The organism is Erwinia pyri, from assembly GCF_030758455.1.
Classification (GTDB): Bacteria; Pseudomonadota; Gammaproteobacteria; order Enterobacterales; family Enterobacteriaceae; genus Erwinia; species Erwinia pyri.
The window spans coordinates 4,397,094-4,512,436 of the sequence record NZ_CP132353.1; the positions used below are offsets into that span (position 1 = coordinate 4,397,094).

A 115,343-nucleotide genomic window follows, 5' to 3' on the forward strand; every position below is an offset into this window, starting at 1 on the left:
TCGGGCGTGCTCGACGATGCGAAGTTTGAAGCTGAGCAGATGGGTAAAACGCTGGATGTTCCCTATCCACCGGGGCCCTGGCCGCTTTACGGTAACCCGAGCGCGCTGGACAGCGCCCTGGAAAATATCGTGCGCAACGCGCTACGCTACTCTTACTCGAAAATCGCCGTGAGTTTTTCGGTGGATAAACAGGGGATTACCATTCATGTGGATGATGATGGCCCGGGCGTAAGTGCTGAAGATCGCGAACAGATTTTCCGCCCCTTCTACCGCACCGATGAAGCCCGCGATCGCGAATCTGGCGGAACGGGCCTGGGGCTGGCGATTGTGGAAACGGCTATTCAGCAGCACCGTGGCTGGGTCAAGGCGGATGACAGCCCGCTGGGCGGCCTGCGTCTGACAATCTGGCTGCCGCTCTATTCCAGCAAAGCGTGATTATTTGCTATGCTTCGGCCCTCGCTAATGAGGGCCGTTGTCGATGTTGAATATCGTTCTGTTTGAACCTGAAATTCCCCCTAATACCGGAAATATTATCCGTCTTTGCGCCAATACGGGTTTCCAGCTCCATTTGATCCACCCGCTGGGCTTTACCTGGGACGATAAACGCCTGCGCCGGGCCGGGCTGGACTACCACGAATTCGCGGCGCTTAAGCACCATGATAATTACGCTGCCTTTCTGGCTGCGGAAGCGCCGCAGCGCCTGTTTGCGCTGACGACCAAAGGCACGCCTGCGCACAGCGCAGTGAGCTATCAGAAAGGGGATTATCTGGTATTTGGACCAGAGACCCGGGGCCTGCCCGCGGAGATCCTGAATGCATTACCTGCCGATCAAAAGATCCGTATTCCGATGCAGCCGGACAGCCGCAGCATGAACCTCTCTAACGCAGTTTCCGTGGTAGTGTATGAGGCGTGGCGCCAGCTGGGCTATGCTGGCGCAGTAGTGAAGGCGTAAAGGTCAGATACCGTCGCCAAACTCGAAGCCCGGCACCATGCCGTTGAAGTGCTGATCCATCTCCATGGAGGGCTTATCGCTGTTGGGTTTGCCCACGATGCGTGCGGGTACGCCAGCAGCGGTGGTGTGCGGAGGCACAGGCTGCAGCACAACCGAGCCTGCGCCAATTTTCGCTCCGCGACCCACTTCGATATTGCCGAGGATTTTCGCCCCGGCGCCAATCATCACCCCTTCGCGGATTTTCGGATGACGGTCGCCGCTGGTTTTGCCAGTCCCGCCCAGCGTTACCGACTGCAGAATAGAGACATCATCTTCGATCACTGCCGTTTCTCCCACCACAATCCCGGTGGCGTGATCCAACATAATGCCGCGGCCAATTGTGGCGGCAGGATGGATGTCGACGGCGAAAGAGACGGAAACTTCGTTTTGCAGATAAACAGCCAGCGCCCGGCGGCCCTGATTCCACAGCCAGTGGCCGATGCGGTAAGCCTGCAGGGCGTGGAAACCTTTGAGGTAGAGCAACGGAGTGGAGTATTTATCAATGGCCGGATCGCGCTGCCGCACGGCCTGGATGTCGCAGGCCGCAGACTGAATCATTGAGGGATCCTGGTTATAGGCTTCCTGCACAATTTCACGGATGGCGATAGCGGGCATGATCGGATTGGCCAGCTTATTGGCGAGCATATAGCTCAGCGCGCTTCCCAGATCGTCATGCTTCAGCAGCGTCGCGTGGTAAAAACTGGCCAGCATCGGTTCGCAGTCAGCCAGCGCCCGCGCTTCCGCTTTGATATAATCCCAGACCAGTTCAGGTTCTACACACGGCATTGCTCTCTCCCCATCAAAAAAAACGCGCGGGCATCCGCGCGCTATATCACTGCGCTTCCCTTTCTCAGCCGATGCTGTTTTCGTCTTTCCTTGTACGCCCAAGCAAGCTCAATGCTGCCTCTCGCGCATTTTTTTCGCAATACAGAACCTGATATATTTGCTCGGTTATCGGCATCTCTACGCCGCAGCGCGCGGCCAGCGCCTTCACCTCTTTGGTATTTCGGAAACCTTCCACCACCTGACCGATGGTGGTTTGCGCGGCTTCCACGTCAATCCCCTGTCCCAGCATCATGCCGAAACGGCGATTGCGTGACTGATTATCGGTACAGGTCAGCACCAGATCCCCTAACCCGGCCATTCCCATAAAGGTGGTGGGGTCAGCGCCAAGGGCGGAACCCAGGCGGCTCATCTCCGCCAGGCCACGGGTAATCAATGCCGTACGGGCGTTGGCGCCAAAGCCGATCCCATCTGAAATGCCGGCACCAATAGCGATGACGTTTTTCACCGCCCCGCCAAGCTGCACGCCAATAAAGTCCGGGTTGTTATAAACGCGGAAACTCTTGCCGCAGTGCAGCAAGCTTTGCAGATCGTTGGCAAACGTCGTCTCGGTGGCCGCCAGCGCAATGGCCGTAGGCAGACCGGCGGCTAACTCTTTAGCAAACGTAGGGCCCGAGATCACCGCAAGGGGGATCTCTGGTCCCAGAATTTCGCGCGCCACATCCTGCAGCAGCCGCCCCGTTTCTTTCTCAAGACCTTTAGTGGCCCAGACGATGCGGGAGTCAGCGCGAAGATGCGGTTTGATTTGCTGTAAAACATCACCGAATACATGGCTGGGAACCACCACCAGCAGATCGCGACTGGCGGCAATGGCGGTAGCGAGATCGGTTTCAAGGCTCAGCGAATCAGGAAAAGGAACATCGGGCAGGAATGCCGCATTGCAGCGGTCAGCCTGAAGCTGTGCCTGATGGTGTGGGTTATGCCCCCACAGCACCACGTTGTGCCCGTTACGGGCCAGCGTGATGGCTAAGGCGGTGCCGTAAGATCCGGCACCGAGGACGCTCATTGAGGCGTTAACGTGAGGCATTATGCATCCTGCTGAGGAGCGGCGCCTTCGTTTGACTGCTGAAGATAGTTCATGAACAGCGCGTCAAAGTTCACCGGAGCCAGGTTAAGCTGCGGGAAGGTACCGCGAGAAACCAGGCTGGTGATGCACTCGCGAGCATACGGGAACAGGATGTTCGGGCAGTATGCACCCAGGCAATGCGCCATCTGGTTTCCGTCGATACCAGAGATAGAGAAGATACCGGCCTGCTGAACTTCACACAGGAAAGCGGTCTCTTCACCCACGGTTGCCGTCACGGTTACGCGCAGCACCACTTCGTAGATATCATCTGCCAGCTGGCTGGAGGCAGTATCCAGATCCAGTTTCACTTCCGGTTCCCACTCTTTCTGGAAAACCTGAGGCGCGTTAGGGGCTTCAAAAGAGATGTCCTTGGTATAAATACGCTGGATCTGGAAAGCCATCTCGGTGTTGTTTTGCTCTGACATGTACGTAATCCTATGGGTTAATAATCCGTTATTGCGCCACTCGCCCGTCTTATTTTACTAGCGGGTCGAGGCCTTGTCGGCCATCGAGCGCGAACAGGTCGTCGCAGCCACCAATGTGCTGCGAATCAATAAAAATCTGGGGAACGGTGGTACGACCGCTGCGTGTGATCATTTCGTCGCGCTTATCAGCATCGCCATCGATAGCGATTTCCTGATAACCGATGCCTTTCTGGTCCAGCAGCGCTTTTGCCCGATGGCAGAAAGGACAGGTTGCTTTAGTGTAGATCTCAACGTTTGCCATACCAGTCTCCACGTTTATTTACCACGCACCAGCGGCAGGTTTTCACCACTCCAGCCTGATACGCCATCTTTCAATACATAGACGTTCTCAAAACCCGCCGCGTTAAGCTGGCCTGCTGGCTCTGCTGCGGAGGTGCCGTTGGCGCAAACCACAATGATCGGCTGCGCTTTATATTTCTCTAATTCGCCAAAGCTGCCTTTTTTGATATCCGCTGCCAGAACGTTAATGGCATTAGAGATATGGCCTTTACGGTAGTCATCACGCCCACGCACATCAACCACTACGGCTTCTTCTTTATTAATCAGACGGGTTGCTTCCCCCCGGCTGATTGTTTTTACTTTTGAGAACATGCCCTTAACGGTGGTCACGATCACTAAAACCAACAGGACAACCCACGCCAGACTAAGAATGGTATGGCTGCCTGCGAACTGCATAATATCTTGCATGAGGGGTAACAACTCCCGAAAGGGTTAATAAGCGAAAACAAGGCTTCTGAGTATACCTGCCAGTGCTGCCATGTACAGTCGTGAAGCGGCCAGAGTTGCGTTTTCTGAGGCAGATTCCAAAAAAAAATTACCTTAAGTGTAAAAGCCCGTGTCAGCGTGCGACTGCTTTAATCCTGAGCGCTCATTTGTTGTGCAAATGCCCCCTTTTTTTGCCTGCTGATAATGCTCTGCCGTGAGGCGTTACCGGCCAGGCTGTCACCACTGGAAATGGAAAACCCCGGACAGATCGCTGGTAAGCTGCTGTTCATCGTGGAATAATCTGCCTCCTATGAGGGAAAAAGCGACAGTTTCATATTTACGAACCCAGGGTAACGGATCGGCCACAGGCGTTCTGTTGCGATCCCGCGCGTTCACCTTGTCTGCCAGCGTGCTTTGCGCTGGCCTTTTGCTGTCGCCTTTTGCCAGCTCAGCCGCAGACGACAATAAATCACAGCTTTCCAGCCTGCAGCAGGATATTGCCGCAAAAGAGAAACGCGTTCTGCAACAAAAGCAGCAGCGCAGCGCCCTGCTTGCACAGCTTACCAGTCAGGAAAAAATCATTGCTCAGGCCAGCCGTCAGCTGCGTGAAACGCAAATAGTGCTGACCGGGCTGAATAAAGAGATCGCGGGCCTGACCGCTTCTATCGCTAAACTGCAGGCTCAGCAGGAGAGCCAGGAGACACTGCTGGCAGAACAGCTTGATGCCGCGTTCCGTCAGGGACAGCACAGCGGCGTTCAGCTGATCCTGAGCGGCGAAGAGAGCCAGCGCAGCGAGCGCATTCTGGCCTACTTTGGCTACCTTAATGATGCCCGCCAGAAATCCATAGACGATCTGAAAAAGACCCGCAGCGATCTCTCCGCGCAGAAAGCCTCTCTGGTAGATAAACAGGCTCAGCAAAAATCGCTGCTTGAACAGCAACAGGCGCAGCAGCAAAAGCTGGAAGGGGCGCGTGTAGCGCGCAAGAAAACGCTGACCACGCTGGAATCTTCGCTGGAAAAAGATCAGGCGCAGCTGGTTGAAATGCGCGAGAACGAGAGCCGCCTGCGGGACAAAATTGCCAAAGCGGAGCGTGAAGCGCGGGCCAGAGCAGAGAAAGAGGCCCGCGAAGCCGAACGTGTTCGCCAGCGTCAGGCACAAGCTAAAAGTAAGGGCACCACCTATAAACCGACTGAGGGCGAGCGCTCTTTAATGTCGCGTACAGGTGGCCTGGGACGCCCTTCCGGGCAGGCACGATGGCCGGTACGAGGCACTATTGAACATCGCTTTGGCGAACAGCTGCAGGGCGAACTCCGCTGGAAAGGGCTGGTTATTGATGCGCCTGAAGGCACCGAAGTGAAAGCCATTGCCGATGGCCGGGTTCTGATGGCTGACTGGCTACAGGGTTACGGTCTGGTGGTGGTGGTGGAGCACGGTAAAGGGGATATGAGCCTCTACGGCTACAACCAAAGTGCACTGGTGAGCGTGGGAAGCCAGGTCAAGGCAGGAGAGCCAATCGCCCTGGTGGGGACCAGCGGCGGCCGGGGCACGCCTTCACTCTACTTCGAAATCCGACGCCAGGGACAGGCCGTCAATCCACTACCGTGGTTGGGAAAATAACTTTTGTTACAGCTTCGCAAAATCAGCGGCGTGCTGGCGGGCCTGCTGATGGCCTGTTCGGCACACGCAGGCAAACTCTCTATCGTCATTGATGATTTTGGCTATCGCCCCGCGCAGGAAAATCAGGTGCTGCAGATGCCAGCAACGATCTCTGTCGCCGTGCTCCCTAACGCGCCCCACGCGCGTGAAATGGCCACCAAAGCGCATCAGCGCGGGCATGAGGTACTTATCCATCTGCCTATGGCGCCGCTCAGCAAACAGCCGCTGGAGAAAGACACCCTGCGTCCTGATATGTCCAGTGCAGAAATTGAGCGCATCATCCGGGAGGCAGTAGCGGATGTGCCCTATGCTGTTGGGCTGAATAACCATATGGGCAGCGCTATGACTTCCAGCCTCCCCGGAATGCAAAAAGTGATGCAGGTTCTGAATCACTACAATTTCTACTTCCTGGACAGCATGACCATTGGCAACAGCCAGTCGACTCGCGCGGCTGACGGTACCAGCGTCAAAGTGATCAAACGCCGCGTCTTCCTGGACGACACGCAGAACGAAGCGGATATCCGCAAACAGTTTACTCGCGCCGTGCGCCTGGCGCAGCGGGACGGTTCAGCTATCGCCATTGGTCACCCTCATCCGACAACGGTGCGGGTTTTACAGCAGATGCTGCCAACGCTCCCGGCGGATATCACGCTGGTTCGCCCCAGCCAGTTGCTGAACGAGCCGCAAAACAGCAGTCACAGACCGCTGCCTGGCGGGAATCCGCTCCCCGCTGCTAAGCCACGTAATCCCTTCCATGGCGTGAAGAGCTGCCCGGTTACGCTGCAGCCCGTTCCGGCAACCCGTGCGTTAGGCGTGGTGGCGGACAGCATTGGCAACAGCGCCGGTATGCGTTATATCGAAACAAACTTCAGCGGGTTGACGCTCAGTCTCGGCTCCCAACCTTAATCTTTTTGCCTCGCCCCTGACTCCGTTGGGGGCGTAATCACTTGAGTTGGCCGCATGGCAGATCAGCGTAGAAAAATTCTGTTACTGGATACCGGCAATGAGTGGGGTGGCGGCACCAACAGTATGTTGGAGCTGCTTAAGCGTATCGATCGCACCCGGTTCGACATCCGCTGCTGCTTTTACCATAACTACCGGCGCGGCAAAGGCGACTCTATAGGTCAGGTACTGGAATCGCTGGGTATCCCGGTCATTTTTATCAACCAGCGCAAACAGCCACGCTGGGCCAAAATCACTAAAGAACTGCTGCGATCGCTGGTGTTCTTCAGCCGTTCCCTGCGCCAGAAAACCACCCGTTGGGTCGATATGCGCTGGCGGATCCAGCCCAATGCCAGGCAAATTCGTCAGGCTCTTGCCGACAGCGATCTGCTCTATATGAATAATCAACCCGGCTCTAATGCGGAAGGCTACCTGGCCGCAGCCGGTTTGCCTGTGACGGTAGTGCAGCATTGCCGCATTGAGCCGGTTCTGAACCGCGATCTGGTTGCCATTGTGAATCAGCGGGCAGATGCCATTATCGCCGTTTCTGACGGTGTACGTAACGTACTGGTCGCCAATGGGGTGAAGCCTGAAAAATGCTTCACCGTGTTTAATGCCATTGATATCTGGCAACCTCTGCCAGCGCGCGCCGAAATGCGTCAGCAACTGCTACAGGTCAGCGAAGAGTGTTTTGTGTTCGGCAGTATCGGCTCCCTGATCCCCCGTAAATCTAACCACCATATTTTGCAGGCGCTGGAGAAGTTCGCCGCTGAATTTCCGCAGGCCGACTGGCGCATGGTGATCCTGGGCGAAGGTCCGGAAGAGGCGGCGCTCAGGCGTCAGGCTGTCCAGGCAGGCATTGCCGACCGCCTGATGTTTACCGGTTTTCGCGCTAATGCGCTCGACTACCTTGCCGCCTTTGATGTGTTTATTCTGGCCTCTAAAAGTGAAGGCCTGCCGCGTGTGGTGCTGGAAGCGATGCTGTTGAATACCGCGGTGATTGGCTCGAACGTCACCGGCACGGCTGAACTTATCGCGCACGACAAAACGGGGTTACTGTTTAATTATGGCGACACCCAGGCGCTGTTTGAGCAGATGAAAACGCTCTATCTGGATGCCGGTAAACGCACAGCGTTGTTGCAGCAGGCTAACGCTAACGTGAAAGCGCACTATGCTATTGAACATTATGTCGCTGGCGTGGAAACTATTTTGAAAAATGCGTCCCATGGAAACTCATCGCATGTTTGAATTTTTAAAACCTCAATTTCGCTATATTCGCTCACGCCACAACCTCCCTTATCAGCAGAAAGAGGTGCAGGGCAGCGTTCCGGTCACCTCGGTGGTGATCCCCTGCACGGGCGCAGATTTTGTTGAAGAGGCCCGGCTCAGCGCGCTTTTTGCTTCCCGCTTTGCCCCACAGGCTGAAGAGATTGTGATTGTTTCTGACCAGCCTGAAGCGCAGTTCGGTGAGCTTCCTGCCAGGACCCGCGTGGTCACGCTGGACGTGCCGCTGCGCGAAGAGAGCTACCGCTATAAGCAGATTTACCGTAGCCGTTTAATCAAGCTCCAGGCGCCGTTGCAGGCCCGCACGGAGGGAATATTGATGATCGATTCCGATCTCAACCTGCTGCAAATGCCTGAAATTAATATGCATGACGGACATATTTATTCCAGTTTCCGTCAGGGCAAGATGATAGCCAAGCTGGCAAAAGCGCCGGAACAGAATCGGCCTGCTTATTATCGCAACAGCGTCCGGCCCTACATCGTGGATCACGTCAACGGTGCGTTTCTGGCCGCAACGCGAAAAACCTGGAGCCGCATCTGTCCGTTGTGGCTGACGCTTTTTCAGGATACCTGGGAATTGATGGATGATTCACAGCCTCCAACCGATCAGCTGCCGCTGGCGGCGCTGCTGGATATGCTGGATCTGAAAACGGTGAATCTTGGCGACTGGATGAACTGGCCAGTTTCGAAAAAGATCGGCGGCAGCACGGCTGCGATCCCCAAAGAAGTGGTTGGCGCTCATGGTGGCTTTCCTCTTGCCGAATGGCAGAAATACCTTGAATCGCCTGATGCACCTTTGACCTTTAAGGGTCAGGACTACACCCGTAAAGTCCGTTATCTGACGGATGCTGAAAAGCAGCAGTAAATGCAGCAGGGTTGGCCTCCATGCTGCCCCTGTTATCAGCAGTGCAGAGCCGGTTTTCACACCGGCTCTGACGTTCAGCTCCAGTCCAGGATCACCTTGCCCGACTGCCCGGAACGCATCTGATCAAAGCCAGCCTGAAAATCATCAATCCCGTAGCGATGGGTAATAATTGGCGTAATGTCCAGCCCTGACTGGATCAGCGCCGCCATTTTATACCAGGTCTCGAACATTTCCCGTCCATAAATGCCTTTGATAAACAGCCCTTTGAAAATGACCTGATTCCAGTCAATGGACATCTCTGACGGCGGAATACCCAGCAGTGCAATCCGTCCACCATGATTCATGACGCTGAGCAGGCTGCGAAAGGCCGCTGGCGCGCCCGACATCTCCAGCCCGACGTCGAAACCTTCCGTCATCCCCAGCTCCTGCATGACCCCAGCCAGATCCTCACGGCTGACGTTCACCGCCCGCGTTACGCCCGCTTTCCGAGCCAGATCGAGGCGATAATCGTTAATATCAGTAATCACCACATGCCTGGCCCCCACGTGACGGCAGATGGCTGCCGCCATAATGCCAATCGGCCCGGCGCCTGAAATCAGCACATCCTCACCGACTAAGTCGAAGGATAAAGCGGTATGCACCGCGTTGCCAAAGGGATCAAATATCGCTGCCAGCTCATCGGAAATATTGTCCGGGATGCGGAATGCATTAAACGCCGGGATCACCAGATACTCTGCAAAGCATCCCTGGCGATTAACGCCAACGCCCACGGTATTACGGCAAAGATGCGTTCTTCCCGCACGACAGTTTCGGCAATGCCCACAGGTGATATGCCCTTCGCCCGAAACGCGATCCCCCAGCGAAAACCCCTTTACCTCCTCTCCCATACCTACGACCTCGCCGACATATTCATGCCCGGTGATCATCGGGACGGGAATGGTTTTCTGCGACCACTCATCCCAGTTATAAATGTGCACGTCTGTGCCGCAGATAGCCGTTTTACGGATTTTAATCAGCAGATCGTTATGGCCTGGCTCCGGAACTGGCGCATCGTTGATCAGCCAAATCCCCTCTTCCGCCCGCAGTTTTGCTAACGCTTTCATTACCGCTCCTGTCAGGCGATCACGCCAAGTTGTTTGCCGATTCGGGTGAACGCATCGATTGCATGCACCAGCTGCTCGTGGCTGTGCCCCGCAGAAATCTGCGTGCGGATACGCGCCTGATTTTTTGGCACCACCGGATAGAAGAAACCGGTCACAAATATGCCTTCCTGCTGAAGCAGGCGGGAAAACTCCTGTGCGACCCGGGCATCACCCAGCATCACCGGGATAATGGCGTGATCGGCCCCGGCCAGGGTAAAGCCCGCTTTGCTCATCTCAGTACGGAAGAACCTTACGTTCTCCCACAGCCGCTGACGCAGGCCGTCTCCCTCAGTCAGCATATCTAAAACGCGCAGTGACGCCGCGACGATAGCCGGTGCCAGTGAGTTGGAGAAAAGATAGGGGCGTGACCGCTGGCGAAGCCATTCAATCACCTCCTTTTTTCCTGCCGTGTAGCCGCCGGAAGCCCCGCCCAGCGCTTTACCCAGCGTGCCGGTAATAATGTCGACCCGCCCCATCACTTCACAATACTCATGGGTTCCACGGCCGCCCGCGCCGACGAAGCCCACGGCATGAGAATCATCCACCATCACCAGCGCCCCATAGCGGTCCGCCAGATCGCAAATCCCTTTGAGATTGGCAATCACGCCATCCATCGAGAAAACGCCATCGGTAGCGATCATGATATGCCTTGCGCCCGCTGCTCTGGCCTCTTCCAGTCTTGCCTCAAGCTCAGCCATATCGTTGTTGGCATAGCGGTAGCGCTTCGCTTTGCAAAGCCTGACGCCATCAATAATCGAGGCATGATTCAGCGCATCGGAAATCACGGCATCTTCCACGCCCAGCAGCGTTTCGAACAGGCCTCCGTTGGCATCAAAACAGGAGGAGTAGAGAATGGCATCTTCCATATGAAGAAACTCTGCCAGCTTCTGCTCCAGCAGCTTGTGGCTGTCCTGGGTACCGCAGATGAACCGTACCGACGCCATCCCAAAACCGTGGCTCTCCATGCCCTCTTTTGCGGCGGCAATCAGCGCGGGGTGATTAGCCAGGCCAAGGTAGTTATTGGCGCAGAAATTGATCGCATGGCCGCCGCTCTCAAGGGCGATATCGGCCTGCTGAGCAGAAGTGATCAGGCGCTCTGTTTTGAACAATCCTTCCTCTTCAACCTCGCGCAGTTGTTGCGTAAGCTGCTGATAAAATGGCAATGACATTTTCATACTCCGGGACAGGCTGAATAGCGGAATATCTTACTGAAGGGAACGGAAAGGGACGAGGATACAGATCGTGTAGTGTGATTATTGCAGCATAATTAACGCGCTTTTTTGCGAATTACATTCCGTTACGGAGTCATCTGGCTGCCTGCTACCAGATGAGATGTTATGATAAGAGGCATTAGCGTGTGAAACCTCCCGTTTCACCCTCCTCTTTAAAGGTTAATGCTCATGATTATCGTCACCGGCGGCGCAGGATTTATTGGCAGCAACATTATCAAAGCGCTGAATGACAAAGGCCATACTGACATTCTGGTGGTCGACAACCTGAAAGACGGCACCAAATTTGCCAATCTGGTGGATTTAGATATCGCCGATTATATGGATAAAGAAGACTTTCTGATCAGCATCCTGGCGGATGAAGATCTCGGCGATATCGAAGCGATCTTCCACGAAGGCGCCTGTTCATCCACTACCGAGTGGGATGGCAAGTACATGATGGATAACAACTATCAGTACTCCAAAGAGCTGCTGCACTATTGCCTTGAGCACGAAATCCCGTTCCTGTACGCCTCCTCTGCTGCTACCTACGGCGGTCGTAACGACAATTTCATCGAAGAGCGTCAGTATGAAGAGCCGCTGAACGTTTACGGCTACTCCAAAATGCTGTTTGACCACTATGTGCGTCAGATCCTGCCAGAGGCGGGCTCGCAGGTGTGTGGTTTCCGTTACTTCAACGTCTATGGTCCCCGTGAAGGGCATAAAGGCAGCATGGCCAGCGTGGCTTTCCATCTCAACACCCAGTTGAATAATGGCGAGAACCCGAAGCTGTTTGAAGGCAGCGACGGCTTCAAGCGCGACTTTATCTACGTTGAGGATGTCGCTGCCGTTAACCTGTGGTTCTGGGAAAACAACGTTTCCGGCATCTTTAACTGCGGTACAGGTCGCGCGGAATCCTTCCAGGAAGTGGCTGACGCCGCCCTCAAATTCCATCAGAGAGGGGAAATCGAATACATTCCTTTCCCGGAAAAACTCAAAGGCCGTTATCAGGCTTATACCCTGGCCGATCAGACCAAACTCCGTGCCGCCGGCTATGACAAACCGTTCAAAACGGTGGCAGAAGGCGTAGCGGAATATATGGCATGGCTGAACCGTAACGCGTAACGGGACACGGCAATGAAAATTCTGGTAATCGGCCCCTCCTGGGTTGGCGATATGATGATGTCGCAGAGTCTCTATCGCACGCTGAAGGCCGCAGAACCTGACGCCGTGATTGATGTGATGGCGCCCGCGTGGTGCCGTCCTCTGCTGTCGCGTATGCCTGAAGTCAATGAAGCGCTGGCGATGCCGCTTGGGCACGGCGCGCTGCAGCTGGGCGAACGGCGGCGTTTGGGCAAGGCGCTGCGCAGTAAGGGGTACGACAGAGCTTATGTTCTGCCGAACTCCTTTAAGTCCGCGCTGGTGCCCTTTTTTGCCGATATCAAAACGCGCACCGGCTGGCGGGGCGAGATGCGCTACGGCCTGCTGAATGACGTGCGGGTGCTGGACAAAGCCGCCTGGCCGCTGATGGTCGAACGCTATGTGGCGCTGGCTTATGACAAGCAGCGTTTTGCCCGCGCAGCAGATCTCCCTCAGCCGCTACTGTGGCCAAAGTTACAGGTTGCAGAAGAAGAGAAGCTGGTCGTTGCGAAAGCGTTTGGTTTGTCTGAACAATGGCCGGTTATCGGTTTCTGCCCTGGCGCAGAATTCGGTCCCGCTAAACGCTGGCCGCATTATCATTATGCCGCCCTGGCGCAGCAGCTGATCGACAACGGCTATCAGATTGCCCTGTTCGGTTCGGCAAAGGACAAAGAGACGGGCGAACAGATCCTGCAAAGCCTGCATCCAGAGTCACGCGCGCAGTGCCGCAATCTGGCGGGGGAAACACAGCTGGAACAGGCTGTCATCCTGCTGGCGCACTGCCGTGCCGTGGTGAGTAACGATTCTGGCCTGATGCATATCGCTGCGGCGCTGGACCGTCCGCTGGTTGCGCTTTATGGCCCCAGCAGCCCTGACTTTACGCCACCGCTGTCGGAGAAAGCGCGCGTTATCCGCCTGATCACCGGTTATCACAAGGTGCGTAAAGGCGAGGCAGCAGAGGGCTACCATCAGAGCCTGATAGATATTAAACCTGAGCGCGTGATTGCCGAGCTGAACACCCTGTTGGGTGAAAGCCAGGAGAAACCATGCACGTCCTGATTGTTAAAACCTCATCAATGGGCGATGTGTTACACACGCTGCCTGCGCTGACCGATGCGATGAGAGCTATTCCCGGCATCCGTTTCGACTGGGTGGTTGAAGAGGGATTTGCACAGATCCCCGCCTGGCATCCCGCTGTGGCAAGAGTCATTCCCGTAGCTATCCGCCGCTGGCGTAAGCACTGGTTTGGCAGTGAAGTTCGGGAGGAGCGTTTTCTGTTTAAACGCGATGTGCAGTCCACCCCGTATGATCTGGTGATCGATGCACAGGGCCTGATCAAAAGCGCCGCGCTGGTTACCCGTATCGCCAAAGGCGAGAAGCACGGGCAGGACAGCCGCAGCGCCAGAGAGCCTTTTGCCAGCTGGTGGTACGATAAACGCCATGAGATCAGCAAAAAGCAGCATGCTGTAGAGCGGACGCGCGAACTGTTTGCAAAAAGCCTGGGTTATCCTCTGCCCGAAAGCGAAGGTGACTACGCTATTGCTCAACATTTTCAGCGCGAATCGCCAGCGGACGCAGGCAGGTATCTGGTCTTCCTGCATGCCACCACGCGGGATGCCAAGCACTGGCCGGAGAGCCACTGGCGTGAGCTGATTGGTCTGCTGGCAAAGAGTGGCGTGAAGATAAAGCTGCCCTGGGGTGCTGAACATGAACATCAGCGCGCCATCAGGCTGGCAGAAGGCTTCGAGTTTGTTGAAGTCCTGCCCAAACTGACCCTGGAGCAGGTTGCCCGGACACTGGCAGGCGCACTGGCCGTGGTGTCGGTGGATACCGGCCTGAGCCATCTCACCGCCGCGCTGGATCGCCCTAATATTACCCTTTATGGCCCAACCGATCCGGGGCTGATAGGCGGATATGGCAAAAATCAGTGCGTGCTGCGTCCTGAGCAGGGAAATAATATGGCGGATATCACTCCTCAACATGTGATGGCGCAGCTCCAGCCGTTACTGACTCCCCCGGCGGTTATCAGCGAATGAACGCATCCTGCCAGCTAAGCATTTTGATTGCTGCTCACAACAGCGAGCGTTTTCTTGCTGCCACGCTGGAGAGCATTATCGCCTCACTGGGGAAGTCGCTGGAGAAGGCGGAGATTATCATCATCAATGATGCCTCAACCGACAGTACCCAGGCGATCATCGATAACTATGCCCGGCGGCTCCCCCGGCTCAGCCACGTTTACGCCACGCACCGCAATGTAGGAAAAGCGCGTAATCACGCGGTGCAGCTGGCCTCAGGGGACTATATCCTGATGGTGGACAGTGACGATCGGCTTCTGCCCGGCGCGCTGCATGAAAGGCTCGATACCCTGAGCGTTCACAAGCCGGGCATCCTTCTCAGCAAAATTATTGAAGTCCGTGAGCATACGCCGGAGCCACGGTGGCAGAGCGCCGAGCCTGAGGAACTGACCCAGCATCAGGCCATTGAACGCTTTCTGATCCACCGGGATTATCAGGCACATTTCATCGGCCAGTTTTTCTCGCGCGCTCTGCTGCAGGCGCACGCGTTTCCCGATTTTATCTGTTATGAGGATACCTGGCTGTTTCCACTGTTGCTGACGCAAAGCCAGAAAACGCTGTTTTCCGATCGCGGTTTTTATCTCTATCGCAAGCATGCCACCAGCCTTTCATCCGCGATTGACGAGCCGAAAATTGCCTGTCTGATCGCCGCCACGCAGCAGATGGACAGGGTCCTGCCTGCGCATTTTTCACCGCTTATCACCTGCCACTGGATCGATATCGCCAATCGCTATCATGACGCTTTGCGCGGAACAGAGCAGGGTGCGATTGTCAGGGAACGCATCGGCCAGACGAACCTGATTCAGTTTCTTCTGCACCGAAAGGTCAGGTTAAGCTACAAACGAAAAATGCTGAAGGTACGTAAACGGGGCCTTTGAAGACCCCGGAGGGTGTCAGTCTGGCTGGCTTCTGACCGGGGCTATTTTCAGCGTGTTCAACATCTCGCACACCAGCAGCATCAGCGCCACACACACGGTCAGTTCACGGCTAATGAATACCACATCGGTTAACCCACTCACGACGATGCCCAGCATCACCGCCAGCAGCATGGCATTACGCGTACGGCAGGCATACACAATCAGCGCGATATAAAAGAGCAGGATCACTAACGCTCCCTGGATGCCCTGTAACGTGGCGCTCTCCAGCAGCTCATTATGCAAATGCACTTTTTCATACATCAGAGAGATTTTTTCCTGATGACGGGTTTTAACATAGTGCTGGAAGCAGGCGGTACGATCCTCAGACTTCATGCCCAATGGCTCTTCGCTGAGACAATATGCGCCGACTTTCCACATCGACAGCCGCGAGGTTAGTGAACCAAACTTATTGCCGTCCGAGCTGACATAGGTGTTGTACTCCTTTATCGTGGCATTCAGTTTAGGCTCAATCATCGGTTTATAACTTAAACCGACCACAACGGCTAACGCTGCCAGCACCGCAAGGAGTGATTTCCAGCCAAAGTGGCGGAACTGCAGCAGACCAACAACGAGGATAATAAGCGGCCAGGCGGCCATCATATTTCGGGTGCCGGTCTGCACAAGGATGAAATAGGAGAGACAAAAAACCAGCAGGCAGAGCAGAATATTTGCAACGGTATGCTTTTCGGAGGCGAGTAAAAACAGCACCATCGTGGAGAGCATAGCGTAGCCATAGGCTGAGATTGTTGCGCGATCCAGCGCAAATACCACCCGATGCATATCGCTGAAATACTGGTAGAAACCAAAAAGAGTGGCGGCAACAAAGGCCAGTATTAAACCATTACGCAGTAGCCAGAAGCTCTTTAGCGAATGTTTTTTCATTTGTGAAAACAGCCAGTAACCGACAACGCAGGCCAGTAAAAGGCGTTTTCCTGAGTTCAGATAATCGTTGAAAGGGTTGTAATGGCTGTCACCGAGGTACTCCCAGTAAAACCAGATCACTTTGCTTAACCCTACCGCCGCTAACAGACCAATAAACCAAAGTCTTGATTTATCGCAGGTTTTCCAGTCTGACAAAATCCCGGCCAGCGAGAAATAAAAGGTCCAGTAAAAAAGCACCTTGGCCCCTTTTACATCAATAAAGGTCACCATAATCGTTAACAGCGTAGCGGCCAACGCCAGGAAATAGAACGCTGACCGAAAATCCATCTTCTTGATACCGATCGTCATTTTTACTCTCATCCAATACTTGGGGAATTTTGGCGCACTTTGGTTGCCGCATATTCTGCCAGCGTCATGCCGACCGTACGGCTCTGCAACCAGCTAAACAGCTGCTCAAGATCGCTGTAGAGACGATCGATATCCGCTTCATTTTTAAACGTCGGGCTGCCGTCAGGCATGAATTCGGAGGAGTGAAGCATAAACTCAACATAGTCCGCTCCGCCTGCCAGCGTTTTTTCCGCCACCCCAATCATTTGTTGCACGTTGCCTCCGGTGGGACGAAGCCAGTGAACTGAAGGCGAGCGTTGCTTACCACGGAGTTTGTCATATCCCTGCTTCAGGCTGTTCATCAAACCTGAGTGCTTGTACTGGATGGTCATCGGCACTTCGAGCAGCGGCGAATCTCCTTCACGGGAAATATCCTCCACGTTAAGGAAATAGGCGTGCTCAGGGAAATGGGTATAATTTGTCCCGCCTTTACCCTGAGGCGCGCCCGGTGAAAACTGCCAGTTCACGCGCGGCGTGACGGAGCAGTCCACCTTGTAGCCGAATTCAATCAGCAACTTAGCGTAGCGCTCATCAAAGGCCCAGCGACCGGCGCGGTGACTCACCATTTTGGTCTGGAAGGTCTCTTCCAGCAGCTGCGTCATATACGCAATCTTCCTGCGCATCTCCTCAACCGGGTATTCGATCAGATAGGGCTGAAACTGCCAGTCATCGCTGGTCAGTTGATAGTCCGGCGGGCTGTACCAGGCGTGGAGGTGCATTCCCACCTCTCCCTGACGACGGGCAATCACGTCACGGGCAAACGCCTGATAGACCGGATCGACAGCCATCTCATAATTGGTCAGCCAGGTAGGCTTAAAAGCATATTTTTCGCAAAGTTGCTGGAATCGTGCGAGATAACCCGCATTTTTAGTCGTAACCTGTCCGGTACGATTACGCCAAAGGTTGTCACCTTCCGTATCAATGGTGATTAAGAATGCTGGTTTGTTCATGCCGGGTAGAGGCTCCTGATAGGCTCAGGGCTATGTTACGCAGCAGCCCTGTGAGACGCAAAGAGATTTACCGCAGGCCAGCAGGGTCCGATTCAGCTGTGGCACTCTTGCAGTTAATTTTCTAAGATAACGGCAGCTAATAGAAACAGCACAATAAGTTAGCGCATATCAGCGCCCTGATTTTCGCAGGTGGGTTGATTATACGCGACCCGAGGCGGCATAGCGCCCGACGCACGTTTTCTGTTTAAGGGTAAAAAATTGTCCAAGCGCATTTTGATGATCATTGATGGCTTGCCCGGTGGTGGAGCAGAGAAAGTGGTATTGACGCTTTCCAAAGGGCTGATTGAGCGCGGACATCGGGTTTCGTTATTCTCATTGCGGGCGGTGTGCGAATATCCGCTTCCGGCCGGTCTCGATTATCATGTGATACAGGATAAATGCAAAAAACCGTGGCGGAAACTCACCGAACTGCACCGTCGCGCCGTCCAGCTGGATAAGCAAATTACCCTTGCCGAGCAGAGCGGTGGCCCTTATGACCTGATCGTCTCGCACTTGCACAAGACCGACAGAATTGTCCGCCGCTGCCCTCACCTTAACCCGCACCGAACCTGGTATTGCCTGCACGGCGTTTTCTCAGCCTCCTATCTGGCCCGCCGCACGGGATTTTCGCTGTGGTTGAAAACAGTCAAAACGCGCAATATCTATCAGCAGCGTAATATCATCGGCGTTTCACGCTATGTGGTAGACGATCTCAAGCGCGCTTTTAATGTGAAGCCAAAGCGCGAAAAGGTCATTTATAATCCCTTCGATTTTGCCGCCATCGAATCACTATCTCTGGAGCCTTGCAGCCTGGAAGGCCAGGAGTACGTTATCCATGTGGGACGTTTCCATCCAACTAAACGCCACGACAGGCTGCTTCGCGCTTACGCTAAAAGCGGACTGGAAGCGCCTCTGGTGCTGATTGGCCAGGGAAGACCAGAGGTAACAGCAGCGATAAAGAGGCTGGCAGCGGAATTAAATATCAGCGACAAGGTGATTTTTAAGGGCTTCGTTGACAATCCTTACCCCTATATCCGGCACGCCAGACTTTTGGTTGTCAGCTCGGACAGTGAAGGGTTTGGCAATGTGTTAGTGGAAGCGTTGATTTGCCATACGCCAGTGGTCAGTACGAAGTGCCCGGGCGGCCCGGTCAGTATTCTTACCGGCGAGCTCTCCCGGGGGCTGGCAGAACTGAATGATGATTCACTGGCGGCCGCTATCAAAGAGGTGTATCTGCATCCGCCTGAAATGTCCACGCCTGATGTGAACGCTTACAGTATTGAAGCAATATGCAAACAGTACCTTGATTTAATTAAAGTTAATTAACAAAGGTCCTCAGCATGACCTGCTGTTTCAGGGGTAGAATAAGCCGTCTGTCAGTGACACTGACAGCCCGAACCCATTTTTTTACTTAATGCCTAAGGTTTTTAGCCCATGATAACGCTCACCTACAGGAACGGCTATCTGAGCTCTTTGCTAAACGACTCATCAAGCCCGATCCCGCCTTTTATGATGGGAAGCCGCACGGCGAGCCAGCTCAGGGAGAAGAGAGCGTGAATTATGTGTTGCTATTTTTGCTGATCTTGCCCCTGAAGCTTCTGATGAAGCTCAGGCATCAGAAAGGCACGCGTAATCTGGTTATTCAGACGGCTAAAATTGGCGATTTCGTCAATATTACGCCGCTTCTTCATCATCTTAAGCAGAGTGATGCTTTGCTGAGCCGCGCCGTTGCGCCGCTGGCTCGCAATGACGCCTTTATTGAGGAGATCTTCTACGTTGAGGATCACAAAACCAGCACGCTGAACAAACTTAAATTAGCGTTCAGGTTGATGAACCGATATGACAACGTTTATCTGCTGCACCCGAACAACGCTAATCTTTTTTATGCCGCCTGCTGTAACGCGACCAATAAACAGTTTTTGTCTATGTATCGCCGCAAGTGGTATCAGGCACTTTTTTATCTGACCGCCACCGGCACCGTCGAACATGAGAAAACGACCTTAACGCTGGAGAATTATCTGAAGCTGGCGGACCGGTCGCTGACTAAAGAGAGTTACCCTAAGCACGCCACGCAGCCTCTGCTGAAGCCTGCGGATGCGCCGGAAGAGCTCTTTATCACCGACAAAATCAAAATCGGCATCAGTATCTCCGCAGGCAATCAGGCCAAGACCATCCCGCCCGTTATCTGGAAAAGATTGTTTGACCGCCTGAGTGAACTGCCCTGCCAGTTCTATGTTTTTGGCGCACCGAATGAACTTAACCATTTAAATGAGCTCAATAAGGTGACAGGTGAGCGCGATAATCTGGTCAACCTGATAGGCAGGGTCTCCCTGGAGGGATTACCTTATGCTATCAGCCAGATGGACTTTTATGTGGCGTCAGATTCCGGCAATGTTTATATAGCCGACTCGCAAAATGTGCCGATTATTTTGATTTATGGGCCTTGTAGCGTAGAAGAACAGCGCCCACTGGGCGATGTTTTACTGATCGGCCCTAACCATATCGCACCCAGCTCGTTTATTTTCTATGCGCCCTACAAATTTAGTCATCCCGCTGAACAGCTTTTTGAGCTTGATGAACGCAAGCTGGATGATATTTATAACTTTATCTGTGCGCGTAAGCCTCATTTGATTCAAGAGACTTTACCCTGAGTATGATGCTGCATCCTGAAGCCTCAGCCCCTGAGCTGAGCGTGATTATTCCCATGTACAACGCCGGGACAAGCTTCGAGCCTTTTATGGCCTCATTGCTGTCGCAGACGCTGCAATCTATTGAAATCATTATTGTTAATGATGGCTCAACGGATGAGTCTGCCGCGATGGCGCACCGTTATGCCGCTGAGCATGCGCATATTCAGGTCATCGACCAGCAGAATGGCGGCGTATCCCGGGCGCGTAATGCCGGGCTGGCGGTCGCTAAAGGTCAGTATGTCACCTTCCCCGATGCCGACGACAAACTCGCCCCGGAGATGTACAGCAAGCTGATGGCCATGGCCCGTCAGGACGATCTGGATGTGGCACAGTGCAATGCCGAGCGCGTCTTTTGGGGCGGTGATAATGCCAAACCTTTGATCCCCACTGACCGTCTGCAATCCACCCCGGTGCTGAGCGGTGCCGAATGGCTGGGCAAAGCGCTAGCCACTAATCGTTATCTGCATGTGGTCTGGCTGGGCATCTACCGCCGGGCGCTGATTGAAGAACTCAACTTACTGTTCGAGCCCGGTCTGCATCATCAGGATATCCCCTGGACAACCGAGCTGATGCTGAACGCCCGTCGGGTACGTTATACCGACGAGGTGATGTATCGCTATTATGTTCACGACCAGTCGATCAGCAATCAGAAACGCACCGGCATGCGTAACGTCGAGTATCAGCGCCATTACCTTAAAATTGCCCGCATGCTGGATGAGATTAACCTTCGCTACAAAAACAGGGTGAAGATTGCTCCCTCTATCTACCGGCAGGTGACGAAAGAAGCGCTGACGGTGTGCCATTCTATCCGTCGTGAGCCTGAGGCTGATGCGCGACAGGCGATGATCTCCGACCTGATTACCAGCAAAACGCCGCGCAGAATGATGCGCAACGCGCGTGGCGCTCGTCAGTGGTATCAGCTGTTGCTCTGGCTGAGCCGCATTTATCGCTGGCGGAAAGCTTAATGGTTAAGCTCACTCACTTTCCCCTTAGCAGGGTTTCCCTTACAATCGGTCCACTTGACTTCGAGACCTTCTGAGTATGGCTACTCTTCAATCGCCCTCTGCGTTTACGCCACAGAACATCCTGCTGATAAAGCTGCGCCACCACGGCGACATGCTGCTCACGACGCCGGTGATACATGCTCTTCGCCGGCAGTATCCTCAGGCCAGCATTGATGTTCTTTTGTATAAAGAAACCCGACCGATGCTGCAGGCTCATCCGGACATCCGCCAGATTCATTTTATCGACCGGGGTTGGAAAAAAGAGGGCGTGTGGCAACACATCAGGCATGAAGTAGCGCTGGCAAATTCTGTGCGCCAGTGCCATTACGATCTGGTCATTAACCTTGCCGATCAATGGCGAAGCGCCCTCCTTACCCTGCTTTCCGGGGCCAAAATGCGAATCGGGTTTGATTTTAACAAGCGCAAAAACGTGTTCTGGCGGCTGGCGCATACCCATCGCGTCTCTACGGCACAGCATGGAAGCCTGCATACGGCGGAGCAGAACCTCACGGCGCTTAAGCCGCTGAATATCCCCATTGAGGGCATTCCGGCCGCCATGCATTACAGCGAGAATGACTGGCATATCACCCGGACAAAGCTTGCAGAGCACCAGACTTCCCCCAGGCCCTATATTGTCCTGCAGCCAACCTCACGCTGGCTTTTCAAGTGCTGGGAAGATGACAAAATGGCCGCGCTGACAGACCATCTCGCCTCTGATGAGTATGATATTGTGCTGACCGCCGCGCCCGATAAAAAAGAGCGGGCGATGATCGATCATATCCTCTCATTATGTCAGAACCGTCGGGTTATCTCTCTGGCAGGTCAGCTGACCCTGACGCAGTTGGCCGCGCTGATAGACCATGCCCGCCTGTTTATCGGCGTCGATTCGGCGCCGATGCATATGGCTGCTGCACTGGATACGCCTTGTATTGCGTTATTCGGCCCCACCAAGCTGAAACAGTGGCGTCCATGGGGCGAAAATAACAAGGTGATCTGGGCCGGGGACTATGCACCTTTGCCTTCACCGGACAGCATTGATACCAAAACAACCACGCGTTATCTCTCCGCTATTCCACTGGAAGAGGTGGTAAAAGCCGCCAGGAGCTATCTGGATGAGTAAGGTCAGACTGGCTATTGTGCGCCAGAAATATCGCCCCGACGGCGGCGCCGAACGGTTTATCTCACGCGCGCTTGAAGCGCTGGACGATGAGCGGCTGGAACTGAACATCATTACCCGTAGCTGGCAGGGTGAGCCAAAACCAGACTGGCATCTGCACATCTGTAACCCCAAAAAATGGGGGCGGATTTCTCGTGAACGCGGCTTCGCAGAGGCGGCTCGTGCCTGCTGGCAGCGTGAGAATTTTGATATCGTTCAGAGTCATGAACGCATTGCGGGTTGTGATATTTTTCGGGCAGGCGATGGGGTTCATCGCGTCTGGCTGGAACAGCGCGCACGTATTGTTCCCCCTTTTCAGCGCCTGCTTACTCACTTCAGCGGTTATCATCGCTATGTGATGGCGGTGGAAGAGGAGATGTTCCGCTCTGACTCGCTTAAGAAAATTATCTGTAATTCGCTGATGGTGAAGAACGACATCATGCGCTGCTTTCAGGTACCGGAGGAGAAGTTCGCGGTTATCTATAACGCCATTGATGCACAACGCTTTCAGCCTGCAACAGCAGCAGAACGTCAGCAATCCCGTGAAAAACTGAACCTTCCCGCCAACATCCGGGTCCTGATTTACGTCGGATCTGGTTTTGAACGTAAAGGGTTAAAAGCCAGTATTACTGCCGTTGCCGCTACCGATGCGCACCTGCTGGTGGTGGGTCAGGATAAGCAACAGTCACACTATGCTGACCTTGCGCGGAGCCTGGGATGCGAAAGCCGCGTACACTTTGTTGGCGTACAGAACAACGTCATCCCCTTCTATCATGCGGCGGATGGGCTGCTGTTGCCGACGCTGTACGATCCTTTCCCGAACGTGATTCTGGAAGCGATGGCGTGCGGCCTGCCGGTGATCACCAGTTTCACCTGCGGCGGCGCAGAATTTATTGTGCAGGGGCAGCAGGGATTTGTCTGTGATGCGCTGGATATTCCCGCGCTGACTGCGGCAGCCGATGCCATTCCGCTGCGCACGATGGACAGCAGAATGGGCGATCTGGCCCGTCAACGCATTCTGCCCTGTACACCACAGCAGCTTGCCAGCCAACTTCATGCGCTGTATCAACAAGTGTTACAGCGGCCCCGATAAGAAGTGTGAGCGTGAACGACTTATCTGCTAACATGCCCTATTGTTTCGGCATTTTTGGCGCAAGTCTCCGCACTTAATAAACATTGTGATGACAACACTTTATACCGTTCTGCTCTATCTCATTCAGCCGCTGATTTGGCTCCGACTCTGGCTCCGCGGCCGGAAGGCTCCCGCCTACCGCAAACGCTGGGCAGAGCGCTATGGCTACTGTGCAGGCAAAGTAAAACCAGACGGTATTTTGCTGCACTCTGTTTCCGTTGGCGAGACGCTGGCCGCAGTGCCACTGGTGAGGGCGTTACGCCATCGTTATCCCGCTATGCCTATCACCGTCACTACCATGACGCCGACGGGATCGGAGCGTGCCGCTTCCGCCTTCGGCAAAGATGTGCACCATGTTTATCTGCCCTACGATCTGCCGGGCTCCATGAACCGTTTTCTGGATAATGTGAACCCTCGTCTAGTGATCATCATGGAAACCGAGCTCTGGCCAAACATGATTGCGCTGCTGCACCAGCGTAAGATCCCGCTGGTGATTGCCAATGCCCGTTTGTCGGCGCGTTCGGCCAAAGGCTATAAAAAGCTTGGAAAATTTATGCAGCAGCTGCTGCAACGCATTACGCTTATTGCGGCACAAAATGAGGAAGATGGTGAGCGCTTTATCAGCCTTGGCCTGAAGCGTTCCCAGCTCACCGTCACCGGTAGCCTGAAGTTCGACATCTCTGTTACGCCGGAGCTGGCCGCCCGCGCCATCACGCTGCGGCGTCAGTGGGCGCCCCGCCGTCCGGTATGGATCGCCACCAGCACGCACGAGGGTGAAGAGAGCATTATTCTGGAAGCGCACCGCAAGCTGCTGGCCCGTTTCCCAAGTCTGCTGCTTATTCTGGTGCCTCGTCATCCTGAACGGTTCTCTACTGCCCGCGAAATGACGCAGAAAGCGGGTTTCAGTTACACCCTGCGCAGCAGCGGCGAGATCCCTTCCGGCAGCACGCAGGTGGTGATTGGCGATACAATGGGCGAGCTGATGTTACTCTACGGGATTGCCGATGTGGCCTTTGTTGGCGGCAGCCTGGTTGAACGGGGAGGCCATAATCCTCTGGAAGCCGCCGCGCATGCCATTCCTGTTCTGATGGGGCCACATACGTTCAACTTCAAAGATATCTGTGCCAAGCTGTCGCAGGCGGACGGATTAATTACCGTGACGGATGCCGACTCGCTGGATAAAGAGATTGGCACCCTGCTGACTGATGAAGATTACCGCCTCTATTACGGCCGTCATGCTGTAGAAGTGCTTCATCAGAATCAGGGGGCGCTGCAGCGTCTGCTACAGTTACTCGAACCTCATCTGCCACAGCGGAATCACTAATGTCTTCTCAGCCCTTATCGGTGGTGCTGATCGCCAAAAACGCGGCCGACCTTTTGCCAGAATGTCTGGAGTCCGTCAGCTGGGCCGATGAAATTATCCTGCTGGACTCAGGCAGCAGTGACGGCACGCCACAGATAGCAGAACGGCATGGGGCTAAGGTCTTCCACTCTACCGAATGGCATGGCTACGGCAGACAGCGTCAGCTGGCGCAAAGTTACGCCAGCCACGCCATGATTTTGATGATCGATACCGATGAGCGGGTGACGCCGCAGCTGCGTGCCTCTGTTGAGGCGGTGCTGGCGCGTCCTGCTTCCGCAGCCGTGTACAGTCTGGGCCGGCGCAACCTGTTCCTTGGCCGCTTTATGCGCCACAGCGGCTGGTATCCTGACCGCGTCACCCGCCTCTATCCCGCCAGCTATCACTACAACGACCATCAGGTGCATGAATCGCTGGAAACCCGGGGCGCGAAGGTTACGCCGCTGAAAGGGGACCTCCTCCATCTGACCTGTCGGGACTTTTCCGCCTTTCAGTGGAAGCAGTTTGCCTATGCAGAGGCCTGGGCTAAACAGCGCCATCATCAGGGTAAACGTTGCGGGATATTCTCTATTTTCGCACACACTTTCGGCGCGTTTTTCAAAACGCTGGTGCTGAGGGCAGGCTTTCTTGATGGTAAGCAGGGCTGGCTTCTGGCGGTGGTCAATGCACAGTACACCTTTAATAAGTATGCAGCGCTCTGGGCGCTGAACCACTCTCACGCTTCCGGCAAAGGCGGTCTATGAACACCAAAGCGATCTATCCCGGCACCTTCGACCCGATGACGAATGGCCATCTTGATATCGTGACGCGCGCAGCATTGATGTTTGATCGGATCGTTCTGGCTGTGGCCGCCAGCCCCAGCAAAAAACCGATGTTCTCACTTGAAGAGCGCGTAGCGCTGGCAAAAGAGGTGGTTGCTCACCTTCCGAATGTTGAGGTCGTGGGGTTCAGCGATCTGATGGCGAATTTCGCCCGCGACAGGCAAGCCAACGTGCTGATCCGGGGGCTCAGAGCCGTTTCCGACTTTGAATATGAGATGCAGCTGGCGCAGATGAACCGCCATCTGTTGCCGGAGCTTGAAAGCGTCTTCCTGATGCCTTCCGGACAATATTCGTTTATCTCCTCTTCGCTGGTGAAGGAAGTGGCGCGCCATCAGGGTGATGTCAGCGCCTTCCTGCCGCCGGTTGTGCATACGGCTTTACTGGCGAAGCTTTAACCCCGACACGCAGTTATTTCTGGCAGAGCGGACAGTAAAAGGTGCTGCGCTGGGCATGTCTGGCGCTTTGAATTGGCGTTGAACAGACCCGACAGGGCTCACCTGCCCGTCCATATACCTGCAGCTCCTGCGCAAAATAGCCGGGTTTCCCGTCTGTTTGCAGGAAGTCACGTAGCGTTGTCCCGCCCTGCTCAATAGAGCGTAACAGCACCGCCTTGATGGTATCTACCAGCAGCCCGGCTTCTGCCTGCGTTAAGGCCATGGCCGGACGATCGGGCAGGATCCCGGCGGCAAACAGGGATTCGCTGGCATAGATGTTGCCGACACCCACCACCAGTTTATTATCCATCAGCCAGGGTTTTACCGGCGTCCGCTTGTTCCGCGATTTCTCAAAAAGATATTCTGCCGAGAAGGCCTCGCTGAGCGGTTCGGGGCCGAGATGCGCCAGTACATTACTGGCCGCGAGATCCGTGCTCCATAGCCAGGCACCGAAACGTCTGGGGTCGGTATAGCGTAATATCTTGCCGTTACTCATTACCAGATCAACGTGGTCATGTTTCGCTGGCGGCAGCTCTTCCGGCAGCACCCGCAGGCTTCCTGACATACCAAGATGGATAATTATCCAGCCATGGGGCAGTTCAATCAGCAGATACTTTGCCCGGCGCTGTACGCTAAGCACTGGTTGATCGCTGAGGCTGTGAATTTCGTGGGAGACCGGCCAACGCAGGCGGTCATTTCGGACGATAGCATGAAGAATAGTCGCGCCCACCAGATGGGGCTCAATGCCACGGCGACTGGTTTCAACTTCTGGTAATTCCGGCATTTTCTCGCCTCCCGTGAAGGACCCTTTTCCTGTAAAAACAAAAAACCCGGCCGGAGCCGGGTTTTTCATCCACTGAAATCAATTACTTGATTTTAGCTTCTTTATAGATCACGTGCTGGCGGACAACTGGATCGAATTTCTTCAGTTCCAGTTTTTCCGGCTTAGTACGTTTGTTCTTCGTGGTGGTATAGAAGTGACCTGTACCAGCAGAAGAAACCAGCTTGATCTTCTCACGAATACCTTTAGCCATGTTTCAGTTCCTTACCTTAGTACTTCTCACCGCGGGTACGCAGATCGGCCAGGACCGTCTCAATACCCTTTTTATCAATTACGCGCATGCCTTTGGCAGTGACGCGCAGTGTAACGAAGCGCTTTTCGCTCTCAACCCAAAAACGGTGAGAGTGCAGGTTCGGCAGGAAACGGCGTTTCGTCGCGTTCATTGCGTGGGAACGGTTGTTACCCGTTACCGGACGCTTGCCAGTTACTTGGCAGACTCGTGACATGTCTATTCTCCAAAAATCAAATCAGCTCGAGCTTTAAAAATAAGGTTTTGGCCGCCTCGTCAGGCTCTTAGCCCATCCAGGCGAGTTCTATGTGAACCCGCTGAGCAGGCCCATACGCCAAACCCGAGATTCTCAAAGGTGGCGTAGTATACGCCCTGAGCCGCCGGTGCTCAAGTCCCGAACAGATAAAGATCCCTTTGGATCGTGCAAAATTGCTTCATTTGAACAATTTATTATGTCCCCGATGGGGTAAAAAAGCCGCAAACCGCCAATCCTGATGGGCTATATCCACCCTCTTTCGGCAAAAGAAACCGATTCCCCGCGCCCGATGACGATATGGTCCAGCACCTGAATATTCAGCAACTGGCAGGCGGCGATGATTTGCTGCGTCACCGCGTGGTCAGCTTTGCTGGGTTTGGCATTGCCGGAAGGATGGTTGTGTGCCAGAACCAGCGCGGCGGCGTTATGCTTCAGTGCTGCCTTCACAATTTCCCTGGGATGCACCTCCACGCAGTTCACCGTTCCGGCAAACATCTCGCAGGAGTGAATAATGCGATGCTGATTATTTAAAAACAGCACCATAAAAATTTCGCGCTCACGGTGCGCCAGCTGGCTGTGAAAATAGTAAAGCATCTCGGTTGTGCTCGCAGCTACCGGGTTTTCCTGCGCCTGCGTGCAGGTAAAAAAACGCCGGGCTAACTCTACGATGGCACTCAGCTGGGCATATTTGGCATGACCAATGCCTTTGATATCGTTAAACGCTGCCCTTTCTGCCGTCATTAACTGATAGAGCGATCCGAAATGGTCAAGCAGCTGCTGGGCCAGTGCCATCACATGTAATCCGCCCGACCCCGTGCGTAAAAAAAGGGCCAGCAGTTCAGCATCGCTCAAGTCAGCGGCGCCCTTTGCCAGTAATTTTTCTCTGGGTGGTGCATCTTTCCATTGCGTTTCCATCTGCATCTCTCCTTTCTCCGCCCCCAAAAGCATGGCATTATATACAGTACTTATCTACCCCTCCAGCCTGACTCCGCGAGTGGCTTCGCAAAGACAACGTTGTGCTAACAGGCACCCGTGGATGAGTATGATAAAATAGCGCCATAGTGGCGGCGAATAGCCAGTCTGACTTTATAAGGCGAGCATCATGATGGGATTAACCGGCAAACATATTGTTCTGGGCGTCAGCGGAGGCATTGCGGCCTACAAAGCACCGGAGCTGGTCAGGCGGCTGCGTGACCGCGGGGCTGAGGTCCGTGTGGTCATGACCGAGGCGGCAAAAGCTTTTATTACGCCTCTCAGCCTGCAAGCCGTGTCCGGTTATCCCGTCTCGGATGACCTTCTCGACCCGGCAGCCGAAGCCGCAATGGGCCATATCGAGTTAGGAAAATGGGCCGACCTGGTAATCCTGGCACCCGCTACCGCCGATCTCATTGCACGGGTTACGGCGGGGATGGCAAACGATCTGGTCACCACGATTTGCCTGGCAACGCCTGCGCCCATCGCCGTGGTGCCCGCGATGAATCAGCAGATGTACCGGGCTGCGCCTACTCAGCATAATTTAAGGCTGCTTTCGGAACGGGGCGTGATGCTGTGGGGACCGGACAGCGGTAGCCAGGCGTGTGGTGATATCGGCCCGGGCAGAATGTTAGATCCGCTGGCAATTGTAGATGCCGCAGTAGCCTGGGCTTCACCCGTCAACGATCTGAAACATCTTAATATTATGATCACGGCCGGCCCAACCCGCGAGGCGCTCGACCCCGTGCGGTTCATTACCAACCATAGCTCAGGTAAGATGGGTTACGCCATTGCCGCAGCGGCGGCAAAACGAGGCGCGAACGTAACGCTGGTCAGTGGGCCTGTAACGTTAGCGACGCCTGCGTGGGTGAAACGCATTGATGTGAATACTGGCCTGGAGATGCAGCAGGCAGTAATGAACACCATCGCTCAGCAGCATATTTTTATCGCAGCCGCAGCCGTTGCGGATTATCGTTCCGCTGAGATAGCCGCTGAAAAAATAAAAAAACAGGGTGATGAAGTCACCCTCAAAATGGTAAAAAACCCCGATATTGTCGCCGGGGTGGGTCACCTTGTTGAGAATCGACCCTATGTGGTGGGATTTGCGGCAGAAACCCAGAATGTGGAAGAATACGCACAACAAAAACGGGTACGTAAAAACCTGGATTTAATCTGCGCTAACGATGTTTCGAAAGCCGGGCAGGGTTTCAACAGCGATACCAATGCCCTGCACCTTTTTTGGCAGGAAGGAGAGAAAGCCTTACCGCTCAGCGATAAGTCACTCCTTGGCCAACAGTTACTAGACGAGATAGTCAGCCGTTATGATGAAAAAAATCGACGTTAAGATTCTGGATGCGCGTGTAGGTAAAGAGTTCCCCTTACCAACTTATGCGACCTCAGGATCGGCGGGCCTTGACCTGCGTGCATGCCTGGATGAAGCCCTGCTTCTGGCGCCTGGTGCAACCACGCTGGTTCCTACTGGCCTGGCCATCCATATTGGCGATCCGCAGCTGGCCGCGGTGCTCCTTCCCCGCTCGGGTCTTGGCCATAAACATGGCGTGGTGCTGGGCAATCTGGTGGGTTTAATCGATTCTGACTATCAGGGTCAATTAATGGTTTCTGTCTGGAACCGTAGCCAGCAAGCCTTCAACATTGAACCGGGCGAGCGTATTGCGCAGATGGTCTTTGTGCCGGTCGTTCAGGCTGAATTCAATCTTGTCGAAGAGTTTGATACCAGCGACCGCGGAGAGGGCGGCTTTGGTCATTCGGGCCGCCAGTAACGGCTACCCTACCGATAAATAGCGTTTTACCTATCCTTATTTTCCTCCGCGAACGCAATGTTCGCGGACGTTGCGTGGGCATCTGCCCGTTCAAGGTGATATTTCAGGGGTCTTTCAGGACATGGCAGAGAAAAAGAGTGCGAAAAGGAATCGTCGCGAAGAAATATTGCAGGCTCTGGCGCAGATGCTGGAATCAAGCGATGGCAGTCAGCGTATTACCACAGCTAAGCTGGCCGCAAGCGTAGGGGTATCAGAGGCCGCGCTTTACCGGCATTTTCCCAGTAAAACCAGGATGTTTGACAGCCTGATTGAGTTTATTGAAGACAGCCTGATTACGCGCATCAATCTGATTTTAAAAGACGAAAAAGAGACGCTGCCGCGTCTGCGTCTGATCATCCAGTTAATTCTGGGCTTTGGTGAGCGTAATCCGGGTTTAACGCGCATCCTGACCGGTCACGCCCTGATGTTTGAGCAGGATCGCCTGCAGGGCAGAATCAATCAGCTGTTTGAGCGCATTGAGGTGCAGCTTCGCCAGGTATTGCGCGAACAGAAAATGCGGGAAGGAGAAGGGTTCACCACTGATGAGGCGCTTTTAGCGAGCCAGCTACTCGCCTTCTGTGAAGGACTTCTCTCACGCTTTGTGCGCTCAGGATTCCGCTACCGTCCCACTGTTGAATTTGAGACCCGCTGGCCGTTGCTGGCCTCACAACTGGTATAGCAAAAAGCGGGTCAGAGAGTGACCCGCAGCAAGCTTAAATGCCATACTCTTTGCGGTACGCCTGCACGGTGATCAGCCGGTCGGCCAGTTCAGGCTTCTCTTCCAGCCAGGTAACCAGATCGTTCAGGGTGATAATCGAGATCACCTTACAGCCATAATCCCGCTCAACTTCCTGAATGGCAGACTCCTGACCGCGCCCACGCTCCTGGCGGTCGAGGGAGATCAGCACGCCAGCCAGCGTGGCATTATTCGCAGAGATAATCTCCATTGATTCGCGGATAGCCGTGCCAGCAGTGATCACATCATCCACCAGCATAATGCGCCCCTGCAGCGGACTGCCGACCAGCGTGCCGCCCTCACCGTGATCTTTCGCTTCCTTGCGGTTGAAACAGTAAGGCACATCGCGGTCATGATGATCGGCCAGCGCCACGGCGGTGGTGGTCGCAATGGGAATGCCTTTATAGGCCGGACCGAAGAGTAAATCGAAATCGATACCTGAATCTACCAGCGCCTGGGCATAGAACCGTCCCAGTAACGCCAAATCGCGGCCGGTGTTAAACAGACCAGCATTAAAGAAATAAGGGCTGGTACGCCCTGATTTCAGCGTGAACTCACCAAACTTCAGCACCTGCTTGTTGATGGCGAATTCGATAAATTGGCGCTGCCAGGCTTTCATCTTTTGATCCTCTGCTTGTCATAAAAAAGGCGACTCTGCGGTCGCCTGGAAATATTTACTCTTTCAGCGCTGCTTTCTGCGCCAGGATCAGGGAGTCAATCCCTCCCCGCGCCAGCGCCAGCAGCTGAAGCAGCTCATCGTGGCTGAACGGCTCGCCTTCAGCCGTTCCCTGCACTTCAATCATGCGGCCATCTTCGGTCATAACCACATTCATGTCGGTCTCTGCAGCAGAGTCTTCAACATACTCCAGATCGCAGAGCGCTTCACCATTGACGATACCAACGGAAATCGCTGCGACCATTCCCTTCATCGGGTTCGCTTTCAGTTTGCCAATCGCCACCAGATGGTTCAGCGCATCGGCCAGCGCCACGCAGGCACCGGTGATAGAAGCGGTACGGGTTCCGCCATCTGCCTGCAGCACGTCGCAGTCCAGGGTGATGGTAAATTCACCCAGCGCTTTTAAATCCAGCGCGGCACGCAGCGAGCGGGCAATCAGGCGCTGAATTTCCAGCGTGCGGCCACCCTGCTTGCCTTTTGCGGCTTCGCGGGCGTTACGGCTGTGGGTTGCGCGCGGCAACATACCATATTCAGCGGTTACCCAGCCCTGGCCCTGGCCTTTGAGAAAACGCGGCACGCCCTCTTCAATAGTGGCGGTACAAAGAACTTTGGTATCACCGAATTCAACCAGAACTGAACCTTCAGCATGTTTGGTGTAGTGACGGGTCAGTGTGACGGGACGCACTTGTTGAGCGCTACGGCCTGCTGGACGCATGGTTTCTCTCCGGCTTGCAAAACTTGATTGGCTGCGCATTATACGGATTTCACCGCCGAATGCCTATGCCCGGCTGCTGCCGGCGGCGTTTCTTATGCCGCTGTCGGCAATGTAATGAGGAAATCAGCAAGATAGCGCAAGGCAGGATGAAATGAACCCTGAGTTGTGGCTAAATGCAGCCCTCTTTCTTTGCTCTGCCGGACATCGCTGATATGGAAGTACTTCATTTTATTCTGGCCCTCGCGGTCATCTTTTGCCTGGCGTTGCTGTTCAGCCACGATCGTAAAAAAATTCGCCCTCGGGTCATTCTTCAGCTGATAGTGATTGAAGCTGCTCTGGCCTATTTCTTCCTGCATGCAACCAGCGGCCTCTCGGTGGTGACGGCAGTTTCCGGCTTCTTCGAAACGCTGTTGAAATTTGCCGGACAGGGATCGGAATTTGTATTCGGCGGCATGGCCAGCCAGGGACTGGCGTTCATCTTCCTGGGCGTGCTTTGCCCGATCATCTTTATTTCGGCGCTGATCGGTATTTTGCAGCATTTGCGCATTTTGCCACTGCTAATCCGCCTGGTGGGCACCCTTCTCTCTAAGGTAAATGGCATGGGAAAACTTGAGTCCTTTAACGCCGTCAGTACGCTCATTCTGGGCCAGTCAGAAAACTTTATCGCTTATAAAGGTATTCTTGCTGATATCTCTGAGCGCCGTCTCTATTCCATGGCGGCGGCGGCGATGTCTACGGTATCGCTGTCGATTGTGGGGGCGTATATGTCAATGATTGAGCCGCGCTATGTGGTCGCCGCGCTGCTGCTGAATATGTTCAGCACCTTCATTATCCTGTCGATTATTAATCCCACCATGCCGGGCGACGAACCGGAAATCAGACTGGAAAAGCTGCATGAAGATCAGAGCTTCTTTGAAATGCTGGGGGAGTACATTCTGGCAGGCTTTAAAGTCGCGATGATTATTATGGCGATGCTGATTGGCTTTATCGCCCTGATTGCCGCCGTTAACGCTCTCTTCTCCAGCCTGTTCGGCATCAGTTTCCAGCAGATTCTGGGCTATCTCTTCTGGCCGTTTGCCTGGCTGATTGGTATTCCCGCCCCGGATGCGCTGCGCGCTGCCAGCATCATGGCCACCAAGCTGGTGGCTAATGAGTTTGTCGCCATGATCGAGCTGAAGAAAATTGCGGCCGACCTTTCCCCGCGGGGATTAGGCATCCTCTCGGTGTTCCTGGTTTCCTTCGCCAACTTCGCCTCAATCGGCATTGTGGCGGGTGCGATAAAGGGTCTGAACGAACAGCAGGGCAATGTGGTTTCACGGTATGGCCTGAAGCTGGTCTACGGATCCACGCTGGTTAGCCTGCTTTCAGCCGCGTTTGCCGGACTGGTGTTATAACCCCACAGCCCGGCTAAGCGCCGGGCTTGTTCAGAACGCTACGCAGACGGGTGAGTCTACCCGCATCACAGACTCCTGCTGAAACTGCTGTTTATACCGCGTACGTAACGCTTCTATATTCCGCTCAGCTGGCTCGCCTGGTGAATGGATCACCATTAAAACTTTACTGTTCTCCCGGGCAATCTTGCCACTTCCTTCCAGCCATTGCCCTCTGGCATCAAATACCGTCAGCCCCTCTTTGAAGCGTGGTGTAATCTCTTTATCCACGAACGACTGCCATTCCGGAGCGGTAATACCGGCACCCAGTGGCCTGCTCAGACCAAAATAGAGCGAGGTTTGCGTCATTGCGTCGCCGGAGGTGCAGGCAGGAAAGCTGAAGGCGGAATGAGGGGCCGGTGCTGAACACCCGCTTATCAGAGCAGCCAGCGCCAGCGCGGCCAGTGAAATCGTCTTCATAGAACTCCTTTCAGGTTTCAGGGTGGATCTGCATCTTAAGCTGACAGCAGTAAAACGCCAGAGGCTGCCGCTGATTTAGCGGAGTTTGACTGAATGCCTGTTAAGCCTCTCTCTGCGCCGCTATAATCCGTTCATCTTTCTCTGAAAATGGGTACAGAACATGATCCGCAGTATGACCGCCTACGCCCGGCGCGAAACCAAAGGCGACTGGGGCAGCGCAGCCTGGGAGCTTCGTTCCGTCAACCAGCGCTATTTAGAAACCTACATCCGCCTGCCGGAGCAGTTTCGTGGCCTTGAGCCCGTTATCCGTGAGCGTATTCGTAATCGTCTGACGCGCGGCAAAATTGAATGTAACCTGCGCTTTGATGCCGACCCGAGTGCGCAAAGCTCTCTGGTGCTGAATGAAAAGCTCGCTATCCAGCTGGTGCAGGCCGCGAACTGGGTCAAAATGCAGAGCGATGAAGGGGAGATCAACCCGGTCGATATCCTGCGCTGGCCTGGCGTGATGTCTGCAGAAGAACAGGATCTGGATGCTATCTCTGCTGAGCTGCTGAAATCGCTGGATCTGGCGCTGGACGACTTCATCACCTCCCGTGAAACGGAAGGTACCGCCCTGAAGTCGCTGATTGAGCAGCGTCTGGAAGGAGTGACCAATGAAGTGGTGAAAGTCCGGGCGCAAATGCCAGACGTGCTGAAATGGCAGCGTGAGCGCCTGGTGAGCAAGCTGGAAGATGCGCAGGTTCAGCTGGACAGTAACCGCGTAGAGCAGGAGCTGATCATGCTGGCGCAGCGCGTGGACGTTGCCGAAGAGCTGGACCGTCTGGAAGCGCACGTGAAAGAGACCTATAACATCCTGAAGAAGAAGGAAGCCGTTGGCCGCCGTCTCGACTTTATGATGCAGGAGTTCAATCGCGAGTCGAACACCCTGGCCTCAAAATCGATCAATGCCGAAGTGACCACCTCTGCCATCGAGCTGAAAGTGCTGATTGAGCAGATGCGCGAGCAGATCCAGAACATCGAGTAACTTCACAGGCAACGACAGTCTCGTTCCTGCATTTATAACCCGCCGCGTGGCGGGTTTTTTATTGTAGGCATCCCTGAAACGCCAGGCTAGAATGCCCCCTGATTTTTTATGGTTTTAACGAGGCTTACTATGCAAACCCTTCCTCCGTGCCCGAAGTGCCACTCTGAATATACCTGGCAGGATGGTGCGCTCTTTAATTGCCCTGAATGCGGCCACGTCTGGGCTGAAGGCGCTGATGCCGCGGCAGATGATACGCTGGTGGTGAAAGATGCCAACGGCAATCTGCTGGCAGATGGCGACAGCGTCACGGTGATCAAAGATCTGAAAGTAAAAGGCAGTTCAACGCCGCTGAAAATGGGCACCAGGGTGAAAAGCATTCGTCTGGTCGAAGGCGATCACAATATTGACTGCAAAATTGACGGCTTTGGTCCGATGAAGCTGAAGTCTGAGTTTGTGAAAAAGAACTGATTGCCATGTGCAGTTACCTGCCCCGCCGCTGATACGGCGGGGCGGGCAGCCTCAATCGCAAGCTGGCAATCTCAATCGTAGGCCGCTGCCTCTTCGGCGGTAATCAACGCCATTTTTTCCAGCATCAGCGCAATAGAGCGGGATGAGCGCTCAAACTGCTTACTCAAAGCGGCAATGTCATCACCACGTTGGAAAACTTCGCCTAAACGGATTTTTTCCTCTTCGCTCCAGGGCAGATAAGCATTGGCCGGCTTACCCTCCGCGCGGTTTTTCTCACGGCGTTGTTCCGGCGTCAGCTTTACCTTTTCCTTTCGCTTTATCCCTGCAAAGCATTCGTGAGAGAACTCCTCTGCCAGCTCATAGAGCAGCCTGATTGCCGCCGGGGAGTGAACTGCCGACTCTGGCGGCAACAGCTCACCGGTTTCTGGATGAAATCCCCTGGCAAGTTGTTTAAAAACCTCTCCTGCCATCATTTTCCCTTCTCCTTTTTCATCGCCGGACGATTCGATCTGACGTAAAGTAGTCACTGCACCGGCATGATGATTTTTACACTGAAAGAAATCATCTGACTAATCCATACTCAGCATCGACGATTTTTAATAACTTAATATTCATGATGTTAAACAGTAGCTCTGGATTCACCTTTTTAATTCGGATTAATTAAACTAATTCCGCAGGCGCACCTTAAAAAAATTCAGTCGTCAACTTGCCGTTAATCCTTCAGGCTTGCCGCCGATTATTCTGGAGCTGGCTATGTTACTCACTGTTCTCTATATCATCGGTATCACTGCGGAAGCGATGACCGGCGCACTGGCGGCGGGACGCCGTAAAATGGATATGTTTGGCGTTATCATTATCGCCTCAGTGACCGCTATTGGCGGCGGTTCGGTGCGCGATATGCTGCTGGGCCACTATCCGCTTGGCTGGGTTCAGCATCCTGAATACATCATGATTGTGGCCGCCGCCGCCGTGCTGACCACTCAACTGGCCCACCTGATGCCGCACCTGCGTAAAGTTTTTCTGGTGCTGGATGCGTTGGGTCTGGTGGTGTTCTCCATTATTGGCACCAAAGTGGCGCTGGATATGGGCCATGCCCCGATCATCGCGGCTATCTGCGCGGTGATCACCGGCGTTTTTGGCGGCGTACTGCGGGATATGTTCTGCAACCGCATTCCGCTGGTTTTCCAGAAAGAGCTCTATGCGGGTATCGCTTTCGCCTCTGGCTGGATCTATATCCTGCTGTTAAAAACGCCGCTCTCTCATGAGGTCGTTATCACGGCCACCCTGCTGTTTGGTTTTATCGCCCGTCTGCTGGCGCTGCGCTTCAAGCTGGGACTGCCCATATTCAATTACCCTCATGCAGAGCATTAAGGGAAGATTTCTCTCTCTGCTGCAGGAAGGCAATTAAGGACTCTATTTCAGGGTGATGCAGAAATTTCACCAGCTGTTCTGCACGCCGCCTGCCCATATCCGGCAACTGCTGCCACTCTGCCAGAGTGCGTGAAAGCAGCTTTTGCCAGTTATCATCCTGAAGGGTTTTAAGCGCCTTTTCAGGAAGAGGCACACCCAACGCCCTGACCCAGCGTTTAAAAGGCTGCTGGCGGCTGAGGGAAAACTGATGATAAAGCTGAGCAGCCCGCTGTGGGGTTATTCCCGCTACCTGAGCAAGCTGTTCCTGGGTCAGCGTCAGCCATGAGAAAAGGTGTGAAAGCTGGCCTGACAATATAAGCCGCAGCCAGCTGCTTCTGTTTACGCCGCTCATATTCAGGCCGGATTTACCGCTTAGCCAGACAAGCCGTGCGAGGAACTGTTCACGGCACGCGGGCGTCCAGGCCAGACAGCTCAGCGGATGAAAAGCTGAAATATCAGGTATGGCAGGCGTTGTCCGGTCTTCTACCCGCCAGATTACTTCATCCAGCCGGGGGATCCCCTGGCCCGCAAGGCTGATTGCTACCTGATCTCCGGCGACAATATCCGCCTTCTGCCAGCGGCTCAACGACCCGATGTTAACGCGGCTGACCTGTTTGTCATCCAGCTTCACGGGAATAAGATTAAGCACAGCGCTTATTTTACCCGTGCGTCCAACAGGGAACGCTACAGAACGGACTTCGGTGGTCACGGTAGCTGGCGGATATTTCCAGGCGACGGACCAGGCATTATCACCCGGTTGCCAGTGCTCTCCTTTAATGGGATTACTGTGTATAACCACGCCATCCGTGACAAAAGGCAGCGGCCGGGTAAACCAACGCTCTCGCCAGCCCTCTACCTCATCCGCATCGTTAACCTGTTTACTCCACTGGGCCATAACGGGAAAGCCAGCCCTGCTAAGCCAGGCCAGGCGCTGTGAGAAAGCGTGGGGGCCATCGGGCCATGCCCAGATAAAGATGCCGAAATTTTTTAACGTTGCGGAAGCCTCAAGCTTGCGCATCGCTCCGGCCACTATCGCGCGGGCATTCACGCCCCCCTGTACAGCCTGCTGATGATCGTTCATCTTCAGATAGAGCTCCCCCTGAAGAGTGAGTGAACCGGACTCATCGGGAACCGACTGTGGAATGGCAGGGATCGCGCGCGCTTTTTCCGTCCAGTCTTCACCCTGCAGACCATTGCCGCGGCTGATAACGCGGTGTAGCTTTCCCTGCTGGTAATGCAGCGTCACGGCGACGCCGTCCACCTTAGGCTGCACCCAGAGATCGGTTTTTCCCGCCATCCAGCTTGCCAGGGCCTGCTTACTTGCCATTTTTGCCACGCCAACGTGGGCAATGGGGTGAAGTACTTTGCCGCTTTGTGCCAGTTCAGGCTGACGAAGAGCGCTTTCAGGTCTGAAACAGCGCTGCCAGGCCCGGTACTTTTTTAGCAGGGCGTCATAGCGTTCATCCGTAACAGGGCTTTCTCCCTGACCGTAATAAGCCCGATCCCATTCGCTTAGCTGATTACCCAGCACACGCAGTTCCTGCGCCGCTCTGGCTGGTGTCCAGACCGGGCAGGCAGCCTGCACGGCGAAACCATAAAAGAGCAGTATGGCTCCATAAATCCTCATTTCTGCGCTCCTTATTATGCTGTCAGGCAGAGTAAAAAGAAGCGCCAGAATTAGCGAGAGGCAACGATCAGAGCTGGAACAGAGAGTGAAAAATGAATTTGCCTACCATGAAACGGTGCATAAGTACCGCGACCTGCTTTCCAGAATTTGAGAAATTACCTCTGTTCCTGCCTGAAACGCTGCAGAGAGGGTGCCAGCCGTGTATACTGTGCAGGAAGTAGACTCCGCTTTATTGGCATATCAAGATAATCATGGCTCAAGGCACACTTTTTATTGTTTCTGCTCCCAGCGGGGCGGGAAAATCCAGCTTGATTCACGCGTTGCTGAAAACGCAGCCGCTGTACGATACCCAGGTTTCCATTTCCCACACCACCAGGGGAGTGCGGCCGGGCGAAAACCATGGCGAACATTACTATTTCGTCTCTCATGACGAATTCCGCAGCATGATTGAGGAAGAGGCTTTCCTTGAGCACGCGGAGGTGTTTGGCAATTATTATGGAACCTCGCGTAAAGCAATCGAGCAGGTGCTGTCGACTGGCGTAGATGTCTTCCTGGATATTGACTGGCAGGGCGCACAACAGATTCGGCAGAAAATGCCGCACGCGCGCAGCATTTTTGTGCTGCCGCCGTCAAAAGATGAACTGGATCGCCGCCTGCGTGGCCGCGGCCAGGACAGCGAAGAGGTGATCACCCGACGTATGGCGCAGGCCGTCGCCGAGATGAGCCACTTCGCAGAGTATGATTACCTGATTGTGAATGATGATTTTGACCTGGCGCTGTCAGATTTGAAAACCATCATTCGCGCTGAGCGTCTGCGTATGGGTCGTCAAAAAGCCCGTCATGATGCATTAATCAGCAAACTATTGGCAGACTGAGGACAACTCAGTATGATGCCCAGTCATTTCGTCACCCGTGGAGTATCACACTTATGGCACGCGTAACCGTACAGGACGCAGTAGAAAAAATTGGTAACCGTTTTGACCTGGTGCTGGTCGCGGCTCGTCGCGCTCGTCAGATGCAGGTAGGCGGCAAAGATCCGCTGGTTCCGGAAGAGAACGACAAATCTACCGTGATCGCCCTGCGCGAAATTGAAGAAGGTTTGATCACCAACCAGATTCTGGACGTGCGTGATCGCCAGGAACAGCATGAGCAGGAAGCCGCTGAATTGCAGGCCGTTACCGCTATCGCTGAAGGTCGTCGTTAATCACCAGCCTGCAGGTTGCCCTTGTATCTGTTCGAAAGTCTCAATCAGCTGATTGAAAAATACTTGCCTGAGGAGCAAATCAAACGCCTCAAGCAAGCTTACCTTGTCGCACGTGATGCTCACGAGGGACAGACGCGCTCCAGCGGTGAGCCTTATATTACTCACCCGGTCGCCGTTGCCTGCATCCTGGCTGAAATGAAGCTCGACCATGAAACCCTCATGGCCGCGCTTTTGCACGACGTTATCGAAGATACCCCCGCCACCTACCAGGACATGGAACAGCTCTTTGGCCGGACCGTGGCTGAACTGGTTGAAGGGGTCTCCAAGCTCGATAAGCTGAAGTTCCGCGACAAAAAAGAAGCGCAGGCGGAAAACTTCCGCAAAATGATCATGGCGATGGTGCAGGATATCCGCGTCATTCTGATCAAACTGGCTGACCGCACGCACAACATGCGGACGCTGGGCGCCCTTCGTCCGGACAAAAAACGTCGTATTGCCTTAGAAACGCTGGAAATTTACAGCCCTCTCGCCCACCGGCTCGGTATTCATCACCTGAAAACCGAACTGGAAGAGTTAGGGTTTGAAGCGCTCTATCCAAACCGCTACCGCGTGATCAAAGAAGTGGTCAAGGCGGCCCGCGGCAACCGTAAAGAGATGATCCAGAAAATCCTCTCTGAAATTGACGGTCGTCTGCAGGAAGCGGGCATCCCCTGCCGCGTCAGCGGTCGGGAAAAGCACCTCTATTCTATTTACTGCAAAATGCACCTGAAAGAGCAGCGTTTCCATTCCATCATGGATATCTACGCTTTCCGGGTGATCGTCAGTGATGTCGATACCTGTTATCGGGTGCTGGGGCAGATGCACAGCCTCTATAAACCCCGCCCGGGTCGGGTAAAAGATTATATCGCCATTCCCAAGGCTAACGGCTATCAATCCCTGCATACTTCCATGATCGGCCCGCACGGCGTGCCGGTTGAAGTGCAGATCCGTACCGAAGATATGGATCAGATGGCAGAGATGGGTGTGGCCGCACACTGGGCCTATAAAGAGCAGGGCGAAAGCGGCACTACCGCACAAATTCGCGCCCAGCGCTGGCTCCAGAGCCTGCTTGAGCTGCAGCAGAGTGCCGGCAGCTCCTTTGAATTTATTGAAAGCGTCAAATCCGATCTCTTCCCGGATGAGATTTACGTTTTTACCCCGGAAGGCCGCATTGTCGAACTTCCTGCAGGCGCGACGCCCGTCGACTTTGCCTACGCCGTGCACACCGATATCGGTCATGCCTGCGTGGGCGCACGTGTCGATCGCCAGCCTTATCCCCTTTCTCAGCCGCTGACCAGCGGGCAAACCGTGGAGATCATCACTGCACCTGGCGCGCGTCCAAACGCCGCCTGGCTCAACTTTGTGGTGAGTTCCAAAGCCCGCGCCAAGATCCGCCAGCTGCTGAAAAACCTCAAGCGCGACGACTCCGTCAGCCTTGGGCGCCGTCTGCTGAACCATGCGCTGGGGGGAAGCCGTAAGCTGGCCGAAATTCCGCCGGAGAACGTTCAGCACGAGCTGGAAAGAATGAAGCTGGCGACGCTGGATGACCTGCTGGCTGAAATTGGCCTGGGCAATGCCATGAGCGTGGTCGTAGCGAAAAACCTGCAGCACAACGAACATTCTGCTGCAGCTTCGCAGAGCACCAGCACGCCTTCACGCAGCAAGCTGCCAATCAAAGGCGCCGACGGCGTCCTGATTACCTTTGCCAAATGCTGCCGTCCGATCCCGGGTGACCCGATTGTCGCCCACGTCAGCCCGGGCAAAGGTCTGGTGGTGCACCATGAATCCTGCCGTAATATTCGTGGCTATCAGAAAGAGCCAGAGAAATATATGGCCGTGGAGTGGGACAAGGTTACCGAGCAGGAGTTTGTAGCGGAGATCAAGGTGGATATGTTTAACCATCAGGGTGCGCTGGCAAACCTGACGGCGGCGATTAACACCGCCGGCTCCAATATTCAGAGCCTGAATACGGAAGAAAAAGATGGCCGCGTCTACAGCGCCTTTATCCGTCTGACGGCACGCGATCGCGTCCACCTGGCGAATATTATGCGTAAAATCCGCGTAATGCCGGACGTGATTAAAGTTCATCGTAACCGAAATTAACGCATGAATGCTCAACGCTATGCCCGCATCCTGGAGATGCTGGCCGCCCGTCAGCACGACCTGACCGTCTGTATGGAGCAGGTCCATAAGCCCCATAACGTTTCTGCCGTGATCCGCACGGCGGACGCGGTTGGCGTGCATGAAGTGCATGCCGTCTGGCCCGGCAGTCGCATGCGTACCATGGTCTCCTCCGCTGCGGGCAGTAACAGCTGGGTGCAGGTGAAAACTCACCGCACCATCGCTGAAGCCGTTGGTCACCTCAAAGGCCAGGGCATGCAGATCCTTGCCACACACCTTTCAGATAAAGCTGTCGATTTTCGCGAAGTTGATTACACCCGTCCCACCTGCATTCTGATGGGTCAGGAGAAGACAGGCATCACTCAGGAAGCGCTGGACCTTGCCGATCGGGATATTATTATTCCGATGATCGGTATGGTGCAGTCACTCAACGTTTCGGTTGCCTCTGCTCTGATCCTTTATGAAGCACAGCGGCAACGGCAGAATGCCGGGATGTATCAACGCCAGCAGAGCACACTGGACTACCACGAACAGCAGCGTCTGCTGTTTGAGGGGGGTTACCCGGTACTGGCAAGAGTGGCAAAGCACAAAGGCCTGCCCTATCCGGAAATTAATGATGTGGGTGAAGTGGTTGCTGATGCCGACTGGTGGGCAACCATGCAAGCTTCGGTACGCAAAAAATGACCGGTCGCCTGCTGGATGCCGTCCCGTTAAACTCGCTCACCGGCGTTGGCGCCAGCCAGGCAGGTAAGCTGGCGAAGCTGGGGCTGGTCACCGTGCAGGATTTACTTCTTCATCTGCCGCTGCGCTATGAAGACCGTACCCAACTCTACGCCATTAACGATCTGCTTCCCGCAATTTACGCCACTGTAGAAGGTGAAGTGCTGCAAAGCGACATCAGCTTTGGCCGTCGTCGTATGCTCACCTGCCAGATCAGCGATGGTACCGGCATCCTTACCCTGCGCTTCTTTAACTTCAATGCCGGCATGAAAAACAGCCTGGCGCCAGGCCGCCGCGTGACCGCCTATGGCGAGATCAAACGCGGCCAGCGCGGAGCCGAAATTATTCATCCGGAATACCGCGTACAGGGCGAAAGCGGCGGCGTAGAGCTGCAGGAGACGCTGACGCCGGTTTACTCCACCACCGAAGGCATTCGCCAGGCGACGCTGCGTAACCTCACCGATCAGGCGCTGACGCTGCTGGACACCTGCGCCATTGCCGAGCTGCTGCCCCCTGAACTGAGTCAGGGCATGATTACGCTGAAAGAGGCGCTGCGTACGCTGCATCGCCCGCCGCCGGATATGGCGCTGGCCGATCTGGAGAGCGGCAAACATCCGGCACAGCGGCGTCTGATTATGGAAGAGCTGCTGGCACATAACCTCAGCATGCTGGCCGTGCGCGCCGGTGCTCAGCGTTACCATGCCCTGCCCATGCCTGCCAGACATGCGCTGAGCGACAAGCTGTTGGCGGCTCTGCCTTTCAAACCTACGGCTGCGCAGGCGCGAGTGGTACAGGAAATCGAACAGGATCTGGCTCATGACTACCCGATGATGCGTCTGGTGCAGGGTGACGTCGGGTCAGGAAAAACGCTGGTGGCCGCGCTCACCGCGCTGAACGTTATTGCCTATGGCAAACAGGTCGCCCTGATGGCGCCGACAGAGCTGCTGGCTGAACAGCATGCCAACAACTTCCGCCACTGGTTTGCGCCGCTCGATATTGAAGTGGGCTGGCTGGCCGGTAAGCAGAAGGGGAAGGCGCGGCTGGCTCAGCAGGAGGCGATTGCCAGCGGTCAGGTCTCAATGATCGTGGGAACCCACGCTATTTTTCAGGAGCAGGTGCAGTTCAATGGCCTGGCGCTGGTGATTATCGACGAACAGCACCGGTTTGGCGTCCATCAGCGTCTGGCACTGTGGGAAAAGGGGGAAGAGCAGGGCTTCCATCCGCATCAGCTGATTATGACGGCAACCCCGATCCCACGAACGCTGGCGATGACTGCCTATGCCGATCTTGATACCTCGACGATTGACGAGCTGCCGCCAGGCCGTACCCCGGTTACCACCGTGGCGATTCCCGATACCCGCCGGCCAGATATTATTGCCCGGGTGAAAAGCGCCTGCAGCGATGAAGGACGCCAGGCTTACTGGGTATGTACCCTGATTGAGGAGTCTGAGCAGCTGGAAGCGCAGGCGGCAGAGGCGACGTGGGAAGAGCTGAAGCTGGCACTACCGGAACTTCAGGTGGGTCTGGTGCATGGCCGGATGAAGCCTTCAGAGAAGCAGGCGGTCATGCAGGCGTTTAAGCAGGGCGATATCCATCTGCTGATTGCCACCACGGTGATTGAAGTTGGCGTGGATGTCCCCAACGCCAGCCTGATGATTATCGAGAACCCGGAACGGCTGGGTCTGGCGCAGCTGCACCAGCTTCGGGGGCGCGTGGGCCGTGGTTCGGTGGCTTCTCACTGTGTGCTGCTGTATAAAGCGCCGCTGAGCAAAACGGCACAAAAGCGGTTGCAGGTTTTGCGCGACAGCAACGACGGTTTTGTCATTGCGCAATGTGATTTGGAGATACGCGGGCCGGGTGAACTGTTGGGCACCCGACAGACCGGCAATGCGGAGTTCAAAGTGGCGGACCTGCTGCGTGATGGCGCTATGATCCCGGAAGTGCAGCGGGTGGCGCGGCATATCCACCAGCATTACCCCGAACAGGCTCAGGCACTGATCGAACGCTGGCTGCCAGAAACACAGCGCTACACTAACGCCTGACGGGGCCCTGCACGCCGGGCCAGCCTCCGCGCCTGCTCACTGGCTGCTCTTGCCACCCTTTCTCAATGATCGTTACAGCCCCAGCGCGGCTTTATTTACTGAGCTTTGTATAGCGCGACAGCGTCATCCACCGGCTGCTCGCCCGCTGTGAGTTCAAGAATGACCCGTTTTACCTCAGGCTGCTCCACCAGGCTGTGTAAGACGGCAGCCACATCCTCTCTTGGCACCGTTCCATAAGGAATAGCCAGCCCGATACGCACTTTACCGGTGCCTGACTCGTTCACCAGCGTGCCCGGCCGCAGAATAACCCACTCCAGCGAGGTGGCCGCCAGCATCACGTCGGCCTGCTTTTTCACCTGCATGTAGTGCTCAAAGGTGGGCGAAATCTTCTTAGCCCGACCCGCCTCCGGAAATGCAGAGACCAGCAGGAAGCGTTTGATGCCCGCCAGCCTGGCCGCTTCGGCGGCAAATTTGCAGCCCCGCCCGTCGATGCCGTCGGTTAATTCAATGCCTGCTCCGGCAGCGCCTGCGGAGAAGACGACGGTGTCGCAGCCCTTCATCGCCTCTGCCAGCTTTTCACTGCTGGTGGTCATCAGGTCAAGATTAACGGGCGTTACGCCATCTGCCCTCAGCTCATCAGCCTGCGCGTCACGGCGACAGCTCCCCTTTACCTGATGACCAGCCTGAACCAGACGCTTTCTTAAATGGCTCCCCACGCCGCCCGTTGCACCAATAATAAATACCTGCATCTTGTTCTCTCCCACTGAATGTTCATCTGAGGGTATAGCTTAGTGAAAAGCTCACCGTTTCGCTGGCTTACGCCGTTTATCCTTTTATTTTTCTGCCCGGCAAACGTTTGCTTTTGACCCGCTTACCATTAAAATCGCCACTTTGTTCGTCAGAGAAACCAGAAGATGTCTGCCAATATCCCTGAAGCCAGCCGTAGCACGCCCCCCGCCGTAAGCAGTGAGCTGATTTACCGTCTGGAAGATCGTCCACCGCTGCCCCAGACGCTGTTTGCCGCCTGTCAGCATCTGCTGGCGATGTTTGTCGCGGTGATCACCCCTGCCTTACTCATCTCGCAAGCATTGGGCCTGCCCGCTCAGGATACTCAGCACATCATCAGTATGTCGCTGTTTGCCTCCGGCGTAGCTTCACTGCTGCAGATCAAAACCTGGGGGCCGGTCGGTTCCGGTCTGCTGTCGATTCAGGGAACCAGTTTTAACTTTGTGTCGCCGTTAATTATGGGCGGCATGGCGCTAAAAAATGGCGGAGCCGATGTGCCGGTGATGATGGCGACGCTGTTTGGCACGCTGATGCTCGCCTCCTGCACCGAGATGATTCTCTCCCGCTTCCTGCATCTGGCCCGCCGGGTTATCACCCCGCTGGTCTCCGGCATTGTGGTAATGATCATCGGGCTGTCGCTGATCCAGGTGGGACTGACCTCTATTGGCGGTGGATTCGCGGCGATAAGCGATCACACTTTTGGGGCGCCTGAGAATCTGCTGCTGGCAGGCGCGGTGCTGCTGGTGATTGTGCTGTTAAACCGTCAGCGGAATCCCTATCTGCGGGTTGCCTCACTGGTGATTGCGATGGCGGTGGGTTATCTGCTGGCCTGGGCGCTTGGCATGCTGCCGGAGAATACCGCGCCGGTTAATCAGGCCATGATTATGCTGCCAACGCCCTTCTATTATGGGCTGGGTATCGACTGGAATCTGCTGATCCCGCTGATGCTGGTCTTTATGGTGACCTCGCTGGAAACCATTGGTGATATCACAGCGACCTCAGACGTGTCGGAGCAGCCGGTCAGCGGGCCGTTGTACATGAAGCGTCTGAAAGGTGGCGTGCTGGCCAATGGGCTGAACTCCTTTGTCTCTGCCCTTTTTAACACCTTCCCTAACTCCTGTTTTGGCCAGAACAATGGCGTGATCCAGCTAACCGGCGTAGCCAGTCGCTATGTGGGATTTGTTGTGGCCCTGATGCTGATAGTGCTGGGCTTGTTCCCGGCCGTAAGCGGCTTTGTGCAGCATATCCCGGAGCCTGTGCTGGGCGGCGCCACGCTGGTGATGTTTGGCACTATCGCCGCATCGGGCGTGCGGATTGTTTCACGTGAACCGCTGAATCGCCGTGCCATTATGATTATGGCGCTGTCGCTTGCGGTAGGCCTGGGCGTTTCGCAGCAGCCTCTGATCCTGCAATTCACCCCTGACTGGCTGAAAACCTTACTCTCTTCCGGCATTGCCGCTGGCGGGATCACTGCCATCATTCTGAATCTGCTCTTTCCTCAGGAAAAGTAATCCCTTCTTGTGTCATCCTGTGGTGATGCGCAGAGGGTCTTCGGGCCCTCTGCTGTTGTCGTGAAAGTTGAGCTTCGATGATAAATCAGGCATAACAACCTTTTACCCGATGTTCACAGGGACAGAAGCCATGAAAGTAATCGGAAAAATTTTGCTGACCATTTTGCTCATCCTGCTGCTGGCCATAGTGGCGCTGTATGTGGTGTTGCAAACCCAATGGGGAGCAGGCTGGATAAGCCGCACCGTCAGTAAGTACACCGATTACCAGCTGGCATTAAGCAAGCTTGAGCATAATTTTTCCCATCCCGACCTCCTGATTCTGGACAATGTCTCTTTTGGCCGGAAAACGCAGCCTGCCCTGCTGACAGCGCAGCGAGTGGGTCTGAACCTGAGCAGCGGCCAGTTTACTCAACCTCTGCATTTCGCCAGCATTACGCTGGAGAAAGGCATGCTGGATCTCGCTAACCAGGGTGCGTCGCTGCCGGTTCAGGCAGATCGCTTGCAGCTTAACCAAATGGCGGTAGAGAGCCCCACCAGCGGCATACCGGTTTCTGCCAGTCGGGTGGATGGCGGAATTGTGCCGTGGAAACCGCAGGCTGGCGATCTTATCGGTAGCGATGCCAGCTTCCAGATGAGCGCAGGTTCGCTGGAAATTAACGGCATCCCCGCTGCCAACGTCCTGATCCAGGGCCGCATCAACCAGCATCAACTGGTGATGAGTAATATTGGCGCCGATGCTGCACTCGGTTCCATCACCGCCAGCGCCCAGCGCGATGCACAGGGCAACTGGCAGGTCCCGAGCTTGCGGCTGAACAGCATCCGTCTGCAGACGGACAAAACGCTGAGCGACTTCCTCGATCCGCTGTTCGCCCTGCCCTCGGTGCATTTTGATCGTATCGACATCACGGATGCCCGCCTGGAGGGCGCGGACTGGGCAGTGACCGATCTCGATATGGCGTTGAAGAATATTACCCTGCGCGACGGGGACTGGCAGAGTGATGACGGCTCGTTGTCTGTGAATGCCACCACTTTCGTTAACGGTAGCCTGGAGTTGAACGATCCTATCGTTAATATGACCTTCTCACCTGAGGGTGTTGCGCTCTCGCAGTTCAGTTCCCGTTGGGTCAACGGCCTGATCCGTACCGCCGGTCACTGGACGCGCAGCGATAAAAAGCTGACGCTTGATGAACTGGCGGTGGCTGGTCTGGAATATACCCTGCCGCAAAACTGGCGCGAACACTGGATGGCGAAGCTGCCAGGCTGGCTGGAAAGCGTGGAGGTCACCAAATTTGCCGCTAACCGTAACCTGATTATTGATATCAATCCCGCCTTCCCTTTCCAGATGACCTCTCTGGACGGCAACGGCAGCCATCTGCTGATGGCGCGGGCACATCAGTGGGGCATCTGGTCGGGCAGCCTGAACCTCAATGCCGCGGAGGCAACTTTCAACCGTGTTGATCTCCGCCATCCGTCGATTGCGCTGAGCGCTGACGACAGCAGGATCAACGTCACTGAAATGAGCGCCTTCACTAAAAACGGCATGGTGGAGAGCCTGGCAACGCTGTCGCAACAGCCACAGCGTGCGCTCTCGCTGACGATGAACGGGCGACAGGTTCCGGTCAACCTTCTGCATGAGTGGGGATGGCCAACGCTGCCGCTGGAGGGTGAAGGCGATCTCCAACTGAAGATAGAGGGAAACCTGGCTGCCGGTGCACCATTGAAACCCACGGTAAACGGCACGCTCTCCGCCACAGCGGGCGATAAAAACGTTCAGCAGACGATGAAGGCGGGTCAGGTCGCGCAGTAATCTTTTTTGCTTATCAACGTGGCCCTCTGACTGGAGCACGCCCTGGCCTTTCTTCCGCGTCAGGCCAGCCTTCCGCTTAACCCGGCGCTTATGCGAGAGAGCCCCAGAAAATGGGGCTATGTGAGCCCAGGCTGTTCGCAACCTTCTCCAGGTAAGGTATAGTCCGTTTTTTTACGGAGGAACCATGCTGAATAACTCATCCATTCGTCTTAACAAATACATTGGCGAGAGCGGTATCTGCTCCCGTCGTGATGCCGATCGCTATATCGAACAGGGAAACGTTTTTATCAACGGCAAGCGGGCTGCGGTTGGCGATCAGGTATTTGCCGGGGATGTGGTAAAAGTTAACGGTCAGCTTATAGAACCCCGTAATGAAGAAGATTTAGTGCTGATCGCCCTGAACAAGCCGGTGGGCATTATCAGTACCACCGAAGAGGGCGAGCGCGATAACATCGTCAACTATGTGAACCACAGTAAACGCATCTTCCCGATTGGCCGCCTGGATAAAGAGTCGCAGGGCCTGATCTTCCTGACCAACCACGGCGATCTGGTCAACAAAATTCTGCGCGCCGGTAACGATCACGAGAAAGAGTATCTGGTGACGGTGAATAAACTGATCACCGACGAGTTTATTGCGGGCATGGGCGCAGGTGTGCCGATGCTGGGCACCGTCACCAAAAAGTGCAAAGTAAAGAAAGAGGCGCCGTTTGTTTTCCGCATTACGCTGGTGCAGGGTCTTAACCGCCAGATCCGCCGCATGTGTAAACACTTTGGCTATGAGGTCACTAAGCTTGAGCGCACGCGTATCATGAACGTCAGCCTGAAAGGGTTGCCGATCGGCGAATGGCGGGATTTCACTGACGACGAGCTGATTGAGCTCTTCAGGCTGATTGAGAACTCCTCCTCTGAAGATGCCGCAGAGAAGAAAGCGAAAGCTAAGCCGAAGCCCGCTGCCGCGAAAAAACCAGCCAGCAGTGCGGCAAAAAGCACGGAAAAACCGGCCGCCAATGCGGCTGCACGTAAGCGCTTCGTTCAGCCGGGCCGTAAAAAGAAAGGGCGCTGAGTCAGCGCCTTAAGCCCGGCGCCCCGTTCAGAAACCGGACCCGCCCTGCTCCAGGGCACCATCCGGGTCGGCGGGAAGCACGATATAAACGCCTTCGAACACCGCGCCGCACTCTTCATTGCCGTAGAGTTCGACTTCCAGCTGTACCCGGGCCTTGCGCCCGCGCGCCAGCCTGTCCAGATCGCCGCTGAGTGAACCGATGTCGGCGATAGCGCCAGGTTTGCCGGTGATCGGATGGCTGTAACGGATATGCGCATCAGCCAGAATGATCGTCCCGCCCAGATGACGCTCACGCAGCAGCAGCCAGATCAGCCCCCATCCCGTCAGAGTAGCCAGAGAGAACAGGCTGCCTGCAAACAGCGTGTGGTGCGGATTCTGATTGCCCGTCTCCGGCATAGTGGTGATAAATTTCTGCCCGGTGAACTGTAAAATGCGCACGCCCATTTTTTCGCTCAGCGGGATATGATCGTACCAGGCCTGCTGCAGCTGCCCACACCAGTCCGCGCGATGCAAAATATCATCCAGCGACATTACCGCCTTGATCATCAGGAAATGGCGTACCGGCGTGGTTTGCGGAACGGTAATTTCGCCCTGATTGAGGTACCCCAGCTTCGCAAAGAATTCGACAGCATCTTCACGGGCGCTACAGACCACGCGTTTTGCCCCTTCCTGACGCGCCACAGACTCCAGCGTCATCGCTACCAGTGTACCCAGCCCTTTCCCCTGCACAGAGGGATGCACCGCCAGGAAGCGGATAGCGGCTTCATTTTCAGCATTGATATAGAGGCGACCTGCCGCTACAGGCTCGCCGCGCTCGTCCACCACCATCTGATGATGCGCCAGCGCATCCCAGGCATCCCGTTCAGAGCCCATGGGCTGATGAAGGGGTTTACGCAACATTTCCCAGCGGAACTGATAGTAGGTATCCAGCTCTTCTGCTGTTTCAGGAACCCGAAGGTGATACATAAAATGGTTCTCTCTTTCTTGTGCCCGCTATGCCTGCCGTTCCGGCCTCGTCAAACCTGTAGCCAGAAGGTAACCGGCCCGTCATTGACCAGGGAAACCTGCATGTTTGCAGCAAAGCGGCCTGTTTCCGTTACAATACCCTTTTCCTGGCAGCAACCCACAAAAGCCTGATAAAGCTCTTCCGCTTCAGCAGGCCCGGCTCCGCCAGAGAAACTCGGGCGCATCCCCTTTTGGGTATCGGCAGCGAGGGTAAACTGGGAGACGACCAGCAGGCTGCCGCCAGCCTGCCGGACATTAAGATTCATTTTGTCGTTTTCGTCGCCGAAAATACGGTAGCCCAGCACTTTGTCGCATAAACGTTGCGCTTTTTGCCGGTCATCGCCCTTCTCCACGCCTAACAGAACCAGCAGCCCCGGCCCGATTTCACCGGTCGTTTCTTCGGCCACTTTTACGCTGGCGCTCAATACGCGTTGAATTAAGGCAATCATACTTCCTCATCTTCTTTTTTTTGTTCTTCCTGTTTTATCAGCCGATAGTCGCCTAATGTGGCGCTGATTTCCGCTCCTAGCAGGACAATACACCAGGTCCAGTAAACCCACAAAAACAGGATGGGGATCACCGCCAGCACGCCATAAATCAGCTGGTAGGAAGGGAACATCGTAACATAGAGCGCAAACCCCTTTTTCCCCAGCTCAAAAAGCAACCCGGCAACCAGCGCGCCGATAAGCGCATCTTTAGCAGCCACCTGCCGCGTGGGCACAACGCTGTAAAGCAGCCAGAAAGAGAGCCAGGAGAGCAGCAGCGGGAAAATACGCAGTCCGTAGTCAATCAGCCCGCTCACGCCCGTTACAGACGCCCAGTGCAGCGACAGAAGATAGGAACTGATCGCCAGACTCGCCCCTGCCAGCAGCGGACCCAGCGTCAGGATCATCCAGTACACCGCAAAAGAGTAAACGATGGGCCGCTTACGCTTGCTGCGCCAGATAGTATTCAGGGAGGTATCGATGGCATACATCAACAATAATGCCGTCACCACCAGCCCGCACGCCCCTACCGCGGTCATTTTATTGACGTTATCAACAAACTGTTCCAGATAGCTCTGGATAACCGTGCCGGAAGCTGGCACAAAGTTATTAAATATAAACGTCTTGAGCTGAGTACTGACGTTGGCAAACGACGGAAAGGCGGCAAAAAGCGCAAATACCACGGCCACCAGCGGTACCAGGGAGAGCAGCGAAACATAGGCCAGATTGCCCGCCAGCGTGGTCATGGCATCTTCATCAATGCGTCGCCACAGCAGTTTGATCCACCCCCAGAAAGCACGCAGGCGGTGCCGGTAATGATTGATCCGACTCATTTACATGCGGTCGCTGAAAAACATCGGTATTACATTGGCGTCAGTCACATGCACGCTGTGAATGCCTAATGCTTTTGCGGCCTCGATATTCGCCAGATTATCATCAAAGAAAATTGCCTCTTCGGCAGAAGCCTCTTCCGCATTCAACAGCTGCTGATAAATTTCCGCTTCAGGCTTGCGCACGCCCATATCCTGGGAGAGATAGAGTTTGTCGGCTGCTTTCTCAACTTCAGGGTACTGCGTGGGCCAGAACGCACAGTGCAGCTTGTTGGTGTTCGAGAGGATGACCACACGGTCGCCCTGCTCACGCAGCTTGTGCATGATGGCGATCACTTCAGGCCGGACTCCGACAAACACCGCCTGCCAGCCCGCGGTAAACTGCTCAAAACTCAGGGCGAGATCAAGCTCCTCACAGAGTCTGGCGGCAAAAACCTCATCGCTGATTTCACCGCGTTCGTGCTGCTCAAATTCTTCACCCATCCGGAAACGGCTTTGCAACGTGGCTAACGGCACCCGGCCGAGATCGCTCCAGACGCCAAGAACCCGGTTGAAATCAATATCAACAATGACGTTACCTAAATCAAAGATATACAGCATGGTCATCTCCTTTTGTGCCGGCAAGCTTTCACTCTAGCGGTAAAACGGGAGACTGAACAGGAGGGGGATTTGAATTCTGAAAAAGAGAGTCAGGGCCGGAAGGGATCCGGCCCTGAAGTGCAGCGTACTAAATTAAGGCAAATTACGCCTCTTTAGGACCACGGCTTGCGCGTTTACGATCGTTTTCCGTCAGGTGACGTTTACGAATACGCACGGAGAGCGGAGTCACTTCTACCAGTTCGTCATCATCGATGAACTCGATCGCCTGCTCAAGAGTCATCTTGATGGCAGGAACCAGCGTAGTGGCTTCGTCAGTACCGGAAGCACGCATGTTAGTCAGTTTCTTACCGGTCAGGCAGTTAACAGTCAGGTCGTTAGAACGACTGTGAATACCGATGATCTGGCCTTCGTAAACTTCTGCACCATGGCCCAGGAACAGCTTACCGCGGTCCTGCAGGCTGAACAGAGCAAACGCAACCGCTTTACCCTGGCCGTTAGAGATCAGCACGCCATTCTGACGCTGGCCCACTTCGCCCTGACGAATATCGTCATAGTGGCTGAAGGTGGAGTAGAGCAGACCGGTACCAGAAGTCATGGTCATGAATTCGTTACGGAAGCCAATCAGACCACGGCTTGGAATAACATAGTCGAGACGTACGCGACCTTTGCCATCCGGATCCATGTTTTTCATGTCCGCTTTACGTTCACCCATCGCCTGCATGACTGAACCCTGGTGCTGTTCTTCGATATCCAGCGTAACGTTTTCAAACGGCTCTTGTTTGCGGCCTTCGAAATCGCGGAAGATAACTTTCGGACGGGATACCGCCAGTTCGAAACCTTCACGCCGCATGTTTTCAATCAGAACTGACAGGTGAAGCTCACCACGACCCGAGACGCGGAACGCATCAGCATCGGCAGTTTCTTCAACGCGCAACGCAACGTTGTGCACCAGCTCTTTGTTCAGACGGTCCAGGATCTGACGTGAAGTCACATACTTACCTTCTTTACCGCAGAACGGAGAGGTGTTGACGTTAAAGAACATGGTTACGGTTGGTTCATCAACGCTCAGCGCTGGCAGCGCCTCTACATTCTGTGGGTCACAGATTGTATCGGAGATGTTCAGCTCACCCAGACCGGTGATAGCAATGATGTCGCCAGCTTCAGCTTCTGTTGCGTCGATACGCTCCAGGCCCAGGTGAGTCAGCACTTTACCGACTTTACCGTTACGGGTTTTGCCTTCGCTATCAACGATGGTCACCTGCTGGTTTGGCTTCACTTTACCGCGTTTGATGCGGCCGATGCCAATAACACCAACGTAGTTGTTGTAGTCCAGCTGAGAAATCTGCATCTGGAACGGCGCTTCCATCTCAACCTGCGGAGGAGAAACGTGTTTCACGATAGCTTCATACAGTGGGGTCATGTCATCAGCCATGTCGGCGTGGTCAAGACCCGCGATACCGTTCAGGGCAGAAGCATAGATAACCGGGAAGTCGAGCTGCTCGTCAGTCGCATCCAGGTTAACGAACAGGTCAAATACCTGATCCACAACCCAGTCAGGACGTGCGCCCGGACGGTCAACTTTGTTGATGACCACGATCGGCTTCAGACCATTAGCAAACGCTTTTTTGGTCACGAAGCGGGTTTGCGGCATAGGGCCATCCATTGCATCCACAACCAGCAGCACCGAGTCAACCATTGACATCACACGCTCTACCTCACCGCCGAAGTCGGCGTGTCCTGGGGTATCCACGATGTTGATGCGGTAGTCGTTCCATTTAATGGCAGTGTTTTTTGCGAGGATGGTAATCCCACGCTCTTTCTCCAAATCGTTGGAGTCCATTACGCGTTCGGTTGCTTCGGTACGGGCATCAAAGGTCCCGGACTGCTGCAGCAACTTATCAACCAGGGTAGTTTTACCATGGTCAACGTGGGCAATAATGGCGATGTTACGCAAATTTTCGATCACAGCTTTGCCTCAGGCATTAGAAATAGCGCGCTATTGTACACGGATTAATCGAAGGACTGAACAGGATCACAAATTTCAATTAAAGATAACTGTCAGGATTGCTTTTCTAACCTTAATTAGTGCAAGAATTGCACTCCATCGAAAAAATGCACCAGAATGGTGCTTAACAAGCACCCGTTAGCACCAAAATGGTGCGCGACTTCCATCATGGTGCAGTTCCCGTCTCACGAGAGAGCGCATCATAGCGCTTTTTCAGGGTATTAATAAAGTTGGCATAGATTTCGCTTTATACATTCAAGCGAAGAATGCCAGTTTCCACAACGGTTGATAGCTTGTCAGAGATCTTTATTATCGGATGACCCGGCGAGATTAGCAAAGGTCCCAGCTGAAGATCTCTAAACACGACGACAATGACAAAATCCAGGAGAGTTAAGTATGTCCGCTGAACACGTTCTGTCGATGATGAACGAGCACGAAGTAAAATTCGTTGATCTGCGTTTTACCGACACCAAGGGTAAAGAACAGCACGTCACCATTCCTGCTCATCAGGTTAACGCTGACTTCTTCGAAGAAGGCAAAATGTTTGACGGCTCATCAATCGGTGGCTGGAAAGGAATTAACGAATCAGACATGGTTCTGATGCCAGACGCGACCACTGCTGTCCTGGATCCGTTCTTCGAAGACTCTACGCTGATCATCCGTTGCGACATCCTCGAGCCAGGCACCATGCAGGGCTACGACCGTGACCCGCGCTCCATCGCAAAGCGTGCTGAAGATTTCCTGCGTTCTTCCGGCATTGCAGATACCGTTCTGTTTGGCCCGGAGCCAGAGTTCTTCCTGTTTGATGACGTCCGTTTCGGCGCGACCACTTCCGGTTCACACGTTGCTATCGACGATATCGAAGCGGCATGGAACACCGGTAAAGAGTATGAAGGCGGCAACAAAGGCCACCGTCCAGGTCTGAAAGGCGGCTACTTCCCGGTTCCTCCGGTCGACTCATCACAGGATATCCGTTCTGCTATGTGTCTGACTATGGAGCAGATGGGCCTGGTTGTTGAAGCGCATCACCATGAAGTTGCTACAGCTGGTCAGAACGAAGTGGCTACCCGCTTCAACACCATGACTAAAAAAGCTGACGAAATTCAGATCTACAAATATGTTGTGCATAACGTGGCTCACGCTTACGGCAAAACCGCTACCTTTATGCCAAAACCTATCTTTGGTGATAACGGTTCAGGCATGCACTGCCATATGTCCCTCTCTAAAGATGGTAACAACCTGTTCGCTGGCGACAAATACGGCGGCCTGTCCGAAGCTGCCCTGTTCTATATCGGCGGCGTTATCAAGCATGCTAAAGCGATCAATGCCCTCTCTAACCCAACTACCAACTCTTACAAGCGTCTGGTCCCGGGTTACGAAGCGCCTGTTATGCTGGCCTACTCTGCCCGTAACCGTTCTGCCTCTATCCGTATCCCGGTAGTTGCCAGCCCGAAAGCCCGCCGTATTGAGGCTCGCTTCCCGGATCCAGCGGCTAACCCATACCTCTGCTTCTCCGCTCTGCTGATGGCTGGCCTGGACGGCATCATCAACAAAATCCATCCTGGCGACGCGATGGACAAAAACCTCTATGACCTGCCTCCGGAAGAAGAAGCTGAAATTCCAAAAGTGGCCGGTTCACTGGAAGAAGCTCTGCAGTGCCTGAACGAAGACCGTGAGTTCCTGACTCGTGGCGGCGTCTTTACTGACGAAACCATTGATGCCTACATCGAACTGCGTAAGGCCGAAATGGACCGCGTTCGTATGACTCCCCATCCGGTTGAGTTCGAGCTGTACTACAGCGTTTAACTGGTTTGACGTTTTTTGTTGCCGTGGAAACTTTAGCCCATCTCCTGATGGGCTTTTTTCACCACGTTTCATCGTTCAGGAAGACCTTTTATGGCTACCGGAACTATAATGCACTGAAATAGTGCAGGAGAGAATGCATGGCAACAGGCACGCTGCCCGATGCTGGGCAGATTCTCAACTCCCTTATTAACAGTATCTTGCTGGTCGACAGCGAACTGGTGGTTCATTACGCCAATCCCGCGGCCCAACAACTGTTAGCGCAAAGCTCCCGCAAGCTGTTTGGAACACCGCTGCCGGAACTGATGGGATATTTTTCACTGAATATCGACGTCATGCTTGAGAGTCTGGATGCAGGTCAGGGTTTTACCGACAGTGAAGTGACTTTAGTGGTCGACAGCCGTGCGCATATTATGTCGTTAACCGCACAGCGACTGCCCGAAGGCTTAATTCTGCTTGAAATGGCTCCGATGGATAATCAGCGCCGGCTCAGTCAGGAACAGATTCAACATGCTCAGCAGGTCGCCGCCCGGGACTTAGTCCGGGGTCTGGCCCATGAAATTAAAAACCCGCTGGGAGGATTGCGTGGCGCAGCACAGCTGCTGGCGAAAGCCCTGCCCGATCCATCGTTAACCGAATACACCAAAGTGATCATTGAACAGGCTGACCGCCTGCGCAATCTGGTTGATCGCCTGCTGGGTCCGCAGCAGCCGGGTATGCACGTAACGCAAAGCATCCATCAGGTAGCCGAACGCGTGGTAAACCTGGTTTCCATGGAGCTGCCCGACAACGTGACGCTGGTCAGGGATTACGATCCCAGCCTGCCGGAGCTGGCGCACGATCCGGATCAAATAGAACAAGTTCTGCTGAATGTAGTCCGCAACGCGCTTCAGGCGTTGGGTGAAGAAGGCGGCACGATTACGCTTCGTACCCGTACGGCGTTTCAACTCACGCTGCATGGCGTACGTTATCGCCTGGTGGCACGCATCGATATTGAAGATGACGGCCCGGGTATTCCGGCACAACTGCAGGATACGCTGTTTTATCCGATGGTGAGCGGGCGGGAAGGCGGCACCGGTTTAGGCCTCTCCATTGCCCGCAGCCTGATCGATCAGCATTCGGGAAAAATAGAATTTAACAGTTGGCCTGGTCACACTGAATTTTCGGTTTATCTGCCTATTCGCCAGTGAGGTTTCTATGCAACGAGGGATAGTTTGGATCGTCGATGACGATAGCTCCATCCGCTGGGTGCTTGAACGCGCGCTCACTGGAGCCGGTTTAAGCTGCGCCACCTTTGACAGCGCCAGCGAGGTGCTGGACGCCCTGGCCAGCAAAACCCCAGACGTTTTGCTTTCAGATATTCGTATGCCCGGTATGGATGGACTGGCGCTGCTTAAACAGATTAAACAGCGCCATCCGATGCTTCCGGTCATCATAATGACCGCCCATTCCGATCTGGACGCCGCCGTCAGCGCCTATCAGCAAGGGGCATTTGATTACCTGCCAAAGCCGTTTGATATTGATGAAGCCGTTGCGCTGGTAGAGAGGGCGATCAGCCACTATCAGGAGCAGCAGCAGCCGCGTAATCAGCCGGTCAGCGGCCCGACGACCGATATCATTGGCGAAGCGCCAGCGATGCAGGATGTCTTCCGTATTATTGGCCGCCTCTCTCGCTCCTCTATCAGCGTGCTGATTAATGGCGAGTCAGGAACCGGTAAAGAGCTGGTGGCGCATGCCCTGCATCGCCACAGCCCGCGGGCCAAAGCGCCCTTTATCGCGCTGAATATGGCGGCGATCCCAAAAGACCTGATTGAATCAGAGCTGTTTGGTCATGAAAAAGGGGCGTTCACCGGCGCCAATCAAATCCGTCAGGGCCGTTTCGAGCAGGCCGATGGCGGGACGCTGTTCCTGGATGAAATTGGTGATATGCCGCTGGATGTGCAGACACGCTTACTGCGTGTGCTGGCTGATGGGCAATTCTATCGCGTGGGTGGCTATGCGCCGGTAAAAGTGGATGTGCGTATTATCGCCGCAACGCACCAGAATCTGGAGCTGCGGGTTCAGGAAGGAAAGTTCCGCGAGGATCTCTTCCACCGCCTGAACGTCATCCGTGTGCATCTGCCGCCGCTGCGTGAACGTCGTGAGGATATTCCCCGCCTCGCACGTTATTTCCTGCAGGTTGCGGCAAGAGAACTGGGCGTGGAAGCCAAAATCCTTCACCCGGAAACCGAAACCGCCCTGACCCGTCTGCACTGGTCGGGTAACGTCCGCCAGCTGGAGAACACCTGCCGCTGGCTGACTGTGATGGCCGCCGGACAGGAGGTGCTGATTCAGGATCTGCCTTCTGAGCTGTTTGAAACCTCTACGCCGGAGAATCCGGTGCAGTCGCTGCCGGACAGCTGGGCGACCTTACTGGCGCAATGGGCTGACCGCGCCCTGCGTTCCGGTCATCAAAACCTGCTTTCTGAAGCGCAGCCAGAAATGGAGCGGACGCTGCTGACCACCGCTCTGCGTCATACGCAAGGCCATAAGCAGGAAGCTGCCCGTTTACTGGGATGGGGCCGAAATACGCTGACCCGTAAGCTGAAAGAGCTGGGGATGGAGTAACGGTTTTTTCACTACGCTGTAATAACAGGGGACGGGTAATCGTCCCCTGTTTTATATAACCCGCGAAAATTGCTGCATACGCGCCTTCTGGCGAAGATAAGCGTCAAAGCACATACAGATATTCCTTACCAGCAAACGCCCTTTAGCGGTCACCTGAAGGCCCTTCTCGTGGCGTTCCACCAGCCCATCCTCAATGAACGGCGCCAGCAGCGCCAGATCTTCAGCAAAATAGTCGCTGAAGGCCTCAACGCCCGTATCAAAATCGGCAAAATTGAGTGCAAAATTGCACATCAGCGTTTTGATCACGTCACGGCGCAGGCAGTCATCTTTCGTCAGTTTTACCCCCCGGCACAGGGCAGAGTGATTTTTCTCTATGGCCGCATACCAGGCCTTCAGATCTTTTTCGTTCTGCGCATAGCTGTCACCGATCATGCTGATAGCCGAAACGCCCATTCCCAGAAGATCGCTGTTGCCCTGAGTGGTATATCCCTGGAAGTTACGGTGGAGTTTTCCTTCTCGCTGGGCAATCGCCAGTTCGTCACCAGGGCGGGCAAAATGGTCCATCCCGATAAACTGATATCCCTCCGCGGTCAGCATGGTGACGGTTTGCTGCAGAATATCCAGCTTCTGCTGAGCTGAAGGCAGGTCGGCCTCTTTGATTTTGCGCTGTGCAGCAAACAGGGCGGGCATATGGGCGTAATTGAACACGCTAAGCCGGTCAGGATTAAGCTCAATCACCTTGTTCAGCGTAAACGCAAAGCTTTCCGGCGTTTGCACAGGCAGCCCATAAATAAGGTCAAGGCTGGTTGAGGCAAAGCCTGTCTGCCGGGCGCGTTCAATCAGCGCGACTATTGTCTGCTCATCCTGAACGCGGTTAACCTTCTCCTGCACTTCCTTATTAAAATCCTGAACGCCCATACTCAGCCGGTTGAAACCGTGGTCATGCAGGTGATCCAGCACATCCAGCTCAATTTCGCGCGGATCCACCTCAATCGATAACTCCGCCTCTTCACTGAAGGTAAACGACTCCCGCAGAACCTGAATAAGGCGGCTGATTTGAGGTTTACTCAGATAGGTTGGCGTTCCCCCGCCCCAGTGCATCTGGGTAACGGTACGATGCCGGAATAAGGCGGCCCGGCTTTGGATCTCAATCGTTAAGGCATCCAGATAGGCTTCGGCTTTGTGCTGCTGGCGAGTGACGACCTTATTACATCCGCAGAAATAGCAAAGACGATGGCAAAACGGAATGTGGATATAGAGCGACAAAGGTCGGTCGGGATAGCGTCGGGCTGCCTGAAGGAAGGCGGCTTCGTCGTAAGCGGGAGAAAATTCAAGGGCGGTGGGATAGGAGGTATAGCGAGGACCCGAGACGTTGTACTTCTGAATCAGCTGCTGATCCCATTCAATCATCTGCGTCACGATAGTCACTCCTGCGTTGGCGTCTGAATGCCGACCGTCGGATGTGAGGAGAGTGCCTTAAGCGCTGGCGGACGGTGGCTTTATGCAGTCGGGTTTTTAACCGCGAAAGACGCCGTAGTTTAACGAATAACCATCCCAGACTGCAGAGCAGAATCAGCAAGAAAATTGATCCAGGCCAATTCATCAGTAGAGAAACCTTTATAAAAAGGCAGCGCAATGCTGCGCCACCTCAATTCAGGGTAAAAACGTCAGAGACTAGTTGCCGCCTTTCAGCAGGCGATACATATCTTCTTCAGCTTCATCATCTTCCACATCGTCATCCAGCGCGATGCCAAGCTCTTCCATCAGCACGTCGATACGGTCAAGGGTCTGATCAAGCCAGGCCTGCTCTTCCGCTGGCAAGGTTTCACCCTTTTCCAGACGATCCAGCAGTGCGTCAAGACGCTCGTTATTTTCAAGCGAGGCAAGTTCTTCTTCCGGAGAGAGACGAACTTTTTTCTGTTCCGCAGGTTTTGCGGCCTTCGCCGGTTTTTTCACACTCTGCGTTTCCGCAGTAACCGGTCCCAACGCAATCGGCTTTTTGCTGCCAATACGGGGATCTTTGGCGGTGGCGCTGCCGCTACCCTTCTGATTAGCAGTGACCGGGTTGGCCCGGCTACCAGAAGCGTTGCCGCGATGTTTTTTGTCACGCTTACGGTCACGTGCTTCGGTGTTTATTTCATCACGCGTTTTACGCTTCGTTTTTGCTGCCGGTTTCTGGCCTTGGGGCGCGCGTGTAGGTTGCTTCATGGTTTCTGCTCTCAGACGTTTTATATTCAGTATAGAATTGCGGCGAAATCTAGCAGAAAGCAGACAAAGAAAAAAGGCGGCAGGTCACCCTGTCGCCTTTTTTCGCACCTTCCGCAGAAGGACTGACTTAGTCAGCATCCTTTTTAGCACACAACATCCCGGTTTTCCTTTGCCTGAGCGTCCCTTCCTGGACTCGATCCTTTCCCTGTGGTGCTTGTTCCCAGCACATTCCATCCCTGCTCCACACCATCCTGATATCCCTGAGCGCTTCTTCCTGAAGTGAACCCTCCTGGTTCTGCCAAATACTTTAGACTATATGGTCAAACTCACAAGGCAGTGGTGACAACAATTTTGCGTCCGTTCTGCGTAAACCATGTTTAATTGATTGATATATAAAAATTACCATCTTTTTAAGGCCGCTAAAAAGAAGAGAGCTCTGGCAAATTTAATGGCAGATCTCCTACAAAACGCCGGCAGCCTGCAGGTCGGCGGGGCGCTTTCATTCTATACAGGGTATACTCTGCGCAATTGTTCTTATATCTGGAGTTTCTATTTTGTCTGGCTGGAATTATCACGTTACCCATTTTGTCACCAGTGCACCTGACATCCGTCACCTTCCAGCCGATACCGGACTTGAAGTGGCGTTTGCCGGTCGCTCAAACGCGGGCAAATCCAGCGCGCTGAATACGCTGACAAATCAAAAAAGTCTGGCCCGTACCAGTAAAACGCCGGGACGTACGCAGCTGATCAACCTGTTTCAGGTTGCAGAGGGTTACCGGCTGGTGGATTTACCGGGCTATGGCTATGCCGAAGTGCCGGAAGAGATGAAACTGAAGTGGCAAAAAGCGCTGGCGGAGTACCTGCAGAAGCGTGAGTGCCTGAAAGGCCTGGTGGTGTTGATGGATATTCGTCATCCGCTTAAGGATCTTGATACGCAGATGATCCAGTGGGCAGTGCAGAGCGGCATTCAGGTGCTGGTGCTGTTAACCAAAGCTGACAAGCTGGCTTCTGGTGCACGTAAAGCCCAGCTGAACGTCGTGCGTGAAGCGGCAAAAGGCTTCGTGGGAGATGTTCGCGTAGAAATGTTCTCTTCTCTGAAGAGGATCGGCGTCGATAAGTTAAGTCAGCAGCTGGATACCTGGTTCAGCGAACTCCCTCCTGCTGTTGAAGAAGAAATCCCTGCCGAATAGTGCCCGCTGGCTCTGAGCCGCGCCCAATAAAAAACGCCCCAGTCATAACTGACTGGGGCGGCTAAATATTCAGCCAAATCCGATTACGTGAAGTAAAAGGTCTGAAAGATAGAACATCTTACCTCTGTACCCTACGTCTTAAACTCTACATGATTTTTTCAGCCCTCAAAAGGGTTTTTTGTAGTTAATTTTCATAAAACAGCGGGTGTTATCCAACTCAGGTCACAGAAAAAGGCGCTGCCTGTAGCTTAATTACAAAAAAAGTGCTTTGGGGATAACCGGTTAGCAAGAGCTATCCGCCTTATAAGCGTTGGTGAGCAGGCTGAACCGATTAACCAAAGCATTTTCTTATGGGTAAACAGCGAGACTGAATCTTCAGAAAAATCAGCCTCATCCGTTACGGCAGCCCAGTTTTAGTGGGCCTGTTCCCAGTTGTCGCCAACGCCCACATCAACCCTGAGTGGCACATCCAGTTTCATGCTGTTTTCCATCAGTTCACGAATTTTTGCCGTCGCCGCTTCCACTGCGGAAGCTTTAACCTCAAATACCAGTTCATCGTGTACCTGCATGATCATTTTTACCTCTGGCGTGGTCTGCGGCGTCAGCCAGCCGTCAACGGCTATCATCGCTTTTTTAATGATATCGGCTGCCGTTCCCTGCATTGGCGCATTGATCGCTGCACGTTCAGCAGCCTTACGGCGCATCGCATTGCTGGCATTGATATCCGGCAGATAAAGACGGCGCCCGTCCAGCGTGGAGACGTAACCTTTTTCGGCAGCCTGCTTCCGGGTATTTTCCATATAGCGTAAAACGCCCGGATAGCGTTCGAAGTAGAGATCCATATACTTCCTCGCTTCGCCAGCGCCAATATTCAGCTGCCGTGACAGGCCGAACGCGCTCATACCGTAGATCAGGCCAAAGTTGATCGCCTTGGCGCTGCGACGCTGCTCACCTGTCACCTTATCCAGCGCCATGCCGAAGACCTCTGCGGCCGTAGCACGGTGGATATCCTGACCTTCGGCAAACGCCTCCAGTAACCCCTTATCCTGTGACAGGTGCGCCATGATGCGCAGCTCAATCTGTGAATAGTCGGCCGCCACAATTTTATGACCTTTGGAGGCGATAAAGGCCTGGCGAATACGCCGCCCCTCATCATTTCTCACCGGGATATTTTGCAGATTCGGATCGGTAGAGGAGAGACGCCCTGTTGCCGTCACCGCCTGGTGATAGGAGGTATGAACACGCCCGGTCACAGGGTTTATCATCAGCGGCAGTTTATCGGTATAGGTCGACTTCAGCTTAGCCAGGCTGCGGTTCTCAAGGATCACTTTCGGCAGCGGGTAATCAAGCGCCAGCTCCGCCAGGACCTCTTCGCTGGTGGAAGGCGCGCCGCCAGGGGTTTTCTTGGTAGGCTTAATCCCCTGCTTTTCGAACAGAATAGTTTGTAACTGCTTGGGCGAAGAGAGGTTGAACGGTTCGCCAGCCAGCTCATGTGCTTTCTGCTCCAGCTCTGCCAGGCGTAAAGTCAGCTCTTTGGAGTGGGCAGCAAGAATGCCCTGGTCGATCAGCACGCCATTACGCTCAATGCGCGAAATCACGGTGACCAGCGGCATCTCTATATTTTCAAAGACCGCTTTAGGTCCCTGCTCTTTTTCCAGCTCTGGCCACATCTTCAGATGCAGCTGAAGGGTGACATCTGCATCTTCTGCGGCGTAATGCGCAGCCTGCTCCAGAGCTATCTGGTTAAAGGTTAACTGTTTTTTGCCTTTACCGGCGATATCTTCAAACGATACGGTTTTATGCTTCAGCCACCGGGAAGCCAGAGAATCCATGTCATGCCGCCCGGTAACGCTGTTGAGGGCGTAAGATTCAAGCATGGTGTCAAACCTGATACCCGCCAGCTCAATATCATAATTTTTCAGCACGCCACGATCGTATTTCAGGTTCTGCCCAACTTTCAGCAGGCTGGCATCCTCCAGCAGCGGCTTGAGGCGAGCAAGAACGCTGTTACGATCCAGCTGCGCGGGCGCATCCAGATAGTCGTGAGCCACTGGCAGGTAAGCCGCTTCGCCCGGCGAGACGGCAAACGACAGCCCCACGATATTTGCGCTAAGCGTATCCAGCGAATCGGTCTCAAGATCGAAAGCGAAAAGTTCGCTTTGCTGAATTTTCTTCACCCAGATCTCAAAGGTGGCTTCATCAAGGATAGTGACATAGCCATCAGCAGATAAGATACTGGTGGCTTCCACCTGCTCCTCCACCTTTTCAACCAGGGCTTTTTGAGCAGCAGGATTCGTTTTTTTCCCCTGTAGCCATTTCCCTTCTTCCAGGTCGGTGATCCAGCGTTTGAATTCGAAATGACGGAACATACCCAGCAGATCTTCTACCGCTGGCTCGTTGACGGTGAGCTGCTCGTAGGTTAATTCCAGTTCCACATCCGTTTTGATCGTGGCCAGCTGGTAAGAGAGGAAAGCGAGCTCTTTATTTTGCTCAAGCTTGGCAGCCATGGTTTTGGCGCCTCTGAACGTCAGGCCGGATACCTTATCCAGATCGTCATAAATCGCTTTAATACCCCCCAGTCCCTGTAACAGGGCCTGCGCGGTTTTTTCACCGACACCCGGTACGCCAGGAATGTTATCGGATGAGTCGCCCATCAACGCCAGGAAATCGATAATGAGATTGGGTGGCACACCAAATTTCTCTACCACTTCATCGGGGCCGAGGATAGCGTTATTCATGGTGTTAATCAGCGTGATATCTGGTGTCACCAGCTGAGCCATATCTTTGTCGCCGGTGCTGATTAATACCGGTTTCCCTAATTTCTCCGCTTCCAGCGCCAGGGTGCCAATAACATCATCCGCCTCCACACCGTTTACGGCCAGCAGCGGCAGACCCATCGCCCTGACCATATTATGCAGAGGCTCTATCTGCGCGCGCAGATCATCAGGCATCGGAGGGCGATGCGATTTGTAATGTTCGAACAGCTTGTCACGGAACGTTTTGCCTTTGGCATCAAACACCACGGCCACATGGCTGGGTTTATATTGCAGCAGCAGGCTGCGCAACATATTCAGCACGCCATACATAGCCCCTGTCGGCTCCCCACCACTGTTAGTAAGTGGCGGAAACGCATGATAAGCGCGATAGAGATAAGAAGATCCATCTACCAGGATGAGCGGGTTTTCTGCAATCTGTGCCATAAGTCGTCACGTTCTTCTTTAGTGTCTTCAATAGGGATAAGGATGCCACAGCTGGGCAGTAAAGATGAAATATCCTGGCAGATAAACTTCGTGTAAGAGAAAATTTTGCGGCAGGCCACGCAAGAACAAGTTGTGGATAAGTTTGTGTGTAATTTTAAGAAGAGAAGCAACTAAACAGGATATTATTTTTTTAGGGAAACAAAAGAATAATAAATTCAATTGATTAAATATTATTTCCAGGATTTATTGCAGATTCGGCGGAATGCGTTATATGTGGATAGTAATTATTATTGTCAACGTTACCGCGCCCTTTTTCAGGAAACCGGCGCCCTTTACGGATATTTATTTCTGAACCCTTCTGCCAGGGTTTGAAACAGTAACGCCGGCATTAGCCGGCGTCAGGAAAAGGACGAAGCCTTACTTCTGGGTAATCAGGAATTTTACCACGTTGGCATATTGCTGTACGTAGTTATCCATCGAGCTGGTATCCAGACCGCCGTTATTGACCATATATTTGCCGTTAACAAACATGGCAGGCACGCCACGCAGATCGACATCAGCGGCCGCTTTTTCCTGCTGAGCAACCAGCGATTTCACGACAAAGCTGTTCCAGGCCGCATCGTACTCTTCTGGCTTAATACCCGCTGCCTTGACAAAAGTATCCTTCAGGCTGGCTGGATCGGTAATGGTCTGAGTTTTTTGAATGCCGTCAAAGATTGGCGCAGTGACTTTATCTTCCACGCCCAGCGCCATTGCCACAGCCCAGGCCTGGGTAACCGTTTTACCCATATCGCCGCCCAGGAACTCTACATGGTATTTAGTCACTTTGGTGTTGGCAGGCAGCCCTTTTTTTACCGCATCACTAACGTGCCAGACACGTTCAAATTCATAGCAGTGGGGGCAGTAGAAAGAGAAGAATTCAAGAACCTGTGGTTCACCCGTGGCAGGCTTCTGCATCGTCACGTATTGCTGGCCATCAGTAAACTGCGCGGCCGAAGCACTAAAGGCCAGAACCATACCAACCAGTGCAAACCAAATCTTTTTCATTGTAAAACTCTCTCCTGACAACAATAGGGGCGGATCGGAAAAGGCGACCAGCCTTAGAATGCGGGCATAAGCTGAAGCGGTGGCTCCTGCAACAGCCTGGCCTGCTCGTTAAAGATAGCAATCTGTCTGCGCCAGAAATCTTCATCCGTCATCCACGGAAAACTGGCAGGAAATGCAGGGTCTTGCCAGCGGCGAACGACCCACGCCAGATAATAAACCATCCTCATGGCGCGTAAAGGCTCAATCAGTGACAATTCGTGTGTGTCGAACTCGCAAAATTCGCTGTACGCTTCCAGCAGAATATCCCACTGCAGCCTTTGCTCCTGAATGTCGCCGTTAATCAACATCCATAAATCCTGCACTGCCGGACCATTACGGGCATCATCCAGGTCGACAAACAGCGGGCCGTCTCGCCAGAGAATATTGCCGGGATGGCAGTCTCCATGCAGTCGCAAAGCGTGCCACTGAGTATGCCAGCAATTTTGTAAAGTTGTGCCTATCAGGCGCACACTGGTCAATAAAGCTTCTTTCAACTTGCCGGGAATTAAACTACTGGCTTCAAGTACCTGCAGAGGTTGCGCGATGTACTCATCCAGCCCAATAGTGGGACGCTCAGTAAACGTGCTTTTACGCCCCGTCTGATGAATTCGCCCCAGGTAGCGCCCAACCCATTCGAGCTGATCGTAATTATCAGTTTCGTACTGGCGTCCTCCCAGGCTGGGAAAGACGGTATAGAGATAGCCCTGATGCTGGTGAAGGGTTTTTCCCTGCAATAGCAGCGGTGCGGCAACGGGAACTTCATCAGCCAGCAGCTCAGCGGTAAACTGGTGCTCTTCCTCAATCTGCTGTGGCGACCAGCGCTGAGGTCGGTAAAACTTCACCACATAGCGCTTTCTCTCTTCATCAGAAAATTGGTAAACCCTGTTTTCATAGCTGTTGAGCGCGGTTAGCCCTGACTCAACGCGGATCCCGGTCTCCCAGAGCGCATCAAGGATGGTGTCAGGATGTAGTTGTTGAAAGTTAAAGGCTGGCTCTTTCATCCGGCATGCTCATCACGTGAAGTAGCCGGTAATACTATCATTAAATTCTGCTTATGCCGGACGGCGGCAGGGATTTAATCTTTGATAACGCCACGCGCACGAAGCAGAGCCGTTTTGAAATCCTCTTCATAATCTTTCTTCAGCCCGGGGATCGGCTCGTTTTTATCGCTGCCGCGCATTTTGAGATGGTAAATCAGGATATCGTCGGTGAGTTCGGTTATCGGGCCAGTAAAACCTGACTCTGTAGCGAGTTTCTGTAAAAATTGCATCAGCGTAAGGTCCGGCTCCTTCTGCCATTCAGGTTGCAGCAGGGAGATCAGTTCGTTGAGACGATGGCATTTCATGGCAAGCTTCCTGTCAGACTTAATAAGTAGCCAGGTTATCAGCATTAATTTCACTTTAACAGAGAGGTGACCGGCGGAATGGTTCACAAATCAGACAATACGAACGAAAAGGTGACCGGGGTCATTCTTGCTGGTGGAAAAGGGTCACGGATGAAGGGTGAAGATAAGGGACTGGTTAACTTCAGGGGCAAACCGCTCTATCAGCATGTGCTGGCACGGCTGCACCCGCAGGTAGCAGAGGTTATGATCAGCGCCAACAGAAATGGCGAACGCTATCAGGAATGCGGCTGTCGCGTTTTAACCGATTCTTTCCCGGGTTTTGCCGGCCCGCTGGCAGGTATGCTGGCCGCTTTACAGCATATTACTACTGAGTGGGCTGTGTTTGCTTCCTGCGATACACCCTTTGTGCCTCTGAATCTGGTTGAACAGCTGTGGAAAGGTAAAGCAGACGCTAAAGCCGCCTGGGCTTGCAGCAACGGACGGGATCACCCTACTCACGCGCTTATTCATCGTGACCAAACTGAATTACTTAAAGAATATCTCCAGCGTGGCGATCGTAAACTCATGTTTTTCCTTAAGGAAGCAGGCGGCGTATCAGTAGATTTTGAGGATCTTGATGCCTTCATTAACATGAATACCCTGGAAGATCTTATGATGAACTGCGCTAAAATTCCTGATTAGCATTTTTACAGGCAGGCATAAAAAAGGGCCCCGTGCGTCAGCGCGGGGCCCTTTTCTGTCCGTCCGGTAAAACGCAGACGCAAAAAACCCCGGCCTTGCGGTCGGGGTTATTGCTTTATTTAATGCCTGGCAGTTCCCTACTCTCGCATGGGGAGACCCCACACTACCATCGGCGCTACGGCGTTTCACTTCTGAGTTCGGCATGGGGTCAGGTGGGACCACCGCGCTAAAGCCGCCAGGCAGATTCTGTCATTCACGCCGCCCTCCCAGGCCGCGCAAATCAATCCGTCACAAGCTGAAAATCTCTGTTGCGTCTCTCAGACGCCACCAGAACGCTTCTGGTGTTGTAAGGTTAAGCCTCACGGGTCATTAGTACCGGTTAGCTCAACGCATCGCTGCGCTTACACACCCGGCCTATCAACGTCGTAGTCTTCAACGTCCCTTCAGGGGCCTTAAAGGCCCAGGGAAGATTCATCTCGAGGCAAGTTTCGCGCTTAGATGCTTTCAGCGCTTATCTTTTCCGCACTTAGCTACCGGGCAGTGCCATTGGCATGACAACCCGAACACCAGTGGTGCGTTCACTCCGGTCCTCTCGTACTAGGAGCAACCCCTCTCAATCTTCCAGCGCCCACGGCAGATAGGGACCGAACTGTCTCACGACGTTCTAAACCCAGCTCGCGTACCACTTTAAACGGCGAACAGCCGTACCCTTGGGACCTACTTCAGCCCCAGGATGTGATGAGCCGACATCGAGGTGCCAAACACCGCCGTCGATATGAACTCTTGGGCGGTATCAGCCTGTTATCCCCGGAGTACCTTTTATCCGTTGAGCGATGGCCCTTCCATACAGAACCACCGGATCACTAAGACCTGCTTTCGCACCTGCTCGAGCCGTCACTCTCGCAGTCAAGCTAGCTTATGCCTTTGCACTAACCTCACGATGTCCGACCGTGATTAGCTAACCTTCGTGCTCCTCCGTTACTCTTTGGGAGGAGACCGCCCCAGTCAAACTACCCACCAGACACTGTCCCCACGCCGGATCACGGCGCCAGGTTAGAACATCAAACGTTAAAGGGTGGTATTTCAAGGTTGGCTCCACGCAGACTGGCGTCCACGCTTCAAAGCCTCCCACCTATCCTACACATCAAGGCTCAATGTTCAGTGTCAAGCTGTAGTAAAGGTTCACGGGGTCTTTCCGTCTTGCCGCGGGTACACTGCATCTTCACAGCGAGTTCAATTTCACTGAGTCTCGGGTGGAGACAGCCTGGCCATCATTACGCCATTCGTGCAGGTCGGAACTTACCCGACAAGGAATTTCGCTACCTTAGGACCGTTATAGTTACGGCCGCCGTTTACCGGGGCTTCGATCAAGAGCTTCTCCTTGCGGATAACCCCATCAATTAACCTTCCGGCACCGGGCAGGCGTCACACCGTATACGTCCACTTTCGTGTTTGCACAGTGCTGTGTTTTTAATAAACAGTTGCAGCCAGCTGGTATCTTCGACTGGCTTCAGCTCGGGGAGCAAGTCCCTCCACCTACGCGCCAGCGTGCCTTCTCCCGAAGTTACGGCACCATTTTGCCTAGTTCCTTCACCCGAGTTCTCTCAAGCGCCTTGGTATTCTCTACCTGACCACCTGTGTCGGTTTGGGGTACGATTCTGTGTTACCTGATGCTTAGAGGCTTTTCCTGGAAGCAGGGCATTTGTTGCTTCATCACCGTGGTGACTCGTCATCACGCCTCAGCCTTAAAGCGTTCCGGATTTGCCTGGAACGCAAGCCTACACGCTTAAACCGGGACAACCGTCGCCCGGCCAACATAGCCTTCTCCGTCCCCCCTTCGCAGTAACACCGAGTACAGGAATATTAACCTGTTTCCCATCGACTACGCCTTTCGGCCTCGCCTTAGGGGTCGACTCACCCTGCCCCGATTAACGTTGGACAGGAACCCTTGGTCTTCCGGCGAGCGGGCTTTTCACCCGCTTTATCGTTACTTATGTCAGCATTCGCACTTCTGATACCTCCAGCAGACCTCACAGTCCACCTTCAACGGCTTACAGAACGCTCCCCTACCCAACAACACATAAGTGTCGCTGCCGCAGCTTCGGTGCATGGTTTAGCCCCGTTACATCTTCCGCGCAGGCCGACTCGACCAGTGAGCTATTACGCTTTCTTTAAATGATGGCTGCTTCTAAGCCAACATCCTGGCTGTCTGTGCCTTCCCACATCGTTTCCCACTTAACCATGACTTTGGGACCTTAGCTGGCGGTCTGGGTTGTTTCCCTCTTCACGACGGACGTTAGCACCCGCCGTGTGTCTCCCGTGATAACATTCTCCGGTATTCGCAGTTTGCATCGGGTTGGTAAGCCGGGATGGCCCCCTAGCCGAAACAGTGCTCTACCCCGGAGATGAATTCACGAGGCGCTACCTAAATAGCTTTCGGGGAGAACCAGCTATCTCCCGGTTTGATTGGCCTTTCACCCCCAGCCACAGGTCATCCGCTAATTTTTCAACATTAGTCGGTTCGGTCCTCCAGTTAGTGTTACCCAACCTTCAACCTGCCCATGGCTAGATCACCGGGTTTCGGGTCTATACCCTGCAACTTAACGCCCAGTTAAGACTCGGTTTCCCTGCGGCTCCCCTATACGGTTAACCTTGCTACAGAATATAAGTCGCTGACCCATTATACAAAAGGTACGCAGTCACACCACAAGGGTGCTCCCACTGCTTGTACGTACACGGTTTCAGGTTCTGTTTCACTCCCCTCGCCGGGGTTCTTTTCGCCTTTCCCTCACGGTACTGGTTCACTATCGGTCAGTCAGGAGTATTTAGCCTTGGAGGATGGTCCCCCCATATTCAGACAGGATGTCACGTGTCCCGCCCTACTCATCGAACTCACAGTAAGTGCAGCTTCGTGTACGGGAGTATCACCCTGTACCCTGCGACTTTCCAGACGCTTCCACTGCTGCACAAACTGATTCAGGTTCTGGGCTGTTCCCCGTTCGCTCGCCGCTACTGGGGGAATCTCGGTTGATTTCTTTTCCTCTGGGTACTTAGATGTTTCAGTTCCCCAGGTTCGCCTTGCAGCACTATGTATTCATGCTGCAATGATGCACGAGTGCACCGGGTTTCCCCATTCGGGTATCGTCGGGTATAACGGTTCATATCACCTTACCGACGCTTATCGCAGATTAGCACGCCCTTCATCGCCTCTGACTGCCTAGGCATCCACCGTGTACGCTTAGTCACTTAACCTCACAACCCACAAGCGTCCCGCAGGACACTGCTGTTGCAGGCATTTGAGAGACTCGAACGCATCGTTCTGTTCACCCTTATTACGGAGAATGAACACGACGCGTCGTTTCAATTTTCAGCTTGTTCCGGATTGTTAAAGAGCAAATATCTCAAACGTGACTCATCCTTGCGGAGAGAATCAGTTTTGAGATACTGGTTGATAATGTCTTTCACTCATTATCAGGATGGCGTCCCCAAGGGGATTCGAACCCCTGTTACAGCCGTGAAAGGGCAGTGTCCTGGGCCTCTAGACGATGGGGACTCTGTTACTGTTGCTCATTACTTCTATCAGACAATCTGTGTGGACACTACGCGGGAAAGTATCTTCAGGTAAGGAGGTGATCCAACCGCAGGTTCCCCTACGGTTACCTTGTTACGACTTCACCCCAGTCATGAATCACAAAGTGGTAAGCGCCCTCCCGAAGGTTAAGCTACCTACTTCTTTTGCAACCCACTCCCATGGTGTGACGGGCGGTGTGTACAAGGCCCGGGAACGTATTCACCGTAGCGTTCTGATCTACGATTACTAGCGATTCCGACTTCACGGAGTCGAGTTGCAGACTCCGATCCGGACTACGACGCACTTTATGAGGTCCGCTTGCTCTCGCGAGGTCGCTTCTCTTTGTATGCGCCATTGTAGCACGTGTGTAGCCCTGGCCGTAAGGGCCATGATGACTTGACGTCATCCCCACCTTCCTCCGGTTTGTCACCGGCAGTCTCCTTTGAGTTCCCGCCATCACGCGCTGGCAACAAAGGATAAGGGTTGCGCTCGTTGCGGGACTTAACCCAACATTTCACAACACGAGCTGACGACAGCCATGCAGCACCTGTCTCACGGTTCCCGAAGGCACTAAGGCATCTCTGCCGAATTCCGTGGATGTCAAGGCCAGGTAAGGTTCTTCGCGTTGCATCGAATTAAACCACATGCTCCACCGCTTGTGCGGGCCCCCGTCAATTCATTTGAGTTTTAACCTTGCGGCCGTACTCCCCAGGCGGTCGACTTAACGCGTTAGCTCCGGAAGCCACGCCTCAAGGGCACAACCTCCAAGTCGACATCGTTTACGGCGTGGACTACCAGGGTATCTAATCCTGTTTGCTCCCCACGCTTTCGCACCTGAGCGTCAGTCTTTGTCCAGGGGGCCGCCTTCGCCACCGGTATTCCTCCAGATCTCTACGCATTTCACCGCTACACCTGGAATTCCACCCCCCTCTACAAGACTCTAGCCTGCCAGTTTCAAATGCAGTTCCCAGGTTAAGCCCGGGGATTTCACATCTGACTTGACAGACCGCCTGCGTGCGCTTTACGCCCAGTAATTCCGATTAACGCTTGCACCCTCCGTATTACCGCGGCTGCTGGCACGGAGTTAGCCGGTGCTTCTTCTGCGGGTAACGTCAATCGGTAAGGTTATTAACCTCACCGCCTTCCTCCCCGCTGAAAGTACTTTACAACCCGAAGGCCTTCTTCATACACGCGGCATGGCTGCATCAGGCTTGCGCCCATTGTGCAATATTCCCCACTGCTGCCTCCCGTAGGAGTCTGGACCGTGTCTCAGTTCCAGTGTGGCTGGTCATCCTCTCAGACCAGCTAGGGATCGTCGCCTAGGTGAGCCGTTACCCCACCTACTAGCTAATCCCATCTGGGCACATCCGATGGCGTGAGGCCCGAAGGTCCCCCACTTTGCTCTTGCGAGGTTATGCGGTATTAGCTACCGTTTCCAGTAGTTATCCCCCTCCATCAGGCAGTTTCCCAGACATTACTCACCCGTCCGCCACTCGTCACCCGAAGAGCAAGCTCTTCTGTGCTACCGTCCGACTTGCATGTGTTAGGCCTGCCGCCAGCGTTCAATCTGAGCCATGATCAAACTCTTCAATTAAAAGTTCGATTTGCTGCAACAAGTGCAGCGATGCTCAAGTGTAAAACACTCATAATGAATTTCATTATGTGTTCACTCTTAAGACTTGATATTTTCTGCGCCTTGCGGCGCTGATATCAATCCTGCGAGTGCCCACACAGATTGTCTGATAAATTGTTAAAGAGCGTTGCGGTAAGCGCCCTGAGGCGTTACTGCGAGGTGGCGTATATTACGCTTTCCTCCTTCGGAGTCAACAACATTTTCAGAAGTTTTTCGCCGGCGGTTCAGCTTCCTGACCCTCTCAACCCGGCGGCCGGTAAGCCGTTGTTCCGTGTCGATGGAGGCGCATTATAGGGAGTTCCTGACGGGTGACAAGTGTTTCTGTAAAGAAAATTTCTGACCGTTTCTTTTTTCGCCAAAAGGCGAAAAACCAGGCTTTTTACGCTTATTTGTGCAGCATATTGCGAAGCTGAAGCCCTTTTAACCCTGATGAAACGCGGCCGACAGATGCTATTCTTTAAGCATTGCCGGTTACGCCCGCCACAACAGAACAGAGATAAGGACGCTAAATGATAAAATCCGCGCGAAGTATGGCCGGACTGCCGTGGATTGCCGCCATGGCCTTTTTCATGCAGGCGCTGGATGCCACCATACTCAATACCGCCCTCCCCGCTATAGCTCAAAGCCTTAATCGTTCTCCCCTGGCAATGCAGTCCGCCGTCATTAGCTATACCCTAACCGTAGCGCTGCTTATTCCGGTTAGCGGCTGGCTGGCCGATCGATTTGGTACCCGCAAAGTTTTTATCGCCGCCGTTTCCCTTTTTACCCTGGGATCGCTTGCCTGCGCCCTCTCCGGTTCTTTGACCTCGTTGGTGCTGTTCAGGGTGCTACAAGGCGTAGGCGGCGCGATGATGATGCCGGTTGCACGTCTGGCCCTGCTGAGGGCCTATCCGCGGAGTGAACTGCTTCCTGTGCTGAACTTTGTCACTATGCCGGGACTGATTGGCCCGGTATTGGGTCCTCTGCTGGGTGGCGTGATGGTGACCTATGCCACCTGGCACTGGATCTTCCTGATTAATATTCCTGTGGGCATCGCCGGGATTTTCTACGCACGCAAATATATGCCGGACTTCACCACGCCACGCCGCCGGTTTGATTTGCTGGGCTTCCTGCTCTTTGGCATAGGGTTAGTTTTATTGTCGAGTGGGATAGAACTGTTTGGCGAGAAGATTGTGGCATCCAGCATTGCGCTGGCAGTGACATCCGGCGGCATCGTTTTACTTCTTCTTTATATAGTACATGCGCGGCGACATCCCACCCCGCTCATCCCCTTACCGATGTTCAAGACCCGAACGTTCTCCGTGGGGATTTTGGGCAACATCGCTTCCAGGCTGGGTACGGGATGTATTCCTTTCCTGATGCCGCTGATGTTGCAGGTTGGATTTGGCTACTCTGCTATCCTGGCCGGATGCATGATGGCGCCCACTGCGCTGGGCTCAATAATGGCTAAGTCCACCGTAACCCAGGTGCTGCGCTGGTTTGGCTACCGAAAAACGCTGGTTTGGATAAGCGTAATTATCGGCGTGCTGATCGCCAGCTTCTCGTTACAGACGCCGGCAATGGGTCTTACCCTGCTGTTGCTGCCCCTCTTTATACTGGGCATGGCGATGTCGACCCAGTTCACCGCGATGAACACCATTACGCTTGCCGATCTGAATGATGCCAATGCCAGCAGCGGTAACAGCATGCTGGCGGTGACGCAACAGCTGGCCATCAGCTTCGGTGTTGCGGTAAGTGCTGCCGTGCTCCGCTTCTATGAAAATTTTGAGGGCACTACCGTTCAGCACTTCCACGCTACGTTCCTGACCATGGGCGTGGTGACGGTGATCTCAGGCGTGGTCTTTATGCTGCTGAAGCCAGGCGACGGCAGACATCTGATCAGTAACCGTGAGAAACGCAGGAAAAAAGCTTAACGTTCCGCGACAGAGCCGCGTTCAATCAACTCCGGGGTCAGCACCAGCAGCTGCTGACTGCCGCCGGGCTCGGCCAGACGATGGAGCAGCGTATCGATAGCCAGCTCGCCCAGCTCATCTTTAGGCTGATGGATAGTCGTCAGCGGCGGCGTCATGTAGCGGGCCAGCTCAATATCGTCATAGCCGATAACCGCAATGTCCTGCGGCACGGAAAGAGCTGCCTGGAACAGCGCATGGTAAACTCCGACCGCCATCGCATCGTTACTGGTAAAAACGGCCTCGGGCAGGGGTTTGAGCGCCAGCAGCTGATTCATAGCGTTATAGCCGCCCTGAAACTCAAAATCTCCGTTCACAATATAGCCCGGCAATACCGGTAGTTCTGCCTGGGCCATCGCCTGCTGAAAGCCTTCAAGTCGAAGGCGCGCGGGCGTTTTATCCTGCGGCCCGGCAATACAGGCAATGCGGGTATAACCACGAGCAATCAGATAGCGGGTAGCCATCTCCCCGCCCAGCAGAGAGTTATCCTGAATGATATCGCTGCCGCCCTCAAAAGGGGACCAGTCCATCATCACGGAGGGAATAGAGGGATAGCGGTTAAGGATCTCAGCAGAGGGGATATGACTTTCGGTACACATGATCAGCAGGCCATCCACACGCTTTTGCAGCAGCGTTTCCAGACTGCGGTTCATCCGGTTTTCATCGCCGTCGGTATTGCAGAGCACCAGACTGTAGCCGCGCTCATAACAGCTTCTTTCCACGCCGCGCACTACTTCCGCATAGAACGGGTTGCTGCTGGCGGTCAGTAACATACCGATAGTGCGGGTCTGGTTAATCTTCAGGCTGCGCGCCAGAGCGGAAGGCGCATAATTAAGTTGCGAGATAGCTGAAGTGATTTTTTCCCGCACCGCCTCACTGACGAAGCGGTTGTTATTGATGACGTGAGACACGGTTGAGGTGGAAACGCCCGCCAGCCTTGCGACATCCTTCATCGTGGCCACGGGCTACCCCTGCTGCTGTAAGAAACGATCGGTTTCATCGCGCCACGGCACAGAAGGCTGCGCGCCAGGCCGGGTGACTGCGATGGCGGCAGCGGCATGCGCAAAACGCACCGCCTCTGTCATTGGCCGTTGTTCCAGCAGGGCTGTTATCAACGCTCCGTTAAACGTATCGCCAGCAGCAATGGTATCTACCGCCGCTACTTTGAAACCGGGAATACGCTCTCCCTGGCCCTGTTCGCTCAGCCAGACGCCACGGCTGCCCAGCGTTATTAATACGCTGCCAATGCCTTTTTCATGCAAAACCGCCGCCGCACGCGCCGCTGAATCATCGGAATCAACATGCACGCCGGTCAAAATTTCGGCTTCGGTTTCATTAGGGGTAATCATATCCACCAGCGCCAGCAGTTCATCAGAAAGCGGGGTCGCCGGAGCAGGATTGAGGATCACTTTCGTCTGATGGCGATGGGCAATTTTTGCCGCCGCCAGCACGCTCTCCAGCGGAGACTCAAGCTGCATTAATAATGCTGCCGCGTCAGCAATAGTTTGCTGATGTTTTTCCACCAGCGCAGGCGTTAATGCTGCATTAGCGCCTGCCTGAATGGCGATGCTGTTTTCACCTTCACCGTTCACAAAAATCAGCGCCACGCCGGTTGGTTCACCCGCGATGACTTCCACTGACGTTACGTCGATCTTGTCTGCAGCCAGCTGCTGACGGATGCGCTGGCCGATATCGTCTTCACCCACGCAGGCAATAAACGCGATATCCGCGCCGCTGCGTCCGGCAGCGACAGCCTGGTTAGCGCCCTTGCCACCAAAGGCTACCTGATAGTGCTTACCGATCACCGTTTCGCCAGGACGGGGGAACGTATCCAGATTAAGGATGTGATCGGCATTAATGCTGCCAAGGACGGCCAGCTTGTCGGTACTTTTCATAGGGTGTCGTCCAGAAAAAGGCGCCACCTCAGGGAGGTGGCGCGTGCCCTGCTTTTCTTTGATTTATTTAGTGACCAGCTTCAGGTCAACCGGATTAATCGCCTGAACTTTCTGGCCCTTCAGCACTTTATCAGCCGTATCCACGCCGATAACGCCGATCTGCTCCGGCTGCTGCGCCACGGTTGCGGCCAGCTTGCCCCCTTCAACGGCTTTCATACCATCTGCAGTGCCGTCAAAGCCGACTACCACAACATCAGATTTGCCTGCGGTTTGCAATGCACGCATTGCGCCTAATGCCATTTCATCGTTCTGGGCAAATACCGCCTGCACGTCAGGATGCGCCGTCAGCAGGTTCTGCATCACGTTGAGCCCTTTGGTACGGTCAAAGTCAGCCGGCTGGCTGGCAAGGATCTGGAATTTGTGGGCATCTGCCGCCATTTTGAAGCCTTCACCACGTTCACGCGCGGCGGAGGTACCGGCAATGCCGGAAAGCTCAATAATTTTGGCATTTTCGCCGACTTTTTTCGCGATGTAATCACCGGCCATTTTGCCGCCGAAACGGTTGTCAGAGGCGACGTGGCTGACCACTTTGCCCTGTGCTGCCATACGGTCGAGGGTAATTACCGGGATATTTGCCTGGTTAGCCATTTTTACGGCATTGCCCACGGCGTCGGAATCGGTTGGGTTGATCAGCAGCAGCTTAGTGCCGCGAACGGTCAGATCCTGCACGTTAGCCAGCTCTTTCGCCGGATTGTTCTGCGAATCCAGCACCACCAGGTTATAGCCCAGTTTGTCAGCTTCTTTCTGCGCGCCATCTTTCAGCGAGACGAAGAAGGGGTTATTCAGCGTGGAAACCACCAGCGCGATAGTCTCTTTTGCCAGCGCGTTAGCGCTTACGGTTACGCCAAGCAGAACGGCCAGTGCAGTCAGTTTCATTTTCATTATAAAGTCCTGTAGGGAGAGTTATTTACTGCTTTTGTTATCTACCAGCACCGCGAGCAGTATCACCACCGCTTTAACGATCATTTGGTAGTAAGAAGAGACGCCCAGCAGGTTCAGGCCGTTATTCAGGAAACCGAGGATCAGCGCACCAATCAGCGTTCCCATAATACGTCCTTTACCCCCAGCCAGGCTGGTACCGCCCAGCACCACCGCCGCGATGGCATCCAGCTCATAGCCCGTGCCCGCCGTAGGCTGAGCCGAGGAGAGTCGTGCCACCTCAATGGTGCCAGCCAGCGCAGCCAGCATGCCGCTCAGCGCATAAACGATAATTTTGACGCGGCTGACGCTGATGCCCGATAAGCGGGTTGCGGCTTCGTTGCCGCCCAGCGCATAGATGTAGCGGCCCAGGCGGGTGTGGTGCAGCATGTACCAGGCGGCCAGGAACACCAGCGCCATGATCCAGACCGGCGCGGGGATACCCAGCGGGCGGCCAATACCGAACCAGCCGAACAGATCGGCATTGTCATTAAAGCCTGTAGTGACCGGACTGCCGTTGGTGTAGACCATCGTCACGCCGCGCAGCAGCAGCATCATCACCAGCGTGGCGATAAACGCCTGCACTTTGCCCCTGGCGACAATGGTGCCGGTAATCGCGCCAATCGCGGTGCCAAGCGCCAGCGAGGCCACCACGGCTACCAGCGCATTCACCTCCAGGCCCACCAGCGAAGCGCCTACCGCGCCGGTCAGTGCCAGCAGCGAGCCCACGGAAAGGTCAATGCCAGAGGTCAGGATCACCAGCGTCATACCTACCGCCATGATCGCGTTGACCGAAGTCTGCTGCAGAATGTTGAACAGGTTGTTCAGCGTAAAAAAATTGGGGCTGAGGCTGGAGACAATAGCGATCAGCACAATCAGGGCGATCAGGGATTTTTGCTCCAGCAGCCAGCTCTTGCTGAACGGCCGGTTGGCACGAAGGGTTTGGGTACTCATGGTTGCTCCACGCTAAGTTGCTTACCGACTGCCGCCGCCATTAATACTTCCTGCGTGGCTTGTTCGATGGGGAAATCTCCGCTCAGGCGGCCTTCGTGCATCACCAGCACGCGATCGCTCATGCCCAGTACCTCTGGCATTTCCGAGGAAACGAGAATGATGCTCAGCCCTTCCTCTTTGAACTGATTAATTAACTGGTAAATCTCTTTCTTTGCCCCGACGTCCACGCCGCGGGTAGGTTCATCCAGAATCAGCACTTTTGGCCGGGTCATCAGCCCACGGGCGATAGCGACTTTTTGCTGATTACCGCCGGAGAGCAGGCCAATGGGTTGCTCCATTGAAGGCGTTTTGACGTTAAAGAGTTTGATAAAGTCACTCACCGCCAGCTGCTCTTCGGCATGCTTCAGGCGACCGCCGCGATGGCTGAAGTAGTCCAGCGCCGTCAGCGACATGTTCTCTTTCACTGACATGCCCAGCACCAGCCCGTCGCGCTTGCGGTCTTCAGAGATATAAACGATGCCGTGTTGCAGCCCCTCTTCAGGCGAGCGGGTGACCACCTCTTTACCATCCAGCTGGACGCGGCCTTTAGTGCGCGACAGCGCGCCGTAAAGCACCTTCATTAATTCGGTACGCCCTGCGCCCATCAGTCCGGCGATGCCGAGAATTTCACCTTTGCGTAAAGTGAAGCTCACATCATTCACACCCGGCCCGGTAAGGTGCTCAACCTTCAGGCGCACCTCGCCCGGCGCTTTATCCAGACGCGGATACTGCTCTTCCAGCTTGCGCCCTACCATCATTTCAATCAGCGAATCCTCATCAAGCGAATTGACTTCACGCTCCGCGATAAACTGGCCGTCGCGGAAAATGGTGACGTCATCGCAGATCTCGAAGATCTCCTTCATGCGGTGCGAAATATAAACAATGCCGCAGCCCTGCGCCTTCAGCTCGCGGATCACGCGGAACAGCGAGGCCGTTTCGGTATCGGTCAGCGCATCGGTAGGTTCATCCATCACTATCACCCGGGATTGATAGCTCAGGACTTTAGCGATTTCGACCATTTGCTGATCGCCAATCGAGAGGTCGCCCACCAGCGTATGGCTGCTGAAGCGCAGATTCAGCCGCTTTAACAGCACCTCCGCTTCGGCGTGCATCTTCTTCCACTGGATGCGCCCGATGGCGTTCACAAACTCGCGGCCCAGGAAGATATTTTCCGCAATGCTGAGCTGCGGGATAAGGTTCAACTCCTGATGAATAATGCCAATTCCCGCTTCCTGCGACGCTTTTGGTCCGTTAAATGAGACCTCGTTACCCAGCCAGTGAATGCTGCCGGCATCACGCGCATAGATGCCGGTCATCACTTTCATCATGGTGGATTTCCCGGCGCCGTTTTCGCCCACCAGCGCCATCACCCTGCCCGGAAAAACCGAGAGCGCGGCACCGGAGAGCGCTTTCACGCCCGGGAAGGATTTATCAATGCCTTGCAGTTGCAGTAAAGGTTGCATCATGGCCTCAGAAGGTCACGCCGGCACAAAGGATAATGTTCGCATAGGGAGAACACTCCCCGCTGCGGATCACCGCCTGGCTGCGCTGGGTTTGCTGTTTGAACTGTTGATGAGTGACGTACTGAATAGAAAGGGTGTTTCCCTGATGTTGTTGCAGCAAGTCGAGCAGGGCTAACAGCTCACTGTGGAGTTGAGGATTGTGGGTTTTGATCTCTTCCGCGATGATGGCGCTTTCTACCTGCATCTCTTGCGTCACAGTCTGCACTACCTGCATAAAGCTCGGGATACCGTGCGTCAGCGCCAGATCGATGCGCTGCGGTCCGGCCGGGATCGGCAGACCAGCATCGCCAATCACCACGCTGTCGGTATGCCCCAGGCGGGAAACCAGCGACGAAATTTCAGAATTCAGTAAGGTGCCTTTTTTCATCTTTCACTCCAGAGCGAAACGTTTCGCTGATCGGGAGTGTATGAGAGGCGGGAGGGAAAACAACGGGCAAAGCGTGAAATTGTGATCGCCATCGAAACGTTTCGCTGTCCTGTGGCGGAGTTTGAGTTAGGCGCAGATAAACGAGGGTTGGTAAGAACTGGCCAGCAGCAACCGGCCAGGGTCAGCGGGATTAACTGAAGACCATACCGCCATCAATCAGCAGAGACTGGCCGGTCATATAGTCAGAGTCCGGGCCTGCCAGGAAGGAGACGCAGGCGGCGACATCCTCCGGCTCAGAGAGGCGGCCCAGAGTGATGCGTTTGGCAAATTCGGCTGTGCCATACCCGGCTGGCTGGCCCGCCGCGCTGGAGATCTGGCGGTCAATCTCCTCCCACATCGGGGTTTTAACAATTCCCGGACAGTAGCCGTTTACGGTGATGCCAGCCGGAGCCAGATCGCGCGCAGCGGTTTGCGTTAACCCGCGTACGGCGAATTTGCTGGAGCTGTAAATCGCCAGCTCCGGGTTACCCACATGTCCCGCCTGAGAACAGGCATTGATGATCTTACCGCCATGCCCTTCAGCCTTAAAGGCTTTCACCGCGGCCTGAATGCCCCAGATCACCCCTTTTACGTTGATAGCGTAAACTTTATCGACAATTTCTGGCGTGATCTCTTCAATAAGCGTGGTTGGCGCTATCCCGGCATTGTTTACGATGACGTCAAAGCCTCCCAACTCTTTACGGGCCTGCTCAACGGCGGCAAATACCCGATCGCGGTCAGAAACATCCACCGTAACGGCTAACGCTTTGCCGCCCAGAGCCACAATCTCGTCGGCAACCTCACCTGCCGTCTGGCTGTTGAAGTCTGCCACGGCGACGGCGAAACCATCTTTTGCCAGCCGCAGGGCAATCGCCCTGCCAATTCCCTGACCGCTGCCGGTCACTAATGCTACTTTCGTTTTCATCTCTACTCCCTGAACGGTATTTAAAGAATCTGACTCAGATGCAGCTGGCCCATCAGCATCGGGTTGTCGGCATAGTCGACCGGCACCGCTACCACCGCAGGCCCCTGCACATCCATCGCTTTACGCAGCGTAGGCTCCAGCGCTGCGGCGCTCTCTACTGCGAATCCTGCCGCGCCAAACGCCTCGGCATAGGCTTTAAAATCAACCGGCCCAAACTTCACGCCGGAGACACGCTGGTACTTTTTCTGCTCCTGCATCGCCACCATGTTGTACTCCTCATCCACCCAGATGATGTGCAGGATATTGGCCTTCAGCCTGACCGCTGTTTCCAGCTCCATGCTGGATTGCAGGAAACCGCCGTCACCGGAGACGGAGACCACTTTACGGCCCGGATCGACCAGCCAGGCCCCTATCGCCCACGGCAAGGCCACGCCCATGGTCTGCTGCCCGTTGGAGATCATGATTTGTCGTGCACGGAAGCTGTAAAGATAACGGGCGATCCAGATATGGAAGCTGCCCATATCCACCGTCAGGGTCACGTCGCTGTTGATGATGTCCTGCATTGCCCGCACGATGCGCAGCGGATGGAGGGCAAACTGGTTCAGGTTCTGGCCCTGCAGGGAGAGCAGTTCACGCTGCTGCTGCCGATCCGCCAGAATGGCGGCGGCTTCGCTGCTGAGCTGCAGGGGAGAGGCGATCCTCGCCGCCAGTTTATCCAGCGTGGCGGCGATATCCCCTACCAGCTCTGCATCGGGCAGATAGCAGTTATCCGCATCGGCGGGCAGCACATCGATATGCACCAGCGTCGCCGTACCGCTGTTCCACATCGCAGGCTCATACTCCACCGGGCTGTAGCCGATGGTGATGATCAGGTCAGCCTGGCGTAATAACCGATCGCCCGCCTGATTGTTAAACAGCCCCACCCGACCGGCAAAGCGAGCGAAGTGATCCTGCCTGACCGCGCCAGCCGCCTGATAGGTACTGGTGACAGGGATATGGCTGCGATCCAGCAGGCGGTGCAGCGCCTCGCTGTTGCCGGGCTGGCTGGCCATCAGTCCCAGCAGCAGAACAGGATTTTTCGCCCTGGCGATTTGGCTCGCTACCGCTTCAATTGCCCGCTCCGGCGCGGCGCCCAGCAACACCTGCCCTTTACAGTTCAGCAAGTTGCCGCGGGCAGGCTGGTCAACGATATCCTGCGGCAGGCTGACAAAGGCGCCGCCGCCGCGCCCCTGCTCGGCCTGACGGAACGCATTGGAGACCACTTCAGACAAAGCATTCGCATCCGTTACCTCCACCGCATATTTGGTGACCGGGCGGAACATGGCGACGGTATCCATGCTCTGATGGACCTGTTTGGCGCTGTCCGCACGCTTTACTGCGCCACCCAGCGCAACCACCGGGTCGCCCTCGCTGGTCGCGGTAGCCATGCCGGTGATGAGGTTGGAACAGCCGGGGCCGGAGGTAACCAGTGCTACCCCGGCATTGCCGGTCAGCCGCCCCACGGCCGCCGCCATAAACGCCGCGTTGGCCTCATGCCGCACGGGAATGGTCTGGATGGAGGAGTCCACCAGCGAATCAAAGACCTTATCGATTTTGGCGCCGGGAATACCAAAGACCTGCTTCACGCCCTGCGCCTCAAGCTGTGCGACGACCAGGTCGGCGCCATGTTGCCAGAGCGTTGTGTCGGATGGGGTTTTCATCATGACTCCTGATAATTAGCTTTCGACGGAACGGATGGCTGAATCCAGATTGTCGGGATTCAGATCGGCCTGTAAGAAATCGCTGTCCTGCGGCAGGTCGATCACCAGCTTGCTGATTTCACCAAAGGTCAGCACGCCCTGCTCCAGCTGGTAATCAAGCAGATGTCCTCCGCCCTGGCGGTCATCGGTAATGAAGTGCTCGTGATAGCCTGCAACGTTGATCCCCTGCATATATTGCGGCGTACGGAAGCCAATCAGCACGCCATCGCGCTGGCTGAAATGAAAAGTAGGCTGCTTGCCTAACACTTCCGGCATAGAGCGATAAGGGCGATGCTGGCAGGGAACGGTGCGGGTCTGCGCGGCAGAAAAGCGCCCGTCAATACGCAGCGCGCAGAACTGATTGTCTGACGTCACCTGACGATCGATAAGCTCATGGATAGCTTCGCGGCTGGCTGGCTCATCAATCTGGATACGATGCTGGGGTCTGAAAAAGGTCATCACTGCAAAAGGCGTTTTCTGCTGCGGTGTGGCTTCACGCGCGCTGCCATCTGATTTGAGCTGGTAGACATTGCTGTCGAAAGCGATCATTTCACCATCCAGCTGGTTAAACGTCCCCAGGCCAAAATCCCCTTTTTTCAACAGGTCAGCAACAGAGATGCTGCCTTCATACACGCCGCTGAGCAACGCGCTCATCAGCGAGGTCTGATAGATTACGCTTTCTGGTTTATCTTGCTGCAGCAGGCTGACGGTTGTCGCCAGCTGTTGCTCACATAAACAGTCAGTTACAGAATGTTTCATGGCTCCCCTCGTGGCTAAAAGGTTAAGAATCATTAACAGGATGTTGACTCGGTTCAGCCGTAAATACCAATATAGGGAAGCCACTACTTTGAGACGATTTTGATATGGAACTTCGCCATCTGCGTTATTTCGTTGCCGTTGCCCGCACGCACAGCTTCACCCGGGCAGCGGAAATGCTGGGCATTTCACAACCTCCGCTGAGCCAGCAGATTTTGCGTCTTGAGCGTGAAATTGGCCTGCCGTTACTGAAAAGGCTTACCCGCAGCGTTGAGCTGACGGAGGCTGGCGAAGCGTTTTATCACGACGCCTGCCAGATTCTGGAGCTGAGTGGTCTGGCGCTGGAAAAAGCCAAAGGCATTGCCCGCGGCATCAGCGGACAGCTCTCCCTGGGCTTTGCCAGTTCAGTCGCTTTTCACGCCTCGGTTTTCTGCCTGTTGAGGGAATTTCAGGATAGTTATCCCGATATGGTCATGAACACTCGCGAACAGAATATGGCGTCGCTGATGCATGACCTGCAGGAAGGGGTACTGGATGCCGCATTTGTGCGTTTGCCCTGCGAGAGCAGCAAGACCTTTAATCTGAAGGTCATTGCCAGCGAAAAGATGCTGGCGGTGCTGCCGCCCGGGCACAGGCTGGCCGAACAAGGAACGCTCTCTCTGAAGCAGCTGGCGAAAGATCCGCTGGTACTGTTTCCCCGGGAAGTCTCGCCCAGCCTGTATGAAATGATTATCAGCGCCTGCCTGCGCGCCGGCTTTCAACCCCGCAACGGGCAGCAGGCTCCGCAAATCGCCTCAGCTATCGGCATGGTGGCCAGCGGATTTGGGTTTACTCTGGTGCCGGAGTCACTGGTGTGCATCCGTCATCCTGAGGTGACGTTTCATTCGATTGACGATGCGGTGCTGAACAGCGATATTGCGCTGGCCTGGCGCAGGCTGGATCGTTCGCCAGCGGTACTGCATCTGGTGGCGATGTTGTCTGGCAGGAGTCAGGAAGCCCCTTCTCCTGCCAGCCAGGTTAGCCCTTAACTTTGCGGATCTGCTTCACGTCCAGTTCAAGCGAGTTAAAGTCTTTATCGAGCTTGCCCTGCAGCTCAACTTTATCGGCTGGCGTGACGGTCTGCCCATCCCAGCGCTTGTGGTCGATTTCTACCCTCATTGAGCCGGTGGCGTCACGGAAGGTGTAATCCTCATCACCCACGCGTTTCTCAATGTTGCCACGCATCGTGACCCACTCGTCATCACTCATCTCCTGGGCCTGTTTCACCGTGGCTACTGTGCCGTTGGGGCCTGAAAAGCCCCCTTTCTGCGCCACGGCAGCGGGCGTCTCTGGATCCACAAATCCACCGCTCTGTGCGGCCAGAACCGGCATGGAAATCAGGGCAGTAATAGCTAATAAAGCAGCGCTCTTTTTCATCGTTTTCACCTTATTCCTTTCAGGAGTAACAGTTGTTATTGCGTGGGTTGAGGGCCAGTAAACCAAAAGGTTCTTAACAGGATCTTAAGAACGCCCGCTCATGGCTTTTATTTGTTTAAATTGACGAAAAGGCCCGAACTTCCCCGATCGACGCTGTACAAAGCCCCTTCTGGTTTCGTATAAAACCGTTAACCCCATAAGGAATTTCGCATGCGTATTTTAGTCATAGAGGACGATCGGTTAATCGGTGACGGGATCAAAGCCGGGCTGATAAAACTGGGCTTCAGCGTCGACTGGTTTACCGATGGCAAAGAGGGCCTGACGGCGCTCGGCAGCGCGCCTTTTGACGCAGTGGTGCTGGATTTAAGCCTGCCGGGGATCGATGGACTGGAGATCCTGCGACAGTGGCGTCAGCAGGGACAGGATGAACCGGTGCTGATCCTGACAGCAAGAGATGCCGTGGAACAGCGCGTAGCGGGTCTGCAACAAGGGGCAGACGATTATCTTTGCAAGCCGTTTGCTCTGAGCGAAGTAGCCGCCCGTTTGCAGGCGCTGATCCGCCGTCGCCACGGCCAGCTGCAACCTGTTTTAAGCCATGGCGCCGTGGTTATGGAGAGCGCTTCCCATACCGTTACGCTGGATGGTGACCCCCTGCAGCTGAAATCCCGCGAGCTGGCGCTGCTGGAGCTGTTCCTGATCAACAAAGGCCGGGTGCTGACGCGCGCCCAGCTCGAAGAGAAGATCTATGGCTGGGATGATGACGTCTCCAGCAACGCCGTGGAGGTGCATATTCATCATCTGCGTAAAAAACTGGGCAGCCAGTTTATCCGCACTATCCACGGTGTGGGTTACACGCTGGGAGAACCGGTTTGAGCCAGTTAAGTTTACGCCTGCGTCTGATGTTGGGTTTCCTGCTGCTGATCCTGATCGGCTGGGGCAGCGCCGGTGTAGGCTCGTGGTGGCAGACCCGGCATAAAATCAACGAGTTATTCGATACCCAGCAGATGCTGTTTGCCAAAAGAGTGGCCGCCATTAACCCGGCACAGCTCAGCCATGAGCCGCTGACCCTGCCCAAAACCAAAAAGCTGATGAAACACCATCATGGAGCACAGGAGGACGATGCGCTGGCCTTTGCCATCTTTACCCGTGACGGCCGCATGGTGATGAACGATGGCGATAACGGCAGGGACTTTCTTTTCAGTTATCAACGGGACGGCTTTACCGACGGCAAGCTGAAAGGTGACGATGATTTGTGGCGAATGGTCTGGCTGACCGCGCCAGATGGCTCGCTGGTGGTGGTCGGACAGGAGTGGGAGTACCGCGATGAGATGACCAGAGATATCGTGCAGACTAACCTCTGGCCCTGGCTTATAGCGCTGCCGGTGATGCTTATTCTGCTACTGTGGCTGGTTACCCGCGAATTAGCCCCCTTAAAGCGCATCGCCAGCCAGTTGCGCCGCCGCTCACCTGACGACCGGACGCCGTTAGCAGAAAATCGCCTGCCTCAGGAGGTGCGTCCGCTGGTCGATGAACTGAACTCGCTTTTTGCGCGCATCGCCAGAATGCTGGCGCGGGAGCGCCGCTTTACCTCCGACGCCGCACATGAGCTTCGCAGCCCTCTGGCCGCGCTTAAGGTGCAAACTGAAGTCGCCCAGCTGACCCATGACGATCCAGGGATGCGGCAGCACGCATTATCTAATCTGGATGCCGGTATCGATCGCGCCACCCGGCTGGTGGATCAGCTGCTGACGCTTTCCCGGCTGGAGAGTGAACAGGACCTTGAGAAGCAGCCGGTTAACCTGCAGCAGCTGTTACAACAGGCGGTGGTGGATCACTACGCCAAAGCGCAGGCTGCCGGTATTGAGCTTAGCCTAGAGGCGCCTGAGGTCCCGGTCATCAAAATGGGGCAGCCCCTGCTGCTGGCGCTGATGGTACGCAACCTGCTGGATAACGCCATCCGCTACAGTCAGGCCGGTGGTGGCGTACAACTGGTGCTCACGCCACATGCCCTTGCAGTACTGGACAGAGGGCCGGGCGTCTCGCGGGACGATCTTGAGCGAATAGGAGAGAGATTTTACCGGCCGCCGGGTCAGGAGAAGTCCGGGAGTGGGCTTGGACTCTCTATTGTCAGCAATATCGCTCACCTCCACGGCATGCAAATCAGCTTTGCCAACCGCAGCGCAGGGGGTTTTGCGGTGAAGATCGGCTGGCCATAAAAAAAGGGCCCGAAGGCCCTTTCTCAGCAAGCAACAACGCTGGCTAAATCTCTACCTGAGTGCCCAGTTCGATCACTCTGTTTGGCGGGATTTCAAACTGATCCGGCGCACGCAGCGCATTCTTCTGCAGCATCAGGAACAGCTTGCCGCGCAGGCGAAGATACCACGGGCGTTTGCCGATAATCAGCGACTCGTGGGACATAAAGAAGGAGGTTTCCATCATCCGACAGCTCAGCCCTTCCAGCCCGCAGCGGTGGAAAATCTCCTCAACATTGGGCGTTTCGCGCCAGCCGTAGCTGGCCACTACCCGCCAGAAGGTGGGAGAAAGCTGCTCAATAGTGACACGCCGGATGTTGTGCACATAAGGCGCATCTTCCGTTCGCAGCGTCAGCAGGACCACCCGCTCATGCAGCACCTTGTTGTGCTTCAAATTGTGCAGCATGGCAAACGGGATGACGTTCAGTGCACGTGACATATAGACTGCTGTCCCCGGCACCCGTACCGGCGGCGATTTCTCCAGCGAGGCGATCATCGCCTCCAGAGAGTTACCGTGCTCATGCATACGGCGCAGCAGGCGGAAGCGCTCGCTTTTCCAGGTGGTCATGATGATGAACATTATCAGTGCCAGGCAGAGCGGCAGCCAGCCGCCGGAGAAAATTTTCACCAGGTTGGCCGAGAAGAGCGAAACGTCAATGCAGAGCATAATCACCAACACCAGCAGCACCACATAGCGGTTCCAGTGCCAGTTTTTGATCGCCACCGTGGTACAGAGTATGGCGGTCAGTACCATGGTACCGGTGACGGCAATGCCATAGGCGGCAGCCAGGTTACTGGAGTGTTGAAAGCCTACAATCACAATCACTACCGCGAAGTAGAGCAGCCAGTTGATGACCGGGATGTAGATCTGCCCGGACTCCTCTTCGGAGGTATGGACAATGCGCATCGGCGGCAGATAACCCAGGCGCACCGCCTGACGGGTCAGCGAGAAGACGCCGGAAATCACCGCCTGAGAAGCAATCACCGTCGCCAGCGTCGCCAAGATCAGCATCGGGATCAGCGCCCAGTCAGGCGCCAGCAGGAAGAAGGGATTTTTGATCGCCTCCGGGTGGGCTAATAACAGCGCGCCCTGACCAAAATAGTTCAGCACCAGCGACGGCAGCACCACCAGAAACCAGGCCAGGCGGATCGGGAATTTGCCGAAGTGGCCCATATCGGCATACAGCGCTTCCACCCCGGTAATGGCCAGTACCACTGCGCCCAGCGCAAAGAAGGAGACCTCTTTATATTCCATAAAGAAGTGCATCGCCCAGTAAGGATTGAGCGCATGGAGCACGTCGGGATTGTTGATGATACTGCGTGCGCCCAGCACCGCCAGTACGATAAACCACAGCAGCATCACCGGGGCGAACAGTTTCCCCACCAGCCCGGTTCCGTGCTTCTGAATGATAAAGAGCAGCGTCAGAACGATTATGGCTATCGGGACAATATAAGTATCGAGATTGGGCGCCGCGATCTCCAGTCCCTCTATAGCAGAGAGCACGGAAACGGCGGGGGTGATAACCACCTCGCCATAGAAAAAGCTGCCGCCGATCAGGCCCATAATCACCAGCACCGCAGTGGCTCTTGCCCCGGTATTGCGCCCCGCCAGCGACATCAGCGTCAGGATCCCACCCTCTCCCGCGTTATCGGCACGCATCACGTAACTGATGTACTTCAGCGACACCACCAGCACCAGCAGCCAGAAAATCAGTGACAGAAAGCCAAATACGGCGTCACGCTCGACGCCAAAGCCAAACTGGCCGGAGAGACATTCGCGAAGGGTATAGAGTGGACTTGTACCGATGTCGCCATAGACGACGCCAATAGCCGCTAAGGTCACGGCGCCCAGGGACTGCTTTTTCTCAGAACTCATAGACTAGTCTTTTGTTGGAGCCGGGTGACGCGGTATTGCGCACAGCTCATCAAGCCATCAAAACGCGCACAGTATGCATGAATCATAATGAATGCCTATCCTTAATTACGTTAAGAAAGATGACTTCACTGCCCTGGGTCACTCTTTGACAAGAAAAAAGCTGACTCGAATCAACTCTTTCAAGCATCATAGCCAGTAGTGTTTGCGCTCGCCAGTTAACAGCTGGCCTGACCGTAGAAAAGGATGAATGTTTGATTATGCCTCAGCCCCATTTACTTGCGGAAAGAATCGCCCGCCTCAGCAACGCATTAGAAAAGGGACTTTACGAGCGGCATCATGCGATTCGCCTCTGCCTGTTGGCTGCGCTGAGCGGGGAGAGCGTCTTTTTGCTGGGTCCCCCGGGCATTGCCAAGAGTCTGATCGCCCGCAGGCTGAAATACGCTTTCCAGCACTCCCGCGCCTTTGAATACCTGATGACGCGCTTCTCCACGCCGGAAGAGGTATTTGGCCCCCTCTCTATTCAGGCGCTGAAAGATGAAGGGCGCTACCAGCGTCTGACCAAAGGGTACCTTCCCGATGCAGAAATTGTCTTCCTGGATGAGATCTGGAAAGCGGGCCCGGCCATTCTCAATACTCTGCTGACAGCCATCAACGAACGCCGTTTCCGCAACGGAGACTGCGAAGAGAAGATCCCGATGCGCCTGCTGGTCACCGCCTCCAACGAGCTGCCGGAAGCGGACAGCGGGCTGGAGGCGTTGTATGACCGTATGCTGATCCGTCTCTGGCTGGATAACGTGCACGAGAAGCAGAACTTCCGCAGCATGCTGACCCACCAGCAGGATGAGAACAGTAACCCGGTGGCGGAGTCGCTCTGTATCAGTGATGAAGAGTATAGCGAGTGGCAGAAAGGTATTTCTCAGGTTTCCCTGCCTGATGCGGTCTTTGAGCTGATTTTTATGCTGCGCCAGCAGTTAGAGAATCAGCCTGAAGCGCCCTATATCTCTGACCGACGCTGGAAAAAAGCGATTCATCTGCTGCAGGCCTGCGCGTTTTACAGCGGGCGCAACAGCATCGCGCCGGTGGATCTGATCCTGCTGAAAGATTGCCTGTGGCACGACGTCGGTTCCATGAAGCTGCTGGATCAGGAGATTGATAATCTGATTACCCAGCAGGCCTGGCAGCAGCAGCCGATGCTGATCAAACTGCAACAGATTGAGTCGCGCCGTCTCGCCTTGCAGCAGGAAAAAAGCGTGGAGCTGGCGATTCGCCTGGAGAAACATGGCGGCATGTTCAGCCGCAAGCCGCACTATGAGCTGCCGCCCGCGCTGGCAGACGACACGCTGACGCTGATGTTGCAAAAACCGCTGATGCTGCATGAGATGCAGGTGACGCATGTGGTCATTGCCCGCGAAGCGCTGCATCACTGGCTGCAGAAAGGGGGCGATATCCGTGGCAAGCTGAACGGGATCGGCTTTGCGCAGACGCTGGATCTGCATGTGGATGGCAATGACTGTCTGACCCTGCGCGATGTCAGCCTGCAGGTTTCCAGGCTGATGCTGCCGGGCAAACAGCAGGCCAGCGGTCTGCCGGAAGAGATCACGCAGGCGCTGGACGAGCTGGAAACGCAGCTCCGTGCGCAGCGGACCCTGTTCAGCCAGCACCAGCGCTGCCTGTTTATCAGTGACGACTGGCTGGCACGCATCGAAGAGAGTCTGCAGCAGGTTGCTGAGCAGCTGAAGCAGGCGCGGCGGTGATAACCCTGGATACGCTGAGCGCCCTGCTGGCGGTCAGCGAGGGCGATTTGCTGGAAGAGTTAGTGATTGCCCTGCTCGCCAGCCCCCAGCTGGCGCTGTTTTTTGAAAAATTCCCCGGCATGAAAAAAGCGCTGTTACGCGATCTGCCCCGTTGGAAAAACGACGTACTGGAACAGATGAAAACCACGGCGGTGCCGGCAGACCTGTCGGCAGAATTTGCCTTATTTCAGCAGTTTCAGCGGTTTTCGCACGCCCCCTTTTGCCAGAAGCTGCCCGAACTGCTGGCGTATCTCACTCAGCATCACTCACCCTTTGCGGAAAAAGCCACGCAGCTGATCGCCAATACTGACCCCACGAATCTCAGCGCGGCGCAGCAAACTCTGTTTCTGCAACGCTGGCGGCTTAGCCTGACGCTGCAGACCCTGACCCTGAATCAACAACTGCTGGAGCAGGAGCGCGAAAAGCTGCTGGCAGAACTTCAACAGCGGCTGGCGATGAGTGGCCAGCTGGCTGAGGTGCTCTCTGATAACAACGAGGCAGCGGGGGGACGTCTGTGGGATCTGACTAAAAGCCCGTTGCAGCGCAGTGACTACCAGCTGATCGTGGAGTATGGCGACTTTCTGGCGCAGCAGCCGGCATTAAAGAAACTGGCTGAGCAGCTTGGCCGCAGCAAAGAAGCCAAAGCGCTCCCCAGCGATGAGGCGCCGCTGGAAGCTTTCCATCAGATGGTCAGGGAGCCGGAAAGCGTACCGGAAGAGGTCAGCGGCCTGCATCAAAGTGACGATATCCTGCGCCTGCTGCCGCCCGAGCTGGTAACGCTGGGCATCAGCGAGCTGGAAGTAGAGTTTTATCGCCGGCTGGTGGAAAAAAGGCTGCTCACCTATCGCCTGCAGGGAGAGGGCTGGCACGATAAGGTCACGATGCGGCCGGTCAGCCACCAGCATCATGACGAACAGCCTCGCGGCCCCTTTATTGTCTGCGTGGATACCTCTGGTTCGATGGGCGGCTTTAACGAACGCTGCGCCAAAGCCTTTTGCCTGGCGTTATTAAAAGTTGCGCTGGCCGACAACCGTCGCTGCCACATCATGCTGTTTGCCCATGAGGTAGTGAGCTATGAGCTGACGGCGGGTGACGGCATCGCTCAGGCTATTCGTTTCCTCAGCCAGCGTTTTCGTGGCGGCACCGATCTTGCCGCCTGCCTGGATGCCGTGTTGCTGAAGCTGGCCACGCCGTTCTGGAATGATGCCGATGCGGTGATGATTTCCGACTTTATTGCCCAGCGCCTGCCCGAAGATCTGGTCAAAAGGGTCAAACAGCACCAGTTGAAACAACAGCAGCGTTTTCATGCTGTTGCGCTGTCCGATCATGGAAAACCCGGCATTATGCGCATTTTTAATCATATCTGGCGTTTCGATACCGGTCTGAAAAGCCGACTTCTTCGTCGCTGGCAGCATTAAAAGCCCGCAGAAACAATCTGGCAATGCTTATTTGCTATAGTCTGGTCAGCGCTTTATACGCTTCAGCCACCAGACAGATTGGGAGCATTACGTGTCAGTACAAAACCAGGATATTGCAGCAGGCTTACCCGCACCGACCCGTACACCATTATTAAGCGGCGGCAGCGCAGAACAGAAACGTCAGGAACTCCTCGAATACTTTAATCAGACCTGGTCTCTCTACGAGAGCCTGTTTGACTGCCTGGCCGATGAACAGGCTTATTACAGTAAGGCGATCTCCCTGCGCCATCCGCTGATTTTCTATTTCGGCCACACCGCCACCTTCTATATCAATAAAATGATGGCCGCCGGGCTGCTGGAACAGCGCGTGGACGATCAGATTGAAGCGATGATGGCCATTGGCGTGGATGAGATGAGCTGGGACGATCTGGATACCAGCCAGTATCCGTGGCCCAGCGTTGCCCGACTGCGCGACTATCGCGGCAAAGTGCGGTCACTGGTGAATGCTTTTATCACAGAGATGCCGCTGACGCTGCCCATCAACTGGAACAGCCCGGCCTGGGTGGTGCTGATGGGGATTGAGCATGAGCGCATTCATCTGGAGACCTCCAGCGTACTGATCCGCCAGCTCCCGCTGAAATGGGTGAAACCGCAGCCTCACTGGCCAGCCTGCCCTTCAGCGCGCCACGATCGCCAGGTTGTGCCACAAAATTCGCTCATTAGCGTAACCGGCGCCCGGGTGACGCAAGGTAAAACCGATGATACCTATGGGTGGGATAACGAGTACGGCACCCTGACCACAGAAGTAAAATCGTTTGAAGCCAGCAAAATGCTGACCAGCAACGCCGAGTTCTTTGAGTTTATCCTCGCCGGAGGTTACCAGGATAACCGCTGGTGGGATGATGAAGGCAGAGGCTGGCGTGATTTTGCGCAGGCCACGCAACCCACCTTCTGGATCGGCTCTCCTGAAGCGCCTGAAAGTCTGAAGCTGCGCCTGCTGACTGAAGAGGTCGCCATGCCCTGGGACTGGCCGGCAGAGGTCAATCAGCTGGAAGCCGCTGCGTTTTGCCGCTGGAAAGCGGCGGAAACCGGCAGGTCTGTTCAGCTCCCCTGCGAGGCCGAATGGCTGCTGCTGCGCGAGCAGGTTGCCGAGGATCGGCCTGTTAAAGCGTCGGGTAACCTGAATCTGGCATGGTGGGCCTCTTCCTGTCCGGTGGATCGCTTTGCGCAGGGAGAGTTCTTTGATCTGACCGGCAACGTCTGGCAATGGACCACCACACCCATCAGCGGGCTGGAAGGCTTTAAGGTTCACCCTCTGTATGATGATTTCTCTACGCCAACGTTTGACGGCAAGCATGCACTGCTCAAAGGCGGAAGCTGGATCTCCACCGGCAACGAAGCGCTGAAATCTGCCCGCTACGCCTTCCGCCGCCACTTCTTCCAGCATGCCGGCTTCCGCTACGTGGTTTCCACGCATCAGGAGAAAATAGCGCTCAATCCTTACGAAACGGACAGCATGGTCTCGCAGTATCTGAACTTTCAGTATGGCCCGGACTATTTCGGCACTCCCAACTATGGCAAAGCGCTGGTAGATATCGCCTGTGGGATGACGGAAAAACGGGGCCGGGCGCTGGATATCGGCTGTGCAACAGGTCGCGCCAGCTTCGAACTTGCCCGCCATTTTGATGAAGTCGTTGGCATGGACTATTCGGCCCGCTTTATTGATGTGGCGCTGCAGCTTACCACCGGCGAACCGTTCCGCTACGTCACGCAGGAAGAGGGCGATCTGGTGGAGTATCGTCAGGTTCACCTGAAAGATTTCGGACTTGGGCCGGAGCAGGCCAGCCGTATTCAGTTTATGCAGGGGGATGCCTGCAACCTTAAGCCGCAGCCCGATCGTTACGACCTGGTGCTGGCCTCTAATCTGATTGACCGGCTGCGTCAGCCCGCGCGCTTCCTGCGGGACGTGACGGCGATGATCCGCTCTGGTGGCGTCCTGATGCTCTCCTCGCCTTACACCTGGCTTGAAGAGTACACGCCGAAGGAGAACTGGCTGGGGGGTATTCGTGAAAACGGCGAAGCGCTGACGACTTATCAGGCGCTGCAACGCCTGCTGGCCGCCGACTTTGAAGAGATAGCTCCACCCCAGGATGTGCCTTTTGTGATCCGCGAAACCGCACGTAAGTATCAGCACACCGTTGCGCAGCTCACCGTCTGGCGTAAACGTTAATCTGTTTAGCGGGCGTTAACAGCGCCCGCTGTGTATTCCACAATATTATTGCCTGTTCCCCCCCCTTTCCTGCACATTAATCCCTTTCTCACTGCATATTCTTTAACTCAGGAACCTTCATGGCGGATAATCTGCAAATAGATAATCTCGATCGCGGCATTCTTAATGCCCTGATGGCGAACGCCCGTACCGCCTATGCTGAACTGGCAAAAATGTTTAACGTCAGCCCTGGCACCATTCACGTTCGCGTAGAGAAAATGAAACAGGCCGGAATTATCAAAGGAACCCGGGTTGAGATTGACCCTAAACATCTGGGCTATGATGTCTGCTGCTTTATCGGCATCATCCTGAAGAGCGCCAAAGATTACCCATCCGCGCTGGCCCGGCTGGAGAGCCTGGATGAAGTGGTGGAGGCCTATTACACCACCGGCCACTACAGCATCTTTATCAAGGTCATGTGCCGCTCGATCGATGCCCTGCAACAGGTGTTGATCAACAAGATCCAGACCATTGATGAAATCCAGTCCACCGAAACGCTGATCTCGCTGCAAAACCCGATCATGCGCACCATTAAGCCCTGATCTGTGCACAGAATTATCCACAGTATTTTTTTGTCTTTTTCCCTTCAGATGATCGTACCGTCGGCGTCGCAGATAGTTTCGACTCGGCCAGCACGCAGCGCCCGCAGCGTACTTTAGTACGTGAGGACCGCGAGCACTGCCCGATTCGAAAATAGCAAGTAAGCCAGGTACCCCACATAAACCCTCACTTTTCCACAGGTAGATCCCTGCTTAATCACAGCGTACAATACCCGACTTTGTAATCCAGGGATCCTCATCATGGCGGACGTAACCTTAATCAGTGGCAGCACCTTAGGCAGCGCAGAATATGTGGCTGAACATCTGGCGGAGAAGCTGGAAGAGGCGGGCTTTTCAACGGAAATGCTTCACGGGCCGGAACTGGATGAGCTGAACACGCAAGGGATCTGGCTGGTGGTCTCCTCCACCCACGGCGCTGGCGATCTTCCTGATAACCTGCAGCCGCTGTTTGATGCAATAGAAGAAAAGAAACCTGATTTAAGTCAGATTCGCTACGGTGCGGTAGGCATTGGTAACCGTGAATACGATCTTTTCTGCGGCGCCATTGAGAAAATAGATGCTCTGCTGGCTTCCTGCGGCGCTCAGCGGATCGGCGATCGTCTCGATATAGATGTACTGGAGCATGAGATCCCTGAAGATCCGGCTGAGGTTTGGATCGCCAGCTGGAAAAACCTGCTGAACTGAGGATCGCAGACGGCAGGATCCTGCTGATTTTTGCTGCTTCTGTCGAAAAAAGCTGCCAGGTTTTGTAAATATTGCCCTTTTTTGTACAATAAATTAGCAATCAATTGTGGATAACTAGGCTCAATACCCGGTAATAACCGGTGTTTATCCCAATAACAACTTGGTACCCTGGCTAAGCCTGTGCATAACATGCCATTTAGATCCCAGCTTATACGCCACAGGATCACCGATCTTTCACAGCATACGATCCTTAATAACCTGATGATCGTTATCAGGAAAAAAGGCTTATCCACAGAGATCGTCGATCCTAATAGAAGATCTAACAAAGAGATCTCTAGATAAAAAAGATCTTCTTTTTAATACACGCTGGGCTGTGCGCTTTCCCCATCGTCTAAAGTTGAGTAGAATCCACGGCCCGGCAGCAATCTCTCATTCGCACAATCGCGAGGTGCAGTACCATGTTTTATCCAGATCCTTTTGACGTCATCGTAATCGGTGGTGGTCATGCGGGTACCGAAGCCGCAATGGCGGCTGCCCGAATGGGTCAGCAAACCCTGCTATTAACCCATAACATTGATACGCTTGGACAAATGTCCTGTAATCCGGCGATCGGTGGTATTGGAAAAGGACATCTGGTTAAAGAAGTGGACGCACTTGGCGGGTTGATGGCCCATGCAATCGACCAGGCTGGTATTCAGTTTAGGATACTAAACGCGAGCAAAGGCCCGGCAGTCCGGGCTACCCGTGCTCAGGCAGATCGCGTGCTCTACCGGCAGGCGGTCCGTACAGCGTTAGAGAATCAGCCAAACCTGATGATCTTCCAGCAGGCGGTAGACGATCTTATCGTTGAGAACGATCGTGTTGTAGGCGCAGTGACCCAGATGGGCCTGAAGTTTCGTGCCAAAGCCGTTGTGCTGACCGTAGGTACTTTCCTTGATGGAAAAATTCATATCGGTCTGGATAACTACAGCGGCGGCCGTGCTGGCGATCCACCTTCGATCCCACTGGCCCGCCGTCTGCGTGAGCTGCCGCTGCGCGTCAGCCGTCTGAAAACCGGTACACCGCCGCGCATTGATGCCAGAACTATCGATTTCAGCGTACTGACGCCGCAACATGGCGATACGCCAATGCCGGTCTTCTCGTTTATGGGCAATGTGAATCAGCACCCTGAACAGGTGCCTTGCTACATCACCTACACTAATGAGAAAACGCATGATGTGATCCGTAATAATCTGGATCGCAGCCCGATGTATTCAGGCGTTATCGAAGGTATCGGCCCACGCTACTGTCCTTCCATTGAAGACAAAGTGATGCGTTTTGCCGATCGTAACGCTCATCAGATCTTCCTGGAGCCAGAAGGGCTGACCAGTAATGAAATTTACCCGAACGGCATCTCAACCAGCCTGCCGTTCGATGTCCAGATCCAGATCGTGCGATCCATGCAGGGTCTGGAAAACGCGAAGATCGTCCGTCCGGGTTATGCTATCGAGTATGATTTCTTCGATCCTCGCGACCTGAAGCCTTCGCTGGAAAGTAAATATATCCAGGGTCTGTTCTTTGCAGGACAGATCAACGGCACTACCGGCTATGAAGAAGCGGCGGCGCAAGGCCTGCTTGCCGGACTGAATGCTGGTCGTCTTTCCGCTGACAAAGAGACCTGGGCGCCACGTCGCGATCAGGCTTATCTCGGCGTGCTGGTTGATGACCTCTGCACCCTGGGCACCAAAGAGCCGTACCGCATGTTTACCTCCCGTGCGGAATATCGCCTGATGCTGCGTGAAGACAATGCCGATCTGCGCCTGACCGAAGCGGGTCGTGAACTGGGTCTGGTGGATGATGCCCGCTGGGCACGCTTTAATCAGAAACTGGAAAGCATTGAGCAGGAACGCCAGCGTCTGCGCGACATCTGGGTACACCCGAAGTCGGAGTGTGTTGAGGAAGTCAACGGCGTACTGAGCGCGGCCCTGACCAAAGAGGCGAGCGGTGAAGATCTGCTGCGCCGCCCTGAAATGACTTATCAGCAGCTGATGACCCTGAGCAGCTTTGCTCCTGCGCTGAGCGACCCTCAGGCCGCAGAGCAGGTGGAAATTCAGGTGAAGTACGAAGGTTATATCGCTCGCCAGCAGGAAGAGATTGACCGCCAGCTACGCAATGAAAATACGCTGCTGCCGGTTGAACTGGATTACCGTCAGGTAAGCGGCCTCTCTAATGAGGTGATCGCCAAGCTTAACGATCACAAACCGGGATCGATTGGCCAGGCTTCCCGTATTTCAGGGATCACCCCCGCAGCGATTTCCATTCTGCTGATCTATCTGAAAAAACAGGGATTGCTGCGTAAAAGCGCCTGACTTGTTTAACAATTATAACGTAAGAGGGCGGAAGATAATCCGCCCTCTTGTTTTTGTAAGACGGGACGAATACATTCGCCCTCAGACCCTTTCACAGGAACTCAGTGTGATTACCAAACTCACTTCTCTGCTTAACGCCGCCCATATTTCTCTCTCCGATCGGCAAAAGGATCTGCTGGTGGGCTATGTCAATATGCTGCACAAGTGGAACAAAGCCTATAATCTGACCTCGGTCCGCGACCCTGAGCAGATGCTGATTCGCCATATTATGGACAGCATCGTGGTTGAGCCACAGCTGCAGGGGAGGCGCTTTATTGATGTGGGCACCGGCCCGGGCCTGCCAGGCGTGCCGCTGGCTATTGTCCGCCCTGAGTCGCACTTTACCCTGCTGGACAGCCTGGGCAAGCGCATCCGTTTCCTTAAGCAGGTCCAGCACGAGCTGAAGCTGAGTAACATCACCCCGGTTCAGAGCAGGGTAGAGGACTTTCCGGCCGAACCGCCGTTCGACGGGGTTATCAGCCGTGCCTTCGCTTCGCTGAATGACATGCTAAACTGGTGCCACCATTTGCCAGGTAAAACGGGCCAGTTTTATGCTCTTAAAGGAGTAGTTCCGCAGGAGGAATTAGCCAGTTTGCCGGCAGGATTTACCGTCGATCGCGTGGTTAAACTGCTGGTGCCTGAGCTGGAAGGCGAGCGTCATCTGATCGTGGTAAATGTGAATAAGTCAGACCAGATTGCTGGTTAAATCGCCAAAATGCGCGGCTGTTTTTCTGGTTTTTTAATCTTAGTGTCGCGTAAAAACCGAATAGCCTTATTAACCGTAAGTGCTTTAAGTAACAGGATTTTAGTTAAGTTACGTGACTATCGTCAACGGTAACGGCATCCGTTGAGTTACCGCCCGGCAGGCGTTGTCTGAAAATGCATCACTCAAACGATCTTCTTCACACTTTTTATCGCTGCCAGGTTGTTTCCACAAGGTTAAAACGGCAGGCTGAAATTATCCGACACCTTCTGTTACATTTAACGATAATTTCACATTTTATTATCATGTTTATCACCTTTAGCGGTTATTATTCACTGTCAGGTCGTGACGCAGGAAAATATTTTCTCTCTGTTAATCGCCGTGAGTAAGGTGCTTTGGTGAAATAATTCGTTGCTTGAAATGTCAATATAAGGTTTTAAACGCGAAGAGGGTCTCTTTATAAAATAAATCCTCATAACCTGTTGAATTTAATAATTTATAGAAGGGGTATTTTTATTAAGTTAAGAATATTCCTGACCATAACTTAAGCATTAAGTTACTGAATTGTGATCTTCAGCACGCTTTATGAGCAAGGTTTGTCGACTCTTGCAGGAAATTTCCTCCGGTTTGCCGTTCTTCTGAGTTTTGAAAAACAGGCCTCACGAAAGAAATTTAAATAATTGTTCACCTTTTCGCTACTTATCCATTGAAATCGCAGGGGCGCACCGTATAATTTGCTCGTTTTTTGCTGCTTGACTCAAAAGAGCAAAGGCAGTTTTATACGACACGCGACATACCCCCGAGGGGGCAGGAGAGTTTCAGCGTCATGTCAGTGTCCCTTTACAGAGTGAAATTTGCCCGAACCGTGCTGCTGCTTCAGCTGGTGACCTTTGTCGTAATCGGCGCGCTGTTTGCCTTTAAAGATCTGGCATGGAGCTTATCCGCCCTGGCGGGTGGAGTGGCAGCCTGGCTGCCAAACGTTGTATTTATGATTTTTGCCTGGCGTCATCAGGCAGGAGACCCGATAAAAGGGCGCATAGCCTGGAGTTTTTTATTGGGTGAGGTGCTGAAGGTTGTAGCCACCATACTCTTGCTTGTCGTGGCGCTGGCGGTATTTGGGGCGGTGTTTACACCGCTCGGACTGGCCTGGTTATCGGTGCTGATTGTGCAAATCGTCGCACCGGCTGTAATTAACAACAAAGGGTAAGAGGCATCATGGCTGCAGGAGAAATCTCTACGCCGCAGGAATACATAGGCCATCATCTGAATAACCTTCAGTTGGACCTGCGTACCTTCGAGCTGGTGAATCCACACGACGCACCGGCGACGTTCTGGGTATTGAATATCGACTCCATGTTTTTCTCTGTGGTGCTGGGACTGGTGTTCCTGGTGCTGTTTCGTAAAGTTGCGAAGACAGCCACCAGCGGCGTGCCGGGAAAAATGCAGGCCGCGATTGAACTGGTTGTCGGCTTTGTCGATGACAACGTTCGCGACATGTACCATGGTAAAAGCAAAGTAATCGCACCGCTGGCTCTGACGATTTTTGTCTGGGTCTTCCTGATGAACTTCATGGACCTGCTGCCTATCGACTTGCTGCCCTATATCGGCGAGCACTTCTTAGGTTTGCCAGCGTTGCGTGTTGTGCCTTCTGCAGACGTGAACATCACGCTCTCAATGGCACTTGGCGTATTTATTTTGATTCTGTTCTACAGCATCAAGATGAAAGGCATTGGCGGCTTTACGAAAGAGCTGACACTGCAACCCTTCAATCACCCGATTTTTATTCCGATCAACCTGATCCTTGAAGGTGTGAGCCTGTTGTCCAAACCGGTTTCCCTGGGTCTGCGACTGTTCGGAAACATGTATGCGGGTGAATTGATTTTTATCCTGATTGCCGGTCTGTTGCCGTGGTGGTCACAGTGGATTCTGAATGTGCCCTGGGCCATTTTCCACATCCTGATCATTTCGTTGCAGGCTTTCATTTTCATGGTCTTAACGATTGTCTATCTGTCGATGGCATCTGAAGAACATTGATTTTTTTCTCAACACTACTGCGTTTTAACTGAAACAAACTGGAGACTGTCATGGAAAACCTGAATATGGATCTGCTGTACATGGCTGCCGCTGTGATGATGGGCTTAGCGGCAATCGGTGCTGCGATCGGTATCGGCATCCTCGGAGGCAAATTCCTGGAAGGCGCCGCGCGTCAACCGGATCTGATCCCTCTGCTGCGTACGCAGTTCTTTGTTGTAATGGGTCTGGTGGATGCAATCCCAATGATCGCTGTTGGTCTGGGTCTGTACGTGATGTTTGCTGTCGCGTAATAACCGATAGTTCATCGCTGGTCACCTGGCGATGAACCGATTCTTCCGGTTGGCTTGCCGGCCGGAGAAAAAGTTAACTTAACAAGAGGCATTGTGCTGTGAACATTAACGCAACAATCCTCGGCCAGGCTATCGCGTTCATCCTGTTTGTCCTGTTCTGCATGAAGTACGTATGGCCGCCGCTGATGGCCGCCATCGAAAAGCGCCAGAAAGAAGTTGCCGAAGGCCTTGCTTCCGCTGAACGTGCCAAAAAAGATTTGGATCTTGCACAGGCTAATGCGACCGATCAGCTGAAGAAAGCGAAAGAAGAAGCTCAGGTAATCATCGAACAGGCTAACAAGCGTCGTTCGCAGATCCTGGACGAAGCGAAAGCTGAGGCTGAGCAGGAACGTAACAAGATCGTCACCCAGGCGCAGGCTGAAATCGACGCCGAACGCAAACGTGCACGTGAAGAGTTGCGTAAGCAAGTCGCGATGCTGGCTGTGGCTGGCGCCGAAAAAATCATTGAACGTTCCGTGGATGAAGCTGCTAACAGCGACATCGTTGATAAACTGGTCGCTGAACTGTAAGGAGGGAGGGGCTGATGTCTGAATTTACTACTGTAGCTCGCCCCTACGCCAAAGCAGCTTTTGACTTTGCTGTTGAGCATCAAAGTGTCGATCGCTGGCAGCAGATGCTGGCGTTCGCTACCGAGGTAGCCAGCAATGAACAGGTAGCAGAACTTCTTTCCGGCGCGCTTGCGCCGGAAGCGTTGTCTGCACAGTTCATCGCTATCTGTGGTGATCAACTGGACGAAGCCGGTCAAAACCTGATTAAGGTCATGGCCGAAAACAAACGTTTGCCAGCGCTTCCCAGTGTTCTGGCTCAGTTTATCCAGCTACGCGCCGCACATGATGCGACCGCGGACGTTGAGGTAATCTCTTCCACCACACTGAGTGACGAACAGCTGACCAAAATCAGCGCCGCTATGGAAAAACGTCTGTCACGCAAAGTTAAGCTGAATTGCAAAATCGATAAGTCTGTAATGGCAGGCGTAATCATCCGTGCGGGTGATATGGTCATTGACGGCAGCGTACGCGGCCGTCTTGAGCGTCTTGCAGACGTCTTGCAGTCTTAAGGGGACTGGAGCATATGCAACTGAATTCCACCGAAATCAGCGAACTGATCAAGCAGCGCATTGCTCAGTTCAATGTAGTGAGCGAAGCTCACAATGAAGGTACTATTGTTTCCGTCAGTGACGGTATCATCCGCGTAAACGGCCTGGCCGATGTTATGCAGGGTGAGATGATCGCACTGCCGGGCAACCGTTACGCAATCGCACTGAACCTGGAGCGCGACTCTGTTGGTGCAGTCGTGATGGGCCCTTACGCTGACCTTGCCGAAGGCATGAAAGTTAAGTGTACTGGCCGTATTCTTGAAGTACCGGTTGGCCGTGGCCTGTTAGGCCGCGTGGTGAACACCCTGGGTGCACCAATCGACGGTAAAGGCGCAATCGACAACGATGGCTTCTCGCCAATCGAAGTGATTGCACCTGGCGTTATCGATCGTCAGTCCGTTGATCAGCCTGTACAGACTGGCTACAAGTCAGTCGATGCGATGATTCCAATCGGCCGTGGCCAGCGTGAGCTGATCATCGGTGACCGTCAGACCGGTAAAACCGCGATGGCGATCGATGCGATCATCAACCAGCGTGATTCCGGCATCAAGTGTGTGTACGTCGCTATCGGTCAGAAAGCGTCGACTATCGCTAACGTGGTTCGCAAACTGGAAGAGCACAATGCGCTGGCTAACACCATCGTGGTTGTGGCTACCGCTTCTGAATCTGCTGCGCTGCAGTACCTGGCACCATATGCCGGTTGCGCAATGGGCGAATACTTCCGTGACCGCGGCGAAGATGCGCTGATCGTATATGACGACCTCTCTAAACAGGCTGTTGCTTACCGTCAGGTTTCCCTGCTGCTGCGTCGTCCACCGGGTCGTGAAGCTTTCCCTGGTGACGTGTTCTACCTCCACTCCCGTCTGCTGGAGCGTGCTTCCCGCGTGAGCGCTGACTATGTTGAGCGTTTCACCAACGGTGAAGTGAAAGGTAAAACCGGTTCACTGACCGCGCTGCCAATCATCGAAACTCAGGCTGGCGACGTTTCTGCGTTCGTTCCGACTAACGTAATCTCGATTACCGATGGTCAGATCTTCCTGGAAACGAACCTGTTTAACTCCGGTATTCGTCCGGCAGTTAACCCAGGTATCTCGGTATCCCGTGTGGGTGGTGCAGCTCAGACCAAGATCATCAAGAAACTGTCCGGTGGTATTCGTACCGCGCTGGCACAGTATCGTGAACTGGCAGCGTTCTCTCAGTTCGCTTCCGATCTGGACGAAGCAACCCGTAAACAGCTGAGCCACGGTCAGAAAGTGACCGAGCTGCTGAAACAGAAACAGTATGCGCCGATGTCCGTAGCGCAGCAGGGTCTGGTGCTGTTTGCGGCCGAGCGTGGCTTCCTGAATGACGTCGAACTGGCGAAAATCGGTAGCTTCGAAGCGGCGCTGCTGGCTTTTGCGGATCGCGATCACGCTGAGCTGATGGCTGAAATCAACCAGGCGGGTAACTATAACGGCGAAATCGAAGAGAAGCTGAAAGGCCTCCTCGAAACGTTTAAGAAAACCCAGTCCTGGTAATGTCTGGCGGCTTGCTCCTCAGGGAGCAGGCCGCAAGGCTTTGAGGAGAAGCTTATGGCCGGCGCAAAAGAGATACGTAGTAAGATCGGAAGCGTCCAGAACACGCAAAAGATCACCAAAGCGATGGAAATGGTCGCCGCCTCCAAAATGCGTAAATCGCAAGAACGCATGGCGGCCAGCCGTCCTTATGCAGAGACCATGCGCAAAGTGATTGGTCACATTGCGTTAGGGAATCTGGAGTACAAGCACCCTTACCTGGAAGAGCGTGACGTCAAGCGCGTCGGCTACCTGGTCGTGTCTACCGACCGCGGGCTTTGTGGTGGTTTGAACATTAACCTGTTCAAAAAATTGCTGGCAGATATGAAAGGCTGGTCTGATAAAGGGGTCGAGAGCGATCTCGCCATTATCGGATCCAAAGGCCTGTCATTCTTCAGCTCTGTTGGTGGCAACGTGGTTGCCCAGGTGACCGGCATGGGAGATAAACCTTCTCTCTCCGATCTGATTGGCCCAGTGAAAGTGATGCTGCAAGCCTATGACGAAGGTCGTCTCGACAAGCTGTTTATCGTCAGCAACAAATTTATCAACACCATGTCCCAGTCTCCACAAATCGTTCAGCTGCTGCCGTTACCGCCAGCAGATGAAGACGAAGGCGTTGTGAAGAAGAGTACCTGGGATTATCTGTATGAGCCGGATCCGAAAGCGCTGCTGGACACATTACTGCGTCGCTACGTCGAGTCTCAGGTTTACCAGGGTGTTGTAGAAAACCTGGCCAGCGAGCAGGCCGCGCGTATGGTGGCGATGAAAGCTGCGACCGACAACGGCGGAAACCTGATCAAAGAGCTGCAGTTGGTATACAACAAAGCTCGTCAGGCCAGCATCACCCAGGAACTTACCGAGATTGTCGGTGGGGCCTCCGCGGTTTAACCAGGTATACCCTGCTGAGCTCAGAGCTGGCGGGGTATAAACGAATTAGGTAGAGGATTCAAGATGGCTACTGGAAAGATTGTCCAGGTAATCGGCGCCGTTGTGGACGTCGAGTTCCCTCAGGACGCAGTACCACAAGTGTACAGCGCCCTTGAGGTTAAAAATGGTGATGCTCGTCTGGTGCTGGAAGTCCAGCAGCAGCTGGGTGGCGGCGTGGTGCGTACCATCGCCATGGGTTCTTCCGACGGCCTGAAGCGCGGTCTGGAAACGGTTGACCTTGAGCACCCAATCGAAGTGCCAGTAGGCACTGCCACACTTGGCCGTATCATGAACGTGCTGGGTGAGCCTATCGATATGAAGGGCGACATCGGCGAAGAAGAGCGCTGGGCAATTCACCGTGCGGCACCTTCTTACGAAGATCAGTCCAACTCGCAAGAGCTGCTGGAAACCGGTATCAAAGTTATCGACCTGATGTGTCCGTTCGCTAAGGGCGGTAAAGTCGGTCTGTTCGGTGGTGCGGGTGTGGGTAAAACCGTAAACATGATGGAGCTGATCCGTAACATTGCGGCTGAGCACTCAGGTTTCTCCGTATTTGCCGGTGTGGGCGAGCGTACCCGTGAAGGGAACGACTTCTACCACGAGATGACCGACTCTAACGTTATCGATAAAGTTTCACTGGTTTATGGCCAGATGAACGAGCCACCAGGAAACCGTCTGCGCGTAGCGCTGACCGGCCTGACCATGGCTGAGAAGTTCCGTGACGAAGGTCGTGACGTTCTGCTGTTCATCGATAACATCTACCGTTACACCCTGGCCGGTACTGAAGTATCAGCACTGCTGGGTCGTATGCCTTCTGCGGTAGGCTATCAGCCAACGCTGGCGGAAGAGATGGGTGTCCTGCAGGAGCGTATTACCTCCACCAAGACCGGTTCAATCACCTCCGTTCAGGCCGTTTACGTCCCTGCGGATGACTTGACTGACCCATCGCCAGCCACCACCTTTGCGCACCTTGACGCAACCGTGGTACTGAGCCGTCAGATCGCTTCTCTGGGTATCTACCCAGCGGTTGACCCACTGGACTCTACCAGCCGTCAGCTGGATCCACTGGTTGTTGGCCAGGAGCACTACGATACCGCTCGTGGCGTTCAGTCCCTGCTGCAGCGTTATCAGGAACTGAAAGATATCATCGCCATCCTGGGTATGGACGAACTCTCTGAAGAAGACAAACTGGTGGTAGCACGCTCTCGTAAGATGCAGCGCTTCCTCTCCCAGCCGTTCTTCGTGGCGGAAGTCTTTACCGGTTCTCCAGGTAAATATGTGTCGCTGAAAGATACCATCCGTGGCTTTAAAGGCATCATGGAAGGTGAATTCGACCATATGCCAGAGCAGGCTTTCTACATGGTGGGTTCCATCGAAGAAGCCGTGGAAAAAGCGAAGAAGCTGTAACAGTTTCTCTGGAGGTTAATCATGGCTATGACTTATCACCTGGACGTTGTCAGCGCAGAACAGCAGATGTTCTCCGGTACAGTACAGAAGATCCAGGTGTCAGGTAGCGAAGGCGAGTTAGGGATTTTTCCTGGCCACGCCCCGCTGCTGACCGCCATTAAACCTGGTATGGTTCGCATCGTGAAACAGCAGGGCGACGAAGAGTATATTTATCTCTCCGGCGGCCTGCTGGAAGTGCAGCCTGGCGCGGTTACCGTGCTGGCTGATACCGCGATCCGCGGAACCGACCTCGACGAGGCCCGCGCGATGGAAGCGAAACGCAAAGCCGAAGAGCACATGAACAGCTCTCACGGTGATGTGGACTTTGCTACCGCGTCGGCTGAACTGGCTAAAGCGATCGCCAAACTGCGCGTGATCGAGTTGACCAAAAAAGCGATGTAACTCAGGTTTAAGCAGCCCGAATGCCAGTCAGGAAACTGACTGGCATTTTTTTTGCTGAGAAAAATGTAGTATTTTCACAGCTAAACCGTTTTACTTCCGTTTAATTACTGAATTTCAGGATGTCTATGTCTAACAGCGCAATGAGCGTGGTGATCCTTGCTGCCGGCAAGGGTACCCGTATGTACTCCGATCTGCCGAAAGTACTGCATCGCCTGGCCGGAAAGCCGATGGTGCAACATGTTATCGATGCGGCGAACAAGCTTGGCGCCGCCCATGTCCATCTGGTTTATGGTCACGGTGGCGAGCTGCTGCAGTCCGCCCTGCCTGAGCCTTCGCTTAACTGGGTACTGCAGGCGGAACAGCTGGGTACAGGCCATGCCATGCAGCAGGCCGCGCCGCACTTTGCTGACGACGAAGACATTCTGATGCTCTATGGCGACGTGCCGCTGATCTCGGTAGAGACGCTGCAACGTTTGCAGCAGGCCAAACCTGAAGGCGGCATCGCCCTGCTGACGGTGATGCTGGATAATCCAACCGGTTACGGCCGCATCCTGCGTGAGAATGGCTCGGTGGTGGGCATTATCGAACAGAAAGACGCCTCCCCTGCCCAGCTGGCGATCAAAGAGATCAACACCGGCATTCTGATGGCTAACGGCGCCGATCTGAAGCGCTGGCTAAGCAAGCTGACCAATAACAACGCTCAGGGTGAATATTATATCACCGATATTATCGCCCTTGCCCATCAGGAAGGTCGCGTTACTGAAGCGGTGCATCCCGACCGGACCACCGAAACGGAAGGGGTGAATAACCGCCTGCAGCTGTCTCAGCTTGAGCGCGTCTTTCAGGCGGAACAGGCTGAGAAACTGCTACTGGCAGGCGTGATGCTGAAAGACCCCGCCCGTTTCGATCTGCGTGGTGAGCTGATCCACGGACGAGACGTCGAAATCGATACCAATGTGATTATTGAAGGCCGGGTAACGCTGGGCAACCGGGTCAAAATTGCCAGCGGCTGCATCCTGAAAAACTGTGTGATTGGCGATGATTGTGAAATCAGCCCCTACAGCGTGGTGGAAGAAGCGGAACTCGCTGCGGCCTGCACCATCGGTCCGTTTGCCCGTCTGCGCCCTGGCTCTCAGCTGGCAGAAGGCGCCCACGTAGGCAACTTTGTCGAAATGAAAAAGGCATCGTTAGGGAGAGGCTCTAAAGCGGGGCATCTGAGTTACCTTGGCGACGCGAAAATCGGCGCAAACGTCAATATCGGTGCCGGCACCATCACCTGTAACTACGATGGCGTCAATAAATCGCTGACGATAATTGGCGATGATGTCTTCGTGGGATCTGATACCCAGCTGGTGGCGCCGGTCTCGGTGGCTTCTGGCACAACCATTGCGGCTGGCACCACAGTCATGAAAGATGTCCCGACCGCCGGGCTGGTTTACAACCGCAAAGAGCAGAATCTGAAAACAGACTGGCAGCGGCCGGTGAAGAAGAAGTAAACCAATCGGGCAGCGCAGGCTGCCCCTCTATTTCAGAGGAGGGACTCATCCCTCCCGCAAGTGCAGTTATAAATATAATCCCCACTCTCTACAAAGGCTCGGGGAACCGGTAAAACCGGACTAATCAGGTCAGAAGACAAAGTTAATGATCCACAGGGTCATGACGACAGGAATAACATTATGTGTGGAATTGTAGGTGCAGTTGCCCAGCGTGATATCGCTGAAATCCTGCTGGAAGGGTTACGCCGCCTCGAGTATCGGGGTTATGACTCTGCCGGTGTGGCAGTGGTCACCGCAGAAGGCCAGGTGACGCGTCTGCGTCGTCTGGGAAAAGTCGCTAAGCTGGCCGAAGCAGCGGAAACCACCCCGCTGGTGGGCGGCACGGGGATTGCGCACACGCGCTGGGCTACGCACGGAGAGCCTTCCGAGGCTAACGCGCATCCCCATATCTCTGAACATATCATCATTGTTCATAACGGCATCATTGAAAACCACGAACCCTTGCGTGAACTGCTGATGGAACGGGGCTATATCTTCGCCTCTGAGACCGATACTGAAGTGGTGGCTCACCTGGTTCACTGGGAGCAGAAACAGCAGGGCGGCACGCTGCGTGAAGTGGTACTGCGCGTGATCCCTCAGCTGCGCGGTGCGTATGGCATGGTGATTATGGACAGCCGCGATCCTTCGGTGCTGGTGGCTGCGCGTTCCGGCAGCCCGCTGGTGATTGGCCGTGGCGTGGGTGAGAACTTTATCGCTTCCGATCAGCTGGCCCTGTTGCCGGTGACGCGCCGCTTTATCTACCTCGAAGAGGGCGATATTGCAGAGATCACCCGCCGTGACGTGAAAATCGTTAACCGTCAGGGTGAGTCCGTAGCGCGCAGCGAAATCGAATCTACCGTGCAGTACGATGCGGGCGACAAAGGCCAGTTCCGTCACTACATGCAGAAAGAGATTTATGAACAGCCGATGGCGATCAAAAACACGCTGACCGGGCGCTTCAGCCACGGTGAAGTGGATCTCTCTGAGCTGGGCCCGAATGCCAACGAGCTGCTGAAGCAGGTGGAGCATATCCAGATCGTGGCCTGCGGCACCTCTTACAACTCCGGCATGGTATCGCGTTACTGGTTTGAAGCGCTGGCAAACGTCCCTTGTGACGTCGAAATCGCGTCAGAATTCCGCTATCGCAAATCGGCAGTGCGTAAAAACAGCCTGCTGATTACTCTCTCTCAGTCTGGCGAAACCGCGGATACTCTGGCGGCACTGCGTCTCTCTAAAGAGCTGGGCTATCTGGGATCGCTGGCTGTCTGTAACGTGGCCGGCTCGTCGCTGGTGCGCGAATCCGATCTGGCGCTGATGACCAAAGCTGGCACCGAAATTGGCGTGGCTTCCACCAAAGCCTTCACCACCCAGCTGACCGTACTGCTGATGCTGGTGGCGAAAGTGGGCCGCCTGAAAGGGATGGACGCGCAGATCGAGCATGACATCGTGCACGGCCTGCAGGCGCTGCCAAGCCGTATCGAGCAGATGCTGTCACAAGATAAGCTGATTGAAACGCTGGCTGAAGAGTTCTCCGATAAGCATCATGCGCTATTCCTGGGCCGCGGCGATCAGTACCCGATCGCCATGGAAGGGGCGCTGAAGCTGAAAGAGATCTCCTATATTCACGCGGAAGCCTATGCGGCAGGCGAACTCAAGCATGGCCCGCTGGCGCTGATTGATGCCGATATGCCGGTGATCGTGGTTGCACCCAATAACGAACTGCTGGAAAAGCTGAAGTCGAATATTGAAGAGGTTCGCGCGCGCGGCGGCCTGCTCTATGTCTTTGCGGACCAGGATGCCGGTTTCAGCAACTCGGAAGGGATGCGCATTATCCCGTTACCGCACGTTGAGGAGATTATTGCCCCTATCTTCTACACCGTGCCGTTGCAGATGCTCTCCTATCATGTGGCGCTGATCAAGGGTACGGATGTTGACCAGCCGCGTAACCTGGCGAAGTCAGTAACGGTGGAATAACGCCCCCTTTCAACACGCTGCAGTAACAAACCCCACTTTGTGGGGTTTTCTTTTGCCATTTTCCGCCCGAGCCTGCAGTCACCCGTTCAAAAAAACAGCCACTGTCATATAACTGTCACAAACCGTACATTTTACTGTCATCAAACTGTCCTATTTTGCCTCCAGCAGCAATCAATATTCCTGTTAAAACGGCGTAAAGCCTGACTTGAAATCCCCTGGAGGGAACATGACACTGATGCAAAAAACCCTGGCTCAATGCGTAGCTTTAACTCTTTCATTGAGCGCGGTTTCTGCAATTGCCGCCACTAATCTGACCGGCGCTGGCGGCACCTTCCCGGCGCCTGTTTATAACAAATGGGCTGCTGACTACAACACCGCAACCGGCGCACAGGTTAACTATCAGGGCATCGGTTCTTCCGGCGGTGTAAAACAGATCATTGCTAAAACTGTTGATTTCGGTGCTTCTGATGCGCCAATGAAAGATGAAGATCTGCAGAAAAACGGCCTGTTCCAGTTCCCTACCGTGATCGGTGGCGTGGTGCTGGCCGTGAATATCCCGGGCATCAAATCTGGTCAGCTGACGCTGGACGGCAAAACCGTGGGCGACATCTACCTGGGTAACATCAAAAAGTGGAACGACCCGGCTATTACCAAGCTGAACCCGGGCGTGAAACTGCCAGACAGCAACATCAACGTGGTTCGCCGCGCTGACGGTTCAGGCACCTCATTCGTGTTCACCAGCTACCTGGCTAAAGTTAACAGCGACTGGAACAGCAAAATTGGTAAAGGCAATACCGTAAACTGGCCTGTGGGTCTTGGCGGTAAAGGCAACGACGGCGTTGCGGCCTTCGTACAGCGTCTGCCTGGCTCCATCGGCTACGTTGAGTACGCCTATGCCAAACAGAACAGCCTGGCTTACACCAAACTGATTGATGCCGATGGCAAAGCCGTTGAGCCGGGCGAGAAGAGTTTCAGCAACGCCGCGAAAGGCGCTAACTGGAGCGAATCGTTCGCGCAGGACCTGACTTATCAGAAAGGTGATGATGCCTGGCCGATCTCTTCCACCACCTTCATTCTGGTGCACAAAGAGCAGGCAAATGCTGAGAAAGGGGCTGCTGTGCTGAAGTTCTTTGACTGGGCATACAAAAACGGTGGCAAAACCACTAACAGCCTGGACTACGCTTCACTGCCGGACTCTGTTGTTGAGCAGGTTCGCGCAGCATGGAAAACCAACGTAAAAGACAGCTCGGGTAAAGCGCTTTACTAAGCGGTTGTAGGGGCCGGTTAATCCGGCCTGTTCTATCGGGCGGCATCGTGGTGTCGCCCCTACACTTTCACTATCGGGAATCCTATGGCTGAAACCAAGCCGACATTTAAAGCTCCGGGAAAACAGGGTGACGTCATCTTCGGTGCGCTGGTAAAACTGGCTGCGCTGATTGTGCTGTTTCTGCTCGGCGGCATTATTGTCTCTCTGATCCTCTCCTCCTGGCCCAGCATGCAGAAGTTCGGCTTCTCCTTCCTGTGGACCAAAACCTGGGATGCTCCCAACGAACAATTTGGTGCGCTGGTGCCCATTTATGGCACCGTCGTGACCTCGGTAATTGCGTTAGTTATCGCCGTTCCGGTGAGTTTTGGTATCGCGCTGTTCCTGACAGAACTTGCCCCTAACTGGCTTAGGCGCCCTCTGGGTGTGGCGATTGAGCTGCTGGCCGCGATCCCCAGTATTGTTTATGGCATGTGGGGCCTGTTTATCTTCGCCCCGCTGTTCGCTACCTACTTCCAGACGCCGCTGGGCGACCTGATGGCGAATATTCCCATCGTCGGCGCGCTCTTCTCCGGTCCTGCGTTTGGGATTGGCATTCTGGCTGCCGGGATTATTCTGGCGATCATGATCATCCCCTACATCGCTTCGGTGATGCGCGACGTGTTTGAACAGACGCCGGTAATGATGAAAGAGTCGGCCTACGGTATTGGCTGCACGACCTGGGAAGTGATCTGGCGGGTGGTGCTTCCGTTCACCAAAAATGGCGTGATAGGCGGCGTGATGCTGGGCCTGGGTCGCGCGCTGGGTGAAACCATGGCGGTGACCTTTATTATCGGTAATACCTATCAGCTGGACAGCCCTTCGCTCTTTATGCCGGGGAACAGTATCACCTCGGCGCTGGCAAACGAATTTGCTGAAGCTGAATCGGGCGTGCATACCGCTGCCCTGATGGAGCTGGGTCTGATCCTGTTTGTGATCACCTTTATCGTGCTGGCCTGCTCAAAGCTCATGATTTTGCGTCTGGCAAAAAGTGAAGGAGCGCGTTCATGACCACCATGGAAATGCAGACTCGTGCTGAGCTGTTAGCGTCACGCCGTAAGATGCAGGCATGGCGCCGGATGAAGAACCGCATTGCCCTGACCCTGTCGCTGCTGACCATGGCGTTTGGGCTCTTCTGGCTGGTGTGGATCCTGTTTGCCACCGTGACGCGCGGCGTGGACGGCATGACGCTGTCGCTGTTTACTGAAAATACGCCGCCGCCAAATACGGCGGGCGGCGGTCTGGCTAACGCCATTGCGGGCAGCGGCTTGCTGATCCTCTGGTCCACGGTGATTGGTACGCCGCTGGGGATCATGGCGGGTATCTATCTGGCGGAGTACGGGCGTAAATCCTGGCTCGCAGAAGTGATCCGTTTTATTAACGATATCCTGCTCTCTGCGCCGTCGATTGTGGTTGGCCTGTTTGTTTACACCATTGTGGTGGCTCAGATGCAGCACTTCTCGGGCTGGGCTGGTGTGGTTGCCCTGGCGCTTCTGCAGATCCCGATTGTTATCCGTACTACGGAAAACATGCTGAAACTGGTGCCGGACAGCCTGCGTGAAGCGGCCTATGCGCTGGGCACGCCGAAATGGAAGATGATTTCAGCTATTACGCTCAAGGCCTCTGTCTCCGGCATCCTCACCGGGGTACTGCTGGCGATTGCCCGTATTGCCGGAGAGACCGCTCCGCTGCTGTTTACGTCGCTCTCTAACCAGTTCTGGAGCACCGATATGATGCAGCCGCTGGCTAACCTGCCGGTGACCATCTTTAAATTCGCCATGAGCCCGTTTGCCGAATGGCAGAGCCTGACCTGGGCGGGCGTGCTGCTGATTACCCTCTGCGTGCTGCTGCTGAATATCC

105 protein-coding genes, 1 tRNA gene and 3 rRNA genes (2 of these 109 cut by a window edge) are annotated in these 115,343 nt (G+C 54.5%); 63 read left to right on the forward strand and 46 right to left on the reverse strand.

Annotation, left to right across the window (positions count from 1 at the left end; translation table 11 throughout):
• Both cpxA and trmL read left to right on the forward strand, forming a co-directional pair.
• On the forward strand, window positions 1-435 hold the final stretch of the coding sequence (cpxA, locus tag Q3V30_RS20835) for an envelope stress sensor histidine kinase CpxA (protein ID WP_306209071.1). Its footprint begins 942 nt before the window's first position; 435 of the gene's 1,377 nt are visible here — the last part of the coding sequence; its start codon lies beyond the left edge, outside the window; its stop codon occupies window positions 433-435.
• A 43-nt stretch (window positions 436-478) separates the two neighbouring features.
• Window positions 479-952 carry a tRNA (uridine(34)/cytosine(34)/5-carboxymethylaminomethyluridine(34)-2'-O)-methyltransferase TrmL gene (gene trmL, locus Q3V30_RS20840; protein WP_306209074.1) on the forward strand — a complete coding sequence of 158 codons (474 nt, stop codon included), beginning with the start codon at window positions 479-481 and terminating at the stop codon, window positions 950-952.
• Between the two features lie 3 nt (window positions 953-955).
• Here trmL and cysE read toward each other — a convergent pair whose 3' ends face one another.
• The 5 genes from cysE to Q3V30_RS20865 form a co-directional block, all read right to left on the reverse strand.
• Window positions 956-1,777 (reverse strand): serine O-acetyltransferase, encoded by an 822-nt coding sequence (cysE, locus tag Q3V30_RS20845; RefSeq protein WP_306209076.1) that lies wholly within the window; start codon window positions 1,775-1,777, stop codon window positions 956-958.
• A gap of 64 nt (window positions 1,778-1,841) precedes the next feature.
• Window positions 1,842-2,861, reverse strand: a complete 1,020-nt coding sequence (gene gpsA / locus Q3V30_RS20850; RefSeq protein WP_306209077.1) for an NAD(P)H-dependent glycerol-3-phosphate dehydrogenase — start codon at window positions 2,859-2,861, stop codon at window positions 1,842-1,844.
• Window positions 2,861-3,325, reverse strand: a complete 465-nt coding sequence (gene secB / locus Q3V30_RS20855) for a protein-export chaperone SecB (protein ID WP_306209079.1) — start codon at window positions 3,323-3,325, stop codon at window positions 2,861-2,863. The genes gpsA and secB overlap by 1 nt, the downstream gene beginning before the upstream one ends.
• A gap of 49 nt (window positions 3,326-3,374) precedes the next feature.
• Window positions 3,375-3,626, reverse strand: coding sequence for a glutaredoxin 3 (gene grxC / locus Q3V30_RS20860; RefSeq protein ID WP_306209081.1), 252 nt, complete (start codon window positions 3,624-3,626; stop codon window positions 3,375-3,377).
• A 14-nt stretch (window positions 3,627-3,640) separates the two neighbouring features.
• Window positions 3,641-4,072, reverse strand: coding sequence for a rhodanese-like domain-containing protein (locus tag Q3V30_RS20865; protein ID WP_306209083.1), 432 nt, complete (start codon window positions 4,070-4,072; stop codon window positions 3,641-3,643).
• Between the two features lie 328 nt (window positions 4,073-4,400).
• On the opposite strand from Q3V30_RS20865, the gene envC reads away from it, so the two are divergent.
• Genes envC through Q3V30_RS20885 form a run of 4 tightly spaced genes read left to right on the forward strand, consistent with a single transcriptional unit; the run spans window position 4,401 to window position 8,838 of the window.
• Entirely contained in the window at window positions 4,401-5,708 is a 1,308-nt protein-coding gene (gene envC, locus Q3V30_RS20870; protein ID WP_306209085.1) for a murein hydrolase activator EnvC, read from the forward strand.
• 3 nt (window positions 5,709-5,711) lie between these two features.
• Window positions 5,712-6,653 (forward strand): divergent polysaccharide deacetylase family protein, encoded by a 942-nt coding sequence (locus Q3V30_RS20875; RefSeq protein ID WP_306209087.1) that lies wholly within the window; start codon window positions 5,712-5,714, stop codon window positions 6,651-6,653.
• A gap of 54 nt (window positions 6,654-6,707) precedes the next feature.
• Entirely contained in the window at window positions 6,708-7,937 is a 1,230-nt protein-coding gene (locus Q3V30_RS20880; protein ID WP_306209089.1) for a glycosyltransferase, read from the forward strand.
• The gene (locus Q3V30_RS20885; protein ID WP_306209091.1) at window positions 7,930-8,838 is read left to right on the forward strand and encodes a hypothetical protein; all 909 of its coding nucleotides are present in this window, start codon (window positions 7,930-7,932) and stop codon (window positions 8,836-8,838) included. Before Q3V30_RS20880 ends, Q3V30_RS20885 begins: the two co-directional genes overlap by 8 nt.
• A gap of 74 nt (window positions 8,839-8,912) precedes the next feature.
• On the opposite strand, the gene tdh is transcribed toward Q3V30_RS20885, so the two are convergent.
• Together tdh and Q3V30_RS20895 are read right to left on the reverse strand one after the other, a co-directional pair.
• Window positions 8,913-9,941, reverse strand: coding sequence for an L-threonine 3-dehydrogenase (tdh, locus tag Q3V30_RS20890; protein ID WP_306209093.1), 1,029 nt, complete (start codon window positions 9,939-9,941; stop codon window positions 8,913-8,915).
• A gap of 11 nt (window positions 9,942-9,952) precedes the next feature.
• Window positions 9,953-11,149 carry a glycine C-acetyltransferase gene (locus Q3V30_RS20895; RefSeq protein WP_306209096.1) on the reverse strand — a complete coding sequence of 399 codons (1,197 nt, stop codon included), beginning with the start codon at window positions 11,147-11,149 and terminating at the stop codon, window positions 9,953-9,955.
• Between the two features lie 231 nt (window positions 11,150-11,380).
• Here Q3V30_RS20895 and rfaD point away from each other — a divergent pair, with 231 nt between their 5' ends.
• From rfaD to Q3V30_RS20915, 4 genes are read left to right on the forward strand one after another with little or no spacing between them, the layout of a single operon-like run.
• Window positions 11,381-12,313 carry an ADP-glyceromanno-heptose 6-epimerase gene (rfaD, locus tag Q3V30_RS20900; RefSeq protein WP_306209098.1) on the forward strand — a complete coding sequence of 311 codons (933 nt, stop codon included), beginning with the start codon at window positions 11,381-11,383 and terminating at the stop codon, window positions 12,311-12,313.
• Window positions 12,314-12,325: 12 nt separating this feature from the next.
• Window positions 12,326-13,387 (forward strand): ADP-heptose--LPS heptosyltransferase RfaF, encoded by a 1,062-nt coding sequence (rfaF, locus tag Q3V30_RS20905; RefSeq protein ID WP_306209100.1) that lies wholly within the window; start codon window positions 12,326-12,328, stop codon window positions 13,385-13,387.
• Window positions 13,375-14,364 (forward strand): lipopolysaccharide heptosyltransferase RfaC, encoded by a 990-nt coding sequence (gene rfaC, locus Q3V30_RS20910; protein ID WP_306209102.1) that lies wholly within the window; start codon window positions 13,375-13,377, stop codon window positions 14,362-14,364. The genes rfaF and rfaC overlap by 13 nt, the downstream gene beginning before the upstream one ends.
• Window positions 14,361-15,281, forward strand: a complete 921-nt coding sequence (locus tag Q3V30_RS20915) for a glycosyltransferase family 2 protein (RefSeq protein WP_306209104.1) — start codon at window positions 14,361-14,363, stop codon at window positions 15,279-15,281. Before rfaC ends, Q3V30_RS20915 begins: the two co-directional genes overlap by 4 nt.
• A gap of 15 nt (window positions 15,282-15,296) precedes the next feature.
• Here the strand turns inward: Q3V30_RS20915 and Q3V30_RS20920 are convergent, their stop codons facing one another.
• Both Q3V30_RS20920 and Q3V30_RS20925 read right to left on the reverse strand, forming a co-directional pair.
• On the reverse strand, window positions 15,297-16,550 hold the full coding sequence (locus tag Q3V30_RS20920; protein WP_306209106.1) for an O-antigen ligase family protein: 1,254 nt from the start codon (window positions 16,548-16,550) through the stop codon (window positions 15,297-15,299).
• A gap of 8 nt (window positions 16,551-16,558) precedes the next feature.
• Window positions 16,559-17,539, reverse strand: a complete 981-nt coding sequence (locus Q3V30_RS20925) for a polysaccharide deacetylase family protein (RefSeq protein WP_306209108.1) — start codon at window positions 17,537-17,539, stop codon at window positions 16,559-16,561.
• Window positions 17,540-17,797: 258 nt separating this feature from the next.
• Between Q3V30_RS20925 and Q3V30_RS20930 the strand changes: the two genes are divergently transcribed.
• The 8 genes from Q3V30_RS20930 to coaD all read left to right on the forward strand — a co-directional run bounded on the left by Q3V30_RS20930 (window position 17,798) and on the right by coaD (window position 26,136).
• Window positions 17,798-18,904 carry a glycosyltransferase gene (locus tag Q3V30_RS20930; RefSeq protein ID WP_428979221.1) on the forward strand — a complete coding sequence of 369 codons (1,107 nt, stop codon included), beginning with the start codon at window positions 17,798-17,800 and terminating at the stop codon, window positions 18,902-18,904.
• 227 nt (window positions 18,905-19,131) lie between these two features.
• Complete coding sequence (locus Q3V30_RS20935; protein ID WP_306209110.1) at window positions 19,132-20,229, forward strand: glycosyltransferase family 9 protein; 1,098 nt, start codon at window positions 19,132-19,134, stop codon at window positions 20,227-20,229.
• Window positions 20,230-20,231: 2 nt separating this feature from the next.
• Window positions 20,232-21,233, forward strand: a complete 1,002-nt coding sequence (locus tag Q3V30_RS20940; RefSeq protein ID WP_428979222.1) for a glycosyltransferase — start codon at window positions 20,232-20,234, stop codon at window positions 21,231-21,233.
• Window positions 21,234-21,309: 76 nt separating this feature from the next.
• Entirely contained in the window at window positions 21,310-22,392 is a 1,083-nt protein-coding gene (gene rfaQ / locus Q3V30_RS20945; RefSeq protein ID WP_306209112.1) for a putative lipopolysaccharide heptosyltransferase III, read from the forward strand.
• Window positions 22,385-23,521 carry a glycosyltransferase family 4 protein gene (locus Q3V30_RS20950; RefSeq protein WP_306209114.1) on the forward strand — a complete coding sequence of 379 codons (1,137 nt, stop codon included), beginning with the start codon at window positions 22,385-22,387 and terminating at the stop codon, window positions 23,519-23,521. Before rfaQ ends, Q3V30_RS20950 begins: the two co-directional genes overlap by 8 nt.
• A gap of 88 nt (window positions 23,522-23,609) precedes the next feature.
• The gene (gene waaA / locus Q3V30_RS20955) at window positions 23,610-24,884 is read left to right on the forward strand and encodes a lipid IV(A) 3-deoxy-D-manno-octulosonic acid transferase (protein ID WP_306209116.1); all 1,275 of its coding nucleotides are present in this window, start codon (window positions 23,610-23,612) and stop codon (window positions 24,882-24,884) included.
• Window positions 24,884-25,663, forward strand: coding sequence for a glycosyltransferase family 2 protein (locus Q3V30_RS20960; RefSeq protein WP_306209118.1), 780 nt, complete (start codon window positions 24,884-24,886; stop codon window positions 25,661-25,663). Before waaA ends, Q3V30_RS20960 begins: the two co-directional genes overlap by 1 nt.
• Window positions 25,660-26,136, forward strand: coding sequence for a pantetheine-phosphate adenylyltransferase (gene coaD, locus Q3V30_RS20965; protein ID WP_306209119.1), 477 nt, complete (start codon window positions 25,660-25,662; stop codon window positions 26,134-26,136). The genes Q3V30_RS20960 and coaD overlap by 4 nt, the downstream gene beginning before the upstream one ends.
• A 13-nt stretch (window positions 26,137-26,149) precedes the next feature.
• Here coaD and mutM read toward each other — a convergent pair whose 3' ends face one another.
• The 4 genes from mutM to radC all read right to left on the reverse strand — a co-directional run bounded on the left by mutM (window position 26,150) and on the right by radC (window position 28,416).
• Entirely contained in the window at window positions 26,150-26,959 is an 810-nt protein-coding gene (gene mutM, locus Q3V30_RS20970) for a bifunctional DNA-formamidopyrimidine glycosylase/DNA-(apurinic or apyrimidinic site) lyase (RefSeq protein ID WP_306209121.1), read from the reverse strand.
• Window positions 26,960-27,041: 82 nt separating this feature from the next.
• Window positions 27,042-27,209: a 50S ribosomal protein L33 gene (rpmG, locus tag Q3V30_RS20975; protein WP_001051798.1), complete on the reverse strand. Its 168-nt coding sequence runs from the start codon at window positions 27,207-27,209 to the stop codon at window positions 27,042-27,044.
• A 16-nt stretch (window positions 27,210-27,225) separates the two neighbouring features.
• On the reverse strand, window positions 27,226-27,462 hold the full coding sequence (rpmB, locus tag Q3V30_RS20980) for a 50S ribosomal protein L28 (RefSeq protein ID WP_034888493.1): 237 nt from the start codon (window positions 27,460-27,462) through the stop codon (window positions 27,226-27,228).
• A 282-nt stretch (window positions 27,463-27,744) separates the two neighbouring features.
• Window positions 27,745-28,416 carry a RadC family protein gene (radC, locus tag Q3V30_RS20985; protein WP_306209125.1) on the reverse strand — a complete coding sequence of 224 codons (672 nt, stop codon included), beginning with the start codon at window positions 28,414-28,416 and terminating at the stop codon, window positions 27,745-27,747.
• A gap of 190 nt (window positions 28,417-28,606) precedes the next feature.
• Here radC and coaBC point away from each other — a divergent pair, with 190 nt between their 5' ends.
• The 3 genes from coaBC (at window position 28,607) to slmA (ending at window position 30,972) form a co-directional block, all read left to right on the forward strand.
• Window positions 28,607-29,818, forward strand: a complete 1,212-nt coding sequence (gene coaBC, locus Q3V30_RS20990; RefSeq protein WP_306213268.1) for a bifunctional phosphopantothenoylcysteine decarboxylase/phosphopantothenate--cysteine ligase CoaBC — start codon at window positions 28,607-28,609, stop codon at window positions 29,816-29,818.
• Entirely contained in the window at window positions 29,796-30,254 is a 459-nt protein-coding gene (gene dut / locus Q3V30_RS20995) for a dUTP diphosphatase (protein WP_306209127.1), read from the forward strand. Before coaBC ends, dut begins: the two co-directional genes overlap by 23 nt.
• 121 nt (window positions 30,255-30,375) lie before the next feature.
• Window positions 30,376-30,972: a nucleoid occlusion factor SlmA gene (slmA, locus tag Q3V30_RS21000; RefSeq protein WP_306209129.1), complete on the forward strand. Its 597-nt coding sequence runs from the start codon at window positions 30,376-30,378 to the stop codon at window positions 30,970-30,972.
• A gap of 34 nt (window positions 30,973-31,006) precedes the next feature.
• Here slmA and pyrE read toward each other — a convergent pair whose 3' ends face one another.
• Together pyrE and rph are read right to left on the reverse strand one after the other, a co-directional pair.
• Complete coding sequence (gene pyrE / locus Q3V30_RS21005; RefSeq protein WP_306209131.1) at window positions 31,007-31,648, reverse strand: orotate phosphoribosyltransferase; 642 nt, start codon at window positions 31,646-31,648, stop codon at window positions 31,007-31,009.
• Window positions 31,649-31,703: 55 nt separating this feature from the next.
• Entirely contained in the window at window positions 31,704-32,420 is a 717-nt protein-coding gene (gene rph / locus Q3V30_RS21010; RefSeq protein ID WP_306209133.1) for a ribonuclease PH, read from the reverse strand.
• A gap of 212 nt (window positions 32,421-32,632) precedes the next feature.
• Between rph and Q3V30_RS21015 the strand changes: the two genes are divergently transcribed.
• Window positions 32,633-33,814, forward strand: a complete 1,182-nt coding sequence (locus tag Q3V30_RS21015; protein WP_306209134.1) for a NupC/NupG family nucleoside CNT transporter — start codon at window positions 32,633-32,635, stop codon at window positions 33,812-33,814.
• A 30-nt stretch (window positions 33,815-33,844) separates the two neighbouring features.
• Here the strand turns inward: Q3V30_RS21015 and Q3V30_RS21020 are convergent, their stop codons facing one another.
• On the reverse strand, window positions 33,845-34,270 hold the full coding sequence (locus tag Q3V30_RS21020) for a DUF3574 domain-containing protein (protein WP_306209136.1): 426 nt from the start codon (window positions 34,268-34,270) through the stop codon (window positions 33,845-33,847).
• Between the two features lie 160 nt (window positions 34,271-34,430).
• Between Q3V30_RS21020 and Q3V30_RS21025 the strand changes: the two genes are divergently transcribed.
• Together Q3V30_RS21025 and Q3V30_RS21030 are read left to right on the forward strand one after the other, a co-directional pair.
• Window positions 34,431-35,294 (forward strand): YicC/YloC family endoribonuclease, encoded by an 864-nt coding sequence (locus Q3V30_RS21025; RefSeq protein WP_306209138.1) that lies wholly within the window; start codon window positions 34,431-34,433, stop codon window positions 35,292-35,294.
• A 129-nt stretch (window positions 35,295-35,423) separates the two neighbouring features.
• Window positions 35,424-35,762, forward strand: a complete 339-nt coding sequence (locus Q3V30_RS21030) for a zinc ribbon domain-containing protein YjdM (RefSeq protein ID WP_306209140.1) — start codon at window positions 35,424-35,426, stop codon at window positions 35,760-35,762.
• Window positions 35,763-35,833: 71 nt separating this feature from the next.
• On the opposite strand, the gene Q3V30_RS21035 is transcribed toward Q3V30_RS21030, so the two are convergent.
• Complete coding sequence (locus tag Q3V30_RS21035) at window positions 35,834-36,289, reverse strand: hypothetical protein (protein ID WP_306209142.1); 456 nt, start codon at window positions 36,287-36,289, stop codon at window positions 35,834-35,836.
• 226 nt (window positions 36,290-36,515) lie between these two features.
• Between Q3V30_RS21035 and Q3V30_RS21040 the strand changes: the two genes are divergently transcribed.
• Window positions 36,516-37,133, forward strand: coding sequence for a trimeric intracellular cation channel family protein (locus Q3V30_RS21040; protein ID WP_306209144.1), 618 nt, complete (start codon window positions 36,516-36,518; stop codon window positions 37,131-37,133).
• On the opposite strand, the gene ligB is transcribed toward Q3V30_RS21040, so the two are convergent.
• A complete protein-coding gene (gene ligB, locus Q3V30_RS21045) occupies window positions 37,108-38,799 on the reverse strand; it encodes an NAD-dependent DNA ligase LigB (RefSeq protein ID WP_306209146.1) in 1,692 nt (563 codons plus the stop codon). The genes Q3V30_RS21040 and ligB overlap by 26 nt on opposite strands.
• A gap of 251 nt (window positions 38,800-39,050) precedes the next feature.
• On the opposite strand from ligB, the gene gmk reads away from it, so the two are divergent.
• The 5 genes from gmk to recG are packed head-to-tail and all read left to right on the forward strand — an operon-like array spanning window position 39,051 to window position 44,925.
• Window positions 39,051-39,674: a guanylate kinase gene (gene gmk / locus Q3V30_RS21050; protein ID WP_306209149.1), complete on the forward strand. Its 624-nt coding sequence runs from the start codon at window positions 39,051-39,053 to the stop codon at window positions 39,672-39,674.
• A gap of 53 nt (window positions 39,675-39,727) precedes the next feature.
• Window positions 39,728-40,003 (forward strand): DNA-directed RNA polymerase subunit omega, encoded by a 276-nt coding sequence (rpoZ, locus tag Q3V30_RS21055; protein WP_004154766.1) that lies wholly within the window; start codon window positions 39,728-39,730, stop codon window positions 40,001-40,003.
• A 21-nt stretch (window positions 40,004-40,024) separates the two neighbouring features.
• On the forward strand, window positions 40,025-42,145 hold the full coding sequence (spoT, locus tag Q3V30_RS21060) for a bifunctional GTP diphosphokinase/guanosine-3',5'-bis pyrophosphate 3'-pyrophosphohydrolase (RefSeq protein WP_306209156.1): 2,121 nt from the start codon (window positions 40,025-40,027) through the stop codon (window positions 42,143-42,145).
• 3 nt (window positions 42,146-42,148) lie between these two features.
• Window positions 42,149-42,847, forward strand: a complete 699-nt coding sequence (gene trmH / locus Q3V30_RS21065) for a tRNA (guanosine(18)-2'-O)-methyltransferase TrmH (protein WP_306209158.1) — start codon at window positions 42,149-42,151, stop codon at window positions 42,845-42,847.
• Window positions 42,844-44,925, forward strand: coding sequence for an ATP-dependent DNA helicase RecG (gene recG, locus Q3V30_RS21070; RefSeq protein ID WP_306213269.1), 2,082 nt, complete (start codon window positions 42,844-42,846; stop codon window positions 44,923-44,925). The genes trmH and recG overlap by 4 nt, the downstream gene beginning before the upstream one ends.
• A gap of 95 nt (window positions 44,926-45,020) precedes the next feature.
• On the opposite strand, the gene Q3V30_RS21075 is transcribed toward recG, so the two are convergent.
• Entirely contained in the window at window positions 45,021-45,674 is a 654-nt protein-coding gene (locus Q3V30_RS21075) for an SDR family oxidoreductase (protein ID WP_306209161.1), read from the reverse strand.
• Window positions 45,675-45,839: 165 nt separating this feature from the next.
• Between Q3V30_RS21075 and Q3V30_RS21080 the strand changes: the two genes are divergently transcribed.
• From Q3V30_RS21080 to rluF, 3 genes are all read left to right on the forward strand, one after another.
• Complete coding sequence (locus Q3V30_RS21080; RefSeq protein WP_306209163.1) at window positions 45,840-47,222, forward strand: nucleobase:cation symporter-2 family protein; 1,383 nt, start codon at window positions 45,840-45,842, stop codon at window positions 47,220-47,222.
• A gap of 130 nt (window positions 47,223-47,352) precedes the next feature.
• Entirely contained in the window at window positions 47,353-49,029 is a 1,677-nt protein-coding gene (locus Q3V30_RS21085; protein WP_306209164.1) for an AsmA family protein, read from the forward strand.
• 184 nt (window positions 49,030-49,213) lie between these two features.
• The gene (gene rluF / locus Q3V30_RS21090; protein WP_306209166.1) at window positions 49,214-50,092 is read left to right on the forward strand and encodes a 23S rRNA pseudouridine(2604) synthase RluF; all 879 of its coding nucleotides are present in this window, start codon (window positions 49,214-49,216) and stop codon (window positions 50,090-50,092) included.
• A gap of 27 nt (window positions 50,093-50,119) precedes the next feature.
• Here rluF and fabY read toward each other — a convergent pair whose 3' ends face one another.
• The 5 genes from fabY to typA form a co-directional block, all read right to left on the reverse strand.
• Complete coding sequence (gene fabY, locus Q3V30_RS21095; RefSeq protein WP_306209168.1) at window positions 50,120-51,058, reverse strand: fatty acid biosynthesis protein FabY; 939 nt, start codon at window positions 51,056-51,058, stop codon at window positions 50,120-50,122.
• Window positions 51,059-51,108: 50 nt separating this feature from the next.
• A complete protein-coding gene (gene dtd / locus Q3V30_RS21100) occupies window positions 51,109-51,546 on the reverse strand; it encodes a D-aminoacyl-tRNA deacylase (protein WP_306209170.1) in 438 nt (145 codons plus the stop codon).
• Window positions 51,543-52,415, reverse strand: coding sequence for a virulence factor BrkB family protein (locus tag Q3V30_RS21105; protein WP_306209172.1), 873 nt, complete (start codon window positions 52,413-52,415; stop codon window positions 51,543-51,545). The genes dtd and Q3V30_RS21105 overlap by 4 nt, the downstream gene beginning before the upstream one ends.
• Window positions 52,416-53,012 (reverse strand): glucose-1-phosphatase, encoded by a 597-nt coding sequence (gene yihX / locus Q3V30_RS21110; protein WP_306209174.1) that lies wholly within the window; start codon window positions 53,010-53,012, stop codon window positions 52,416-52,418. It lies immediately after the preceding gene.
• A 142-nt stretch (window positions 53,013-53,154) separates the two neighbouring features.
• Complete coding sequence (gene typA / locus Q3V30_RS21115; RefSeq protein ID WP_306209176.1) at window positions 53,155-54,978, reverse strand: ribosome-dependent GTPase TypA; 1,824 nt, start codon at window positions 54,976-54,978, stop codon at window positions 53,155-53,157.
• Window positions 54,979-55,413: 435 nt separating this feature from the next.
• Here typA and glnA point away from each other — a divergent pair, with 435 nt between their 5' ends.
• The 3 genes from glnA (at window position 55,414) to glnG (ending at window position 59,427) form a co-directional block, all read left to right on the forward strand.
• A complete protein-coding gene (glnA, locus tag Q3V30_RS21120) occupies window positions 55,414-56,823 on the forward strand; it encodes a glutamate--ammonia ligase (protein ID WP_306209178.1) in 1,410 nt (469 codons plus the stop codon).
• 137 nt (window positions 56,824-56,960) lie between these two features.
• On the forward strand, window positions 56,961-58,010 hold the full coding sequence (gene glnL, locus Q3V30_RS21125; protein WP_306209180.1) for a nitrogen regulation protein NR(II): 1,050 nt from the start codon (window positions 56,961-56,963) through the stop codon (window positions 58,008-58,010).
• Window positions 58,011-58,017: 7 nt separating this feature from the next.
• Window positions 58,018-59,427 (forward strand): nitrogen regulation protein NR(I), encoded by a 1,410-nt coding sequence (gene glnG / locus Q3V30_RS21130; RefSeq protein ID WP_306209183.1) that lies wholly within the window; start codon window positions 58,018-58,020, stop codon window positions 59,425-59,427.
• Window positions 59,428-59,478: 51 nt separating this feature from the next.
• Here the strand turns inward: glnG and hemN are convergent, their stop codons facing one another.
• Together hemN and yihI are read right to left on the reverse strand one after the other, a co-directional pair.
• Complete coding sequence (hemN, locus tag Q3V30_RS21135; RefSeq protein WP_306213270.1) at window positions 59,479-60,837, reverse strand: oxygen-independent coproporphyrinogen III oxidase; 1,359 nt, start codon at window positions 60,835-60,837, stop codon at window positions 59,479-59,481.
• A gap of 264 nt (window positions 60,838-61,101) precedes the next feature.
• Complete coding sequence (yihI, locus tag Q3V30_RS21140) at window positions 61,102-61,635, reverse strand: Der GTPase-activating protein YihI (RefSeq protein WP_306209185.1); 534 nt, start codon at window positions 61,633-61,635, stop codon at window positions 61,102-61,104.
• Window positions 61,636-62,189: 554 nt separating this feature from the next.
• On the opposite strand from yihI, the gene yihA reads away from it, so the two are divergent.
• Window positions 62,190-62,825 carry a ribosome biogenesis GTP-binding protein YihA/YsxC gene (gene yihA / locus Q3V30_RS21145; RefSeq protein WP_306209188.1) on the forward strand — a complete coding sequence of 212 codons (636 nt, stop codon included), beginning with the start codon at window positions 62,190-62,192 and terminating at the stop codon, window positions 62,823-62,825.
• 69 nt (window positions 62,826-62,894) lie between these two features.
• Here yihA and spfP read toward each other — a convergent pair whose 3' ends face one another.
• From spfP to Q3V30_RS21165, 5 genes are all read right to left on the reverse strand, one after another.
• Complete coding sequence (spfP, locus tag Q3V30_RS22835) at window positions 62,895-62,942, reverse strand: small protein SpfP (RefSeq protein WP_071892919.1); 48 nt, start codon at window positions 62,940-62,942, stop codon at window positions 62,895-62,897.
• A 296-nt stretch (window positions 62,943-63,238) separates the two neighbouring features.
• The gene (gene polA, locus Q3V30_RS21150) at window positions 63,239-66,025 is read right to left on the reverse strand and encodes a DNA polymerase I (protein WP_306209190.1); all 2,787 of its coding nucleotides are present in this window, start codon (window positions 66,023-66,025) and stop codon (window positions 63,239-63,241) included.
• Window positions 66,026-66,442: 417 nt separating this feature from the next.
• Window positions 66,443-67,072, reverse strand: a complete 630-nt coding sequence (dsbA, locus tag Q3V30_RS21155; RefSeq protein WP_306209192.1) for a thiol:disulfide interchange protein DsbA — start codon at window positions 67,070-67,072, stop codon at window positions 66,443-66,445.
• A 53-nt stretch (window positions 67,073-67,125) separates the two neighbouring features.
• Complete coding sequence (locus Q3V30_RS21160) at window positions 67,126-68,112, reverse strand: serine/threonine protein kinase (RefSeq protein WP_306209194.1); 987 nt, start codon at window positions 68,110-68,112, stop codon at window positions 67,126-67,128.
• A 74-nt stretch (window positions 68,113-68,186) separates the two neighbouring features.
• On the reverse strand, window positions 68,187-68,456 hold the full coding sequence (locus Q3V30_RS21165; RefSeq protein WP_306209196.1) for a YihD family protein: 270 nt from the start codon (window positions 68,454-68,456) through the stop codon (window positions 68,187-68,189).
• A 78-nt stretch (window positions 68,457-68,534) separates the two neighbouring features.
• On the opposite strand from Q3V30_RS21165, the gene mobA reads away from it, so the two are divergent.
• On the forward strand, window positions 68,535-69,137 hold the full coding sequence (mobA, locus tag Q3V30_RS21170) for a molybdenum cofactor guanylyltransferase MobA (RefSeq protein WP_306209198.1): 603 nt from the start codon (window positions 68,535-68,537) through the stop codon (window positions 69,135-69,137).
• Between the two features lie 124 nt (window positions 69,138-69,261).
• On the opposite strand, the gene rrf is transcribed toward mobA, so the two are convergent.
• The 4 genes from rrf to Q3V30_RS21190 form a co-directional block, all read right to left on the reverse strand.
• Window positions 69,262-69,377, reverse strand: a 5S ribosomal RNA gene (gene rrf, locus Q3V30_RS21175).
• A gap of 108 nt (window positions 69,378-69,485) precedes the next feature.
• Window positions 69,486-72,389 (reverse strand): 23S ribosomal RNA (locus Q3V30_RS21180).
• Between the two features lie 225 nt (window positions 72,390-72,614).
• Window positions 72,615-72,690, reverse strand: a tRNA-Glu gene (locus tag Q3V30_RS21185).
• 69 nt (window positions 72,691-72,759) lie between these two features.
• A 16S ribosomal RNA gene (locus Q3V30_RS21190) occupies window positions 72,760-74,302 on the reverse strand.
• The 16S, 23S and 5S rRNA genes sit together here with 1 tRNA gene alongside, the layout of an rRNA operon.
• 548 nt (window positions 74,303-74,850) lie before the next feature.
• Between Q3V30_RS21190 and mdtD the strand changes: the two genes are divergently transcribed.
• A complete protein-coding gene (mdtD, locus tag Q3V30_RS21195) occupies window positions 74,851-76,254 on the forward strand; it encodes a multidrug transporter subunit MdtD (protein WP_306209200.1) in 1,404 nt (467 codons plus the stop codon).
• On the opposite strand, the gene rbsR is transcribed toward mdtD, so the two are convergent.
• The 9 genes from rbsR to budA form a co-directional block, all read right to left on the reverse strand.
• Window positions 76,251-77,252, reverse strand: coding sequence for a ribose operon transcriptional repressor RbsR (gene rbsR / locus Q3V30_RS21200; protein ID WP_428979223.1), 1,002 nt, complete (start codon window positions 77,250-77,252; stop codon window positions 76,251-76,253). The genes mdtD and rbsR overlap by 4 nt on opposite strands.
• A 3-nt stretch (window positions 77,253-77,255) precedes the next feature.
• Complete coding sequence (rbsK, locus tag Q3V30_RS21205) at window positions 77,256-78,185, reverse strand: ribokinase (protein ID WP_306209202.1); 930 nt, start codon at window positions 78,183-78,185, stop codon at window positions 77,256-77,258.
• 63 nt (window positions 78,186-78,248) lie between these two features.
• Window positions 78,249-79,127 (reverse strand): ribose ABC transporter substrate-binding protein RbsB, encoded by an 879-nt coding sequence (gene rbsB, locus Q3V30_RS21210; protein WP_306209204.1) that lies wholly within the window; start codon window positions 79,125-79,127, stop codon window positions 78,249-78,251.
• Between the two features lie 21 nt (window positions 79,128-79,148).
• Complete coding sequence (gene rbsC / locus Q3V30_RS21215) at window positions 79,149-80,117, reverse strand: ribose ABC transporter permease (RefSeq protein WP_306209206.1); 969 nt, start codon at window positions 80,115-80,117, stop codon at window positions 79,149-79,151.
• Window positions 80,114-81,619, reverse strand: a complete 1,506-nt coding sequence (gene rbsA / locus Q3V30_RS21220) for a ribose ABC transporter ATP-binding protein RbsA (protein ID WP_306213272.1) — start codon at window positions 81,617-81,619, stop codon at window positions 80,114-80,116. The genes rbsC and rbsA overlap by 4 nt, the downstream gene beginning before the upstream one ends.
• A 7-nt stretch (window positions 81,620-81,626) precedes the next feature.
• On the reverse strand, window positions 81,627-82,046 hold the full coding sequence (gene rbsD / locus Q3V30_RS21225) for a D-ribose pyranase (RefSeq protein ID WP_306209208.1): 420 nt from the start codon (window positions 82,044-82,046) through the stop codon (window positions 81,627-81,629).
• A gap of 190 nt (window positions 82,047-82,236) precedes the next feature.
• Window positions 82,237-83,010 (reverse strand): (S)-acetoin forming diacetyl reductase, encoded by a 774-nt coding sequence (locus Q3V30_RS21230; protein ID WP_306209210.1) that lies wholly within the window; start codon window positions 83,008-83,010, stop codon window positions 82,237-82,239.
• 20 nt (window positions 83,011-83,030) lie between these two features.
• A complete protein-coding gene (gene alsS, locus Q3V30_RS21235) occupies window positions 83,031-84,710 on the reverse strand; it encodes an acetolactate synthase AlsS (RefSeq protein WP_306209212.1) in 1,680 nt (559 codons plus the stop codon).
• A gap of 15 nt (window positions 84,711-84,725) precedes the next feature.
• Complete coding sequence (gene budA / locus Q3V30_RS21240) at window positions 84,726-85,508, reverse strand: acetolactate decarboxylase (RefSeq protein ID WP_306209214.1); 783 nt, start codon at window positions 85,506-85,508, stop codon at window positions 84,726-84,728.
• 104 nt (window positions 85,509-85,612) lie between these two features.
• On the opposite strand from budA, the gene Q3V30_RS21245 reads away from it, so the two are divergent.
• Window positions 85,613-86,533: a LysR family transcriptional regulator gene (locus Q3V30_RS21245; RefSeq protein WP_306209216.1), complete on the forward strand. Its 921-nt coding sequence runs from the start codon at window positions 85,613-85,615 to the stop codon at window positions 86,531-86,533.
• Here Q3V30_RS21245 and Q3V30_RS21250 read toward each other — a convergent pair.
• Window positions 86,523-86,921, reverse strand: a complete 399-nt coding sequence (locus tag Q3V30_RS21250; RefSeq protein WP_306209218.1) for a YgiW/YdeI family stress tolerance OB fold protein — start codon at window positions 86,919-86,921, stop codon at window positions 86,523-86,525. The genes Q3V30_RS21245 and Q3V30_RS21250 overlap by 11 nt on opposite strands.
• A 210-nt stretch (window positions 86,922-87,131) precedes the next feature.
• Between Q3V30_RS21250 and qseB the strand changes: the two genes are divergently transcribed.
• Window positions 87,132-87,794, forward strand: coding sequence for a quorum sensing response regulator transcription factor QseB (qseB, locus tag Q3V30_RS21255; protein ID WP_306209220.1), 663 nt, complete (start codon window positions 87,132-87,134; stop codon window positions 87,792-87,794).
• Window positions 87,791-89,137, forward strand: coding sequence for a quorum sensing histidine kinase QseC (gene qseC / locus Q3V30_RS21260; RefSeq protein ID WP_306209222.1), 1,347 nt, complete (start codon window positions 87,791-87,793; stop codon window positions 89,135-89,137). Before qseB ends, qseC begins: the two co-directional genes overlap by 4 nt.
• Window positions 89,138-89,180: 43 nt before the next feature.
• On the opposite strand, the gene kup is transcribed toward qseC, so the two are convergent.
• Complete coding sequence (gene kup / locus Q3V30_RS21265) at window positions 89,181-91,049, reverse strand: low affinity potassium transporter Kup (RefSeq protein WP_306209224.1); 1,869 nt, start codon at window positions 91,047-91,049, stop codon at window positions 89,181-89,183.
• Window positions 91,050-91,306: 257 nt separating this feature from the next.
• On the opposite strand from kup, the gene ravA reads away from it, so the two are divergent.
• The 21 genes from ravA to pstA form a co-directional block, all read left to right on the forward strand.
• Complete coding sequence (gene ravA, locus Q3V30_RS21270) at window positions 91,307-92,803, forward strand: ATPase RavA (RefSeq protein ID WP_306209226.1); 1,497 nt, start codon at window positions 91,307-91,309, stop codon at window positions 92,801-92,803.
• Window positions 92,800-94,260, forward strand: a complete 1,461-nt coding sequence (gene viaA, locus Q3V30_RS21275; protein ID WP_306209228.1) for an ATPase RavA stimulator ViaA — start codon at window positions 92,800-92,802, stop codon at window positions 94,258-94,260. The genes ravA and viaA overlap by 4 nt, the downstream gene beginning before the upstream one ends.
• Before the next feature lie 91 nt (window positions 94,261-94,351).
• The gene (ovoA, locus tag Q3V30_RS21280; protein ID WP_306209230.1) at window positions 94,352-96,490 is read left to right on the forward strand and encodes a 5-histidylcysteine sulfoxide synthase; all 2,139 of its coding nucleotides are present in this window, start codon (window positions 94,352-94,354) and stop codon (window positions 96,488-96,490) included.
• A gap of 119 nt (window positions 96,491-96,609) precedes the next feature.
• Window positions 96,610-97,071, forward strand: a complete 462-nt coding sequence (gene asnC, locus Q3V30_RS21285; protein ID WP_306209232.1) for a transcriptional regulator AsnC — start codon at window positions 96,610-96,612, stop codon at window positions 97,069-97,071.
• A gap of 258 nt (window positions 97,072-97,329) precedes the next feature.
• Window positions 97,330-97,773 carry an FMN-binding protein MioC gene (gene mioC, locus Q3V30_RS21290; RefSeq protein ID WP_306209234.1) on the forward strand — a complete coding sequence of 148 codons (444 nt, stop codon included), beginning with the start codon at window positions 97,330-97,332 and terminating at the stop codon, window positions 97,771-97,773.
• Between the two features lie 458 nt (window positions 97,774-98,231).
• Window positions 98,232-100,121, forward strand: a complete 1,890-nt coding sequence (mnmG, locus tag Q3V30_RS21295) for a tRNA uridine-5-carboxymethylaminomethyl(34) synthesis enzyme MnmG (RefSeq protein ID WP_306209236.1) — start codon at window positions 98,232-98,234, stop codon at window positions 100,119-100,121.
• Between the two features lie 106 nt (window positions 100,122-100,227).
• The gene (gene rsmG / locus Q3V30_RS21300) at window positions 100,228-100,866 is read left to right on the forward strand and encodes a 16S rRNA (guanine(527)-N(7))-methyltransferase RsmG (RefSeq protein WP_306209239.1); all 639 of its coding nucleotides are present in this window, start codon (window positions 100,228-100,230) and stop codon (window positions 100,864-100,866) included.
• 823 nt (window positions 100,867-101,689) lie between these two features.
• Window positions 101,690-102,070, forward strand: coding sequence for a F0F1 ATP synthase subunit I (gene atpI / locus Q3V30_RS21305; RefSeq protein ID WP_306209241.1), 381 nt, complete (start codon window positions 101,690-101,692; stop codon window positions 102,068-102,070).
• 8 nt (window positions 102,071-102,078) lie between these two features.
• Window positions 102,079-102,897, forward strand: coding sequence for a F0F1 ATP synthase subunit A (gene atpB / locus Q3V30_RS21310; RefSeq protein WP_306209243.1), 819 nt, complete (start codon window positions 102,079-102,081; stop codon window positions 102,895-102,897).
• Window positions 102,898-102,947: 50 nt separating this feature from the next.
• Window positions 102,948-103,187, forward strand: a complete 240-nt coding sequence (gene atpE / locus Q3V30_RS21315; RefSeq protein WP_003849523.1) for a F0F1 ATP synthase subunit C — start codon at window positions 102,948-102,950, stop codon at window positions 103,185-103,187.
• Between the two features lie 98 nt (window positions 103,188-103,285).
• Window positions 103,286-103,756, forward strand: coding sequence for a F0F1 ATP synthase subunit B (gene atpF, locus Q3V30_RS21320; RefSeq protein WP_034918222.1), 471 nt, complete (start codon window positions 103,286-103,288; stop codon window positions 103,754-103,756).
• Window positions 103,757-103,770: 14 nt separating this feature from the next.
• Window positions 103,771-104,304: a F0F1 ATP synthase subunit delta gene (gene atpH, locus Q3V30_RS21325; protein ID WP_306209245.1), complete on the forward strand. Its 534-nt coding sequence runs from the start codon at window positions 103,771-103,773 to the stop codon at window positions 104,302-104,304.
• A gap of 14 nt (window positions 104,305-104,318) precedes the next feature.
• Window positions 104,319-105,860: a F0F1 ATP synthase subunit alpha gene (gene atpA / locus Q3V30_RS21330; RefSeq protein WP_306209247.1), complete on the forward strand. Its 1,542-nt coding sequence runs from the start codon at window positions 104,319-104,321 to the stop codon at window positions 105,858-105,860.
• Window positions 105,861-105,914: 54 nt separating this feature from the next.
• Window positions 105,915-106,784 carry a F0F1 ATP synthase subunit gamma gene (gene atpG / locus Q3V30_RS21335; RefSeq protein ID WP_306209248.1) on the forward strand — a complete coding sequence of 290 codons (870 nt, stop codon included), beginning with the start codon at window positions 105,915-105,917 and terminating at the stop codon, window positions 106,782-106,784.
• 63 nt (window positions 106,785-106,847) lie between these two features.
• On the forward strand, window positions 106,848-108,230 hold the full coding sequence (atpD, locus tag Q3V30_RS21340; protein ID WP_306209250.1) for a F0F1 ATP synthase subunit beta: 1,383 nt from the start codon (window positions 106,848-106,850) through the stop codon (window positions 108,228-108,230).
• 21 nt (window positions 108,231-108,251) lie between these two features.
• A complete protein-coding gene (locus Q3V30_RS21345) occupies window positions 108,252-108,671 on the forward strand; it encodes a F0F1 ATP synthase subunit epsilon (protein ID WP_306209252.1) in 420 nt (139 codons plus the stop codon).
• Window positions 108,672-108,796: 125 nt separating this feature from the next.
• Window positions 108,797-110,167: a bifunctional UDP-N-acetylglucosamine diphosphorylase/glucosamine-1-phosphate N-acetyltransferase GlmU gene (gene glmU / locus Q3V30_RS21350; protein WP_306209254.1), complete on the forward strand. Its 1,371-nt coding sequence runs from the start codon at window positions 108,797-108,799 to the stop codon at window positions 110,165-110,167.
• A 180-nt stretch (window positions 110,168-110,347) separates the two neighbouring features.
• Window positions 110,348-112,180, forward strand: coding sequence for a glutamine--fructose-6-phosphate transaminase (isomerizing) (gene glmS, locus Q3V30_RS21355; protein WP_306209256.1), 1,833 nt, complete (start codon window positions 110,348-110,350; stop codon window positions 112,178-112,180).
• 226 nt (window positions 112,181-112,406) lie between these two features.
• The gene (gene pstS / locus Q3V30_RS21360) at window positions 112,407-113,447 is read left to right on the forward strand and encodes a phosphate ABC transporter substrate-binding protein PstS (protein WP_306209258.1); all 1,041 of its coding nucleotides are present in this window, start codon (window positions 112,407-112,409) and stop codon (window positions 113,445-113,447) included.
• Window positions 113,448-113,531: 84 nt separating this feature from the next.
• Window positions 113,532-114,494: a phosphate ABC transporter permease PstC gene (pstC, locus tag Q3V30_RS21365; RefSeq protein WP_306209260.1), complete on the forward strand. Its 963-nt coding sequence runs from the start codon at window positions 113,532-113,534 to the stop codon at window positions 114,492-114,494.
• A protein-coding gene (pstA, locus tag Q3V30_RS21370) for a phosphate ABC transporter permease PstA (protein WP_306209262.1) crosses the window boundary here: on the forward strand, window positions 114,491-115,343 show its 5' portion. The gene runs 35 nt beyond the window's last position; the window shows 853 of its 888 coding nt (coding positions 1-853); the start codon lies at window positions 114,491-114,493; its stop codon lies beyond the right edge, outside the window. Before pstC ends, pstA begins: the two co-directional genes overlap by 4 nt.

Bases quoted from the DNA above. Each gene is read 5' to 3' on its own strand.
- trmL (WP_306209074.1), top strand. From the start codon at position 479: ATGTTGAATATCGTTCTGTTTGAACCTGAAATTCCCCCTAATACCGGA.
- cysE (WP_306209076.1), bottom strand. From the start codon at position 1,777: ATGCCGTGTGTAGAACCTGAACTGGTCTGGGATTATATCAAAGCGGAA.
- gpsA (WP_306209077.1), bottom strand. From the start codon at position 2,861: ATGCCTCACGTTAACGCCTCAATGAGCGTCCTCGGTGCCGGATCTTAC.
- secB (WP_306209079.1), bottom strand. From the start codon at position 3,325: ATGTCAGAGCAAAACAACACCGAGATGGCTTTCCAGATCCAGCGTATT.
- grxC (WP_306209081.1), bottom strand. From the start codon at position 3,626: ATGGCAAACGTTGAGATCTACACTAAAGCAACCTGTCCTTTCTGCCAT.
- Q3V30_RS20865 (WP_306209083.1), bottom strand. From the start codon at position 4,072: ATGCAAGATATTATGCAGTTCGCAGGCAGCCATACCATTCTTAGTCTG.
- envC (WP_306209085.1), top strand. From the start codon at position 4,401: ATGAGGGAAAAAGCGACAGTTTCATATTTACGAACCCAGGGTAACGGA.
- Q3V30_RS20880 (WP_306209089.1), top strand. From the start codon at position 6,708: ATGGCAGATCAGCGTAGAAAAATTCTGTTACTGGATACCGGCAATGAG.
- Q3V30_RS20885 (WP_306209091.1), top strand. From the start codon at position 7,930: ATGTTTGAATTTTTAAAACCTCAATTTCGCTATATTCGCTCACGCCAC.
- tdh (WP_306209093.1), bottom strand. From the start codon at position 9,941: ATGAAAGCGTTAGCAAAACTGCGGGCGGAAGAGGGGATTTGGCTGATC.
- Q3V30_RS20895 (WP_306209096.1), bottom strand. From the start codon at position 11,149: ATGTCATTGCCATTTTATCAGCAGCTTACGCAACAACTGCGCGAGGTT.
- rfaD (WP_306209098.1), top strand. From the start codon at position 11,381: ATGATTATCGTCACCGGCGGCGCAGGATTTATTGGCAGCAACATTATC.
- rfaF (WP_306209100.1), top strand. From the start codon at position 12,326: ATGAAAATTCTGGTAATCGGCCCCTCCTGGGTTGGCGATATGATGATG.
- rfaC (WP_306209102.1), top strand. From the start codon at position 13,375: ATGCACGTCCTGATTGTTAAAACCTCATCAATGGGCGATGTGTTACAC.
- Q3V30_RS20915 (WP_306209104.1), top strand. From the start codon at position 14,361: ATGAACGCATCCTGCCAGCTAAGCATTTTGATTGCTGCTCACAACAGC.
- Q3V30_RS20920 (WP_306209106.1), bottom strand. From the start codon at position 16,550: ATGACGATCGGTATCAAGAAGATGGATTTTCGGTCAGCGTTCTATTTC.
- Q3V30_RS20925 (WP_306209108.1), bottom strand. From the start codon at position 17,539: ATGAACAAACCAGCATTCTTAATCACCATTGATACGGAAGGTGACAAC.
- Q3V30_RS20940 (WP_428979222.1), top strand. From the start codon at position 20,232: ATGATGCTGCATCCTGAAGCCTCAGCCCCTGAGCTGAGCGTGATTATT.
- rfaQ (WP_306209112.1), top strand. From the start codon at position 21,310: ATGGCTACTCTTCAATCGCCCTCTGCGTTTACGCCACAGAACATCCTG.
- Q3V30_RS20950 (WP_306209114.1), top strand. From the start codon at position 22,385: ATGAGTAAGGTCAGACTGGCTATTGTGCGCCAGAAATATCGCCCCGAC.
- waaA (WP_306209116.1), top strand. From the start codon at position 23,610: ATGACAACACTTTATACCGTTCTGCTCTATCTCATTCAGCCGCTGATT.
- Q3V30_RS20960 (WP_306209118.1), top strand. From the start codon at position 24,884: ATGTCTTCTCAGCCCTTATCGGTGGTGCTGATCGCCAAAAACGCGGCC.
- coaD (WP_306209119.1), top strand. From the start codon at position 25,660: ATGAACACCAAAGCGATCTATCCCGGCACCTTCGACCCGATGACGAAT.
- mutM (WP_306209121.1), bottom strand. From the start codon at position 26,959: ATGCCGGAATTACCAGAAGTTGAAACCAGTCGCCGTGGCATTGAGCCC.
- rpmG (WP_001051798.1), bottom strand. From the start codon at position 27,209: ATGGCTAAAGGTATTCGTGAGAAGATCAAGCTGGTTTCTTCTGCTGGT.
- rpmB (WP_034888493.1), bottom strand. From the start codon at position 27,462: ATGTCACGAGTCTGCCAAGTAACTGGCAAGCGTCCGGTAACGGGTAAC.
- radC (WP_306209125.1), bottom strand. From the start codon at position 28,416: ATGGAAACGCAATGGAAAGATGCACCACCCAGAGAAAAATTACTGGCA.
- coaBC (WP_306213268.1), top strand. From the start codon at position 28,607: ATGGGATTAACCGGCAAACATATTGTTCTGGGCGTCAGCGGAGGCATT.
- dut (WP_306209127.1), top strand. From the start codon at position 29,796: ATGATGAAAAAAATCGACGTTAAGATTCTGGATGCGCGTGTAGGTAAA.
- slmA (WP_306209129.1), top strand. From the start codon at position 30,376: ATGGCAGAGAAAAAGAGTGCGAAAAGGAATCGTCGCGAAGAAATATTG.
- pyrE (WP_306209131.1), bottom strand. From the start codon at position 31,648: ATGAAAGCCTGGCAGCGCCAATTTATCGAATTCGCCATCAACAAGCAG.
- rph (WP_306209133.1), bottom strand. From the start codon at position 32,420: ATGCGTCCAGCAGGCCGTAGCGCTCAACAAGTGCGTCCCGTCACACTG.
- Q3V30_RS21015 (WP_306209134.1), top strand. From the start codon at position 32,633: ATGGAAGTACTTCATTTTATTCTGGCCCTCGCGGTCATCTTTTGCCTG.
- Q3V30_RS21020 (WP_306209136.1), bottom strand. From the start codon at position 34,270: ATGAAGACGATTTCACTGGCCGCGCTGGCGCTGGCTGCTCTGATAAGC.
- Q3V30_RS21025 (WP_306209138.1), top strand. From the start codon at position 34,431: ATGATCCGCAGTATGACCGCCTACGCCCGGCGCGAAACCAAAGGCGAC.
- Q3V30_RS21030 (WP_306209140.1), top strand. From the start codon at position 35,424: ATGCAAACCCTTCCTCCGTGCCCGAAGTGCCACTCTGAATATACCTGG.
- Q3V30_RS21040 (WP_306209144.1), top strand. From the start codon at position 36,516: ATGTTACTCACTGTTCTCTATATCATCGGTATCACTGCGGAAGCGATG.
- ligB (WP_306209146.1), bottom strand. From the start codon at position 38,799: ATGAGGATTTATGGAGCCATACTGCTCTTTTATGGTTTCGCCGTGCAG.
- gmk (WP_306209149.1), top strand. From the start codon at position 39,051: ATGGCTCAAGGCACACTTTTTATTGTTTCTGCTCCCAGCGGGGCGGGA.
- rpoZ (WP_004154766.1), top strand. From the start codon at position 39,728: ATGGCACGCGTAACCGTACAGGACGCAGTAGAAAAAATTGGTAACCGT.
- trmH (WP_306209158.1), top strand. From the start codon at position 42,149: ATGAATGCTCAACGCTATGCCCGCATCCTGGAGATGCTGGCCGCCCGT.
- recG (WP_306213269.1), top strand. From the start codon at position 42,844: ATGACCGGTCGCCTGCTGGATGCCGTCCCGTTAAACTCGCTCACCGGC.
- Q3V30_RS21075 (WP_306209161.1), bottom strand. From the start codon at position 45,674: ATGCAGGTATTTATTATTGGTGCAACGGGCGGCGTGGGGAGCCATTTA.
- Q3V30_RS21080 (WP_306209163.1), top strand. From the start codon at position 45,840: ATGTCTGCCAATATCCCTGAAGCCAGCCGTAGCACGCCCCCCGCCGTA.
- Q3V30_RS21085 (WP_306209164.1), top strand. From the start codon at position 47,353: ATGAAAGTAATCGGAAAAATTTTGCTGACCATTTTGCTCATCCTGCTG.
- rluF (WP_306209166.1), top strand. From the start codon at position 49,214: ATGCTGAATAACTCATCCATTCGTCTTAACAAATACATTGGCGAGAGC.
- fabY (WP_306209168.1), bottom strand. From the start codon at position 51,058: ATGTATCACCTTCGGGTTCCTGAAACAGCAGAAGAGCTGGATACCTAC.
- dtd (WP_306209170.1), bottom strand. From the start codon at position 51,546: ATGATTGCCTTAATTCAACGCGTATTGAGCGCCAGCGTAAAAGTGGCC.
- Q3V30_RS21105 (WP_306209172.1), bottom strand. From the start codon at position 52,415: ATGAGTCGGATCAATCATTACCGGCACCGCCTGCGTGCTTTCTGGGGG.
- yihX (WP_306209174.1), bottom strand. From the start codon at position 53,012: ATGCTGTATATCTTTGATTTAGGTAACGTCATTGTTGATATTGATTTC.
- glnA (WP_306209178.1), top strand. From the start codon at position 55,414: ATGTCCGCTGAACACGTTCTGTCGATGATGAACGAGCACGAAGTAAAA.
- glnL (WP_306209180.1), top strand. From the start codon at position 56,961: ATGGCAACAGGCACGCTGCCCGATGCTGGGCAGATTCTCAACTCCCTT.
- glnG (WP_306209183.1), top strand. From the start codon at position 58,018: ATGCAACGAGGGATAGTTTGGATCGTCGATGACGATAGCTCCATCCGC.
- hemN (WP_306213270.1), bottom strand. From the start codon at position 60,837: ATGATTGAATGGGATCAGCAGCTGATTCAGAAGTACAACGTCTCGGGT.
- yihI (WP_306209185.1), bottom strand. From the start codon at position 61,635: ATGAAGCAACCTACACGCGCGCCCCAAGGCCAGAAACCGGCAGCAAAA.
- polA (WP_306209190.1), bottom strand. From the start codon at position 66,025: ATGGCACAGATTGCAGAAAACCCGCTCATCCTGGTAGATGGATCTTCT.
- dsbA (WP_306209192.1), bottom strand. From the start codon at position 67,072: ATGAAAAAGATTTGGTTTGCACTGGTTGGTATGGTTCTGGCCTTTAGT.
- Q3V30_RS21160 (WP_306209194.1), bottom strand. From the start codon at position 68,112: ATGAAAGAGCCAGCCTTTAACTTTCAACAACTACATCCTGACACCATC.
- Q3V30_RS21165 (WP_306209196.1), bottom strand. From the start codon at position 68,456: ATGAAATGCCATCGTCTCAACGAACTGATCTCCCTGCTGCAACCTGAA.
- mobA (WP_306209198.1), top strand. From the start codon at position 68,535: ATGGTTCACAAATCAGACAATACGAACGAAAAGGTGACCGGGGTCATT.
- mdtD (WP_306209200.1), top strand. From the start codon at position 74,851: ATGATAAAATCCGCGCGAAGTATGGCCGGACTGCCGTGGATTGCCGCC.
- rbsK (WP_306209202.1), bottom strand. From the start codon at position 78,185: ATGAAAAGTACCGACAAGCTGGCCGTCCTTGGCAGCATTAATGCCGAT.
- rbsB (WP_306209204.1), bottom strand. From the start codon at position 79,127: ATGAAAATGAAACTGACTGCACTGGCCGTTCTGCTTGGCGTAACCGTA.
- rbsC (WP_306209206.1), bottom strand. From the start codon at position 80,117: ATGAGTACCCAAACCCTTCGTGCCAACCGGCCGTTCAGCAAGAGCTGG.
- rbsA (WP_306213272.1), bottom strand. From the start codon at position 81,619: ATGCAACCTTTACTGCAACTGCAAGGCATTGATAAATCCTTCCCGGGC.
- rbsD (WP_306209208.1), bottom strand. From the start codon at position 82,046: ATGAAAAAAGGCACCTTACTGAATTCTGAAATTTCGTCGCTGGTTTCC.
- Q3V30_RS21230 (WP_306209210.1), bottom strand. From the start codon at position 83,010: ATGAAAACGAAAGTAGCATTAGTGACCGGCAGCGGTCAGGGAATTGGC.
- alsS (WP_306209212.1), bottom strand. From the start codon at position 84,710: ATGAAAACCCCATCCGACACAACGCTCTGGCAACATGGCGCCGACCTG.
- budA (WP_306209214.1), bottom strand. From the start codon at position 85,508: ATGAAACATTCTGTAACTGACTGTTTATGTGAGCAACAGCTGGCGACA.
- Q3V30_RS21245 (WP_306209216.1), top strand. From the start codon at position 85,613: ATGGAACTTCGCCATCTGCGTTATTTCGTTGCCGTTGCCCGCACGCAC.
- Q3V30_RS21250 (WP_306209218.1), bottom strand. From the start codon at position 86,921: ATGAAAAAGAGCGCTGCTTTATTAGCTATTACTGCCCTGATTTCCATG.
- qseB (WP_306209220.1), top strand. From the start codon at position 87,132: ATGCGTATTTTAGTCATAGAGGACGATCGGTTAATCGGTGACGGGATC.
- kup (WP_306209224.1), bottom strand. From the start codon at position 91,049: ATGAGTTCTGAGAAAAAGCAGTCCCTGGGCGCCGTGACCTTAGCGGCT.
- ravA (WP_306209226.1), top strand. From the start codon at position 91,307: ATGCCTCAGCCCCATTTACTTGCGGAAAGAATCGCCCGCCTCAGCAAC.
- asnC (WP_306209232.1), top strand. From the start codon at position 96,610: ATGGCGGATAATCTGCAAATAGATAATCTCGATCGCGGCATTCTTAAT.
- mioC (WP_306209234.1), top strand. From the start codon at position 97,330: ATGGCGGACGTAACCTTAATCAGTGGCAGCACCTTAGGCAGCGCAGAA.
- mnmG (WP_306209236.1), top strand. From the start codon at position 98,232: ATGTTTTATCCAGATCCTTTTGACGTCATCGTAATCGGTGGTGGTCAT.
- atpI (WP_306209241.1), top strand. From the start codon at position 101,690: ATGTCAGTGTCCCTTTACAGAGTGAAATTTGCCCGAACCGTGCTGCTG.
- atpB (WP_306209243.1), top strand. From the start codon at position 102,079: ATGGCTGCAGGAGAAATCTCTACGCCGCAGGAATACATAGGCCATCAT.
- atpE (WP_003849523.1), top strand. From the start codon at position 102,948: ATGGAAAACCTGAATATGGATCTGCTGTACATGGCTGCCGCTGTGATG.
- atpH (WP_306209245.1), top strand. From the start codon at position 103,771: ATGTCTGAATTTACTACTGTAGCTCGCCCCTACGCCAAAGCAGCTTTT.
- atpA (WP_306209247.1), top strand. From the start codon at position 104,319: ATGCAACTGAATTCCACCGAAATCAGCGAACTGATCAAGCAGCGCATT.
- atpG (WP_306209248.1), top strand. From the start codon at position 105,915: ATGGCCGGCGCAAAAGAGATACGTAGTAAGATCGGAAGCGTCCAGAAC.
- atpD (WP_306209250.1), top strand. From the start codon at position 106,848: ATGGCTACTGGAAAGATTGTCCAGGTAATCGGCGCCGTTGTGGACGTC.
- Q3V30_RS21345 (WP_306209252.1), top strand. From the start codon at position 108,252: ATGGCTATGACTTATCACCTGGACGTTGTCAGCGCAGAACAGCAGATG.
- glmU (WP_306209254.1), top strand. From the start codon at position 108,797: ATGTCTAACAGCGCAATGAGCGTGGTGATCCTTGCTGCCGGCAAGGGT.
- glmS (WP_306209256.1), top strand. From the start codon at position 110,348: ATGTGTGGAATTGTAGGTGCAGTTGCCCAGCGTGATATCGCTGAAATC.
- pstS (WP_306209258.1), top strand. From the start codon at position 112,407: ATGACACTGATGCAAAAAACCCTGGCTCAATGCGTAGCTTTAACTCTT.
- pstC (WP_306209260.1), top strand. From the start codon at position 113,532: ATGGCTGAAACCAAGCCGACATTTAAAGCTCCGGGAAAACAGGGTGAC.